We start from the raw sequence: 114,674 nt of genomic DNA, 5'->3' as shown, positions 1-114,674 counted from the left end.
CGACCTGGCCGGGCGCGAGCTGACCCTGCAGCTGCCGCTGAGCCGGCGCGAAGGTCACTGGTACCTGACCCGCACTCTGGCCGATACCGACGCGATACTGCGCCAGGCCGACGCGGCCCGTGCGGCAGCCGCGCCCGCCCCGGCCGAACCCGCCGATGCAGGCGAAGAAGCGGCAATGCCGCCGCCTAAGCCATAATGGCGCCGATGTCGAAACAGAACCCGCTGCCGTTCCCCGGCGAAGAATCCCAGTCGACGCCCGCCGAAACGGCGCTGGCGTCCCCCTCGACCAGTACCGGCCCGAATCCGGTGCCGCCGCCCGTGCACGCCCGTCCTCCTGGCCGCCGCCCGCTGTGGGCACGGCTGCTCGGCCGCCTGGTCGAGCCGTGGCTGTCGCTGAAGATCGAACCTGAGGATCCGGGCCAGTACAACGATGGCCGTCCGGTGATGTACGTGCTGGAAGACTACGGGCTGTCCAACGCGCTGATCCTGGACAAGGCGTGCCGCCAAGCGGGCCTGCCGTCACCGCTGGTGCCGCTGGCCGGCGACCCGACCGGTCGCAAACGCGCCTACCTGGCACTGTCGCGGCGCAGTTCCAGCAACTCGCTGATTCCGGAACAGCGTGGCGCCAAGACCCATTCCGATTCGCTGGCCAAGGTCCTGCAGGCGCATCGCGTGCATGAGGATCTGGACGTGCACCTGGTGCCCGTGTCGATCTTCGTCGGCCGCGCGCCGGACAAGCAGAGCGGGTGGTTTGCCGTACTGTTCTCGGAGAACTGGGCGCTGGTCGGCCGTTTCCGCCGCCTGCTGGCGGTCCTGCTCAACGGCCGCAGCACCATCGTCCGCTTCGCTCCGCCGATTTCGCTGCGCTCTACCGTCAACGAGGGCCTGGAGCCCGAGCGTACGGTGCGCAAGCTGCAACGCGTGCTGCGCACTCATTTCCGCCGTATCCGCGAATCGGTGATCGGCCCGGACCTTTCCACCCGCCGCCTGCTGGTGGACCAGGTGCTGGCCGCCGAGCCGGTACGCGAAGCGATCGCCGCGCAGGCCAAGCGCGACAATTCCAAGCCGGCCGATGCCTGGAAGAAGGCGCATGCCTACGCCTGGGAAATCGCTGCGGACTATTCCAGCCCGGTGGTGCGCTCGGCCAGCTTCATGCTCAGCCATGTCTGGAACCGGATCTATGCCGGTGTGCTGGTTCACCATCTGGACAAGTTCAAGGCGGCCGCGCCGGGCCATGAAGTGGTGTACGTGCCCAGCCACCGCAGCCACATGGACTATCTGCTGCTGTCCTACCTGCTGTACGACCGCGGCATCGTGCCGCCACACATCGTGGCTGGCATCAACCTCAACCTGCCGGTGGTCGGCACGCTGCTGCGCAAGGGCGGCGCGTTCTTCATCCGCCGCTCGATCCGCGGCAACGCGCTGTACTCGGCGGTGCTCAGTGAGTACGTCGCGCAGCTGGTGGCCGGTGGCTATTCCATCGAGTACTTCGTCGAGGGCGGCCGTTCGCGTACCGGCCGCCTGCTGCAGCCCAAGGGCGGCATGATCTCGATGACCCTGCGTGCCTTCCTGCGCCAGCCGCGCAAGCCGGTGCTGTTCCAGCCTGTCTACATCGGCTACGAGAAGCTGATGGAAGGTGGCAGCTACCTGGACGAACTCTCCGGCCGACCGAAGGAAAAGGAATCGATCTGGCAGCTGCTGTGGGGCATCCCCAAGGTGCTCAAGCAGAACTACGGGCAGGTGGTGGTCAACTTCGGCGAGCCGATCGCGCTGAACGACGTGCTGGCCGAGAAGGCGCCGGAGTGGAAGGGTGAGGCGGTGCCGGAAGACGAGAAGCCGGCATGGCTGTCGACCACTGTCGATACACTGGCCGAGCGCATCCAGGAACGCATCAATGGTGCGGCGGACGTCAACCCGATCAATCTGCTGGCATTGGCCCTGCTGTCCACGCCCAAGCATGCAATGGGCGAGGCGGACCTGATCGCGCAGATCGAACTGTGCAAGACCCTGCTGGTCGAGATGCCGTATTCGGACCGGGTGACGGTGACTCCGCATTCGCCGGAGCGGATCATCGCCCACGCCGAGGAGATCAACGTCCTCACCCGCATCAAGCACCCGCTGGGCGACGTGCTCAGTGTGAGCGGCGACACCGCGGTGCTGCTGAGCTACTTCCGCAACAACGTGCTGCACCTGTTCACCGCCTCCTCGTGGGTGGCGTGCTGTTTCCAGAACAACCGCCGCATGAGCCGCACCGGCCTGGTCCAGCTGGGCCGCACCGTCTACCCGTTCCTGCAGGCCGAGCTGTTCCTGCCGTGGACCGAGGACGAGTTCGCCCAGCGCATCGACCAGACCATCGACGTGTTCGTGCGTGAGGGACTGCTGCAGAACGTCAACGAGGACGATGGCGGCATTCTTGCCCGCAACACCGGGCAGACCGACGAAGTGTTCCGCCTGCGTGCGATCGGCCACTCGCTGCAGCAGGCCTTCGAGCGCTACTACATCGCCATTTCGGTGCTGGTGAAGAACGGGCCGGGCACGCTCGGCGCCGCCGAACTGGAAAGCCTGTGCCAGCAGGCCGCACAGCGCCTGAGCCTGCTCTACGCGCCGGCGGCACCGGAGTTCTTCGACAAGGCCCTGTTCCGCAGCTTCATCCAGAAGCTGCGCGAACTGCGCCTGGTATGGCCCGACGAGAACAGCAAGCTGCTGTTCGACCAGCGCCTGGATGCCTGGGCCAAGGACGCCAAGTTCATCCTCGGTCGCGAACTGCGCCACACCATCGAGCGGGTCAGCCCGGAAGCCGCACGCCCGGACGAGCCTGCGCCGCAGGATTGAAGGTCGCGCCGGGTCCTACGGTAGGTGTGGACCTTGGTCCACACACCTTCCAGTCGTGCCAACCAAGGTTGGCACCTACCAGGGCAGAGGCCAACCAAGATTGGCACCCACCTGAACCCGGCTCACGCCGGCTCGTCGGGAATCTGCAGGCTTTCCAGCCGGGTGATGCAGTCCTTCAGCTGCAGCTTGCGCCGCTTCAGGCGTTTGGACTCGAGCTCGTCCTCGCCATTGGCCGCCATGCGGGTGATCTGTTCATCCAGCAGGCGGTGCTCGGCGCGCAGGGTGGCGAGGCGTTCGGCGATCTCGGCGGGGCTGTAGGTGTCCACAGCCTCCGAGCATACACAGCGATGATGACCACCGGGAGAGGGCCGGACCGTTCCCCGGCCGGGGCCGCTCCAAGCCGGTAGAATGGCAGGCATGAGTGCCGTGATCTCCCTTCCCGACCCCCTGCCGCGCACGCCCCGCGATCCGCGCGCGGCCGAGCGCGAGCAGCACAAGCTGGCCAAGCGCCTGCGCCGCCAGGTGGGCGAGGCGATCGCCGACTTCGGCATGATCGAGGCCGGCGACAGGATCATGGTCTGCCTGTCCGGCGGCAAGGACAGCTATACCCTGCTGGACATGCTGGTGCAGCTGCAGAAGAAGGCACCGGTGCCGTTCGAACTGGTGGCGGTGAACCTGGACCAGAAGCAGCCGGGCTTCCCCGAGCATGTGCTGCCGGAGTACCTGGCCGGGCTCGGGGTGCCGTACCACATCATCGAGCAGGACACCTATTCGGTGGTCAGCCGGGTGATTCCGGAAGGCAAGACGATGTGTTCGCTGTGCTCGCGCCTGCGCCGCGGCGCGCTGTATCACCATGCCGAGACCCACGGCTTCACCAAGATCGCGCTCGGCCACCACCGCGACGACATGGTGGCCACGTTCTTCATGAACCTGTTCCACCACGCCAAGCTGTCGGGCATGCCGCCGAAGCTGCGCAGCGATGACGGCCGGCACGTGGTGATCCGGCCGCTGGCCTACGTGCGCGAAAGCGACATCGTCGCGTACGCGCAGGCACGCCGGTTCCCGATCATCCCCTGCAACCTGTGCGGCAGCCAGGAAAACCTGCAGCGCCGCCAGGTCGGCCTGATGCTCAAGCAATGGGACAGGGACCACCCCGGCCGCATCGAGCAGATCGCGCGCGCCATGGGCCAGGTCCGGCCCTCGCAGCTGGCCGACACGTCCCTGTTCGACTTCATGGCGCTGGGCCGTCGCGATGACGCGCCGCTGCCCGATGCCCATGCCTGGCTGGCCGGTACCCCGGTCGACGCCGACGCAGATCCCGAGACGCCCACCGCATAAGGTCGGTCGCCCTTTCTCTTTGCCATCCGGAAATCCATGTTCTTTCGCAACCTGACGTTCTTCCGTTTCCCGACCGCCACTGATTTTTCTGAAATCGATACGCTGCTGCCGCACGCCGTGCTCAAGCCGGTCGGCGCGCTGGAGATGAATTCGCGCGGCTTCATTTCACCGTTCGGCCGCGAGGAGAAGGAACTGCTCTCGCACCGCATCGCCGAGCACCTGTGGCTGACGGTCGGCGGCGAGGACAAGATCCTGCCGGCAGCCGTGGTCAACGACCTGCTCGAGCGCAAGCTGGAGGAGATCGAGGAGAAGGAAGGCCGGCGCCCCGGCGGCCGCGAACGCAAGCGCATGAAGGACGACCTGCTGCATGAACTGCTGCCGCGCGCCTTTGTGAAGTCCTCGCGCAACGACGCCTTCATCGACCTGCAGCACGGCTACGTCGCGGTGGATACGTCCAGCCGCAAGACCGGCGAGTACTTCATGTCCGACATCCGTGGCCTGCTCGGCAGCTTCCCGGCAATGCCGCTGAACGCCGAAGTCGCGCCGCGTTCGATCCTGACCGGCTGGATCGCCGGCGAACCGCTGCCGACCGGGCTCAGCCTGGGCGAGGAGTGCGAGATGAAGGATCCGGTGGAGGGCGGTGCGGTGGTCAAGTGCCAGCACCAGGAGCTGCGCTGCGACGAGATCGACAAGCACCTGGACGCCGGCAAGCAGGTGACCAAGCTGGCGCTGATCTTCGAAGACAACCTGTCCTTCGTCATCGGCGACGACCTGATCGTGCGCAAGCTGAAGTTCCTCGACGGCGCCCTGGACCAGCTCGAGCATGCCGACGAGGAGGGCCGTCGCGCCGAGTTCGACGCACGGTTCGCCCTGCAGAGCGCCGAGATCCGCCGCCTGTTCCTGCTGCTGGAAGAGGCGTTCAAGCTCAGCAAGGCTGACTGAACAGGCACCGCGTGGGCCGCCGGTCATCCAGCGGCCCGAAGCAGCGCTATGCTGGCTGCATGAGCCGCCTGCTGCGCCGCCTGATCTCGCCCACACCGCCCGCCACCGTGCAGCGCGATACCGTTCGCCTGCGCCTGGAGGATGCCGAGATCGACGTGCTGCGCGTACGCGATCCGCGCGCGCGCCGCATCAAGCTCAGCGTCGACGAACGCGGCGCGCGCCTGACCCTGCCGCCGCGCGCCAGCCTGGTGATGGGCGAACGTTTCCTGGAGCAGCATCGCGACTGGTTGGCACTGCAGCTGCGCCAGTACCAGGGCCAGGGCCTGCCCGCACCGCTGCAGCCCGGCGTGGACGGAGTGCTGCCCCTGCGCGGGGAGCTGCTGCCGCTGCGCTGGCAGGAAGGCCGCTACGCACGCCTGGACATCGACGAGCACGGCGCCTGCCTGCAGTGGCCGACCCGTGCCGGTGACGCGACCCTGCGCCGTCTGCTGCGCGAGTTCTTCGAGGCGCAGACCCGCGCCGACGTGGGCCGCTGGCTGCCGCGCTACCTGCCCGGCCTGCCACGGGCACCCAGCCGCCTGCGCTTGAAGGTGATGTCCTCGCAGTGGGGTTCGCTGGCTCCCGATGGCAGCATGGCCCTGGATCTTGCGCTGGTCCTGGGGCGTCCGCAGGCATTCGAGTATGTGCTGGTGCATGAGCTCTGCCACCTCATCCAGCCCAACCACTCGCCGGCGTTCTGGCAGGAGGTCGAGCAACGGTTCCCGGCCTGGCGTGAGCAGCGCGACTACTTCCAGCAGGAAGGGCGACGCCTGAAGGCGATGCTGAGGCAGCTGCTGTAAGCCATCACCCTGCCGGTCCGGCCGTACAATGCGGCCATGCCCGGCATGCTCAAGACTGTCTTTCTTTCCATCGTCGCCCTGGCTGGCGCGCTGCTCGCGCTTGCCCTGGTCACCAGTGCCGGTGGCTGGCTGCCTGCACTGCTCGGCCTGCATCCCGGCAGCGAAGCGCAGCTGGGCTGGGACCTGGCGTTCACCGTGCTCGGCGGCATCGCCGCGATCGCCTTCGCCACCTACTACGCGCCCTGCTGGCCGCGCGCGCACGGCACCTCGATCTGGTCGCTGCTGGTGCTGGGCGCAGGCTACGGCCTGTGGACGCTCGGCGCGGATTTCCCACGCTGGTTCGTCATCGGCCTGCTGGTATCACTGCCGGTGCAGCTGCTGCTGGGATGGGGGTTCGGACGCCGGCCCTCACGCAGCGCAACACGGGCTTAACAATCTCCCCCTAGGCTCGGTGCCCGCCGAACGTCGGCAACGCGGCGCAGGGGCCTGTACCCACGGAACCCGGGAACAGGCGCGGCGTAAGACACCACAGGGAACCGGGGAATCATCCGATGCGTTACCAGACCCGGGAGGCCGCCGCCGCGGCCTCCCAAGCGAAGCTGTTGTCCCGCGCCGTGCATGCGGTGCTGATCGGCGGCCTGGCCGTGCTGCACGTCGAAGCGATGGCCGAGGAGGCGATCGAAGGCGATACCCGCCAACAGCTGCAGCAGCTGGACACGGTCACCGTGACCGGCAGCTATGCACGGAGCCTGGAGCGCGCCGTCGACCTGAAGCGCGCCAACATCGGCTTCTCCGACTCGATCGTCGCCACCGACGTGGCCGATTTTCCCGAGCAGAATCTCGCCGAAGCGCTGCAGCGCATGCCGGGCGTCACCATCGAACGCAACAAGGGCCTGGGCAGCAGGGTCAGCGTGCGCGGCCTGCCCAGCGAGTTCACCCTGGTCTCGATCAACAACCTGGCGACGGCGTCCGGCAGTGGCGGACGCGACGTGCAGTTCGACATCTTCGCCTCGGACGTGGTGCAGACGGTGACCGTGCAGAAGTCGCCGACCGCCGCCGATGAGGAAGGCGGCATCGCCGGCTCGGTCTACATCGAAACGGCCAAGCCATTCGACTTCCCCGAGCCGAAGTTCAGTGCGTCGGCCGAAGCTTCGCACAACTCGATCAACGGCAAGATCGATCCGAAGATCTCCTTCCTCGCCAGTGACACCTGGGGCAACTGGGGCGGCCTGGTGTCGTTCTCCAAGGCCAAGCGCACCAACCGCACCGACTCCAACTCAGGCATCAACTTCCGTCCCATGGGCCGCTTCCTGGAGGCGTCGGGTACGCGCGGTTCGCAGGCCGCCGCGGTGCTGGCGCGCGATGCCGGCATCGTCGTCAGCAACCGGATGGACAAGGATGAAACCAGCCGGATTGTCTTCCAGGACAAGGTCGGCGACCGCGTCTACCTCAACGAGCAGGACCAGTGGGGCGCCACCGCCTCGCTGCAGTTCAAGCCCAGCGACACGTTCTCGCTCAGCTTCGACGCCATGCTCGGCGGCTACGACACACACGAGGACGAGTACGATGCCGCAGCGTACTCGGCCTCCAGCCGCAGCACGCTGGACACCATCCACGACTACGACCGTGACACGCTGTCGGCCTACGGCATCACCGTGCTGAAGGACGTGTCCTACACCGCCACCCAGCACGAAATCCTGAGCAAGGAACGCAACGCCAATACCGACTACCGTCAGTTCAGCAGCACGCTGGACTGGAAGGTGGGCAACTGGGACATCGACGCGCTGGTCGGCTACTCCGGCGCGCGCAAGGACTCGGACTACGCCAACCTCAAGCACGTGGCCTACGCGCCGTCGCGCACGCGCTGGACCCGCAGCGGCGGCGAGACCGTGCCGAGCACAGCCGGCGGTTTCGACATGTACAACGCCGCGGACAAGTACCTGTTCGAAGCGTACGAAACCGAGCTGGAGAAGGTGAAGGATGACAAGTACGCCGCGCAGCTCGACCTGAGGCGGCAGATGAACCTGGCCTTCTTCCCGGCACTGAGCGGCGTGCAGTTCGGCGCGCGCTACACCGACAAGACCAAGGAACGCGCGTTCGGCAGCGGCAAGATCCAGGGCCCGGCCGCCGGCAGCGCCGCGTGGGTCAATACGCGCACGCTGGCCGACAGCAACCCGGTGTGGATCAGCCAGCTGGCACCGGGTGGTGCGTATCGCCCGAGCGACCTGGACTGGCAGCAGGTTTCCAACGCCTATGCGCGCGCTACGTTCCGCTACCCGGGCTATGAAACCCCGATCGATCCGGGCCAGTACTACGAGGTGAAGGAGAAGACCCTGGCCCTGTATGCCATGGCCGATCTCTACTTCGATATCGGACAGGTACCGGTGTACGCCAACCTCGGCGTGCGTTCGATCGACACCGACGTCGATTCGTCAGGCTTCCATCCGGTGCAGAACCCGGATGGCAGCAACGGCTTCACCGCCACACCGATCTCCAGCAGCGGCGACTACAGCAGGATCCTGCCCAGCTTCAACATGACCGCCGAGATCGCCGACGGCCTGGTGCTGCGCGGTGCTGCCTCGGAAACGCTGATGCGTCCGTCGCTGACCGACATTGCCTACCGCCGCACCGTCAGCTGGAGCAGCTTCCGCTTCATGGACGGCAACCCGGCACTGAAGCCGACCACCGCCAGGCAGTGGGAAGTGGGCCTGGAAAAGTACCTGCAGAACGGTGGCCTGCTGGCCGCGTCGTACTTCTCCAAGAAGATCGACGGCGTAGTGCGGCAGTCGTTGACCGGCATCGTGCCGAACGTGGAGAAACTCAACGCCAACGGTTCGCTGGACGGCTACTACGACTTCGAGGTCTACCAGCCGGTCAACGCCGATGGCTCGTACAAGGTGACCGGCGTGGAACTGGTCGCGCAGCTGCCGCTGTCGATGCTGCACCCGGCGCTGGAAGGCTGGGGCATCAATGCCAACTACACCCAGCTCGACAATTCGCTGACCGGTGCATCCGACCTGGATATCCCGACGCCGCCGGAAGGCCTGGCCGAGAAGGCGTACAACTTCACCCTGTACTACGAGAACGATCGCTTCAGCGCGCGCGCCTCGTACAACTACAAGGACAAGTACGTCGAGTACATCCATCTGAATATGTATCCGGTTTACCGCGATGCCTATGGCCAGCTCGATGCCTCTATCGGGTTCCGCCTCACCGACACCTGGAAGCTGAACCTGGAGGCGATCAATCTGCTCGACGAGAAGACCACCGGCTACACCATCGACAAGGCCTTCCCGACCCAGTACGAGTTCTCCGGCCGTCGCATCACCTTCGGCATCCGCGCGGATTTCTGAGCCCGCCGCTGCAGGGCCGTGGCCAATGCCCCGGCCCTACAGATCGAGCGACGGCAGGGTCTGCTTCACCGCATCGATGCCCTGCCACGGATCGGCCTTCAGGCGCTTGGCCCGTGCCAGCGCCTTGTCGAGCGGGAAGGCGTCGGCCGCCTTGATCCGCGCAAGCTCTTCCCAGCGCAGCGGCACCGCCACGCCCGCACTTTCGCGGGCGCGCAGCGACCAGGAGCAGACGCTGGTCGCGCCACGCGTATTGCGCAACCAATCGATGAAGATCACACCGCCGCGCTTGGCCTTGCTCATCGTTGCCACATAGCGTTCGGGCGCCTGCTGTGCCATCGCCTGCGCGAAGGCCTCGCAGAATGCCTTCGCCTGTTCCCAGTCGGCGGAGGGCTGCAGGGGGACCACCACGTGCACGCCCTTGCCGCCGGACAGCCGCACGAAACTGCGCAGGCCGATCTCCTGCAACCGGTCGCGCACGTCGCGCGCGCCGGCCTTGACCTCGTTCCAGCCGACGCCCTCACCGGGGTCCAGATCGAATACCAGCCGGTCTGGATGTTCGGGATCGGCAACCGTGGCGCCCCAGGGATGCAGCTCGAGCGTGTTCATCTGCACCAGCTGCAGCAGGCCGCGTACATCGTCGATGTAGACGTAGTCCTCGCGACCGCTCTTCTGCTGCAGGGGGACCGCATGCACGGCGTCGCCCAGGCCCGGGCTGTGGTGCTTCTGGAAGAAGCAGGCCTTGCCCGCGCCATCAGGGCAGCGCAGCAGCGAAAGGGGCCTGCCCACGATCCCGGGCAGGATCCAGCGCGCCATCTGCCGGTAGTAGTCGGCCACGTCGCCCTTGCGGATCTTCTTCTTCGCGAAGACCACACGCTCAGGGTGACTGATGGCAACCGCGTCGTCGCTGCTCGTGGTCTTTGCAGGCATCGCCAGATCCTCGCCGCTCTTGTCGCTGCGCAGCCGCTTGAAGCTGGCCTGTCGCAGCAGCCCCTCCTTGCCCCAGCCACGGAAGGCCACTTCGGCCACCCTCACTGGCTTCACCCAGTGCACGCTGGCGGCGCGGAACGGGACGTGCGCGGGCAGCGCCACCGCAGCGTCCTCCACCGCCAACGGCTTCAGCGTCCGCGCCAGCGCGCGCAGGCTGTCATCGTCGAAGCCGGTGCCGACGCGACCCACGTAGCGCAGGCCGTCCTTGTCGGGAGTTGCCAGCAGCAACGATCCGAACCCCACGCGCGAGCCCTTCGGCGCGGTATGGCCGACGATCAGGAACTCATCGGTGTCCTCATGCTTGACCTTCACCCAGCTGCGCGCACGCACGTTGACGTAGGGCGCGTCCACCTGCTTGCTGACGATGCCCTCATACCCGGCCTTACCACTGGCGGCGAAGACCTGCGGCCCATGGCCGAGGACGTGATCGCTGAACGCCAGCGTTCCGGGCGTGTCGCCGATCAACGCCTTGAGCAGCGTCTTGCGCTCAAGCAGCGGTGCCGCGCTGATGTCCACTCCCGCCACGCCGGGCAGGTCGAAGAGAAGGTAGCGTAGCGGCACCTTCGAGCTGCCATCGATGACCCGCTGCAGGGCGGCGAAATCGCTGCGCCCCTTCTCGTCGAGCACTACCAGTTCACCGTCCAGGCGCGCGTCATCAACCGGCAGCGCCTGCACGGCCTGCACGACTTCAGGGAAGTCCCCGGTCCAGTCCAGCCCGTTGCGCGAGCGGAGCTTCACTTCACCGCCGTGCAGATCGGCCAGCAGGCGATAGCCATCCCACTTGATCTCGTGCAGCCAGCGATCGCCATCGGGCGCGGCATCGCGGTGGTCGGTCAGTTGTGGTTTGAATGCACGCGGATACGGGCGGTCGCGGGCGCCCTGCAGTTTCAGCGCGCGCGCGCGCCAGCGCGACTCCGCCTTGCGTGTCTTCCTGCCCGTCATCTTCTTCGCGCTCCCGGGGTGTTCACGCAATGGCGCGTGCAGCAGGTCGTCGGCCTCTGCGTCGCGGGCCTCGCTGTCCTCGCGCTTGATCAACAGCCACTGCACCTGGCGTCCCTTCATCGCGGTCCGCACCAGTTTCCATTCCCCGGCCAGCCGCTGGCCATGCAGGACGAAATCGATCTTGCCCGCTGCCAGCGCCTGCAGTGGATCACCCGCGCATGCCCAGGTGCCGTGGTCGAAGACCTCCACGTGACCAGCACCGTAGTGGCCCTCGGGAATATCGCCCTGGAAGCCGGCATAGGACAGGGGATGATCTTCCACTTCCACCGCCAGCCGCTTCTCGCCAACGCGCAGCGACGGCCCTTTGGGTACCGCCCAGCTCTTGAGCACGCCGTCCATTTCGAGGCGGAAATCGAAATGGCGCGAACTGGCGTGATGCAGCTGGATGACGAAGATCGGCCGCCGCTTCGGATCACCCGGCGCCGGCTGGTCGTCCGGTTCCGGCGTCTGCCCGTTGCCGCCGCCGAGCCGACGCTTGCGCCGGTACTGATGCAGCGACATGGATCACCCCGCCTTGCGCCGTGGCGCTGCCTTCTTCGCTGCCTTCTTCGCGGTCTTCCTGCCTGTCTTGCCGGCCGCCTTCTTCGCCGGCGCCTTGCGCGCGGCCGTCTTGCTCGCGGGGGTTCGCTTGTTCGCATCCAGGCTCTTCTGCAACAGGGCCATGAAATCGACCACGTTGGTGGTGGCGTCCTCGCGCGGTGCAGGTTCTTCGTCCACCCGGGTGGTGCCTCCCTTGGCCTTGATCCGCTTGTTGAGCACCTGCTGCAGGCGCTCGCGGAACTCGTCGTGATACTGCGACGGATCCCAGTCGCCAGCCATCGACTCGATCAGCTGCTCGGCCATCGCCGTTTCCTTGCCGGTGATGCGGTACTCGGACAGGGTGCCGGTGGGCAGCTTGAGGTCCTCCGGATCGACAAGCTCCTGCGGATAGCGGAGGATCATCAGCACCAGGGCGTGCTCGTGCGGCATCACCGCGCAAAGATACTCGCGGGTACGCACGACCACCCGTGCAATGCCGACCTTGCCGGTGCTGCGCAGCGTCTCGCGCAGCAGTACATAGCCCTTCTCGGCCTTCTTGCCCGGCACCAGCAGATAGGGCTTTTCGTAGTAGCGCGGATCGATCTGCGCCGCGTCCACGAAGGTCTCCACCTCCACGGTCTCATGGCTTTCGGGCGCCGCCGATCGGATGTCGCCTTCCTCCAGCACGACATAACTGCCCTTGTCGTACTCGTAGGCTTTGACGATGTCCTTCCACGGAACTTCCTCACCGGTATCGGCGTTGACCCGTTCGAAGCGGATCGGTTTGCGGTCGCGCGAATCGAGCATGCGGAACTGTAGATCGACCTTGCGTTCGCCGGACATCAGCGACACCGGCACGTTGAGCAGGCCGAAGGAGAGTGTTCCGGTCCAGATCGGGCGGGCCATGCGCGCACCTGTGCTTGAGCAGGACCGTCAGCTTCCGGTGCCGGGTGTAAACCACCCGTGTCGATGCCGTGCACGCCGGGTCGGCGCGCAGCATCCCGGCCAGGTCACTGCAGCAGGGGTCTTACCGCCGCTGCCGGAATATGATCCAGCGCGCGCCATGCGTCTTCCACCACCGGCCGCGCCTGCGACCAGCCCAGCCGCGACTGTCCTCGCATCTGTTCCCAATGCTCGGCCAGCTCCTCGCAGGTATCGGCCGCATCCCCACGCGGCCAGTCCGCCGCATGTGTGGTCAGTGCGAAGGCATACACCGGGCACAGGTCACGCCAGTTGCGATGACCGTGACCACGACGTTCCTCGTAATCGCTGAGCATGTACTGGAGGTAATCCTGGGCCACGGCCTGCGGATCTTCGTGGCGACGCGTCCGGCGCTGCGCGGTGCGCTGGCCGAGCGGATCGAGCAGGGCGTTGAACACGGACGGGGCGGGGCGTTCCAGGCGGGGCATGACCGGCTCCTGCAGCGGGTCGGGTGGGCAGGAATACCGGCGGCAGCGTTATCCAGCCGTGACAGAGATGTTCATGACGCAGGGTTCGCGGTGCCTTTACCTCGGTGGAGGTGTAGTGGTCCTCCCCATGCGCAGGTACCTGATCATGAGCCGAGAGACCTCCCGAGACCCGCTCCGCGAGAACCGTGCGCCAATTCCCGGCGAGCAGCGCGGCAAGCACGACAACGATGATGCCGACTTCCGTGGCACGGGCGCGCCCTTCTTCGACGCCGCACAGTCCGGCGAGCATCTGCCCGTGAAGCGCGAGGCTGAACAGGCCGCGCTGGACCGCAAGGACGGCGGCGACCGCCATCGGGGAGGGCAGGAGAGCCCGCTCAAGCGACGCGAACGCAAGCAGCACGCCAGCGACAACCAGGACGAGGCGCTGGAGGAAACGTTCCCGGCCAGCGACCCGACCTCACCGTTCGTGCCGGCCAAGGCGCCCGACTGACGGCCCGCAGGCGCCGCCGGTCAGGTCAGCGCCATGACCACTGCAGGCCGACACTGGCACGGCGGCCCGGGCCGGGCTCGTAGTAGCGGCCATTGCCATCGTTGACGATGACCGAGCCGATGTAGGCCTGGTCAAGCACGTTCTCCAGCCGGGCGAAGGCACGCAGCTCGCCTCCGGGCAGCCGCCACTGGCGGCCCCCTTCCAGATGCAGCAGGGCGTAACCCGGCGCGCGTTCGTCGGCGAGGTCGTTCACCACGGTATCGCTACTCGCGGTGGCCTCCACCGCCCACTGCCAGTCCGCAGGCGTCCACTGCAGGCGGGCGAAGGCCTGCTGGCGTGGAACACCCGGCAGGCGGCTGCCGGCATCCACGCGGGTATCGGGCACACGGCAGCCGCTGCCGGCACAGGTCAGATAGGGCGACCGCACCTGTGCCTGCAGCCAGGTCCAGGCCAGCTGCAGTTCCAGCTGCTCGGCCAGCGGCTGCCGGTACTGCAGTTCGATGCCCTGGCGCCGCGTACGGCCGATGTTGCGGTAGGTGCTGCGGCCACCGATATTGCTGGCAACGGCCAGCTCGTCGTCGGTATCTGCGCGGAACAGGCTTGCATCCAGCTGCATTCCATCCTGTGCATGCCATTTGCTGCCGATCTCCAGCGTGCGGCTGCGCGCCGCCGCCAGATCCAGCGCCAGCCCGGCCTGGCCGTCGGCGCGATAGCCCAGTTCGTTGAAGGTCGGTGTCTCGAAGCCACGGCCCACGGCGGCATGCAGGCGCCACTGCGGGTGGGCTTCAAAGCTGATGCCGGCCACGGGTGTGGTGGCCCGGTAGCGGCGGTGGCCGCTGTCGTCCGGGTTGCGGTCGGTGATGTAGCGGTCGTCCGATTCGAAGCGCACGGCACTGTGCCGCACGCCGGCCAGCAGCGACCAGCGCGGACTCCACTGCCACCAGGCCTGGGCGAACTGGTCTACGTTCTGCACGATGTCGATCTGGTCGCGTCGCAGGCGCCCGCGCACGCCCAGTGTGCTGCCGACGAAGTTCTCGTAGCCGGTGCGCTGCTGGCGCTGGCGGTCCGCACTGAGCCCGGCGACCAGGTCCAGCGGTCGGCCGGCCACCTCGCCCTGCCAGCTCCAGCGCGCGTCCAGGCCGCCATAACCACTGTCCAGGTCGATCACACCGCCGGCATGCAACGGGTTGGCCTGGGCCGTCGGCGGGATCGCCAGATACTGGGTGACCGAGCGCTGGCCGGCATAGCCCATCAGCTGCCACCGCTGCGCGCCGGCCTCGCGGCTCCAGCGCAGGCCGGCCTGCTGCTGGCGCACTGATTTGCGGGTGTTGTACTGATGAGCGACGGCGGTGGCCTGGCGCGGGTCGGCCGCGACCTGCGCGCGGGTCAGACCCAGCGGATCCTGCGCATCGGGCGCATCCAGCGCGTTGAGCAGCAGCTCCAGCCGCCCGCCTGCCAGTTCGGCGCCGACGCGGGCGTTGAGCGATTCGCGCCGGGCACGGCTGTGGTCGCGCCAGCCATCGGTACGGAAGTGGTTGGCCGCGATGTTGTAGTCCAGCACCTGACCCGCGCCGCGCAGCTGCGCACCCACGCTCAGGGTCGTGTCCGCGCCCGCGCTGAGCCGCAGCCGCCACGGGTCGCCCGCCCGGCCCTGCGCGCTCCACACCTGCAGCACGCCACCGGAGGAATTGCCGTACAGCGCCGAGAAGGGTCCACGCAGCACCTCCACGCGTTCGGCACCCAGCAGGCTGGCGTGCGACAGCTGGCCCTGCCCATCGGGCATGGTTGCCGGCACACCGTCGATCAGCACGCGTACCCCGCGTACGCCGAACGTCGAGCGGGCGCCAAAGCCCCGGATCGACAGCTGGGTGTCCTGCGCGAAGTTCTGCCGGTCGCGGGCCAGCAGGCCCGGCACCCCGCCCAATGCTTCGGACAGCTGCGCCCCGGTGCCGGCGCGGTCAGCATCGATCCAGACCGTGTCCTGGCTGGCGGGCAGGGCGAACGGATCGATCCCCTGCACACGGGCTGCCTGCACCTGCACCGGGGGCAGGGCGGTCGTGGACGGCTCCGCCATCGCGACCAGCGGCGACAGCAGCAGGGCGGACAGGGGCAGGCGATTGCGGCGTGGGGCAGGATTCATGATTCAGGTTGATGGATCGGTCGGCAACGCACGCCATGGTACGGGGCTGCGGATGACGATGGTGGCGGCCAGCCCCGACAGGCTTTGTTACGATGGGCCGTTTTCGGCCGAAATGCCGCAAGCCGCGTGGCGCAATTCCTCCCCCTTTCCGTCTACCGAACGAGTACCGCCGTGTCCTTCTTTGCAAACGTGGAACTGGTCCCAGGCGACCCGATCCTGGGCCTGACCGAGGCATACAACGCCGACAGCCGCCCGACCAAGGTCAACCTGGGTGTGGGCATCTACTACGACGAGAGTGGCCGCATTCCTCTGCTGCGCGCTGTCAAGCAGATCGAGCAGCAGCTCGCCGCCGAAGCCAAACCGCGCGGCTACCTGCCGATCGACGGCCTTCCGGCGTACACGCAGGCGACGCGTGAGCTGGTGTTCGGCAAGGATTCGCCGCTGCTGGCCGCAGGCCGCGTCACCACCGCACAGACCGTCGGTGGCAGCGGTGCGCTGCGCGTCGGCGCCGACGTGCTCAAGAAGCTGCTGCCGCACGCCACCGTCGCGCTGAGCAACCCGAGCTGGGAAAACCACCGCGCGGTGTTCAGTGCCGCCGGCTTCGAGGTGGTGGATTACACCTATTTCGATCCCGCGACCCACGGTGTCGACTTCGACGGCATGCTGGCCGACCTGCAGAAGCTGCAGCCGGGCAGCGTGGTGCTGCTGCACGCCTGCTGCCACAACCCGACCGGTGCCGACCTCACGGTCACGCAGTGGACGCAGGTCGCGCAGCTGCTCAAGGACCGCCAGCTGTTCCCCTTCATCGACATGGCCTACCAGGGCTTCGACAAGGGCATCGAGCAGGATGGCGCCGCCGTGCGCATCATCGCCGAAGCCGGTATCGACAGCTTCATCGTCGCCAACTCGTACTCCAAGTCGTTCTCGCTGTACGGCGAGCGCGTGGGTGCACTGTCGATGGTGGCGCCGACCGCCGCCGACGCCAAGGCCGTGCAGTCGCAGGTCAAGCGCGTGATCCGCACCATCTACTCCAGCCCCTCCACCCACGGTGCAGCGCTGGTGGCGGGTGTACTGACCAACCCGGAACTGCGTGCGATGTGGGAGCAGGAGCTGACCGAGATGCGCGAACGCATCCACGCGCTGCGTCAGGGCCTGGTCGAGAAGCTGGCGGCCGCCGGCGCCCCGCAGTTCGGTTTCATCAACGAGCAGGCGGGCATGTTCTCCTACTCCGGCCTGAGCCGCGAGCAGGTCGAGCGCCTGCGCGACGAGTTCGGCATCTACGCCGTCGGCACTGGCCGCATCTGCGTGGCTGCGCTGAACCAGAACAACCTGGAGTATGTCGCCAAGGCCGTGGCCACCGTGGCCAAGGGCTGAACCCACGCTCCAGTGGCTTGAAGACAAAGGCGCCGGAAGGCGCCTTTGTTTTTGCAGCGTGTCCTGCATCGCCTCCCCTTCCCACGAGCCTCGACAAAAGGAAGGCGCTACGAGCGCATCTGGAAACGATTACGCCTTCCCGCGCTCACGCACGCAGCGGCCAGACGGGCGACAATAGGCGTTTTCCCGCTGCCGAGACCTGTCCGCCCATGTCCCGTACCTCGTTGACCCGCTTCCTGATCCAGGAACAGCACGCCGGCCGCATCAATGCCGACCTGCGTCAGCTGATCGCGGTCGTCGCCCGCGCCTGCACCAGCATCTCCATCGCCGTCAGCAAGGGCGCCCTCGGCGGCGTGCTCGGCGACGCCGGTACCGGCAACGTGCAGGGCGAGGCGCAGAAGAAGCTGGATGTCATCAGCAACGAGATCCTGCTCGAAGCCAACGCCTGGGGTGGCCACCTCGCCGCCTGCGCCTCGGAGGAAATGGACCACAGCCAGCCGGTGCCGGACATCTACCCGCGTGGCGATTTCCTGCTGCTGTTCGATCCCCTCGATGGCAGCTCCAACATCGACGTCAACGTCTCCGTCGGCACCATCTTCTCGGTGCTGCGCTGCCCGACCAACGTCGAACTGCCGGGCGATGACGCGTTCCTGCAGCCGGGCAGCAAGCAGATCGCGGCCGGCTACTGCATCTACGGGCCGAGCACCCAGCTGGTGCTCACCGTGGGCCACGGAACGCATGCCTTCACCCTGGATCGCGAGAAGGGCGAGTTCGTGCTGACCACCGAGAACATGCAGATTCCGGCGGCCACCCAGGAATTCGCCATCAACATGTCCAACCAGCGCCACTGGGAAGCACCGATGCAGGCCTATGTCGGCGATCTGCTGGCCGGCAAGGAAGGTGCGCGTGGCAAGAACTTCAACATGCGCTGGATCGCCAGCATGGTGGCCGATGTGCATCGCATCCTGACGCGCGGTGGCATCTTCATCTATCCGTGGGACCGGAAGGATCCGTCCAAGGCCGGCAAGCTGCGCCTGATGTACGAAGCCAACCCGATGGGCCTGCTGGTCGAGCAGGCCGGCGGTGCCGCCTGGACCGGCCGCGAGCGCATCCTCGACATCCAGCCCGACCAGCTGCACCAGCGCGTGCCGGTGTTTCTCGGCTCGCGCGAGGAAGTGGCCGAGGCGGTGCGGTACCACCACCAGCACGACGCCGCACAGGCCTGAGCGGCGCACTGCGGCCACGCTCATGGCAGTTCAATGACATGACCGTGGGGTGACACCGACGGCGGCAAACGGCACCATCAAGCCCTTGCCGCCGAAGGAATGCACGCATGCACGAGCAGGGCCCGGTCGATTTCATCGAAGTCATCCACAACGCGGTCCCCACGGAGGTCTGTGCTGCCATCGTCGAGCGCCTGCGTGCCACCCGCGGCCTGATGCCAGGTGCCGTCGGCAGCGGCGTGTTCCCGGAACTCAAGCACAGCAAGGACCTGCGCATCAGCGGCCTGGAGGGCTGGCAGGACGTCGACGTACAGCTGCAGCAGGCCGTGTTCAAGGGCCTGCTGACTTATCTACGCCGTTATCCACAGGCGCTGATCGCACCGTTGATGTTGCAGATCCAGGACAGCGACGGTCAGCCGCGACGCCTGTCGGCCGAGGACTTCCCCGACATGCCGGAGCAGCAGCTGGCCGACCTGGCGCGCACCTGCCTGCGCCCGGGCGCGATCAACCTGCAGTGGTATGCCGCAGGCGAGGGCGGTTACCCGTACTGGCACTGCGAGCTGTACCCGAAGGATGCGCAGGCCGAGACGCTGCACCGGCACGTGCTGTGGACGCTGTACCTCAACGATGGATTCGACGAAGGCGAAACCGAGTTCCTGTTCCAGGGCCGCAAGATCGCACCGCGTACCGGCAGCCTGCTGATCGCCCCGACCGCCTTCACCCACACCCATCGCGGCAACCGGCCGCAGGGCGGCGACAAGTTCATCGCGACGAGCTGGATCCTGTTCCAGAGTGCGCAGAAGTTGTTTGGGGGTGGGTGAGGCATCACTGATTTATTACCCCATCAGACGGTGAACCCACACCATATGGTGTGGAGTTCCAGTCGCAGCACCGACCGCAGTCTTGCGATGTTGGCAATCGATGCTCGGCGGCGGCAGATTCATCGCAACGAACTGGACCCCGCCCGGAATACGCAGAAGCTGTCAGTGGGGGGGCACCACCAGGAGCTACGTGCTTGGCGTGTGCGTTCGCCCATATCGCTCCGGTCGCCTGTCGGCGATGAGCACTTTGGCGTTCCGCGAATGGAAAAGCATGGTCGGAGTCCAAATGAGGCTGGAAAGGATGAGTGCTGCAGCTACCCATAGCCACTGTGCGGTCAAAATTCCCGCAACAAGGACAATACCAATGGGCGCCACAGAAACCAAAGCGATTACGTAGCAGATTGCATATCTAACGTGGCCCAGCTCCGAAACGATTTCGGTTCCGCAGCTACTGCATTCGGTCCTTACCTTCTTCTCGATCGAACGGCGAAGCGGAAAGCCCTGCCTCGGAGCACCACAACTGGGGCATGAAAACTTGAATGGGGATTTCAATTGCATATCTCCTCTCCCACTACAGCCGCAGCCGCCAATGCGCCAGAATTGTTGTGTGCTGCTTTGATTGCAGATCCATATGCCGCGAGACCTGCGACCTTAAGTCCAGTTTGGCGACCGAACGCCGAACCAACAGCGTAGGCAACTGCAGTACGGGAAGCTAGCTGTAACGGGTATGCTCGCAACTGCAGCCGCCATGGCAGCGTGGAAGCAACAAGAACGTCAATGGTTTGCTGCGCCAGTCTCTGCCCAAGGGCGCGGATCTGTCCATGGCCAGCCAGGAATATCTCAACCTTGTAGCGTGGTTGATGAATACCCGACCGCGTCAGACGCTGGGCTGGAAGACACCTGCAGAGGCCATTAATACCGAACTGCAGGCATTCAGATCACCTGTTGCACTTACAAGTTGAGACCGCCAATTTCGGTGCCGTATTTTCTATATTTGACCATTATCTTCTTCTCGATCGAACTGAAAGATTTGAAACTCGGGCAAAGAGTTAACAGTAACGGCACGGACTGCGAACTTCTGTTTACCTGCAACTCACAAGAAAATTATTTGCATTCAGAATTTTCTTCATCGGCTGGATATCGACGGCCATGAACATGACGTAACTCGGACCTTCAGGGTCACCGCGATTATATGCGTACAGCATTCTTTCCACGCCATCGCCGGACTCCTGGCCCAAAAGCTCGAATCCATCTGTAGCGGTTACGCCCCTCTTGATGACGCGATGAGAGAACTTCGGGTGACGTCCGATGAAGACTTCCGCGTAATGCCCCTCGGACTCTAGAACCCCAAGATCAAAGTCAGGTCCGGGTGGGACCTTTCGAAACTCAACACCGGCTGGGAGGTTGGCGCATATCCCATATCGTTGGCTGAGTGTGGTGTTACCTTCGGTCGCCTGACAGCCGAGCATCGCCATCAGAACCATGGAGAATGAAATTCTAGTTACTACATTGACAGACACGGATTATGGCCTCATTTGAAGGGTCGAGGAGATCCTGTATGTTCTGCTCGGACACCGGAACACTGAGATCTCTGCCCATGATTCCGGTCCCATAGTCAGCCAAACCCAACAAGTGACCTGCCTCGTGAGCCAATGTCGCGTCGCCCCACTGGCCGGGCATATACCAGACTCCCTCATTGGCCCAAGGCATCTGCACATACGACTCGCGTGTTCCGGATCGGATGGCGATTCCGTTAGTCGTGGCGGTGTGCCAAACCGGAATGGACTTCACTGTTGTCTTTACGTTGTAGGCCCCGATCTTGCCACTCCAGGCGCTTTCGATCGCCCTCGTTGCCTGCGATATCTGTGCGGAGTTTGCACCCTGGAAGTTGATTGGAATCGAGATACCGACATTGTTTCCCTTTTGACACAGGTACCCGATCAAACCAAGTGGATCGATCATGCTGATCGGGTTCCCCTCGACATAGGCATACGTATTGATCCCCCCCGCCAACCCAATCGGATCACTCTGCACATAACGCCCAGCGCTCGCGTCATAGTCACGGAATCCGTTGTACCAGAGCCCACTCTCACTGTCGTAGTACTGCCCCGGGAAACCAATGTTGAGCCCACCGATATCGTCCTTCAGGACGCTGCGACCGTACGCATAGTTGTACGCCTTCCATACCACCTGCTGCGACGCGTTGGTCGCATACTCCGGCCGGCCCAGATGGTCGTTGTGAACGAAGTTCACCGACCCGTTCCTGTCGATGCCAACCAGCTCACCACCGAACCACAGGTAGTTCGTCCAGGTGTTTCCGGTCTGTTCGGCCAGAAGCTGGTTCTGACCTGCATAGAAGTAGCGACTGGTCGAGCTCGCGCTGCTCTTGCCCACGCGCTGCCCCTGGGCATTGAGCAGATAGTCCGTTCGTTGCCCGCCTACGTTGCTTTGAATCATCCGGTTGAACGGGCCGTAGGTGAACGTCGAGATGCGGCTGCCCGATGTTTCGCTGATCCTGTTGCCGAGCGCATCGTACTGATACGTACGGGTGCCATCCTGGTTGATGAACTGCAGCATCCGGTTGCTGCTTGCGTCGATGACGTAGCGGGTTGCCTCTGTTTTTGCGTTGAGCGCGGTGTAGTTCCCACCCGCGTCATGGGAAAGCGTATAGGCAATGCCAGCTCGTGTCAGCGTACTCAGGCGTCCCAGTGCGTCATAGCCCAGGACCTGGCTGAGGTTGCTCGTCACATCGTCGTTGATCTTGATGATCTCGTTGTCGCCGTTGTAGCGGTATGACGTGCGGCTGAGAGCGGTGGTCTGCTGATTCCGCACCGCCTGGGCCTCCAGGCGGCCGCCCTGATCGAACGCGTAGCTGCGCGCCAGGCCGTTGCCAAAGGGCATGCGTTGCCGCGCTCCCAGGGCCGAGTAGACGCTGGATCCAATAATCTGTTGCGTCACCGTGCCCTTGGTAAGGGTCATGGACTGCGGAAAGCCTCTACTGTTGTAGACGTACTTCGCGAGCGTGCCATCGGGATAGGTGACGGTGCTGTTCCTCCCGATACTGTCATAGGTGTAGCTGACAGTTCCCTCACTCAGGGTGTTCGCCTGCGAAAGCTGGTCAGTCCGGCTTACCAGCTGTCCTGCGGCGTTGTACGTGAAGCGCGCGCTTGCACCTGGAGCCGAATGGGCACACAGACGCCCCTTGCCGTTCACGCAGTTGTCGTACGTATAGGTCTGCTGCTGCCCCTCAGCATTCTGGCTGGTCAAGCGGCCCAGCCCGTCGTACCCGTAACCGACAGTGCTGCCGTCGTTCAACACTGTCGCAACGCGCTGGCCCGCCGCGTCGTACTCGTGGTCTGTCCGACCCGTGTCCGGACTGTTCTGCGTCCATAGCTGTCCAAATCCATCGGTCTGGTAGGTCGTTACCAGGCCGCGGGGATCGGTCACAGATGCCAGCCGGTCACCCTTGTCGTAGGCAAAGCGTGTCGTTCCGCCATTCGCATCCGTCTGTACGAGCAATCGACCCAGCGGATCATAGGAGTATCGGCTCACCCGGTTCTGGGAATCGGTGGTCTGCACCAGCCGATCCTCCAGATCATAGGCATAGCGCACATTGCGCCCCTGATCATTCCGCTCGGCGACAAGCCTTCCCAGCTCGTCGTAGTCGTAGTTCACGGCCGAGACGATGGTGTTGAGCCCCATCATGGCCAAAGCAATTGTGGACATGGTCTTGGCTTTCCTTAGCGGGGTTGCTCACAGAAGATCAGGTTGCAGCTTCCTGTATGGTTCTCGGCTCTGATCGTTACCTGTCCCTTTGGTCCCCAGACGGTTGCACCGGATGCGAGCTGCCCGAAGTACTGGAACTGGGCAACTCCGCTGCCACTGTTGACCGGCGAGACGTTGATGGTGAAGGTCGCGACGGCACCGGGAGCCACCGCACTGTTGAGCCCCACGGATTGACTTGTCCGCAACGTCGTCAGCGCCAAGTAGGTGTCACCGGGGTTCCAGACAACGTTGCCGGTGTTCCGGAACTGGAATGTCACCGTGGACGTTTCACCATTGAAGATGTGCTCTGGGCCGGCTGACGCCTGCACCAGCTCAGCAGTACGCGAGATGGTTGGAACGGTGAACGTACCGGACCGATTGATGGCCAGATTGGGGCCGCCCCAGGGAGAGATGCCATGAACATAGAGCGGCTTGCCGCCATGAACGCTTCGTGTATTTGCATCCAATGCAAGTCCGAACCAGTAAGAGCCCTGTGATTGGCAAGCCTCTTTCACATCGTCATTCGGGATCAACATACCGGTCACACTGCCGAGGTAGGTGCCGCTCCCTGCAGGCCCACCCGCGTAGACATGAACCGTGGTTGCGGCGTTGACTCCTACCGAGCAGGCCCATCCCTGCACGGAATAGTTCCAGTTCCCATCATTCATGATCCCTGCAACATCACCGATGATGTGCGCGGTGGGAATGGAGAAGGTGCTGGAGTTGTCCAGAGCTCGGTTGTACTGCGCGCCCAGCGGAGAATGGCCGTAGAGCGTGATCTTTTTCCCACCCAGCTGCTGGCGCTGTTCCAGCGTGAGGGGGAGCTGGAATCGATATGCATTTCCTGATGCCTGGCACGCGGATGCTACCTGGCTCTCGCTGGCAAGGTTGGCCTGTGCGCTGCCGAGATAGGTTCCGCCCTCCGCATAGCCATCAACCTGGATGGACGAAGCCGAACCCGAGGAGCAGGCCCAGCCTCGCACGAACCAGTTCCATTGCGCGTCGTGGGTGACCTCGTCGATTACACCCCTGACAACGCTCTCGCTGGAATAGTCCGTCTGCGCGATTTCAGTGCGTGTGCGATTGGATGCGGTGTCATACGTGTGACGCGTCCACAGCCAGTTGCCGTTCCCAATCGGCTGAACTTCGCTCATCAGGCGCCGGCCAGCGTCGTAGCTGTATAGCGTCTTGATTCCCACAGGTGTGGTGATGCTGGCAATGTCGCCCGTCGCGTTGTACGTCGTTGTGGTCGTTGCCCAACCGGACCCTGTGTTGATCCGGTCTACCAGAACGCGACCGCGAGCGTCATAGGTGATTTCACGGACATCGCCATTGGGTCCGGTGATACGGCCCGGCTGCCCCAGTTCGTTGTAGGCGGCGTACGTCACCCTGTGCCCCAACGCGTTGGTGACACTGGACAGATCTCCCTTCGCATTGAAGGTGGACGTGATGTCGTCCTGCGCCAAGGGGCCATCTTCCTTGACGGAAGCCGTCAGTCCATTGGCGTGGTAGGTATAGGTGTACTGAGTGGTTCTGGCCTGACCATTGACGCCGGCAGCACTGAGATTTCGTGTCGTGACCGAGCTGACATTACCGCGACTGTCATAGCTGAAGCTGGTCTCGCGATCACCAACCCGCGTTTCCTTCAGCAGATGCCGTCCCGCCGCATCCCACTGATAGAGCGTGACACGTTCCGCAGCGCTGCCAACGGCCTCGGCCTTCCTCAGCAGATTGCCATCGGGGCTGTAATCAAAATCAGTGACGTTGTCGACAAAGTCGTGAACGAGGTCAGGATTGCCATTGGCATCGTAGGTGCGTTCCTTGTAGCTGGCGGGACAGGTCGTTGATCGGTTGCCGGTCACCGACACCTGTCGTCCGTCCTCATAGGCATACGTTGTCGTGCGGCCAAGTGGATTGGTCTCGCTGACCTTCAGTTTGACCGGACGGGTCCGCTCCCCGGTGGCGGCCAACAGCACGCCTTGGGCGCTCGGGTCGGCGGCGATTTGAACAGGGCCGCCGGGCAAGGACCGTGGCTGGATGCAGATGTTGCCCTGGCCCGGTCTGTACTCACACCAGCCCGTCTCTTCGTTGCCCCGGATGCCGCCTGGATGCACCGGCGCTGGAGGTACCGCCACCGGCGCGCTGCTCTCGATGGCGTAACTGAAGGTGTGCCGCTCGATACCGCCGGCATGTTCCGAGAGCGTTGCTCGCCTGTTGGCATCGTAGGCGAAAGTAGAGTAGCGCACGCCGTTGTAGGACTTGCCGGTGAAGCCACCTGGATATCGCGCGTCCTCGTAGTGGTAGCTGATCGTGGTCTGCGGCGAGCCCGGTAGGGTTGCGCTGGCAAGACGCGCACGTCCCGTGCCGAACGCATTCGGGGTATAGGTGTACTGGTAGACGTTGCCCGCAGGATCCTTGACCTGTGTCAGCGATCCGTTGGACCAGACGAACTGGATGCTGCGGCCGGAGGAGTGCGTAACCTTCTGCAGATACTTGTCACTGTACGTGAATGTCCAGAAGACGCCCTGCTCATTGCGAAGCTCGGTAATGTATCCAGCAGCGTCGTACCGCTCGCTGCCCAGCTCCTCGTTGTACAGGGTGAAGCTGCCATCGCTGTTCTTTGTCAGGTAGGCGATCGGCTTGGCGCGATCCTCGTTCCAGCGCCCGTTCGCTTCGCTCCAGACGAACTTGAGCCTGCGTCCGTCCGGCCGCTGTGCCCAGGCCGTCTTCTGCGCGTTCGAGAATGCGATGCTGTAGTCGAAGTTGCTGATCCAGTGGTTGCCAAACAGGCCCGCAGCACTCCAGTGATGGTTGTAGGTGCGCTCCAGGTACAGGCCCATCTCCCCACCGACGGTGAAGTCCCGTTCGATTTCGACCTTGTTGCCGGTGTAGAGCACGACGGGGTTGCCCTTGCGCTCGCCGCAGTCATCACGACGATCGTCGGTTTCCTGTTCCACCGCTGTCCTGGCGGGCATCGACGCGTCCGAGTGGTAGGACACCCCTATGCCAATCGAGATGACACCTGAAGTGCCAACTGATGGACCACGCATACGGGTAACGGTGATCTTGTCCAGATCCTTGATTCCGGAGTCCCCGTTGTTGTTCTGATAGAAGATCCTGGTTGCCTTTTTCGCGGACGCAGGAGGTGCCAGGAGAAAGCCCGACATCAGCACGGGCAGCAGAAGTGCGGCGGTGGTAGACACGCCTTTCGTACGGAGCTTCATGCTCGCTTTTATTCCTTGTGTTGCCGGATCTGAAGTCGCTTTCGCCTGAGCCGTGGGTTCAGGAGGAAGTGGATAGTAATCTGGAGTTCACACAGTTGAACAGAGCGATGTGTGCAGTCGCGATGTCGCATCCGTCGCCGAGGCGCAGATCGCGATCAAAGTTTTCCATATGCGTTCCGCAGTAGCGCACTACTTCAGAACAACGACCCCTGCGGCGAATCCACCTTCGGCGGCAGCGGCTTCTGGAAGCGGCTGCAATCCAGTTTCGGCCAGTGGCTGTTCTGGGCGTCGAAGCCCAGGCGCTTGCGCGCCAGCTTGAAGCGGTTGTTCAACAGATCCGCATAGACCCCCTGGCCACGCATGCGCGTGCCGAAGCGGCTGTCATAGTCCTTGCCACCGCGCAGCTGCTGGATGGTGCTCATCACGTGCGCGGCGCGATCCGGATGGTGGGCGTCCAGCCAGTCGCGGAACAGCGGTGCAACCTCCAGAGGCAGGCGCAGCAGCACATAGCCGGCAGTGCGCGCACCCGCCTCGTGCGCCGCTTCGAGCACGCTTTCCAGTTCACTGTCGTTGATCCACGGAATCACCGGCGCGACCATCACGCCAACCGGAATGCCCGCCTCATGCAGACGCTTCATCGCGCGCAGGCGCGCGTGCGGTGCAGAGGCGCGCGGCTCGAGCTTTGCCGACAGGCGTGGATCCAGCGAGGTCACCGAAAAATGCACGCTGACCAGGTTCTCCGCCGCCAGTGGCGCGAGCAGGTCGATATCGCGCTCGACCAGCGCGTTCTTGGTGATCAGCGAGAACGGATGCTTCGTCTCCAGCATCACCTCGATCAACTGACGGGTCAGCTTGAACTTGCGCTCGATCGGCTGGTACGCATCGGTATTGATGCCGAGCGCGATCGGTTGCGGGACGTAGCCTGGCCGGGACAGCTCCTTGCGCAGCAGCTGCGGTGCATTGGTCTTGGCAAACAGCTTGGTCTCGAAATCCAGGCCTGGCGACAGGTTCAGATAGGCATGCGACGGGCGCGCGAAGCAGTAGGAACAACAACACTATATGTGTTTGAGGGGAAGTGTTCAGCGCAACCCCTATCGAACTGGTGCTCTGTCAAGGCTAACGCGGCTCAGGATAGAAATTCCCCCCTAGCCCATGGCAATGAAGGGGAGGTTAGCGTTCCGACTAATGCGGCGAGGACTCAGGGGCACTGTATTGGCCCCGTTGAGCGCCCGACGGCCCGTGAGTGGCCGGGCTAAAACATCGTTTGGTCAGCGTACGCTTCCGGCCAAAAGCGGACACCGCCAAACGCCTGAACTAAGCCGAGCCATCAGGCGGCTTCGGCTTGGAATCGTTAGATGCCGTCACCCGTTCCCTCCGTGACGGCCGCTTTGAGAAGGGGCTTGAGCAGGTTCGCAAAGGTGATCAACGCCGCAAGGGTACTGACGAGCACTTGCTTCGGCGCGCAGCTTGGTGGGAACAGGATCGGTTGGACCTCATTTTCAGCATTGAGCGCATGTTTCATTGTCATTGGCTCAATGTAGGTATCAACTATCTGTTGGGCAATGCGGAAATCTCCCCACTCATGCGCGCATTGATTGCGCAGCTTGTTGAGAAGGCGAGTATCAATGAATTGTTAGACATCAGTGCAAAGCACATGCGCCTTATAGATGGCATGCTGCCTTTCAGCGCCTGCTGCAAAGTGAGGTAGTTCAGCCAACAAGCGATCCACGAGAGGTGCCGGTTCTGGTAGAGGCCGAAACCCAATACCCTCCCACGCCCGCATGCTTGAAGGTGCCATAGCCTGAAGCTGGAACTCCAATGAAGTGAGGTTTGCGAAGTATGGCTCTGGCAGATAGCTACGAGGTATGGATACGTAGCTCGCCCCACAGTGCTTACGAATAAAGGCGTTTCTCAGCTTCTTTGCTGCGTCCGCATCTGTGGCGGACTGCTCGCGAGCGGCAGCTGGGTGATCAAGCTTCTTGCAGTAACGCCACATACGGCCGGTGCAATACGCTTGCGTGAACTTGTGGCTGCGACCTTCGCTGCCAGTGGCGTGCTTGCTGTAAATCCTGGTGCGGAATCCCTCGGTGGCTTTTGGTGTGCTACCGATGTACCGGATTTGTCGTTCATGGTCCCAAAGAGCGTAGATACCGAACTCTTCTGGGAGGTCTGCGAGATTGATTGGCACGGATCGTGTCAGTCTTTCAAAGATACTTCGGCTGTCCACCATCTCCCCCTGCTGCCTAACTACCTTGTAGCCGGATCCCTGGGTCCGGTTACACGACTTATCCACATACCACCATATGGTGGGCTATCCCCGCTGACAGCGGCTCGATCTTAGGGCTGCTGGGTCCGGCTGACAAGCCGAGGCATAGCCGGACCCAGCAAGCAGACCAGGCCGCATTTCAAGAGCAGTGGACAAGCACTGATGGATGTCCGCTTTGGGTCAGTTGCTGCCATGTCGAGCCCACGACAGCTTCCCGCCAGCAGCAGACAGAGAATTCACCGAACTACAGTCCAAAGAATATTCGCCGGTCACTCTCTTTATGCAAGTTGTGCTTAGCTATGTGATAGTGCGCCGGTGCTACACAGTCAGATCTTAATCTGAACGGAAGCTCGTCGATGCATATCTCTGCCACAAGCGCACTGAAATCCTTCTCGTAGCAGGCTTGAAGGACCTTCAGGTTGGTGGACGGGAAGCTGTTTTTGAACTCAATGTTGTACTCGGGAGAGAAGTACCGGATAAGTGATGCCTCATAGAGAGTGATTCGTTCTTGCTCACTAGTCTCGTATAGCTTCTCCAGCCCCGCGCGAATGCGCGTCCCATCATTATCTTTGTTCTTGGCGAATGGATTGAAGAACGTGAAGAGCTGACTGTTGGGAACAACTGTCAACAGCAGCAGGGTTAGCTTGTGCGTCTCAGGAATGCCTTTCAAGGCAATTTTCTGAAGCGTCTCGTGCTTCAGCAGTCTGTCTAAGGCATTGCGTGATCCATCTTTTCCGTAGGCCTGCCCGATGTACTTCACGTCGAAATCTATCGCCTGCGATATGGAGCTTAGTCGTGCCTGTAGGTCCTGAGGACTTGGCCATCCCAAGCGTCCCGATGCATCAACAACGTGATATATGTCATCGACCAGCTGCAACCGACACCCTTCTGGGCACGGGTACTTGACCTCGTAAGTCTGTCCTAGAGCACTCATAAAAATGCTCAGCTTGTCGTTCTCTAGTTTTGCATTCTCAAGGACAATCCTGGGTACGAGCCCAATAAGGTAGATATGGCAATCTTTGACTACGCTCATGACTGAAGCCAACGCATCTTTGTCATAGATTGCTTCTGCTGGAATGGTGCAGTAGCCAGAAGCGTACATTCCTAAAGCGTGCTCGACATCAAACACGGCTTCTTTGAGCTTTTCCTTCATGTCTTGCTTCATCACGTCCCCGTCCGCTGCCCAGAATGATTGCGCCGTGCTAAATGAACAATGGTCGGCTCCTCGAGTCGGGCTATACGAAGTACCCGCAGCCCGTGATTTGAGGACTAGACCCTTGATACGGCCTCATTTTAGGACGGCTGTGGTTCACTTAACAGTCCGATGTGTAGTGAGAGCTACCAGGGTGCAGAGCGTGCGCTCACGCTGATGTCCGCTCTGGATCGAAAGGTGCCATGCCCATGCCACGATAAACAACCTTAATCCACTGCCTTGGCGATGTCCGCTTTCGGCCATAAGCAGACATCCACCCCATCCCTGATAAACATCCCTAGGCCGCAGCAGACCTCGAGCCTGCTGCGGTCAATTGGTTTTGGGGCAGACTACGCCGATGGCCTAAATTCCCCTAGGTCAGTGAGTCTAGCCCGTCCCTTCTAGACGCCTTAGGCCACTTCAAGTTGATGTATCGTCCGCACAGAAGATCCCATGCATCGCGCCCAGCAGTGCTGCAACGCGCGGGTCTGCCATGCGGTAGACGATCGACCGCGATTCCCGTCGGGTCGCTACAAGCTTTCGTTGGCGGAGTTCGGCCAGTTGCTGGGAGAGCGCCGGCTGTCGGATGCCGGTGGCGTCCTCCAGTCCGCTCACCGTCATTTCACCTTGGGCGAGCTGGCACAGCAGCAACAGGCGGGAGGGAGTGGCCATGAAGCGCAGCAACTCGGCCACTTCGGGCACGCGCTCCTTCATCGTGGCTAGGTCTGACGGGCTGAATGGGGGGCTGGTCACGGGTAAGGGCAACTTGGCCGGGTGATGTGATGCAAACACCATGGGGAAGGCGCCCAGTCTAGCATGCTTCTATAGTTGCACACTTTATGTAACTATGTAAGTATTAAGCAACCAATCCCCCCGGAGCCAGTCGTGAACCAATCCGTAGCGGTAGACGCCCCCTTGGAGCAGGCTGTCCGCGTCGTCAACGATGCCCGTGCCGGCCTGCTCCCCTCGCCTCATGTAAAGACCTTCTTCGATCCTGCCACTTTCACTGCCAGTCACGTCGTACGCGATCCATCTTCTTCAGCGTGCGCCATCATCGACAGCGTCCTTGACTTCGACATGGCCGCAGCCCGCACCTCCACTGCCTCCGCATCGGCGTTGGTGGACTACGTGCGGACCGAGCGCCTACAGGTGCAATGGTTGCTGGAAACCCACGCGCATGCCGACCACCTCTCAGCAGCACCATGGCTGCAGGGCCAGGTGGGAGGTACGCTGGCCATCGGCGAGCGCATCACCACTGTCCAGGAAACCTTCGGCAAAGTCTTCAATGCCGGCACTGCATTCAAGCGGGATGGCAGCCAGTTTGATCGGCTGTTCGCCGATGGTGCCTCCTTCCGCATCGGTAATCTCCAGGCGATGTCGCTGCACGTGCCGGGCCACACCCCCGCTTGTATGGCGTACGTGATCGGCGACGCCGTATTTCCTGGAGACACGCTGTTCATGCCGGACTACGGCACCGCCCGCTGCGATTTTCCAGGTGGTTCCGCTCGCCAGTTGTATCGCTCGATCCAGCGCCTTATGTCCCTGCCCGACGCCACCCGCGTCTTCTTGTGCCATGACTACAAGGCCACCGGTCGAAACCATTTCGTATGGGAGACAACCATCCGTGCCGAAAGGACAACCAACCTGCATGTGCACGAGGGCGTGACCGAAGCCATGTTCGTGGAAATGCGGGAAGCCCGTGACGCGACGCTCCCGATGCCGCGACTGATCCTGCCTTCAGTGCAGGTCAACATGTGCGCCGGCCATCTGCCCGAACCCGAGGACAACGGCGTGCGCTACCTCAAGCTGCCGGTGGACCTGCTATGACGCTCTCTCATTTGGCTTGGTACTGGCCACTCGCTGGCGGTGCCATGATTGGAACAGCCGCCGGTGCCTATCTGGTCCTTCTCGGCCGCGTTGCCGGCATCTCGGGTCTACTTGCCAAGACACTGGGCATGCCGGGTGACGGCGGACGCGGGAGTGCAGCCCTATTCCTGGCGGGACTTGCCCTGGCGTCAGGCTTGGCATTGGCGGCCAGGCCCATACTATTGCCGGCGCTCTCCGCAAACGGAGCAGTGGTATTGGTGATTGCCGGACTGCTGGTGGGTTACGGAACTCGCCTTGGCGCTGGCTGTACCAGTGGGCACGGTGTCTGCGGCCTGGGCAGGGGATCGTCGCGGTCGGTGGTGGCTACCTGCGTGTTCATGCTCATGGGCATGGCCACGGCGACCCTGGTACGGATTGTGGCGGGGGGCACGGCATGATCCGTCTCGCCGCGTTCCTGTGCGGCGCACTCTTCGGACTGGGACTGGTCGTATCCGGTATGGCCAACCCAGCCCGCGTGCTTGCTTTCCTTGATGTGAGCGACGCCTGGGACCCCTCCCTGGCGCTGGTCATGCTGGGCGCACTGATCCCTTCCGGCGCAGCCTACCTGTGGATACGCGCCCGCAGAACGCCGCTGCTTGCCGTATCGCTGCACATTCCCACCCATCGCATCATCGATCGGCGCCTGGTGATCGGTGCGGCGATATTCGGCCTGGGTTGGGGTCTGGCCGGACTATGTCCCGGCCCAGCCATCGCGTTGCTGGGAACCGGCCAGCCCTTCGCGATCATCTTCGCCACGGCAATGATCGCTGGCGTGCTCCTGCATGGCCTCATTCACCGCCCCACTGCAACTACGGGAGAACCATGAACCTCAAGCCACTCTCCGCCAGCCTCAAGGTGTCCGGCCAGCTCCTGCCAAAGGACATTGAAGCCCTGAAGGAGCAGGGCTTTGCGAGCGTGATCTGCAACCGCCCCGACGATGAACAGCCGGAGCAGCCCAGTCACCATGCGCTGCAGGCCGCCTGCCACCAGGCGGGCATGCAGTTTGCCTATCTTCCTGCGCTGCCTGGCGTTATTACCGATGATCAGGTGCATACCTTTGCCAAGTTGATCGAAGCGCTGCCAAGCCCTGTTGCCGCGTACTGCAGAACCGGCACCCGTGCTGCGATGCTTTGGGCGCTGTCGGAAGTCGTTCACAATGGAGCGGCGTTTGACCACGTCCTGTCTGTTGCTTCGGATGCAGGCTATGACCTTTCTTCCATCGCAACACGGCTGCAGCAAGGCCCGGCGTCCGGCGACTGACATATGGAAGCGCTATCTCTGCTGCAGTTGGTTCTGGGCGGCCTGTCTGGCGTCCTGGTCGGCTTCGTCCTGGGCGTGGTCGGTGGGGGCGGATCCATCCTGGCGGTGCCACTGATGCTCTACGTGGTCGGAGTGGGAGATCCGCATGTGGCTATCGGCACCAGCGCCCTGGCAGTAGCGGTCAATGCGGTGTCGAATCTGGTGATACATGCCCGTAGAGGGAACGTTCGCTGGCCTTGTGCCTCGGTCTTCGCTCTGGCGGGGATCGCGGGCGCATACCTGGGTTCCAGCTTGGGCAAGGCGTTCGACGGCAGGAGCCTGTTGGCGCTGTTTGCTGTGGCTATGATCGTTGTCGGCATCGCCATGCTTCGCAGGCGCAACACGCCTGGACTCACGGACGCTCGGCTCGGCAGAGGCAACGCGCCCGCGCTGATTGGGCTGGGCGCCACCGCCGGCGGGCTTTCTGGCTTCTTTGGCATTGGCGGAGGCTTTCTCATCGTGCCCGCACTGGTGGCCGCGACGGGCATGCCGATGATCGCCGCAGTCGGAAGCTCGCTCGTCGCCGTCGCCGCATTTGGCATGACCACCGCACTGAACTACGCGCGTACAGGTCTGGTCAACTGGAAGCTCGCGGCAGTTTTCGTCGTTGCCGGCGTGGCTGGCGGTATTGCAGGTGCAGCAACTTCGACGAAGCTGGCCAACTATCGTGGAGCTCTGAACACGGTATTTGCAGTACTGATCTTCATTACTGCCGCATACATGCTGTGGAAGGTGAGCTGACCGGATGTGCTCCAGACCACAGCCGAGCACTGATAGCCAGCGCAGCGCTTCAAAGGCTTTGATAGGAAGATACTACGAACGGTGGTCCACATCTTCCAGAGTCAAATAAGATGCGACGGCTCGAAGCGCCTCGCGATCAGCTTCGAAATCCATGGCCAATAGGCCGCGCTCCAACGCGATGCGGGCATGCGCCTGTGATGCGACTCTTGTCGCTTCATTCGAGGACCCTGCCAACGCTGCGAAGGCCTTCTGCAGCCGGATACTGACCTCCAGGGACGCGGCGGCATCCCTGGCAATCGGAGTGAACGCGTCCTCAAACATGTCGCGTACGTCGAGACACTGCACGTGCACGCGCGGATACAGCACCTCGCCTGTCGCAGCGTCCCCTGCGTGGCTGGACCATGCACAGAGCAGCCTGACACATGTCCCGATGACGTCGATGCAGGTCCCAGGGTCGTTCACCGCAGGTGACATGGCTCGCTGCGCAATTTCCGCAAGCACGACCAGCCCGAACCGTGGGTCATTTTCGATGGAGCGCGCGTCGCTAAAGGAAATGGCTGAGATCACTTCACTCTGTACTTCAGGAAGTAGATTTCCCTCGATGGCTATCAACGGACGGGTTGGGGTTGCGAACGTACCCGGCTGGCAGAGCAGATGAACGCGTAGATCATGTTCCTGCGCAATGGCGTTGATCCGCCCGACATCCACGTGTTCAACGTAGGCCACCTGATCGCCGACCAGCTGCACCGCCCCCTCTCCTACCCGAACCGCACTGGCTCCGCCGAGCGAAGGCTCCTCGGCGCGGCGCTTCATTGCCACTTGGGTCGCCCGCTCCACCAGATCGATGGTTTCGCCGACGCGGCCAAAGCGTGAGAACTGCTCGATAGCCCGGAGCAACGTCACTGTGATGACGATGATGACCGCGATGGTTGCCCCGAACAGTACAAGCCGGCCGCTATCTCCGTAGATGCCAGTGCTGAGCGCGATGAGGCCCACGATCGAGAACAGGAAGGCACCAATGAAGGTGGCCAGCGCACCTTGGGCCCGGGTGTCTTCGATCAGCAGGCGGGCCGCGCGCGGGGTGGCGCTGTTGGACGCGGACCCGTATGCCGAGACCATGGTGGACAGCGAGAAGGTGGTTACCGTCAGCATCGACGCGGCAAGAATGCCAAGAATGTTGCCGACGGAATCTGCGCCGATCCGTGCGGCAAGGCCGACGGGAATGAGGAACTTCAGGAACGCGCCCGCCAACGCCGTGATGATGCCTAGGGCGCCATACAGGGTCGAGCGGAACCACATCCGCTTTGTAACTTTGCTGGCTGCAAGCCTCAATCTGGTGAGCATGGGCTACTTCCTGGGAAGTTCGACCATCAATAGCACGGCCGGGCGCCGAGGCCACGTCAACGCAGGGTCATGCCCGACCCAAGGCAGATGCCGCTACTCCGGGCGGCATCTGTGTGCAGATTCTACGAGCGCACCTTGTCCAGGAACTGACGGTGGCGCTCGTATTGATCGAGCACATCGTGGATGAGTTGAACCTTGGTCCATCCCATGACGTCGTAGTCCTGCCCGCCCTCCCGCAGATAGACCTCCGCACGGTAATGACGGGTACCCTCGCTGACCGGCCGACGAGGATCCTGCAGGGCGAACGTCGGCGGCTCATAGGGCTGGGGCCGTACCGAGTAGAAGAAGTCCATCTCCTCGCCATGGCCAACCTGCAGCCACGCACGACCATCCTCCCCCTTGGAGACTTGGACCGGCAGATCCTGCTTGCGCAGCTCAGCCGCAACCTCTTCCAATGCCGGGATGACACGCTGCTCGATGAAGCCGGTCACCTCGATCTTCAACGGATTGTGCGCCAGCAGGCGCAGGCGCGCCCGCCAATCCTCGCTGGTACCCGGCAAGATACGTGCCTCGCGCAGGATCGAGCGCTTGGTTGCATCCAGATGCATGGCCTTCAGCAGTCCCCAGCACATCAGGATCATGACGATCGTAAATGGCAACGCACTGGCAATGGTGGCCGCCTGCAATGATTCCAAGCCGCCGGCCACCAGCAGGGCAATCGCAAGGCCGCCGACCAGCAGCGCCCAGAAGATCCGCTGCCAGACCGGCGATTCCTCCTCACCCTTCGAGGTAAGCATGTCGATTACCAGGGCACCGGAGTCCGCTGAGGTTACGAAGAACAGCGCAACCAGGATGACCGCCAGCGAAGAGGTCAGCATGGTCAGCGGCAGGTGCTCCAGGAACTCGAAGAGCGCCATCGAGCTGTCGGTTGAGACCGCCTGCACCAACTGCTGGATGCCCTCCGTCCGCACCATGTGCAACGCGGTGTTGCCGTAGATGGTCATCCACAGGAATGTGAAGCCAAGCGGTACGAGCAGCACCCCTACCACGAACTCACGGACGGTGCGTCCACGTGAGATGCGCGCGATGAACATGCCAACGAAGGGCGACCACGCAATCCACCAGCCCCAGTAGAACAGCGTCCAGCCACCCAGCCAACCCGTGGGTTCGTAGGCATAAAGGTTGAAGGTCATCGAGAACAGTTGGGAAACGTACATGCCGGTGTTCTGCACCAGCGCCTGCATCAGGTGAACGGTGGGTCCACAGACCAGCACGAAGGCCAGCAGCGCCGCCGCCAGGATCATGTTGAGCTCGGACAACCTGCGTACGCCGCTGTCCAGGCCAGCCACGACCGATCCGGTGGCCACCAGTGTGATGACGGTGATCAAGCCAACCTGGGCGAGCGTACTGACCTCCAGGCCGAACAGGTAGTTCAGGCCGGCGTTGATCTGCATGACGCCCAGTCCCAGCGAGGTGGCCAGGCCGAAGATGGTACCCAGTGCGGCAAACGTGTCTACGGCATGTCCCAACGGGCCGTGGATACGGTCGCCGATGAGCGGATACAGCGCGGAGCGGACACGCAGCGGGAGATTGTGTCGGTACGCAAAGTACGCCAGCGACAGCGCTACCACCGCGTAGATCGCCCATGCGTGGATGCCCCAGTGGAAGAAGGTGATGCGCATTGCCTGGCGGGCAGCGGCGGCGGACTCAGGCGAACCAACCGGCGGCGTGGCGTAGTGCATGATGGGCTCGGCAACGCCGAAGAACATCAGACCGATGCCCATGCCCGCAGCGAACAACATTGCGAACCAGGAGCCGTAGCTGTAGTCCGGCGTACTGTGGTCAGGGCCGAGCTTGATGCGGCCGTAACTGCTGATGGCGACGCCGACGACGAAGACCAGGAAGCCGGCTACTGCAAGGATGGTGAACCAACCTGCATCATTGGCGGCCCATGACTTGGCCGCGGTGAACCACCGCGTGGCCATTTCGGGCGCGAAGGCGGCAAGCGCCAGCAGCGCGATGACGATGGCTGCCGTGGGAATGAACACCTGCGAAAGGATCCGCTGGCGAACGGGGGGATGTTGCGGAGCCGTGCTCTGCATGGATACCTCCGTGTTATTGGGTGGAAAAATCTGCGGCTTGCGCGAGGCCGATCAGAAGTAGAAGCCGATATTGAGGTTCAGCCGCGAATGCCAGCTGGAAAGGCCTCCTTCGTCGATGCCGATACCATCACCACCGGCAAACCACATGTTGCGGCCAGCGATCCAGTCGACATAGGTGAGCATGATGCCTTTCTGCAGGCTGCAACCGGTCACGTTCTGCCACGAATCACGAAGGCCCGCGCGGTGCCCGACCGGGCGGGTCATGCTGAGGTTGTTATAGCAGGTGATGTCATCCAGCCAGCCCTTCTGGCCGAACGAATAGGCGATGTTGGCGCTTGGCACATCCGCCTGCGCTGCAACCTGGAAGGGGGATTGGAACGCCGACATTGCGATGCGATCTCCGGGCACGTCATACCGGTACCGCGCCCACTGCAACTGCGCGGTCCAACCATCGCGCTGCCACTGTGCGTGGAGGGCCGCGCCCTGATGACCGTATTGACGCCGTGTCTGAGTGTTCTGCACTTTGCCAGCAAACGCTGATGCGCCCAGCAACAGTTCGCCGCCGCCCCAGTCGTGCGCGCTCTCCACGCGTGCATGCAGTCGTTGCCGCTCGCGATACGGCAATGCCTCGGTCTGCGCGACATCAAAGGAGTAGCGATCGTAGCGAGCCCCGGACCCGTATTCGTCTCCGGAGAACCAGCCAAGATGCCAAGTTGTGCTGCCGCTGCGGTGAATCACCACAAGGCCCGGATCGTAATCATCCTCGATGCCCAGGTAGTAGCCGGAGCCGAACCAGAAACTCTGCGAAACGGTGGGGAGCAGCCCGAACGGGACTTGCTGGATACCTGCCTTGAGCTGGGTAGCATCGGAGAACTGCCAGCCCGCGTAGGCGTGATGCACGGCGTCGAAGCCATCGTACCAGCGGTATTGGGCAGAGAAGGAAAACGGTCCGGTTCCAGCGTCAAGGTCTGCACGCAGCAGTTCAAGCTGCAGGCGGCTGGACGGCCCGTAGTCGAGCCAGCCATAGTTGAACCTGACGGCGCCTCCTGGATCAAAGTAAGGATCTCTATGTAGGTTATCCTCAGAAGCATCTGCAGCCAGCGAAGTTCCCGCCAACGCGGCAGCGACAATGAAGGGAATTGATCTCACGGTTATGCGCCTTGCCTCCCTGATCTGCTACGGAAAGCGCTTGAGTCTAACGTCGATTCATCCAATGCCTCAAACTGGCGATCTCAAAGAACTCTTGGCGACGCCACAGCAATCACTCACGGCGCGTCTTTAGTCCTCAGGTCCATATGCCACGTGAAAATCATGTGTAGTGAGAGAGTAGCTAACACGATCCACTTTTTAGTAGTCGATCCTGAGATTGAGCGACTCATAGTGGACATGGAGTGACACGCAATGTCATTTGAGAATAGGCTAGGGCCTCGACATCGGGGAAGAATTCATGACTATTGATATCAGCGGCCTTTCTGCCAAGGAACTTCGCTCACTGATTGCTCAGGCGGAGAAGCAGCAGTCCAAGGTGCTGTCACGCCCTAAGGCCACAGCGATGCGCGCCAAGATCAACAAGTACGTCAAGGATCATGGATACACGATAGAGGAACTCTACGGCGCTTCAGTGATCGTGCCCTCCGAAACCGCCAAGAAGCGAGGTGATCGGAGGCCTGCCAAATCGACAGGGTCCAAGATCGCTCCCAAGTACCGCAATCCTGCAGTGCGCGGCCAGACGTGGTCCGGTCGAGGGCGGCAACCGCGATGGATAGCCGAGCTGGTAGCAAGTGGAAAATCACTGAATGACTTCCTGATCAAGTAGTGATAGCGAGGTAGCCGCACACCGGTACCGCAGCAAGTCCTGAGAATCATTAGTCATCAGATCGAACAGGATGCTGGTGCGCGGAATGCCCTTCCAGGTAGGCGATCAAAGATTTCAGCTAGTCGCAGTTGATGTGACAGCGGGCGAACAGCAGGCGCTCCCCCTTGCCTTTGGAGAGTGGGCTCAGGCAGCAATGATTGCAGTATCCACTTCTGGCCGACAGCTGCCCTCCGATCTGGCAGGATCCGCTTCCTAGCGGGGATTCGACGCTGCCCGGTCTCGCCGCGCTCGCAGATCCGGGTCATCATCGAACATTCCAACCGCATGGCGGCGCGCGTAGCCGAACTGGTGCAGCGCCAACGCGACCTGACCCATGCGATTTACCTGCCCAGGCGGCCAGCAGGCCAAGCCAGCCGGCGCGGGCCAAGCCCAGCAACACCCCAACCTGGCTGCTGGCTGGGCCTGGAAGCAACTGGCACAAGGCCACCAGATCCGAGTAGCTACGGTCCGTCAGCCACCGGCGGCGCTCGACAAACTCGAGGCGGAAGTAGCTCAGATGGGCAATCGGGCCACCGAACGAGGTCAGTCCCAGTCATAGGAACACCAGAAAGTCACGCCACGCACTTTCGCTTTTTGCGGGATGGAGCGTCGGCATGGGGCAGGATCTCCTGTTGTTCTCAAAGGCGGCCAGCCCGGCCCAGCACCCAGATTAGGTCGCCGGGCCTCCCCTGTGCTCGGCCACCAACTCTCCATCTTCCTTCCGGAATGGTCCGGGAAGCTTCGGCAGGATATCCAGCACCAGTTCGGAAGGCCGGCACAGGCGCGTGCCATTATCGGTTTGCACGAAAGGACGATTGATGAGTATTGGGTGCGCCAGCATGGCATCAAGCAACGCGTCGTCGCTCAGTGCCGCATCGCCCAGTGCTAGCTCGTCATAAGGAGTGCCCTTCTGCCGGATGGCGTCGCGCACGCTCAAGCCCGCGGCCCTAATGAGGTCGACCAGGCGCGCGCGGCTGGGCGGGTGGGCCAGGTAGTCGATCACTTCCGGCTCGATCCCGGCGAAGCGGATCATCGCCAGAGTGTTGCGCGAGGTGCCGCACTTGGGGTTGTGGTAGATGACCGCGTTCACGCACTTTCCTCCTCGTTAAAAACAGTTTCCACCACCCCTGCAGCGGCCGCCAGCGCCGCCGCCTCGATGGCCCCCTTGCGCTCGCTGTAACGGTCCACCAGGTAGTCGCTGCGCCCACGCACCAGCAGGGTGAACTTGACCAGTTCCTCCATGACGTCCACCACGCGATCGTAGTACGCCGAAGGCTTCATTCGACCTTCGTCGTCGAACTCCTGCCAGGCCTTGGCGACCGAGGACTGGTTGGGGATCGTCACCATCCGCATCCACCGGCCGAGCACACGCAGCGCGTTGACGACGTTGAACGACTGCGAACCGCCGCAGACCTGCATCACGGCCAGCGTGCGGCCTTGGGTGGGGCGCACGCTGCCCTCTTCCAGTGGCAGCCAGTCGATCTGGTTCTTGAATACCGCGGTAAGGGTGCCATGGCGTTCCGGGCTGACCCACACGTGGCCCTCCGACCACAGCGAGGCCTGGCGCAGCTCCTGCACCTTTGGGTGGGTGGCTGGCACCGAGTCAAGCATCGGCAGCTCGTGTGGATCGAACAGGCGGGTTTCCGCCCCGAGCTGTTCCAGCAGCCGCTGCGCCTCCAGCGCCAGCTTGCGGCTGAACGACTGAGGCCGCAGCGAGCCGTACAGGATCAGGATGCGCGGGCGGTGCGGCTGCGCGGCCGGGTCGTTGAGCTTGGTGGCCGTCGGAATGTCCAAGGCACCTGGGACCAAGTTGGGGATCTGCTGCACGGGGTTGTCCTACGGAATCGATTCTATTATTCTAGAATCATGGAACATAAAACTGCAACCCACGCTCTTGCTGCCTTGGGCCACGCCACCCGCCTGTCGATCTTCCGCCTGCTTGTACAGGCCGGCAGCGGCGGCAAGCTGGCCGGTGACATTGCCCAGACGCTCTGCTTGCCTGGCGCCACGCTCTCCTTCCACCTGAAGGAACTGTTGGCTGCGGGCCTGATCAGCGCCGAGCAACGTGGTCGGACGATCTGCTACCGGGCCGAGTTCGAGGCGATGACCGCATTGGTGGCCTATCTCACGGAGAACTGTTGTGCCGACGAACAGGCCTGCGAACGACCCGTTGGCTGCTGACCAACCCACCTTAGAGATCGCTCAGATGACCCGTCGCGTCCTGTTCTTGTGTACCGGTAATTCCGCTCGCAGCGTGTTGGCCGAATCGACCCTGAAGAAGTGGGGCCAAGGCCGCTACGAGTCCTTCAGCGCCGGCAGCCAGCCGGCCGGCCGTGTCAACCCGTTTGCCATTGCTCAGTTGAAGCGCGAGGGTTTCCCGGTGGACGGCCTTCGCAGCAAGTCGTGGGACGAGTTCGCCGAAGCGGATGCCGCGCCGATGGATCTGATCGTCACCGTCTGCGACAGCGCGGCGGTCGAGGCATGCCCGGTAGTGTTCGGCGACTTTGTACGGGTGCACTGGGGCCTGTTCGATCCGGCCGGCGTTGAAGGCTCGGACGGAGAGAAAGCCGAAGCCTTCGATCGCGCGCACCAGATCATCAAGGCGCGCCTGAGGGCCTTCCTGGAGATCTCCGACAGCGTCTGGGATGACAGCGAGGCCCTCAAGGCCCGGCTCGACCCGATCGCACAGATCAACTGACCGTCCTTCCGGAAATCCCCATGACCACTGATACCTCCCGCCTGTCCTTCCTGGACCGGTATCTCACGCTCTGGATCTTCGCCGCCATGGCGCTCGGCGTCGGCATGGGGGCGTTGTTCGAGGGTGTGCCCAGCGCGTTGAACAGCCTCTCCATAGGGTCGACCAACATCCCGATCGCGATTGGTCTGATCCTGATGATGTATCCGCCGCTGGCCAAGGTGAAGTACGAGGAACTGCCGCGGGTCTTCGCCGACAAACGGGTACTGATGCTCTCGCTGCTGCAGAACTGGATCGTCGGTCCGTTCCTGATGTTCGGCCTGGCCGTGCTGTTCCTGCGCGATTACCCCGAGTACATGACCGGCCTGATCCTGATCGGGCTGGCACGCTGCATCGCCATGGTGCTGGTCTGGAATCAGCTTGCCCGCGGTGACGGCCAGTACGTCGCTGGGCTGGTGGCATTCAACTCGATCTTCCAGATTGCGCTGTTCAGCGTCTACGCGTGGTTCTTCCTGTCCTGGTTGCCGCCGGTGTTCGGTCTGCAGGGCAGCGTCATCGATGTCAGTTTCTGGACCATCGCCGAGGCTGTTCTGATCTACCTTGGTATCCCGTTCCTGGCGGGCTTCCTCACCCGCCGATGGTTGAAGGCGCGCAAGGGCGTGCAATGGTATGAAGAGACGTTCCTGCCCGCCATCAGCCCGGTAACCCTCGCCGCACTGCTGTTTACCATCGTGGCGATGTTCAGCCTGAAGGGAGGCGATGTGCTGAGGATTCCGATGGACGCGGTACGCATCGCGATCCCGCTGACGTTGTACTTCATCATCCAGTTCGTCATCAGTTTCTTCATGGGCAACCTGATCGCCAAAGACTACCCCCGCACCACCGCGATCGCGTTCACCGCAGCAGGCAACAACTTCGAACTGGCCATCGCCGTGGCGATCGCGGCGTTCGGGCTGGCTTCCCCGGTAGCCTTCGCGGCTGTTATCGGCCCGCTGGTGGAAGTGCCCGTGCTGATTCTGCTGGTCCACGTCGCCCTGCGCCTGGGCAAAAGCTACTTTCCTGCCGATGCACGGAGCCGCTGAACCGCCTAGGTGCTGCAGCATGAGGAAGTCCCGATGGACAGCGTCGATGTCGTGGTGATCGGAGGTGGCCAGGCGGGTCTTTCGGCTGGCTACTTCCTGCGTCGCAGCGGGCTGTCCTATGTGATTCTTGATGCCGAAACGTCACCTGGCGGGGCGTGGCAGCATGCGTGGAAATCCCTGCATCTGTTCTCGCCGGCGGGCTGGAGCTCGATTCCCGGTTGGCCGATGCCTGCTACCCGGGAACCGTGCCCGTCGCAGGCGGAAGTGCTCGACTACCTCGCGCGCTACGAGCATAAGTATGCGCTGCCTGTCATCCGTCCCGTGCAGGTAAAACGCATCAGCCGCTCGGGGAGCCGGCTGCGGGTGGAAGCAGATGACGGCCGGCAGTGGCAGACACATGCAGTGATCAGCGCCACGGGTACGTGGCGGCATCCCTGCACGCCCGGATATGAAGGTCTGAACGCTTTCGGCGGCGTGCAGCTGCACTCGGCCCACTACAGCCATCCCGAACCCTTCGCCGGAATGCGCGTGGCCATCATCGGCAGCGGCAACTCAGGCGCACAGATTCTGGCCGAGGTCTCCAAGGTGGCCAAGACCACGTGGATCACCCAGCGGGTGCCAGCCTTCCTGGCCGACGATGTCGACGGGCGCATTCTGTTCGCACGCGCAACCGAGAAGTGGAGGGCTCAGCAGGAAGGACGCGAGCCGGATATTCAGCGGGATGGTTTTGGCGACATCGTGATGGTGCCGCCGGTGGTGGACGCACGGCGCCGCGGCGTACTGGTCTCCATGCCGCCACCCGTCCGTTTCACCGCCACCGGCATGCAGTGGGCAGATGGCAGCGAACGCAACTTCGACGCGGTGATATGGTGCACCGGCTTCCGGCCGGTATTGTCGCACCTGGAAGGACTGGGCATTGTCAACGCTCGTGGTCGGATCGACGTGGATGACACCCAGGTTCGGTCGGTCGCAGCGCCATCGATTTGGCTGCTTGGCTATGGCGACTGGAATGGCGCAGCATCGGCCACGCTGATCGGGGTGACCCGATACGCGCGCGAGGCAGTTAGGCAGATCAGCGACTACATCGGGGAGGCTTCTCCGGTGTTATCTGGCGCGTGAGCCTCGGCGCCATTGCCCAGCGCCCGCACCTGCGATTGCAGGGCCATGCGGTCCAGCGCTTCAGGCTTAAGCGCCAACAGCAATCCGAGACGGTGCTGGAGCTGGTGAAGCGTGCTCAGGAACGCCTTATGGACCTGATCAGCACTGCCCTGCACTGCGGCCGGGTCGGGGATGCCCCAGTGGGCGGTAGCCGGGTGGCCTGGCCACACGGGACACGCTTCACCCGCGGCACGATCGCACACCGTTACGATGAGATCCATCTGCGGTGCTTCCGGACCTGCGAATGCATCCCACGGCTTGCTCGACAGCCCGGCAACGTCGAAGCCAATCTCCGAGAGCACCTGCAGGGCCACCGGATGAACTACGCCCTTGGGATGACTGCCCGCACTGTAAGCGCGGATACGTTCACGCCCTAAATGGCTGGCCAGTGCTTCGGCAAGAATGCTGCGCGCCGAGTTGCCTGTGCAAAGGAACAGAACATTCAGGGGACGCATGTCATCGCAACCATTTATCTAGAATAATCGAAGTATTGCCTTGCCATATGTCAACTCGATGACTGCCGAAAAGGAAGCGGGCACCCCTCGGTGCCCGCTTCGCTCATCTGTTCAATGACCCGACGACCGTGTGGCGCCTGGCGTACGATGCTTTCCCAAGCGGTCTACCAAGGTCTCACTTGCATCGTTGAGACCGAACACCTCAACGGTCGCGCCGTGCTCGCGCAGCTTCATCACTACCCGGTCGAGCGCATCAACGGCGGTCAGGTCCCAGAAGTGGGCGTCCTTCAGATCGATGATGACCTCCTTGGGGACATCCAGATAGTTGAAGCTACTCACGAACTGTCCGGCAGACGCAAAGAACACCTGCCCCTTCACAACGTAGACGCGCGAGTCGGTCTCGACCTGGGTGTCGTCGATGATCAGCATCTTGCCGACCTTGCGGGTGAAGAACACCGCCGACAGGATCACGCCTGTCAACACGCCTTTGGCGAGGTCGTGGGTAGCCACGGTCACGATGACCGTGCCAATCATCACGACCGAAGAGCTCTTGGGATGAATGGCCAGCTCGCGCAGCGAGCGCCAGCTGAAGGTGCCGATGCTGACCATGATCATCACCGCGACCAGTGCGGCCATTGGAATCTGACTCACCAGGTTTGACCCATAAACAACCAGAAGGAGCAAAACCACGCCGGCCACAAGGCACGAGAGACGGCCCCGGCCACCGGAAGTGATGTTGATCACCGACTGGCCGATCATTGCACAGCCTGCCATGCCCCCAAAGAAGCCCGTTACGGTGTTAGCCAAGCCTTGGCCAGCACATTCGCGATTCTTCTGGCTCGGGGTATCGGTCATGTCTTCGACGATCTGCGCGGTCATCAGCGATTCCAACAAGCCAACGACCGCCAAAGTCGCCGAAACCGGCAGCAGGATCTGGAGTGTTTCCCAGGTGAATGGCACATCCGGAATCAGGAACGACGGCAGGCTGTCAGGCAGCGCCCCCATGTCGCCTACGGTCCGTACCTGGAAGCCGAAATACATGGAAGCGGCCGTGAGAACCACGATCGCCACCAATGCCGAAGGAACGGCTTTGGTCAGCAGCGGCAGCAGGTAGATGATTGCCAGACCCACAGCACAGATCGCATACACCATCCACGGCATGCCGATGAGCTCGGGAAGCTGCGCCATGAAAATGAGAATCGCCAGTGCATTCACAAATCCGGTCACCACCGAGCGCGACACAAAGCGCATCAGCGAGCCCAACCGCAGGGCGCCGGCCAGCATCTGCAGGACGCCGGCCAGGATGGTGGCGGCAAACAGATACTGAATGCCGTGCTCGCGCACCAGCGTGACCATCACCAACGCCATGGCGCCGGTCGCAGCCGAGATCATGCCAGGGCGGCCACCGGCGATGGCGGTGATGACGGCGATGCAGAACGAGGCATACAAACCTACCTTTGGGTCGACGCCGGCGATGATGGAAAACGCGATTGCCTCAGGAATCAGGGCTAGCGCAACGACAATGCCCGACAGCAGGTCACCACGGATGTTACCGAGCCATTGCTGGCGCAGGGGATAAATTGCAGGCATAGAAAATGATCTCCGCGCACAGCAGTGCGCGCCAAACGAAAGAAACAGGCACCCTTCCAGACCTAAGTGTCTGGGTCGCTTCTTCAATCAAGCGTCAGGGTGGAGTCATCGCTAGCCGATCCGTTGGGTATTTGACGGTATATTGTAGACTGGCATAGCGCCTGAGGGGAAATCCGGCCGGCATCGCGGTCGCCTCGGTGCACTCTCAAGGGTAGCTTCCCAGATCCCAAGATCATTTCGCAGGCGAAGTCGACAAGCTGGTAGGCAGTTGATCAGATTGAATTGAGCTCTGACCGAATCGCCAAAGAAGAGGTGGACATTCGCCGCGGGGCCTGTGTCCGCTATCGGCCAAAAGCGGACATTCAGATTGGAAGTTGCTGTCTACAGCCATTGGGGCGAATCACCTGCCCGCCGACAACTCACCATTCTGCCATAGGCGAAAGCTGACGCCGCCCGGAACCGAGTTGCGCGCGCTCCTGAAGGCAGCTTTGGTGGTCCTCCCGTCAACTAGCATCCAAGTGAGCATGGTTTGGCAAAACTGAGAGGCTGTCGCGCCATGAACCGAGTGGAACGGCGCTGCAAAGGTTTTACAGATGGTGAACCGCGAAAAGGTCTTTCCGAAATCTGCATAACCTGTTTTGCAACAGAGAGAGATAAATGATTTTGGCTTGGCACCACGATCCTTTAGGGCATCATCTTATGTTGGAAGATTGACGTCACCATCCACGCCAAAGCCAATACAGTCCCTGTTTCCATGCCCGATGAGGATAACGTGCGTGTAAGCTCTATGGTTCTTGATCCAGAACGCTTTCAACTCAGCAACGCTTCGGACTTTCACCGCGATAACCTGGTCGTCTGGAACGAGCAGGCGGCAAAACTGAAGCACTGACTTCGCGAGTGGGTCAAGTAACGCGGCCTCGCTAACGAAGTCGCCGATATTGATGATGAGAATGCCCACATCCGAGTGGAGCCGGCCTACTCCAATGGGCCCTGAAACAGCACCACGTGGTACCTCTACAGTTGCAGACCTAGCGTTGATGGATGAAATCTTTGTCCTGTAAAGCGCGGTGTCCTGATCCTCAAGGTCGGGCACAAGAAGGCACGGAACGTATACCCGATCTCCGACCGCAAAAGCTGGCATGTTTTTCCCCTGAATGGGCCAACCAGGAATGGACCGCTTAGAGCGGCATTGCGCGAAGTGTCGCCAATCCGGTTTCAACTTGGAATAGGAAAAATCCTACACCCATTCAACAGGCTGGTCCCCGGAAAAGCAGCCGTGCTGGGCAAGTTCTGGCGGCCCAATCCGGCGTCGATGCTACTTTTGGTGCTTTTGTGTCGTATCACACCGACGTTACGGCACGCCCTAACCCTCTCCGTGATACCACACGCTCATGCTCCCACCAAACCCGAGATCGATCGCGTATGCGAGGATCCAGAAAAGGGCCCTATGCGCGTGGCCGAGCGTCTCCGGCTAGAGGCGGCACACGACTCCGAGCTGATCCGGCCAATTTGACAATCGCTTGCCCGCATCCCAGCCCCTAACCACTTGTTCAGTAGACTCGGCAAACCTAAGATCGAAGACAGGAGACGCAGACTCACTGTCTTCCGACACGAGGATCGCAGTCTGCCTCCAGGGAGGCCGACCAGCCTAACGCCGGTCGGCCATACATTGGCGAACGAAGGGGGATAAATACGCAATGGCAGAGGTTTCTTACTTCTATGTATACAAGGACGTTGCGGGACAGTGGCGATGGCGGTTCACGGCAAAGAATGGAAGAATCATTGCGGTGAGCTCGGAGAGCTACATTAACCTTTCTGACTGCGAGCACTCGGTTATGCTATTGAAGCAGGAGTCTCAGTTCGCACCTGTGATAGGTGACGAGCATTTCGATCGCCTGCGGAAATAGCGCCCCTTTGGGCCGGGGTCGGGTAATACAGAACGATCCCGGCCACTCTAGCGAGAGCCTTGCGTCTCGCTAAGTCCCATTATTCAGCCTGGCGACCGACAGCATTTCCATCGTCCTGCAACGCCTCCACTTAACGCCGAGGTCAAGCACCTCCCGCTGGAGTATTCTGATTTCTGCATCCCTCTGAGCGATTTGCAATCCCGCCGGATTCTGCGGAAATATCGAAGCCATAAACTATGGCTTAGGCAGAGGTGGTCGTGGGCATGAATCGGTGCACCATGAGTTCAAGATCGAGGCGATCCAGCAGATCGTTGAGTACGGCCGCCTGGTAGCGGAGGCCGCCTAGCGGCTGGGCGCATCAATCGACAGTCTTTTCGGCCAGAAGCGGCAGCAAGGCAAAGGCGAGCTTGGCCGGCGCGTGGAGCAGGACCAGAGCGCGGCAGCGCCTCAAGGCTGAGCTATGCACAGCCAGTGGAGCAGCGATCCTGATGTCCGCTTCCGGCCAGAAGCTGCCATTCGACATCTATCAGGACCCGAGCATATCAGCCGTCCAGAGCTGCTTGATCAATCATTACCACCCCGGGGTGATGGCCTTAGACGAAGAGCGGGCTCTCCAGTTCAGATGCCCAGTGCAGACTCCAACTGCTCCCCTGATCACTGATGGGGCGCTGACGGAAGGCCGCCAGCACCAGGTCATATCGGAACTGGAGATGTATCCGCTCACGCCAAGCGGCCACCCCATGTGCGCAGAGGCGAAGCCAGCAAGTCCCGCCTGCGCCATCAAACCGCTCGGCAACTCGTCTGCGTGTTAAGCGAGCTAACTCCCTTTCGCTTGCAGGAAAACGTCGATGCCGTTCTCGCCCGCTATGAGCATCACCGCTGGTAGTCCGTGCGCACCCAGCCTTGTGCAGAGATGTGACAGAAGTTCCTGATCCTGGATGCTTGGAACTGCCTTCACACCCTGGGGATGCGAGTGCCAAGCACCTATCCAAAGCACCATACCGGCTGTTCGACGCTGGGCCTCAGTAATGTCTTCCTGCACGCCGCAGCTACCGCACTGGAAGTCCGCCTCAGTTGACACACTGTCCTTTGGTGCGGAACGGCCGTCCACGAGATGGATTGTGTTGAGCTTGAAATCGACGACGCCCAGAAGGATTCCTCCGGTTTCGAGTGGAAGCGAGTTGGCTCGTTCCCCTAGGAGTTGTTCGCAGAGACCTTCGTCCCAGATAATCTCCCAGTCTCCTACCTTTTTCGAAAAGGTTCGTCTGGCTGCCACCTCAATGTGACGAATGCTGCCGTCGCTCGAAGACTCCCATACATCGATACTTGCACCGGAAAGCATTGACCTATTCCTGATCTGCCCTGCAAGTAATGATGCACTTCGCAACACCTGGTCGTAGCCTAGGACTACAGAGACATCGCGACAGCCCGCCCCACTTCGAAGTGGGCGACCCTTTGCTTCGAGGTGCACTGCTCCCCAATCTTGCTGGATGATCGCCCTGTAGTACTGGGCCTCAAGCGATGCGCCTCTGATTTCCCGCGAGCTGTCCTCAGCAAGAAGCACGCAGCCATCTCCCGACGGCGTCAAGAAGGTTGCCATACCTCGAGGTAGGTCCGCTCCAGACCACGACCTAGTTACCTGGATGGTTGTTGATGCATCGATGAGGAGATCGCCACGCTTCAGGCACGCATGTACCGCCTCTGTATCAAGGTCCGAGGCCCGGTTCTGCAACGCTTTCACATCTGGGTCGGCAAACCCGAGCGTCCGCCGCGCATGGCGTTTGGCTACTTCGACTTTTGGCAACCCAACCTGATCTTGGGTGCCGACATGCCGGACGACGTTGTGCTGAGCTAGAACGTCGGGATCGATGTAGTCCCAGTGACCCCATGCGGAGCGTGACCATATATCGATAAGGGCACTTCCCAGGGCGCCCACTCCTGCAATTACGCCGCGGAACTCACCGTCTTCAATTCCCGACCATCGCTTCGCCTCGTCTCGATCCAGACTGCGGCTGACGTCGATGTGCAGCACTTCGATATCTTGCCAACCCTTCTCTGGCCACCTCGGTCCTTCTCCAAGTATAAGGACTGGCTGGACTGTATCGTTCTCTCCGTACCGGCCAAGTGCCTGTATTTTTAATCCTAGCGCGACCAGGTCACAGTCGATTCTGAAGCCCATCGAGTCGATGCTCACCACTTCACCGTCTCGTAGCCGCGGAAGACGAACGATCAAGATGATTCGCCCCTGACCCGGCTGGATGTTGGCGTTGCAGCATCGCCGGAAAGCCTCTTGAACTGATTTGGCCAGTCCCGGCATCAGCGAGCTTCCCTTAGCTACAAGCAGCTCTTCAAGGCTGCCAAGCGATGACGGCGGCGAGGAGAGTGGCAGGTGCGCGATTGGGGCGGCATCCATGATGAGTATGCGATGCGGCGCCCGTGCCGGAGAAGCAGACGCGACAATGCGCGTGCGATATGTCACTCCGCGTTCCCACTCCCACGCGTCCACAAAAGCGAGCTCCTTGGACGGATCGCTCAAAGCCTCCGCAAAGTCCGGCGGAAGCATTAGGCACTGCCCAAGGCTGTAGAAGACGGGTTCCAAGCCGCGGTCGGCCCCATGAATCGTCCCATCTGCCGTCTTTTCCAGCCAAGCTAGAAGGGTCTCGAGTAGCGCTTCTGGCGTGAACCTATGTTCCGCAAGCTCCCAGTCTCCCTCCATAATGCAGAGCGACGGCGGTCCTTGGTCACCCGTAGAGTACTGATGCAGCGCTCTCGGGAAGCTCTTCCTGAGAGGTCGAGCTTCGAATGGGAATCGGGCACCAGTTCGGTAGAGAAGTGCAATTCGTTCGATGCGGTGAATCCCTGCGTCGTTCCCAGGGGACACGGCGCCATCACCAACATCGGCCACTATGATCTCTGCAACGAATGGGTGTTCAAGCCGTCTCAGCTCCACAACATTGATATCCGCGTGTGCATTGCAGGCCCTGAGGAGGGCCCGCATGCGGCCATCGCGGAATGGATCAGGCTCATCTTTGGGGATGCTGACCCCCCAGTCGAGAAAATCTGAAGTCACTGAGGGCTGCCCGCGCGCGGCGCGGCAGCCAGTGCCGCTACCGTAGAAGAGCCTGCGCCTGCCTTCCTGACTCGGACACCTCCGAATGAAACCTGGAGATCCAGCGGAGCCTGCTCCCAATGGTGCGGATACTCTCCGGTGCACATGAATTTTCCGCCCACAGTAGCCAGGATGCTCTCGTACTCCGTCTTAGCGCGAATACACGGCGGATCATTCTTGTCATCCAGGATCCGCTTTGAGCTAGCCACAATCACCGCACCTGTCTTCGCCTGACCTAGGGCAGCTCGCGCTTCAGGTGACACTTGGGCCTTTTCGCCCTTTTCGGACCAGCTATCCCATGACAGCGAATGCCACGAGCAATGGTGCGGTGCCTGAAGAAGGTCGTACTGCAGCTCTCCACTCTTGCCATACTCAGCCCAGAGAAGCTCCCATACGTAAACTTCCGCATCACCGCCAGACAAGAATTTGCAGCGCGGCCGTCCGGCCTCGACAGAGTCCAAGGCGAAGTTGATGACGATGCTGGAATTGTTCTTCTTCAGCTCCTCAACAATGTCCGGGTCATCGCAGAGGATTGGCGCGAGCAGCGTTGCCTCAAAGTAGGAGCTACTAGCCCCATTGATACGGTTGAAGGTAGTACCAGGCTGGATGACGATCGGGGCGAGATCATCCGTCTTGCCGTCAACGTCCTCACCCATCAGAAGTACGCGCTCGCCGTCCTTGTTCCCTAGACCATGGCGGAACTGCGTTACCCGCCGCTTAGCCTCGCGATTAAAAGCCAATGCGTCGTCGCAGAGAACATGGTCCTTTGAACGACGGCGGAAAACCAACGGAGACGACCAGATTTCCCGGATGACTATCCGCTTGTCGTTGTCCGCCTTGTTGTCATCAGGATAGTTCTCGATTGGGCCCAGGTAGAAGTGACGGGCCAGACCGAGACAATGGTCTTGATCAGGGTGACTCAACATGAAGACGTCGACATAGGGCCGGCCAAATCCATCCCGCTGCAGCCTGCCCCGCAGGTCCGAAGCCACATCACGTACAGAAGTGTCGTCAGCATCGTCCGCCGCCGCGCGGATGTTAACGTCAATAAGGATAGAACTGACCGCAGCATCCGCGAGGCGGATCAGGGTCATGTCACCGCAGTCGACCGGGAAGAACGTGATGTTGCTCATTCGAGTTGCGCCTCATCGTGTTGACCACCCCGTGGCCTTCAGACGCACTATACTACGAAAAACTATGAGGTCATAAAAAGTAGTGGATATTTTTGGAAGATTCTCACATGCCTAACAAATTCAATGACTTAAAGGATGTGTCCGCCCGCAAAGAGCGCTGGGGTCAGGCACGCCGGCTAGAATTCATTGACTCTCGGCTCTTGTGGGCAGGTAAGGTCAATCGTTCTGACCTAGTGGAGTTCTTCAAGATCTCACCCCCTCAGGCGACTCTGGACTTTGCTGAATACGCCGCACGCGCCCCGCTGAATGCGAAGTACGACGCCAAGGAGCGTGCCTATGTGGCGATGCCGACATATGCGCCGATCTTCACCGAAGGATCGAGCGCCCGCTATCTGGCGGAACTGCATGCGATCACTACCGGCTTGCTGAGTCCCGATTTGAGCTTCTTGGGTAACCCGCCGCCTTCAGAGATCGTGAGCTTCCCTAGCCGCCGGGTCGATGTCTCGCTACTACGGGAGACCTTGTCTGCAATTCAGTCCGGCAGAGCTCTGGAGATCACCTACCAGACCATGGCACGTGCTGAGCCAGATGTAAGGTGCGTCTCACCCTTGGCATTGGCCTACGACGGATTCCGATGGCACATCCGAGCCTACTGTCACTTGCGCAACGACTACCGTGACTTCCTCTTTGCGCGAATCTTGCTGGCGAAGCCATCTGGAGACGCTCAAGCCACGATCAGTGGCGACGTACAATGGAACCGCGTGATCGATATTGAGATAGCACCAAACCCTGCTCTCTCGGAGGGCGCGCGGCGAGTGATTGAACTTGACTACGGCATGTCAGAAGGCAAATTGAAGCTGAAGTGCAGACAAGCAATGGGCTATTACTTGTTGGCACGCTTGGGTCTTAAAGAACAAGAGAACGAAGCGGCAAGATCGCAGCAGATTGTCCTTGCAAACCGCACCGAACTAGCTGCCTACCTTCCCTCAATTGTGCGGCCGGATTTCTAGTAAAGGGCCAGTCATGCCGAACCGGGAGCAGCGGAACCTGGCTGCGCGCCCTCTATCGCCAGAACAGTTCGAACCAGACGTACGCCCGCTACGCGCGCGACGACACTTGCGCCAAGGTATTGCAGGCAGAAGATTGCGGCCACGGGGCCTCGTGCGAAGCCGAGATCGAAGAACGTGAGCGCGATGGGGGCCACCACGGTAACCGGGAGTGACACTACTGCCAGATCCCGAAAAGTGAGAAAGCGACGATTGGCATCAAGAACTGCCTCGTCATTGCGATGGTCGCGGTAAATTTTGTACCACAGGCGCTGCTGTTCATCCGGGTCTGACGGAAGAGGACCCCGCCGCGCCGCAACTGCTTCACCGTCTATTCTCGAGTCTTCTCTTAGGTGCCTGGAGAATGCCGAATAGCCAGGCAAGTGATGCTTGGTTCTCCAGAAGACGAGTGCAGCCTTCATGTCTGGCGAGAGAATTGAGGTCATCATGTAGAGCATTGGAGGGGAAAGTACTGTCGTTAGCCCACCTATGATCATCTTCGGGTCGGCAGCACCCCAACGCCAATCGGGAATCAAGACGTAGGTTAGCAGCGCCATATCGAAAGCTATGAAGGCTCCGAGCCATCTCAGCAGTCCTCCTTTTGCAGACACTTCCTTCTCCCCGGTCAACTAGATTGGCAGGCGGTTGATATTTACCTCTCCCGCCAGATTATGCCTTCCCGAAGGCACATTTAGGTAGGGCGCACGAGCTTTTGGGCCTAAGGGCACGGCCCAAGCGTTCGGTGTCAGCCCGGATCTTACCTGTCAGCCTTCCGTGGGGAGATCGGTCAAGGAGCGGCGATGGGTGGCGCTAGCTCTGGGCCAGGAAGGCCCTGCACTTCTCTGCCGAGATCTCCCATCGCCGGAATGGGAGCGTCCTAGGCCGCAGGGACCATGACCTTGGATAGCTAACCAGTATCTGCCAACATTCTTCCTATAGACAGGGAGAGCCTCCAATGGAACGAGTGATCAATATCTACCATGATGGTCAGCTGGTGCGTCTGGTAGACGAGGCTAAAGTCAGCCCAAGGGATAACACATATACAGTTGTTGTGGGAGAGAACGGAGTTGGAAAAAGCCGGCTGTTGTCGGATATTGCGCGGCTTCGGATTAGCGAGTATTACGGCCCAATCGGCACTGGGCAATTTAGTCATCCCCCACATCCTGTGGTCGTTGCGGCTTCAACGAGTCCCTTCGACAAGTTTCCAGCGCCGCCAAGGCGGAGTGCAAAGGCGCAGAAGAACTACCGCTACGTTGGGATGCGTGGAGAGGGCATGTACGGCTCATCATCAGCCGTGTCGCTGCTGTCCTCCGCAGCTCGGGGATTGCTATCGAAGCTGGCTGAGACCCCGCCTAGCTTGAACCTACTAGGTGTCCTGGAATCGCTGAATTTCTCTCCAGTGTTCACCTTTGTACTGAAGCCTCAGTTTGAACGTTCAAGGGTGGACGGTTCATCGAACCGTCATAGCGTCGAAAAGTCATCCTTCAGGTCTGGGCAATTTAGGTACAGCTTCGATCGCCGCGTCGCGTCCATTATTGAGGCCACCGATGGTCTATCGGCAGTCTTGAAAGACCTCGACATTGCTTCTGATTTGATGGATACGCCTGGCGCATTGCGTCTGGAGGTGGACTTTCGCAGCAACGTCGCGACCCTTGGCGGCACTCGGCTAGGGCGTAAGCGCCTTGGGGCATATCTGCGGCTGTTCGACGATAACTTGCTTCGATTGATGGATATTGAGGTAGAGAAGCTTGGACACCCGCCTTTCAGCCTTAAGCGCGCAAGTTCTGGCGAGCAGTGCTTGCTTGTACTCATGCTAGGTATCGCAGGGCACATTCAAGACAACTCTCTGGTTCTGATCGACGAGCCCGAGATTAGTCTCCATCCGGAATGGCAAGAGCGCTTCATGGCCCTCCTGCAGTCTGCTTTTTCGCCTTATAGCGGCTGCCAGTTTGTGATCGCCACGCACTCCCCCCAAATCATCGCGAGGCTGAATGGTCCCGGATCCTTCATCTATCACCTGCGCAAGGGGAAGCTCTATCCTGCGTCGCAGTTCCAGCGCCGCTCTGCAGACTTCCAGCTAGCGGAACTCTTCGACGCGCCTGGCATGATGAATGAGTACATCTCAAGGGTGTGCTTCAACCTGATCGCCCAGGTGCGCGTTGGTCGCCCGCTTACCCGCGAAATGAAGGGGGAGATGGAATGGCTTTTCCAAGTGCGCAACAAGCTTGACCCCAGTGACAAGCTTATCTCGTTGATCGACTCACTCTCAGCGCTTCTCAAGGAGGAGCGGGCATGATTGACGAACCCGTCGTCTTTAGCGCGGATGCGCTCAATAGAATAGATGCCATACGTGCGCACCCCCAGTACGATCACACGAAGTGGTCCGATGCCAGCCTTGAGCCGGTTCGTGTCGATGTGCGAGATCATTACCGACGCGTACAGCGCTTCGTGTGTCCGTATTGCCTGAACCTCCTGTCGGTCAGGTCGGCTGCGGGCTCTACCGTCGAGCACATCGCTCCCAAGGCGACGTACGTAGGGTACATGTTTGAGCCACTCAACCTGTGCGTCTGCTGCCCTGATTGTAATGAGTACAAGAGAAACAGGGAGGTCCATGTCGACCCACCGGTCAAGGGTTATGTGCCGGTGAATTACCCCAGTGATCCTAAAAAGTTTAGGATCGTACATCCGCACTTTGATGAGTACTCAAAGCACATTAGGCGGGCGGGCATCCTGTACATACCATTGAGCGAGAAGGGCAGCTATACCTTCTATGTCTGCCATCTCGGCCGCTATATCAGTGAGTTTGGTGTGACCGACGCGATGTTCAACGACTTGAATGCCGTTATGCAACGTCACAGGTTTCACGAGGGATAGCGCATCCCCTGCGTTACATCAAATTGGGCGATCGGGCTGTCTCGCAAACTCTAGGGACGAAGCTGGATGATTGGCGACGAGCAATCTTGTTCCTATCTGGCTTCCCGCTCCTCAGTATTGAGAGCGCGGGTTGGGCTCAGCTCGGTGCAAGCATGCTTTCAGGGACACATGCCAATCATGTATCGGTACGGTGCCATCTTGGCCAGAATATCCTCCCAAGCGGAGTTGGTGTCGGGTCGCGGTGCATTGCGGCTAGCTCAGGCTTTGGCCTGGGCGACCAGACCAGCTCAGGATGAATTCTTCCTGCTCCATTGTCTCCACCGCGCCGGGCCGCACTGAGCGCACTTTAGCAATTGCATCGATGCCGTCTGAAGCGCAGCCTGTTTCAATGAGGAGCATCGACGCCACTGTGCCGGCCCGACCCAAACCGCCTTTGCAGTGCACCACGATCCTGGTTCCGGACAAGAGCTTGGCCGCGAACTGTGGCCCTAGGGATCGCCATGGCTCAAGCAGTCGCGCATCAGGTACCGCACCATCCGTAATTGGCAGGCCGTGCCACATCAAGCCGTGCGCTCTGGCACGTTCCGCCAAAGAGGTGATTTGCAGCTCCTCGAACTCCCACGGCTCAATCAACGTGATCAGATGCTGTGCTCCCCACGCGACGATCGAAGCTAGATCGACGTCCAGGTCCCGAGCCCAAGACCCAGTCATTGCAACGTCCTGATGCTTTCCTGGTGCAAAGGTGACGCCGATCCCACCGCCGTTCGTACCGACGGGCAAGGTAGCAATCTGCAGTGGATGGGAGATACTTGTCCTGCTCACCTGCTCTCTCCAAAATCAATAGCCCTCAGGGGCGAGAAGCAAATCAGTCACGGTTGAGACGGCGCGTTGCGCAGAGGCTGGATCCGAGAAATCCGCTTCAATGCCTTCAAACACGATGTCTGCACGACGCAGGGCGGTGAAGACGCGAGCACCGTCTACTGAGAACCTTTGTGCGATCGTCAATCCAATGCCAGAGCGGCCGCCAGTAACTAATGCAACCTTTACCTTCATGGACACGGTAAGCGCTTCCCTGTTGTGTTAGAGCTGACAATCAAAGCATCTACGTGCTGAACATGGTGTATTGGGAACCTAGTTGCGTAGGATCCTGGAGGATGCCTACTACAAGCCGAAACAGAACGTCGAGGATAGAGTAGCGAACGCGACCCTTATCAGCTTCTGGAGTTTGGTAGTCGCTGTTTTCAGCAGACCCTGAGATGACGGATTCCACCCAGCTGATTCGGCGGCGCATGTGGCGTAGGCTATGTACTGGCTACGACGAATCATCGGAAAGCAGCATGAGCAGACCCTACTCAGTAGAGGACAAAGCGTTGGCCGCTCTTGACCGTCTGGTGAAGCGACGCCCAACCAATGAATTGTTGAAAGCAAAGATGGCCGCAGGTCACCGGATCATCACGCCAACCTCGGTCGCGGCGGAGGCGGGCGTAAATAGAGGAAGCTTTGGATCAAGGCACGCTCGACTGGGGCATGTCTGGCTCAAAATTCAAGAACTAGCTGAGGAGGAGAAGCGCGGCTCAGTGACTGAAGAGCTCGCCAAGCTCAGAGCCGAGAATGCAAGGTTGAAGGCTCTGGTGTACAAGACAAATATCCACAACGCTTCCCTTCAGCTCGCAGTGTCCCGGCTTCAGAAGAGAAGTGCCAACAGGGATGAAGCGGCCAATGTCGTCAACTTCCGCCGGAACGATCGGAGGCGTCCCCGGTAGCCTTAGATATCATCTTCAGAACTGCTCGACTCTGAACGATACGACTCATGGCAATCTTTGATCGCTGGTCTTTAGAGTTGATCCGATCTGCTTGGACAATGGTCTGATTCTTCAGAAGTCGATCCTCCCAGAAGTCCCGATGCTCTGGGAGGATGATGCAGCACTTGCACCCCGCACACAGGCCGGGCGATCGTACGCCGAAGTCTGGCGAGGCGCGGACGGTGAGCAGGCTTGCGTGTGGATTGCAGCTGGAGCGATCAGGCACCATATCGATCAGACAACTCGCGTACGTCCCTGTCCATATCCGCAGGTCGGTGAGCTTCACGTATGCTACGGCCTTATCAATCAGTGTTTCTCCGTCCATCACTGACAGTGCCTTGGCCATTGATTCGGCATGCTGCATGAGAAGCCGCTGTGCCGGTCCCCCCCCGATCGGCTTGCCAAGAGTGATTTGAACGAGGAACCTGGAGGTCTCCATGACTCTCTCTCCTTCCAGATTCTCGAGCAGCGCTGCGTCGTTGCCGATGTACCCTTGATCCGTGATCTGCTCGCTCATGTGACGGAAGTGGGTCCGAAGTGCAGGCATAAGCTCCGGCTTGGATCGGAAGACGTAGTGCGCAAAGGTGATCCTCCATCGCTGTGGGCGGAGGGATCTCACCTCGTAGATAGCTTGCGTCATCTCGATTCCACGCTTCTTAGTGAGGGCCTCCACGGCGAACTCGCGCTGCAGGAGAGAGTTTCGGTTGGCTGTCATTCGGCCAACTCCATCAGCACCGGATGGAAGGGACTTGGCGTGGGAGAAGCTGAGCATCAGCGTGCTGCTGCCAGAAAGAGCTCTCCAAGGCTCCATTAGCCGAACCAACACTTCGATGGACTTCAGAACAATCGGCATGTGCTTTGTACCCAGCGGACGCAGTCCGGCTGTCCACTCATGGCGAGTCGCTTCCCTTTTGGCTGAAATGCCGCAGATGGAGAAGACCTCCATCAGTCCGTCTAGAGAAGTCACTGACTTGATCACACCGTGCTGCAGCGTCGGATCGTGGTCCAAGGATAGGCCTATCAGCTCATGAGCTCGAATCCCAGTGCATGCCTGCAGCAACGTACTACATGCGCTTTGAGTCATCAGGATTAGGCGTCTGAGGGCCTGAGTTCCGCTAATTTCGCGCTCGTCCCCAGCGTCATCAATCCGATCCGTTGCGAGCAGCGGCTCATGCCAAGGCGTTAGTGTTCCAGGGATCGGACTCATCTGGAACTCCTCGATGTGCCGTTTGATCTCACGAAGACATATGATTCGTCTTGGTCCCTTCGCGCTCCTTGCGTCGATGAGCATCGGGATGATCTCGGCCTGAAGTCTGATCACATCTTCCGAGCCGTGTTCGATCCATTCATATGCGTAGGTGAGGATTGGCACCGAGATCTCGTCCGGGATAGGCAGCAATCCACCCGTTCGAGCGAGCCCAAGCGGCCCGGTCACAACGTCATAGGTTTTTCTTCCATCAAACGGTGCTTCGCAGGGTGCTTGTCCACCTCTGGCGCGCAAGCTGTCCGCGAGCTCGTAGATCTGTGTAAGTGGGTGAATAAGCTTGTAGGCAGTGGAATGCGTCCACGCTCTATCTCGACCGACATCACCTCCGGCCATGATGTATTGCTCTTCGAGACCTTCGACATACTCCCAACTCACAGCTGTGGATATGTCGAAAAGCGTGCGGATTTCCCGCTCCCCCATGAACTTCACCAGCTCCCTCACGCCCATGTAGGTAGAAGGAATAGATCCAACCGTCATGCGTACCGTGTCATCGACGATGGAGGTCTTGAGGTAGCACTTCAGTTCATCCAGCAGTCCCCTGTGTTTGTAGTCTGTGAGTAATTCCCCGCGCGCAACCGGGATTGCCCAATCAACGGTGACGAACTCCCTCTGTTGGCCGACAGTGGTTTGAGCGAACGTCCAGACATTACTGTCATAGTCCACCTGGAATGAAGGGTGCAGGGTTGCCGCCTGCGCTGATCTGATCTTTCTTACTGCAGGCATAGCCTTACCTCTAGAGTGGACGCTCTGCTAACGCTGCGGTCCGAACTATTCAAGTGTGGGGAGCGACGTCAGCATGATCATCGCCGCTGCTTGTCGATTCGCATTTGTGCTCACAGCGGGAATCCATGAGTCGCGGATCGCTAGGTAAGCGTTCTCGAACTTTCGCCGCCATATCTCGCTGCCAAGCTCTGCCCTAGCTTCTTCGTATAGCTCCTGCAGTTGAAGGAAGCGGGCGAGCGCGTAGGCTTCGTTTGAGTCAGCTACTGCGAGCGGGCACGCAGGGCAAGCTCCATAGCTGGTGCAGAGTTTGCCCGGGCGCTGACCCGGTTGCGGACTTTGGAATGGATCTGCGCAGCAGAAGCCCTGCGTGGCTGCCGTATGCTCACGGTCACTCCGGGTTGAGCGCGTATCAATATTTCCATTTGAAGTCACCCAGCGCTCCTGGGCCGCCATGGCTCCTGCCATCTGTTCCTTTTGCCGACGCTGCATCGTGGTTGTCTGATAGCTGTCTTGACCAGTTGACAGCAGCCGATGGCCCAGCATTGCTCGGAGCTCGAAGGCGTCGCCGTCGGTCAGTCCATCAACCACTTCAGAGAACGCAAGCCTATTTGCGCGTGAGCCGGAGTACTTGAGCCCCCTTCGTTTGCAGAACAGCGTGATGTAACCGGTCACGCGCGTGTTTACATCGTCGGTTCTGCATGAGTAGGAATCGATGAGCATTCCTCGGCGCTTGTGGCGCCCACCTTCGGATACTGCGTGCAGGAAGAAGTCATTGGCAAGCTCGCCATCAGCGTAGTCTCTGATTCGTCTGGTCCAAGCTATGACGAAACGTATCAATCTTTCCGGGGCTAGCGGGTGATCGCTGGCGGGGAAGGCCGCTCGCTGTGGTGCCCCCTGATCGCTCTCCCCAGCCCTGTGCTTGGATGACTTGATCACCGTACGTTTCCGTCCAAGCGGGTAGTGCTCAGATATGCCATCCAGAGTGAGTGTTCTAAGTGGCTGCTCGTTGAACCCCGAGTGCATGGCCAGTACCAGGAAGAATGGGATGAGATCACCACCGATGGGGTGCGCAAGCCTCCTCAGGCGGAAGTACTCACTTTCACTGATCTTTCCTACCCCAGGGAGCTGGCGAACCTCCGCTTGGCGAGGAAAGTGACCGTCAAAGTTTGCCAGGATCTGCGCAATTGCCTCCGCCGGGTCGCTTAGCGATACAGCGTCGCCCTTACTCTTCTTAGCAATAGCACTGTGTACCCTGTCCAGAAGCGGCCATACTTCATCCATTGTAGAGATGCATTCTTCAACAGCGGCCTTCATGACGTTGGCCCAAGCCGCACGGTCAAGCTCTTTAGGATTGCTCTTACGTGGCAGGCCTGCGAACGGCTTTGTGGGAATACGGATCACCTGCCAGCATGGGTCCATCTCGTGCAGCGCAAGGACGACCTTCTTGAAGGTCCCGTAGTAGTGACGCTGTGTCTGCACCGCGAGCGTGATCGGGTGCGTGGCATCCTTTCCTTTCAGATAGGTTAGGAACGATTCGCCCAGGTCCATCGGAACGTCATCTGGACCGTTTATCTCCACTCTTGTTGCGGCTAGGTACTGCCCCAGGCCACTCACCATGTTGTTAGCTGAAGAGGATCTACTTGTCTCTCTGCTATTTTTGTGGGCTCTGCAGAACGCTTCGGCGAAGATCGGTGCGGCTGCACCTATGCTCTTCCACCGGCTGAGGTTGACGATGTTGTCGCGTTGGTCGCCGGCGCGTCTGAACGCCGCTTCCAGGCGATCAGCGGTCTCGCGTACATCCCATTTCTTCGTTGCGCTGACCTTGTCCTCATCTCCCAAGGCGTGCCGGAGTTGAGCGGTCCTTCTTCCTGCCACGTTTTGCTCTCCTCCGTATTCGATTCTTTCTGCGTGGGTTGGTCGTTTGCGTGTGAGGTCATGCTCGTCCATTAACGGGGGAACTCTGCGCTCAAGCCGATCCGCCCGCTACGCCTAGTTGCATAAACGATTGACCTTCAATGTGCAGCCTGATGGACTCCCTGATTTCGCTCTCGAAGGCATTCGCGCTTCTCAGGTAGATGGACTCGGTCGTCTCCCTGAGGCTGTGCCCTAGTACTGACTGAACATACTTGATCGCATCCATGTCGCCGTTTGCGCGCTTCTCCATGTACGTGTACAGGGCGAATGTGTGCCGAAGCGCGTGGATGGTTATCCGCTCTCGCTGCGTTGATTCATAGCGCGCCAGGTCGGGCTCTTTGGAAAGGCGCTTAAGCAACCTGTCTTTGGCGAGAGCGAAATGGCGATCGAACGTCTGGGGAGTTATCGGACTACCCGCATGCCTGCGGTCGTTTACGTCGAGAACGAATAGTGCGCCGTGATCCTCCAGCTTGCGGTACCGCAGTCGGAGGTCAATGAGGGCCTGCCGAGTACCCTTGGCATAGCATTTCAGCGCCTCTAGGAGCCAAACTGGTACGGGAACATTGCGCTTCTTGTTGCCCTTTCCGACCACTGGGATGGCAACTGCGGAAAGCGGATCGCGCCCTTCGGTGCGCGTCTTAAGGACGGTGATCGCATGCAGATCGCACACTTCAGACCGCCTCAACCCGGCGTGGTAGCACAGCTCAGCCATCAATCGCTGCGCCGTGGTCGCGAGCGCCAGTTCAACGAGACCGTTTCTTTCGACCACGGGTTTAGGGCCTAGTTCGTCGAGAACGCCTACGACCGTCTCGGGATGCAGCGCAGTAATGAGCTCGTCAGCGTCGTTCAGCCCGGGCAGATTCACGTCAACATCGAGAACTTGAACAGTTCCTCGCTTTGTCTGCTTGCTCAGCAGCGCTGGCGGCTTCCTTAGATAGCCCCGTTTCACACAGAAGGCGACTAGCTTAGTCACGGTCGACCATCTTCGGTGGATGGTCGCGGCGGCAAATTTCTCGAGGGTCACCGCGGAGTCCAGGTCCGTCAATGTGTCCGCGTAGGCTTTGAGGAGCTGCTCGTCTACATCCGAGACGCGCTTTTTCCTTGCGTCCAAAAAGTGATGGAAGTCGGTGAGGTCAGCCGCTATTGCTGCCGTCGTATTCTTGCTGCATGCAAGCTTTGGATTCCGGTCAATGGTGAGATGAGAATCTGCAAAGAACTCAAAAGCAGGCTGAACGAGTGATCCGTCCGACCTGCTGATTAGAAAGCAGAAGCCCTCGGGCAAGGGCACGCCTTGCTCACCCGTTGTCACCGTCGCTGGTGAAGTGATCGCATGCGCGGTGCAGATTTCGACGTCGTAGGCCATGGCGCCGAAAGCTATCAGGTACGCGAAAAATTTTCTGGCGCGTGAGCCTTACGGTACATTAACAAATGGAATGAGAATCAGATCTGTTTTTTACTGTCATTGATTCAGTGGTTTACGCCTGATCGTGAGCCTTCTGGTACGCTTGATGTGAAGGACAGCCCAAACTTTAGCGGGGGCGAAGTGCGCAAAAGCCCAGCGGATTCGGTCATCGCGTACTCGAGATTTTCGCTTTCGCTACCAACTTGGGGGTCCGCTTGACCCTGCAGTCGATAGCACGCGGTCTATGGCTACCGAAGCGCGCTGGCAGTGAGTTGGCATGAGCAGATCGGAGACGACGCGCCTGCTACTGCGCATCCTTCGGCGAATCGTATCGGCTGGAACGACGTGTGCGTGCGGCGCTTCCACATTAGTTTCTGACGGCGCAGATAGGGGTGCCGTAGAAGGCCTGCAGCACCTCCACTGAGAGCGGCCTCTCGATTGCCGTCTCCGGCGTCTCCAAGACGAACCCTATGGAAGACCTACTTGAGGCTTGTTCGCATGGTGGTCCGTATCTGTTCCATTTTTGGAAGAGAACCATCCGTACATGTGTGCTCTTGCGAAGCGCCATCGAGACGACGCTGTCATTGAAGCTAGCCTTCGGTCCTGCGGGCCGGGTTGAATGCACTCTCCAGTTGCATGATGCGATCAGTCAGGCGTGCAGTTGCGATCTGCAACCCGTCGTCGTCCGCCGAGTACGGAGAGCCAAACAACGGTATCTCAACCCATAGGCTCTCTTGGCCGTCATGCACGTATGGGCCGTGGTCATCCAGCAGAAGGGCGTCGCCCAAGTGGGGGGAGACATAGGAGAGATCCTTTGTCTTTCCAGACCAATGGATGTAGCGAAGTCCGGAAAACCATACCGGTACACTGCCTTCCGTAGCCAGCAGTCCCGCAATGCTTCGGGCGAGTGCTTCGGGAACCGTGGTGAACAGCACAAGTTCCTCGAACTGAGATCGGACGTCCTCAAGGAACCTATATAGGCCTGGGCGAGGGATCTGACTGACTGCGTTCGAGATGAGCGTACCTTCGAGGTCCAACGCCAGGATGGTTGGCTTCATAAGGAGTTCCTGTTGGGATCTTTCGACCCAGAGTAATCGTGTCGTTAGGTGACTGCCTACTGCGTAGAGCGAATTATGCTGGTTCGGTTTACGCATCCTGGAGCATTCCGCGACCACTCACTTCCGCTGGATTGCTTCTGAGACTTCTATAGCCCAACGAGAGGTGTGGATAATCCGGGCCTCCTGTAGCTGCTCTTGGAGGATCTGGCGCTTGGTGAGCTGAGACACCTCCTCCCATTCGTTCCTGAAGATGTAGGTGGCGTTGCCTGTCTCCGGGCTCTCGAACACGTACCGACTCTTTCGCGTGAACCCGAAGACGATGTACTCACTGAAACCGCCTAGTCCTACTGCCATAAAGTCTGGCTCGTGACGAGTGATGGTCCGGATGCGCTGTCTAGCGGCTGCGCGATCGCTTTCGGTAAGCTGCTCCAGATAGTTATCCAGCACCTGCATCGCTCGATCGAACGGGAACTTCCCAGGAGGAAGAATGCGCCAGGTGACCTTCTCGACCCTGACTGGCACCGCAAGGTTCGGGTCAACGATTTCAAAGTGTGGGAAGCATTCCAGGTAGAGGTTGAGGAGATTTGCAATGCTCTCTTCTGGCTCCGTCCGATCAATGATCCTCGTAGCCATTGCGATACCACCGTCTGTCTCCACGGCGGTGAGGAATTCACCAGGTGGTGCAATGTGTTCCCGGGGATAGGTTTCGTAAGATCTCGTCTGAGTGCCGTGGTGGGTTTGCCCGTGCCAGTCCTTCCACGACGTGTTGATCGATCGAGACTTGGTGATCATCGGAAGGTCCTTTCTGACGATCTCTTTGCCCCGGGCATTGAAGAACGTCGCGGGTCCTTCGGCGCTTGGCACAATGGAAGCACCCGCTAGCGGAACGCCGTCAAATCCCAGCATCGCCGCCTGGTCCTCTGTGAGTGGGCTGCTAAGGAGACGAAATTGTGGCAATCGCTCAATCGTACTTCGGTAGACTGATAAACCTCTCACTTGCTTGGGCATACGCTAGTCCTTGTCATGAGGAAGCGGGATAACCAAATACGTTTAGAGAGCCGTCTGAGCTTACTACGCAGGAAGGGCTAGTTCAGTTTCGGGGAGATGGTATCAGCACTCGGGAGCCTGTTACTCCTTGTCCCTGTAAGCACCGCTCCGACTGGATCCTTCGCTCGTAACTGCTGCTACCACGCTTTCCGTCTGGTTAGAAAAGTTGACCTTGTGGCGACTTCTCCTGGGGAGGTTGAAACAGATGAGTGGCTAGTGCAGGCAGCCTTGTGAAACCGAGCTCACGATACTTTTTTTCAAATCGCTTACGGATCAAGTCCGCCACCGGTCCAGTTCCGGACATTCTGGTGCCGAAGCTGGCGTCGTACTCCTTCCCGCCATGCATCTGTCGCATCAAGCTAAGCACGTGCGCGGCCCGATCAGGGTAGTGCAGCTCGAGCCATTCTCTCCAGATCTCTTTGATCTCGTTAGGTAACCGGAGAAGCACGTAGCCAGCGGCCCGGGCACCGTGTTCGTGAGCGGCCTGAAGGATAGCTTCTAGGTCATGGTCCGTGATCATGGGTATGACAGGCGCGATCAGAACCCCAACCGGGACCCCTGCATCGTGCAGCTGATTCATTGCTCGCAGCCTGGCGTGGGGAGCGGCAGCTCGCGGTTCCAGCTTTGCCGATAGCTTCCTGTCGAGCGTAGTGACCGAGAAGTAGACCGTAACCAACCTGTCCTTGGCCATCGACGCCAGCAGTTCGATGTCCTTGGTGATCAGCGCGCTCTTGGTGACGAAGCTCACCGGATGCTTGGCATCAGCAAGCACCTCAAGGCATTGGCGTGTAATTTGGTAGTTCCTTTCAATCGGCTGATAGCCGTCTGTGTTTATTCCCAGAGCAATTGGGGCGCACTTGTAGTTCGACTTGCTAATTTCCGCTCTGAGCCGCTCCGGGGCATTCGTCTTTGCAAATAGGCGCGTCTCGAAGTCCAAGCCCGGTGAAAGGCTCAAGTAGGAATGGGAGGGGCGGGCAAAGCAGTAAACGCACCCATGCTCGCAGCCGCGGTACGGATTTACCGACGCGCTGAAGCCAACGTCGGGGGATGTGTTGCGGCTGATCACCGTTCGCGCTCGCTCTTCCTGTACCTGAGTTCTCAACTGCGGCGCGTCTTCCATCTCCTGGTAGACCGATTCCCAGCCATCGTCGATTCCCACTGTTGCAGTGGTATCGAAACGGCTCGCGACACGCGATGCTGCCCCTCTACCTTTGAGGGGAACTTGGGCCTTTCGAGCATCCTGTTCCATGGCAACAACTTGGGAAGATTAGGTTGTTAGTATTATTGCTAACCACAACCACCGCAACACCCTGGAATTCAGCTAGCTGTAGGCCATTGGGTAATCTGGCGAGAAAGTTTTACCCAAACTTATCCACAACTTCGGCTTGTGCAGTCTTTGTCAGCTACGTTGGCCGTGGAGCGCTTTGGCTTCGGCCAAGAAGGTTTGCATCAATGCACGCGATCGACGTGTTGCTGCAGGCAGTTGAATACCCAACTGCGCGCAGAGCGAAGTCGCGTACGCCATCTGTGCACCCGTGGGTGGCTTGATGTCCCAATCTGTGAGTTGCGGGATGAGCTTTGACAGCTCTTCTGCCAAGCGGCATTCGAAGCCCCTGGCTTGCCCTTCCTCCTCCTGCATCCGACGCACCTGCATTGCAACTTGCTCCCTGCCCATGGGCGAGAAGGGAACCTCAAGCGTGAACTCCAGTTCCGGACATACGAGGTAAAAGTTCATGAGATGGGCAATTAGTACTTATAAGTAGACTACCTTTAGAGGCGTAGTCTTTAAAGTACCGGGACCACAAGCTGCTTCGTATGGTCGAGCATACGAATCAAGCGAAACTTGCAGATGTGATCCGCGCGCATCGTATTGCTCTGGGTGTCAGCCAGGAAGTCTTTGCTGACCACATCGAAATGCACCGCGCCTACTACAGCAAGATCGAACGTGGCGAAAAGAACGTCACTCTCGCTACCTTGGAGCGCGTGGCTGATGGTCTGGGCACGTCGATGTCAGCCTTGCTACGCGCCGCAGGTCTCTAACTTTCTTCGCAGCTAAAAAGCGAGGGCCAGCTCGTCCGAGAGGGGCGAGCTCGCCGTTGCTGCGCGCGCTCCTGCCAAGCCGATGTGTTTACTGATACTCCGCTAAACTATTGATCTATATCCATTTGTCTGGTGAACAATCAGGGGGTATTGATACCGTGCTCGCAGCCACGATACGGATTGACCGACTGGCTGAAGCCTACGTCCGGCGAGGTATTGCGGCTGATGATGCTGCGCGCGGTTTCAGCGCGTACCTCGGTGCGCAGGCGGGGGGCCGCGAACTCTTCGCTTTCATCCACGTCCCAGCCGTCGTCCACCGCCTCGCTGACGGTGCTCTCGAAGCGCCCGGCAAGGTGGGAGCTGGACCCTCGGCCTTTGATCGCGATACCCATGTGGGTAGCCTACGCCGCTGCCGTCTCAGCGGCTGCGACAGCAGTATTGGCCCCGCCGGGCAGGGTCCGGCGCTACCTCAGAGCAGCGCCAGATAGCCCCGAACGGTCGCATCCAGCCCGTCATACAGGGCCTCGCCGATCAGCGCATGCCCGATCGAGACCTCCAGCACCTCCGGCACGTTCGCCAGGAAGTCACGCAGGTTGTCCTGCGACAGGTCATGGCCGGCATTCACGCCAAGCCCCACGGCCTGCGCGCGGCGCGCGGCCGTGGCGAACAACGCCAGCATCGCCGCGGCGTCGCCTGCGGCGTGCGCTTCGGCGTAGGGTCCGGTGTACAGCTCGATGCGATCGGCGCCGACCTCGGCCGCCTGTTCCAGCAGCGGGTTGCCGGCGTCGACGAACAGGCTGACCCGGCAGCCCATCGCCTTCAGCTCGGCCACCAGCGGACGCAGGCGCTCGCCGTCGCGCTCGAAGTCGAAACCGTGGTCGGAGGTGATCTGGCCATCGCCGTCCGGCACCAGGGTGGCCTGCGCCGGACGCGTCTGCGCGCACAGCGGCAGCAGCCCCGGGTAGCCGTCGCGTGGCGGTGCGAAGGGATTGCCTTCGATGTTGAATTCGACGCCACGGACGCGGGTCAGCGTGGACAGCGCCATTACGTCCTCGGCGGTGATATGACGTCGATCGGGTCGCGGATGCACGGTGATGCCATGGGCGCCGGCATCCAGGCAGGCCTGGGCGGCACGCACCACATCGGGTTCGGCACCACCGCGCGAATTGCGCAGGACGGCGATCTTGTTGACGTTGACACTGAGCTGGGTCATCGAACGGTACTACTTGGAAAGAGGGGACGGATCGTGTTCGTCGCGTTGATCCGCGCCACGGGCCTCGGCCTGCTCACGCAGGCGGCGCAGCTCGTCGGCATCGATCAGGGTTGAGGGATCACTCTGCAGATCACCGAACCGGGCCACGTAGCGGCCACGCACCCAGGCCAGCAGGAAGGCGAGGGCCGCCAGCAGCGCCAGCGCCATCAGCCCCGGGCTTGGGGTTTTCAGCGCGAAGGCGAAACAGCCCAGCGCCGGCAGCAGGTACAACCAGTACATAGTCAGGCTCCCCGGATGATCGCCGCAGTGTAGCGCCGCCTTACAGCAGCGGCGAGGCCAGGCGCGCGAAGGCCTCGGGCAGGCGTTGCAGCCACAGCGAGCGGGCCGCGGCCTGGTCGTGCACGCGGGTAGCGCGCTCGAACTCGGCCTCCAGCAGGCCCGCCAGGGCGGCCACCCGCTCGCGGTCGCTGATCATCATCGACAGTTCGAAGTTCAGGCGGAAGCTGCGATGGTCGAAGTTGGCACTGCCGACGATGCAGACGTCGTCGTCGGCGATGAAGGCCTTGGTGTGCAGCATGCGGGGGCCGTACTCGTAGATCTTCACCCCGGCGTGCAGCAGCTCGTCGAAGTAGGACCGTGCGGCCTGGGTCACGAACCAGGAATCGCTCATCTTCGGCACCAGCAGGCGCACGTCCAGTCCCCCCAGCGCGGCCGAGGTCAGCGCCATCCGCGCGGCTTCGCCCGGCACGAAGTAGGGCGTGACCAGCCACACGCGCTCCTGCGCTTCCTGGATGGCCGCCACGTGGAGCCGGTGGATGGTCTCCCAGCCCGAGTCCGGGCCGGACACCAGCACCTGTGCGTTGATCGAGCCTTCGCCGCGGAGCGGCATGTCCGCCGGCCACATCCGCGCGATGTCGAAATGCGAGTGGTCCTGACCGCTGGCGTAGAGCCAGTCCTCGGCAAACACCAGTTGCAGGCTGCGGACCACGTGACCGCGGATGCGCATGTGCAGGTCGCGATAGGCGTTGGCGTTGCGGCTCTCATCCTCGTCATCGGTGATGTTGATGCCGCCGGTGAACGCGAGGCGGCCATCGACGATCACCAGCTTGCGGTGGGTGCGCAGGTTCAGCCACGGTCGCTTGAAGGGCTTCAGCAGCTGGCGGGGATGGAACCAGACCGCTTCACCGCCGGCGTCGAGCAGCGGCTGCAGGAAGCGTCGCGGCACCGCGGACGAGCCCACTGCATCGAGCAGCAGCCGCACCTGCACGCCGGCGCGGGCACGTTCGACCAGGGCATCACGCAGTGCGGTTCCGGCATGGTCGGGATTGAAGATGTAGTACTCCAGATGCACGTGGTCACGCGCCTGCGCCACCGCTTCCAGCAGCGCGGCATAGGTCGCCGCGCCATCGACCAGCCAGGTCACTTCGGTGGCACTGCTCGGCGCCAGTCCGGTGGTGGCCTGGGCGATCTTGGCCAGCTCGGTGCAATCGGCATCGGGCGGGCAGACGTCGCTGTAATGCTCCATCCCCGATCGCGCGCGGCCACGACGCAGGCGCTGCCGCTTCACCTTCTGCGGACCGAGCAGGTAATAGATGAAGAGGCCGAGGTAGGGCAGCAGGGCCAGCGACAGGATCCAGCTCAGCGTGGCTACCGGTTCGCGCTTCTGCAGCATGATCCAGCCCGCCAGCGCGAGCAGGTACAGCAGGTAGGCCACGGCCAGGATCGAACCCAGGTGGGCGATGCCATCAAGCCAGTGGCGGAGGGAGTCGAAGAGGGCGAGCATCCGCCGATCATAGCGGGCGCGTGCAGTCAGAGGGGGTCAGATCCCTTTTGCGCAGGGAAAGGGATCTGACCCCGTCGGGCTTCGCAGGCACAAAAAAAGACGCCCCTGTCTCCAGGGGCGTCTGCAGTCGCGTCATGACTGTTGTGTTGCGGTATTGCGTTTACTGCTGTACGAAGCCGATCTTCTTCATCTGAGCATTCTTCGCGGCAGCCAGAACCTTGGCCATCACGTCGTACTCGGAATCCGGGCTTGCATCGATCCGCAGTTCCGGCTGGTTGGTCGGGTCACGCTGGACCTCCTGTTCCATCCGCTGCTGCAGCTCGCTGGTGCTGATCGGGCTGTTGTTCCAAGAGACCTGGTTGCTGGCGTCGATCTTCAGTTCGATCGGCGGCGGCGGTTCGACCAGCTGCGGCGGTGGGTTGAGCACGCGCTGCGGCAGGTCCACGGCGATCGGGTAGGTCATGATCGGCGCGGTCACGATGAAGATGATCAGCAGCACCAGCATCACGTCCACGAGGGGCGTGACGTTGATGTCGGCCATGGGGCCCTTGCCACCACCACTACTGAATGCCATGGCTTATTGCCCCTTTTCTTTGGTCGCGACGAAGCCGACGTCCAGCATGCCCTGCTCCTGCGCGACCTTGGTCAGGTCGTTGATGACGCGCATCTTGGTGGTGCGGTCACCACGCAGGTTCAGCGGCGGCTGCGGGGTCTGCTGGGCGGCGGTCGCCAAGCGCGACTCGAGCGTCTGCTTGGTGATTTCTTCGTCGTTCCAGTAGATCGAGCCGTCTTCCTTGACTGCCAGGGTGATCGGACCGGAGCGCTTTTCGGCGTCATCCGGATTCTGGATCAGGTTGGCTTCCGGCAGATCCACCTTGACCTTGTGGGACATCAGGGGCGCCGTGATGATGAAGATGATCAGCAGCACCAGCATCACGTCCACGAGGGGCGTAACGTTGATGTCGGCCATGGGGCCGCCGCTGTTACCACTACTGAAAGCCATAACGGGCTCCGTCTAGATCTTGATGACTACTTGCTTCGTCGCGGGTGGAAGCGCGCCGCAATCAGCGGACGCGCGAACCGGTGGCGAAGAAGTCGTGCAGGTCGTGCGCGAAGGTATCGAACTTGCTGATGGTCGCGCTGTTGATCTTGCTGAAGAAGTTGAAGGCGAACACGGCTGGGATCGCGACGAACAGACCGATCGCGGTCATGATCAGCGCTTCACCCACCGGGCCGGCAACGGCGTCGATCGAAGCGGAGCCGGTGGCACCGATCTTGATCAGCGCGCCGTAGATGCCCCACACGGTACCCAGCAGACCGACGAACGGAGCGGTCGCGCCGACGGTGGCCAGCAGGGTCATGCCCGACTGCAGCTTGTTGCTTTCGCGGGTGACGGCCTGACGCAGGGCGCGGTCGACGAATTCCGAACGGCTCAGGTTCTCACCCAGGCCACCGGTACCGCCGCCTTCAGCGCGCTGGTGGTGGGCAGCTGCCTGGGCAGCGTCCAGGGCGATCTTCGAGAACGGCTCCGAAGCCGGCTGCTCTTCCATCGCACGGATGGCGTCCTGTGCGTTCGGGGTGTCCCAGAACAGGCTGACGACGCGATCGGCAGCGCTCTTCAGGCGGGTGGCGCGGAAGATGTTGATGACGGTCCAGTACCAGGACATGGCCGACATGATCACCAGGGTCAGCAGCACGACCCAGGAAACAGCGAAATCACCCGGCTTGGTGGTCATTTCGTGGATCAGGTGCTCGAAGCCCATCTGCGACAGGGCGTTGGACGGATTGCCCCCGGCAGCAGCGGCGATGAAAATTTCCTGCAGCATGACGCTTACCTTTGTTGTGTGTGGTGATAAAGGGTGTAGCTAAGCTAAACAATCGAACCGGAGCGGGGGTGGCCCGAAGCCACCCGAACGCATCAGTTCAGCGCAAAGTTGACCGGGACGCGAACGCGACCTGCCGTCTTCTTACCGCCAGATTCAGCGGCGTTGAAGCGCCACTTGCGTGCTGCTTCCATCGCAGCACGGTCCAGGTCGCGGTTACGGCTGGACTTTTCCACCGTGACATTGGTGACGTTGCCGCTGGCATCGACATCAATGATCAGGATCACTTCACCCTGGATACCTGCGCGGAATGCTGCCGGCGGATAACGCGGGGGATTCATCGCCTTGGACGAGATGTCCACGCTGGCCTCGATCGACGCCGGCGGGCTTGGCGGCGACGGCGGGGTCGGCGGAGTGACGATATCGTTCGGACGCGGTTCCGGCACGTCCACGACCGGCGCCTGCGGCGGCGGCGGGACCGGCGACGGCTTCGGCGGCGACAGATTCTTCACCGGCGGCGGCGGAGTATCTGTCGGCGGCGGCGGCGGCGGCGGCGGGGGCGGCGGCGGCGGTGCGTCGACGATGGTCACCATCACATTGCGTTCCTTTTCCGCAGCGGCCTTGGGAGCCACGGCAGGGATCAGAAGCATCATGAAGGCGGCCAGATGCAGGGCGATTACAAACGCGATGCCGACGATGCGAGGCCAGCTCAGCCCCTTGTCATCGGGTTGTTCGTACCGGTGAACGACTAGTTGTTCCGTCATGCGCCAAGAGCTCAATAGTGGGGCCGGGATGCCGGGGGCGGAATCCCTGATCAGCGGTGCATGACACCGCAGGAACCTCCAAGCTTATACCAATCCTGAGCGCCTGCGCATCAACTGAGCAGGCGTTCAGGCGTTATTCCTACTTACTTCAGGTTGATGATTTTCTTGGCATCAGCCTGGTTCTTCACGCCCTTCGCCAGCGCCTGCTGGGCGGCCTGCTTGGCCTCGGGGACGCGACCTTCGGCATGCAGGACGCGTGCCAGGTTCAGGTAGGTCTCACCGTCCTTGGACAGCGGGGCGGCCTTCTGCCACGCATCGATCGCCTGCGGCACCTGGTCGGAGTAGTAGTAGGACTGGGCCAGCGCCAGGTAGACCTGGTAATCCGGCTTCAGGATGCCCTTCTGCAACCCTTCGTTGATGACCGCGATGACGTCCTTTTCCTTGTTCTCGGTGTTGGCATAGATCGAGTACAGCTGCTTGTACTCGCGCTCTTCGGTGAGCTGGCCGCTGCTGCGCAGCTTGTCCATCACCGCGGCGGCCTTGGGCATCTGGTCGGCCTGCATGTACATGTTGGCCAGATTCAGCTGCGCCTTCTTGTCGTTCGGGTTCTTCGCCGCCAGGGCCTCGGCGGCCTGCACGGCTTCACCGGTCTGGCCGGCCTCGGACAGGGCCGCCATCAGCAGCTGGTTCCAGCTGTCCTTCGGCTCGGTGGAGCCGGCGATGGCCTGCTTCAGCACCGGGATCGCTTCCTGGTAGCGCTCCAGCTGGTACAGCGCCTGGCCCTTGGCGATCAGCTCGTCCGGCTTGGTCGACTTGCTCTCGGCGAAGTACTTGTCCAGGGTAGCCAGGCCTTCGGCGGTCTGGTCTTCCTGCAGCTGCAGCTGGCCCAGCATCAGCATCGACTGGAAGTGGCCGTTGTTGTCCAGGCCGTTGAACTGCAGCACCTGCTTCAGGTAGGCGATGGCGGCGGCGACATCGTCGGTCTGGTAAGCGGCCTGCGAAGCCAGCTGCGCGGCCAGCGACTTGTCGTACTCGTTCGCGGCGCTGTCAGCCAGGATCGCGTCGGCCTGGGTGCGGGTCTCCGGGAACTTTTCCTTGTTGTAGCTGTCTACCAGTTTCTGCAGCTTGCCACCCATCTTGGCCGAGGACTTGGCCGCCGGCTCCTGGCGGGTCGCATTGGGGTACAGCGGTTCGGCCTTGGCCTGCTTGCTGCTGCCGCCGCGGTTGCCACGGTCGGAGGAACGCGAGGACTGCGCGAGCGCATCGGTGACCACGGCGCCGGTCAGGGCGGTCGCGACGAGGACGGAAAGCACAGCTTTGTGTTTACGGAAAATCATCGTTCACCTCGATCGAACCGCCGGATAGCGGCAAAGTCGGACTGTCAGAAAAATCTGAGCCGCCAAACGTATCAGAAACAGATGGCGTGAGAAATCGTTTTATGTGCTGCAATACAGCATGAAACTGCGCACTCATCCGCACTTTGGTCGCAGTCCGGCCGCCTGCGCCTGCTGGTAGACCGGCATCAGGGCAGGGGAATCACGTCGCAGCTCCTGGATCCGGTTGGCCGGATCGGGGTGGGTGGACAGCCATTGCGGGCTGCGTCCGCCGCTGGCGGCCATCATGTTCTGCCACAGGTCCACCGCCTGCGCCGGGTTGAAGCCGGCCTGCGCCATCAGCCGCTGGCCGATCACGTCCGCCTCGCTTTCCTGGGTCCGCGAGCCCGGCAGCAGGAACGCCGTCTGTGCCCCCATGCCGCCAAGCTGGTTGACCGTGCTGGCCGCGCCTTCGCCATAGGCAGCGCCGGCCAGTGCGCCGAGTACCGCCAGGCCGGTCTGCGCGCCCATCTGCCGGGTGATGCGCTCCTCGTGGTGGCGGGCGATGACATGGCCGATCTCGTGGCCGATCACGGCCGCCAGCTGGTCCTGGTTCCTGGCTACGGTGAAGATGCCGGTGTTCACGCCCACCTTGCCGCCAGGCAGGGCGAAAGCGTTGGGTTCCTTGTCGACGAACACGGCGGTTTCCCACCGTACGCCACGGTATTGTGGAGGCAGCTGGGCGACCAGCGCGTTGACCACGCACTGCACGTAGCCGTTCTGCCGGCCGTCCGTGCTGATCTTTTCCTTCTGCTTCGTCTCGGCGAACGCCTGCGCGCCGAGCTGGTCAAGCTGTGCCTGCGAGACGCCACCGATCATCTGCCGCCGTCCGGTCGGCGAGGTGGTGGTCGCGCAGGCGCTGACCAGGGTGGTGATGACAAGGGCCAGCAGCAGTTGTTTCATGGGTCCACCCCCGTGTTCATGAGCGCAGTGTGTATCGTCGCTGCTTAATCTTTCGTCAAGCGGACAGCCGTTACGTCGCGCCGAAGAACACCAGCGCCGCCAGTGCCACGGCATTGTTCAGGGCATGTGCGGCGATGGCCGCCCACAGCGTTCCGGTACGGCGGTACAGCCAGCAGAATGCAGCGCCCATGCCGCCGTAGACCAGCCAGAGCTGGGCGATCTCGGCCGGGCCGTTGGCGCTGGTGCCGGGAATTTCATGGATCAGGGCGAAGGCAAGGCTGCTCAGTATCATGCCCAGCCAGGGGCGACCGGCCTGCCACAAGCGCCCGAACAGGACGCGCCGGAACAGCAGTTCCTCGTAGGCCGGCGCCAGCACCACCGCGAACAGCATCAGGAACAGCGGAAAGCGCGCGACCGCGTTCTGCATCAGTTCCACGTTGGTCGGCACCGGTTCGATGCCGAACTGCCGGGACAGGAAGGCGATGCCGTTGCTGCCCACTACGATCAACGTGGCCACCAGCAGCGTCCAGCCCCAGGTGGAGGGCCGGCGCAGCGCGTCACGCGACGCCTGGCGTTCGGCCGCATTGGCCGGTCGTCGCCAGAAATACAGCAGCAGGGCCGCGCCGCCGGTAGCGAACAGCGCCATCAGGATCTGCGCCAGGGCACCCGGCTGGCCCAGTGCTTCGGTCAGGGTGCCGGGATCGGGTGCGGCGCCGTTGGCCTTCGCGTTTGCGTAGCCGACCATCATTCCGCGGTACAGGCCCCAGAACAGGCCACTGATCAGGCTCAGGCCGAACAGGGTGACGGCGGCGATGCCCAGATCGATGAAGAATCCCGCCAGCGGCGAAGCGGCGCGGGGGGCGGCGGTCGCCGGCGGAACCGGCGGCGGTGCGGAAACCGGAGCGGAAGCGGACATCAGATACCTGCGATCAAGGGGCAAGGGCCGGCGCGCCTCCCCGCGCACCGGCCACGTCCCGATTGTGTCAGATATCCAGGTTGGCGACCTTCAGTGCGTTGTCTTCGATGAAGTCGCGACGCGGCTCGACGACATCGCCCATCAGGGTGCTGAAGATCTGATCGGCGGCCACGGCGTCTTCGATGCGTACCTGCAGCAGGCGGCGGGTATCCGGATTCACGGTGGTATCCCACAGCTGTTCCGGGTTCATTTCACCCAGGCCCTTGAAGCGCTGGATCTGGCGACCGCGCTTGGCTTCATCCAGCAACCAGTTCTGCGCCTTCACGAACGAATCGACCTCGATCGACTTGGCACCGCGGGTGATGGTCGCCCCCTCGCGTACCAGGCCATGCAGCAGCTTGGCTGCCTGGTGGATCGCGCGCAGTTCGCCGGTTTCCAGGGCCGAAAGCGGCAGCACCTGGATGTGCTCTTCGCCCATGTGACGTCGGGTCACCAGCACGGCCGCGGGGCGCTGCTCATTGGCCTCCTGCAGTTCCAGGCTGAAACGCGGGCTGCCCAGGCTGCCCTGGTTCAGGCGCCTGGCCAGCGCGTCCAGGCCTTCACCTTGGCCGGCATTGCGCAGGGTGTCCTGTTCCAGTGGCATGAAGTCGACCAGCGCTTCGAGCAGGTTGCGATCGTAGCGATGCGCATTGCGTTCGATCGCGTCCTGCGCGGACGCGTAGGCCAGCAGCAACTTCTCCAGGGCAACGCCCTCGATGCCGGGCTCGCCGGCGGCCGGCACCAGCGACGCGTTCTCCACCGCGCTGCTGGCCAGATAGCTGTCCAGCGCCGGATCATCCTTCAGGTACAGCTCCTGCTTGCCCTGCTTGATCTTGTACAGCGGCGGCAGGCCGATGTAGACGTAGCCGCGCTCGATCAGCTCCGGCATCTGACGGTAGAAGAACGTCAGCAGCAGCGTGCGGATATGGGCGCCGTCGACGTCGGCGTCGGTCATGATGATGATCTTGTGGTAGCGCAGCTTGTCCGGGTTGTACTCATCACGGCCGATGCCGGTACCGAGCGCGGTGATCAGCGTGCCGACCTGGTCGGACGACAGCATGCGGTCGAAGCGCGCACGTTCCACGTTGAGGATCTTGCCGCGCAGCGGCAGCACCGCCTGGTTCTTGCGGTTGCGACCCTGCTTGGCCGAACCACCTGCCGAGTCACCCTCGACGATGAACAGCTCGGACAGCGCCGGATCCTTCTCCTGGCAGTCGGCCAGCTTGCCCGGCAGGCCGGCGATATCCAACGCGCCCTTGCGGCGCGTCAGGTCACGAGCCTTGCGGGCCGCTTCGCGCGCGCGCGCGGCATCGACGATCTTGCCGGCAATCGCCTTCGCTTCGTTCGGATTCTCCTGCAGGAATTCTTCCAGACGCTGGCCGAAGGCACTTTCCACGGCCGGACGCACGTCCGAGCTGACCAGCTTTTCCTTGGTCTGGCTGGAGAAGCTGGGATCGGGCACCTTCACCGACAGCACCGCGATCATGCCCTCTCGCATGTCATCGCCGGTCAGGTTGATCTTTGCCTGCTTGGCGATGCCGTTCTGCTCGATGTAGTTGTTGAGCACACGGGTCAACGCACCGCGGAAACCGGCCAGATGGGTGCCGCCGTCCTTCTGCGGAATATTGTTGGTGAAGCAGTACATCGTTTCCTGGTAGGAATCGGTCCACTGCAGCGCCACTTCCACGGTGATGCCGTTGGATTCGCCGCTGACCGCGATGACGTTCGGATGCAGCGGCGTCTTCAGCTGGGCCAGATGCTCGACGAAACTGCGGATGCCGCCTTCATAGTGGAAGTCGTCGCGCCGGCCATCGCCGCGTTCGTCCGCCAGCACGATCTTGACGCCGGAGTTCAGGAACGACAGTTCACGCAGGCGACGGGCCAGGATGTCGTAGTGGAATTCGACGTTGTCGTGGAACGCGACGGTCGACGGCCAGAAGCGCACGGTCGTGCCGCGCTTGGTGGTGCTTTCCAGCTTGGCCAGCGGGCTGACGGCAGCGCCGTTGCTGAATTCCTGCTGGTAATGGAAGCCGCCCTGGAATACGTCCACCAGCAGCTTCTGCGACAGCGCATTGACCACGCTGACACCCACACCATGCAGGCCGCCGGAAACCTTGTAGCTGTTGTCGTCGAACTTGCCACCGGCGTGCAGGACCGTCATCACCACTTCGGCTGCCGAGACTTCGCGGCCCAGCTTGGCGCTCATCTGCTCATGCTTGCCGACCGGAATACCACGACCGTTGTCGGAGACCGACACCGAACCGTCGGCGTGGATCGTCACCGCGACATGGTCAGCATGACCGGCCAGCGCCTCATCGATGGAGTTGTCGACCACCTCGAACACCATGTGGTGCAGGCCGGTACCGTCATGGACGTCGCCGATGTACATACCGGGACGCTTGCGGACAGCCTCCAGGCCTTCCAGGGCGGTGATGCTGTTGGCGTCGTAATTGCCATTGTTTACCGGGGTGTTCTGTTCGTCGCTCATTGCGCTTGCCGTAGGCTCCGCAGGTCGGGCACCACAGGAAGCGGTGCGCCGAGAATGAAAGGATTGCAACCCGAATTATACCAGCCAGGGTCGAGCGGCCCTGTTGTACGCACTATGGCACAGCCACGATCTGTCCATGTTCCACGTGGAACCGGGTGATGTCGGTCAGCGCCTGCAGCGCGGCCGGCGTTTCGGTTGCCGTGACGAAGATCTGCGCCGGGCCGGCAAGCAGGCGCTCCAGCACCCGCGCCTGGTGGGTGCGATCCAGTTCGGAGGCCAGATCGTCCAGAGCAATGACCGGCCATTCCCCGCGCTGTTCCGCATAGTCTTCGGCCTGGGCCAGCAGACACGCCAAGGCCGTGAGTTTGGCCTGGCCGCGCGACAGCGCGTCCCGCCCTGGAATATGGCTGAAGTCCACGCTCCAGTCCGCCCGATGGGGCCCAACGGATGTATAGCCCGCCTGCCGGTCCCGCTCGCGTGCCAGCAGCAGTGCATCGGCCAGCGGCAGTTCGTGGCGGCGCCATCCCGGACTCAGGTCCAGCGCCTGGATACCCAACTGGGGGGCAAGACTGGCCGCCAGCGCGATGGTGCGCTCCTGCAGCCGCTCCAGATAACGCTGACGTCGGCTGGTCAACGGTTCGCCGGCCTCTGCCAGTTCGTGATCCCACGTATCGAGCATCCTTGCTGGCCCTCCCTGTTTGAGCAGGGCATTGCGCTGCTTGAGCGCCCGTGAGTAGCGGCGCCACAGGGAGAGAAAATCCGGTTCCACGTGGAACAATCCCCAATCGAGGAAACGGCGACGGGGCTCACCACCACCGCTGACCAGAGCATGGCTGCCCGGCTCGAACGTCACCACCGCCAGTGCAGCACATAGATTGCCGAGCTGGCTGACATCTTCACCATCCAGACGTCCCTTCCAGTCCTGTCCAGTATGGCGGAGACCGGCCTTGCGGCGGTGCGGCGATGACTGGGCGCGCTGTTCCTCCCATTCCACAAAGATGTCCAGCGCATCCTGGCCCTGGCGGACCAGGCCGTCGCGCACCCGACCACGAAAGCTGCGCCCGTAAGCCATCAGATGCAACGCCTCCAGCACACTGGTCTTGCCGGCCCCGTTATCGCCCGTCAGCAGATTCAATCCCGGTTGTGGCGACAGATCCACCACGGCGAAGCGGCGCAGATGGTGCAGGACGAGGCGACGGATCTGCATGGGGTGCGAAGGACCATCCGCACGAAGCGGTAGAGGGGCAGGGAATCCATCAGCTTACTGCATCGGTCAAGTCCGCCGTTGGCATCAGGCTATCGCCCTGCAGACCATGGCGCGGTTGCGAACGTGTCCTGACCGGCTTACGGACGACGGCCCGCAAAAAACCTGCCGCATTTCCTTGAAATCTGCGCACCAACACCCGTGGCGGTTCCACAGATTTCAAGAATTTCAAGCCAGCGGTTTCACGCTATGCACAGCGGCCCGGTATTACTTATACACAAGGTATGGGCAATCTGTGGATAAAAAAGCCGCTTTGGCCCTGCCTGAAATCTATCCACAGGTTCCCCCCCAGCCCCAGGCGCCGATATGCAGGGGGTTTCAGCACATTAAAAACCAATAAAATCAATGAGATGACCCTGTTTTCCACGAAATCTGGCTCTACCATCACGACCTAGCTTTAGATTTATACCCAGATTTAGAAGCTAGGGAGGGCATAGAGCGCCCGCAACGACGTCTGTGGATAGTGGCGTCAGCAACAGTAACAACTACGCGGATCCAGACAGCCAGAACAGCTACAGGCATCTGTCACACAGGGGACTGGCCTGTTGCAGCGCGATGGAGAACAGGAATGCTCCACGTGGAACCGCAAAAAAAAACGCCCGGAACGTTCCGGGCGTCTTCTGGTTCCACGTGGAACAGCGCAACCGTCAGAGACGCAGCGGCATCACCACATGGCGGGACTTCTCGCTGCTGGACTCGCGCACCAGCGCCGACGAATTGGAGTCGCGCAGCTGGATGATGACCTCTTCGTCGCGCAATGCGGACAGGGCGTCCAGCAGGTAATTCACATTGAAGCCGATGGCCAGATCGCTGACGGTGGTATCGGCTTCGATCTCTTCCTGCGCTTCTTCCTGTTCCGGGTTATGCGCGCTGATCTTCAGGTTGCCCGGCGAAACTTCCACGCGGATGCCGCGGTACTTCTCGTTGGACAGGATGGCCGCACGCTGCAGCGAGGCACGCAGTGCCTCACGGTCGACCTTTACCTCGCGGTCGGCACCAATCGGAATCACGGCTTCATAGTCCGGGAAACGACCGTCAATCAGCTTCGAGGTGAACGTGACATCGTCCCGCTTCACGCGGACGTGGCTGCGGCCGACCTCCAGCTCGATCTCCCGGTCGCCGCTCTCGAGAAGGCGCTGCAGCTCGGTCACGCCCTTGCGCGGCACAATGATCTGTCGCTTGGAGCCGCTGGGCTTGGCCAGATCCGTTTCACACAGGGCGAGGCGGTGTCCGTCGGTGGCCACCGTACGCAGCGCATCGCCACGCAGGTCGAACAGCAGGCCGTTGAGGTAGTACCGCACGTCCTGCTGGGCCATCGCGAACGCAGTGCGTTCAATCAGCTCCTTCAGGGTCGCTTCGCCGATCGCCACGCGCTCGGTGGCTTCCACCTCGTCTACCGAGGGGAAGTCGTTGGACGGCAGCGTTGCCAGGGTGAAGCGGCTGCGACCCGCCTGCACGGTGATCTTGTCACCGGTCTGCGAGACGGTGATCCGGCTGCCATCGGGCAGGGCGCGGATGATCTCGAACAGCTTGCGCGCCGGAATGGTGGTTTCGCCGTCCTGGGCATCTTCAACCGCGATCCGCGACACCATCTCCACTTCCAGGTCGGTACCGGTCAGCGAAAGCTGGCCGTTCTGCACCTGGACCAGGAAATTGGCCAGAACCGGAAGGGTCTGGCGGCGTTCGACCACGTTGACGACCTGTGCCAACGGCTTGAGAAAGGCTTCGCGCTGCAGTGTGAAACGCATGTGGTTCCGTGCCCCTATGCTTTAAAAAATGTGGAATAAATCAAAAGCTTGGTGGTGCTGGTAGAGACAGAATCGCTGGAAAACAACGTTAAGTCTTTGTAATAAAAAGGATTTCTGGCCTCGAAACCCTCTGTATTACCGCCCCCCAGAGGGTGGGGAAAGCTGTGGATAAATTCCACGCGTTGTCAGGCGCCTTTTTTATCCACAGCTCATCCCGCGCTTGCTACCGGATTCTGCACCGTTTTGTGCGATGACGCCTCATCGGCGTCCGTGCATCATTCGCTCAGCTTCCGGATCAGCTTGTCCCAGTCCTCGCGGAGCTTGCCGTCGGTTTCCATCAACGTCCGGATCTGACGGCAGGCATGCAGCACCGTGGTGTGGTCGCGACCGGCGAATGCGTCGCCGATCTCGGGCAGGCTGTGCTCGGTCAACTCCTTGGTCAGGGCCATGGCGACCTGGCGCGGACGAGCCAGCGATCGAGTGCGGCGCTTGGACAGCAGATCCTTGATCTGCAGTCCGTAGTAGTCGGCAACGGTTTTCTGGATGTTGGGAATGCTGATCGCCTGCTGCTGGGCGCGCAGCAGGTCACGCAGGGTTTCCTGCGCGAACTCGGTGGTGATCGCACGGCCGGTGAAGTTGGCGCGGGCGGTCAGGGTATTCAGCGCGCCCTCGAGGTCGCGCACATTGGAGCGCATCTTCTTGGCGATCAGGAACGCAACATCATCGGGAATCTCCGCACCGCGTTCGCGCGCCTTGGCCAGCACGATCGCCGCACGGGTCTCGAAGTCAGGCGGTTCGATTGCGACCGACAGTCCCCAGGCAAGCCGCGACTTGAGGCGCGCTTCCAGCCCTTCGACCTCACGCGGGTACCGGTCACAGGTCAGGATGATCTGCTGCTTGCCGTCGAACAGGGCGTTGAAGGTGTGGAAGAACTCTTCCTGGGTGCGATCCTTGCCGGCGAAGAACTGGATGTCGTCGATCAGCAGCGCGTCGACCTGCTGGAACTGGCGCTTGAACTGATCCATGGTCTTTTCCTGCAAGGCCCGGATCATCGCGCTGAAGAACTGTTCCGAGCGCAGGTACAGCACCTTCGCACCCGGATTGGCCTGGCGCATGGCGTTGCCGGCGGCGAACATCAGGTGGGTCTTGCCCAGTCCGGTGCCTCCGTACAGCAGCAGCGGATTGTGTGCGCGATCGCCCGGTTTCTGCGCTGCCTGGAACGCAGCGGCGAGGCCGAGCTGGTTGCTGCGGCCTTCGACGAAGTTGGCGAAGGTGTAATGGCTGTCCAGATTGCCGGCGAACGGCACCTGGGGTTCGCTGGCTGCGTGCGCCGAATGCGTGGAAACCGGCGTGGTCTGCGCCTCTACCGGGCGCGGACGGGAGCCGATTTCAAGAAAAACGTCGCTGAAACCAGCGAAATGCGCCAGCAGCTCGCGGATGCGCGGCAGGTACAGCTCGCGCACCTGGTCGACGATGAAGGCATTCGGTGCATACAGCACCAGGCTGTCCACGCGCAGATCGGCCTGCAGCGGCTTCAACCAGGTGTGAACGTCTTCAGGCGGGAACTCCGCTTCGAGGCGTTCGAGACTACGGGACCAGGCATCCATCAGCAATAATCGTCCGATGGCCGGGGTGGGGGCGCGACAAGGCGCCCAAACACAGGCCGGAAAGGGGGGAAATGGATGGCTCAGACTACCACCGAGCGCCCGCCTTCGGAATGCTTGTCCCCTACTTATTCACAAAAACATCCACAGCTATTGCACAGGCCGGTGAATTCGCGTAGTCCCCAGGGCTTGACGCGGGGTGGGGTACCTCTCTAGAATTTCCGGTTCTTTCCGTCCCATTCATACGAGAGGCCCCAATGGCCACCAAGCGCACCTACCAGCCCAGCAACCTCAAGCGTAAGCGCGACCACGGCTTCCGTGCCCGTATGAAGACCGCTGACGGCCGCAAGATCCTGTCGCGTCGCCGCGCCAAGGGCCGCAAAGTCCTGAGCGCCTGATTGCCATGCCGCACATCGCGGCAGACGCAATCCCTTCGACAGTGAATACTGCAGACCCGCGCAAGCGATTCCCTCGCTCTGCGCGGGTTCGCACGCGTGCCGAATACTCAACGGTCTTCAACGGCGCCCGCCGTGTGTCCGATCCGCTGATGACCCTGCACTGGCTGCCGGCTGACCGGCCGGCCAGGCTGGGTCTGGCGGTTTCCCGCAAGGTCGATCCGAACGCCGTCGGGCGCAACCGGATCAAGCGCGTCCTGCGCGACATCCTGCGTCAGACACGAACCGATATCCAGCCAGGCGACTTTGTCGTCGTGGCCCGTAGTGCTGCGCGTCACGCCAGCAATGACGACATCCGCCAGGCCTTCCTGCGCCTGCTGCGCCGCCTGCGTGCATTGCCCGCGCCGGGCGTGGACGGCACAATGCCGCCGCCTGATGGCATCGCAACTCCCTCTTTGACCGAGCCGGCACCGCGTTCCGGCCCCGCCGAGCCTGTCCGCTGATGAACCAGACCCGCGTATTTCTCATTTTTGCCTGGCTGATGGTGGCCGTGCTGCTGTGGATGGAGTGGAGCCGCGAGCAGGCCGCTCCGACCCCTGCTCCGACGACCCGTTCTGCCCCGGCCGCGGCGCAGACCGTGCCGGGCGCCGCCGCAGGCAGCGTTCCCAGCGCCCAGGTGCCGGCGGCCCCGGGCCAGGCGCCCACGCAGGCCCAGGCCAGCGCGACCCCGGCCGCCCAGCGCGTGACCGTCACCACCGACGTCCTGCGCCTGGTACTGGACGGGGGCCGCGTGCTCGACGCCGAGCTGCTGCAGTTCCCGCAGACCAAGGATGAAGGCAGCCCGCCGGTCCGCCTGCTGACCGAAGATCCCGCGCATCCGTACAGCGCGATCAGCGGCTGGGCCAGCCAGGACAAGAACGCCCCGGTGCCCGGCGCCGACGGCTTCAAGCTGGTCGGTGACACCCGCGACTTCGTGCTGGCCAAGGGCCAGAACGAACTGCAGATCCCGTTCGTGTGGACCGCCGACAACGGCGTGACCATCAAGCGCACCCTCACCGTCTCGCGCAACGAGTACGCCGTGCGCTTCAAGGATGAAGTCAGCAATGCCGGCGCCACCACGTGGAACGGCTACGTCTACCGCACCCTGGACCGCACCCCGACCATCCTGTCGCGGAGCATGACCAACCCGGATTCCTTCAGCTTCAACGGCGCCACCTGGTACGACAACGACAAGAAGTACCAGCGTCGTGCGTTCAAGGATTACCTGGAGGACGGTGCGCTGAACCAGAACATCACCGGCGGCTGGCTGGCGATGCTGCAGCACCACTTCTTCACCGCGTGGATCCCGCAGAAGGACCAGGTCGCCCACTACGTGCTGTCGCAGGTGGACGGTCGTGACCTGATCGAAGCGCGCGGACCGGCCTTTACCCTGGCCCCGGGCCAGTCCACCAGCACCGAAGCGCGCCTGTGGGTCGGCCCCAAGCTGGTCAACCTGATCGCCAAGGAAGACGTGCCGGGCCTGGACCGCGTGGTCGACTACAGCCGTTTCTCGATGATGGCGGTGATCGGCCAGGGCCTGTTCTGGGTGCTCAACCAGGTGCACAAGCTGGTCGGCAACTGGGGCTGGGCGATCGTCGGCCTGGTGGTGCTGCTGAAGCTGGTGCTGTACCCGCTGTCGGCCGTGCAGTACAAGAGTGGCGCCAAGATGCGCCGCTTCCAGCCGCGCATCCAGCAGCTGAAGGAACGCTATGGCGATGACCGCCAGAAGTTCCAGACTGCGATGATGGAGCTGTACAAGAAGGAAAAGATCAATCCGATGGGCGGCTGCCTGCCGATCCTCATCCAGATGCCGATCTTCTTCGCCCTGTACTGGGTGCTGGTGGAGTCGGTCGAACTGCGCCAGGCGCCGTGGCTGGGCTGGATCCAGGACCTGACCGCGCGTGACCCGTACTTCATCCTGCCGGTGATCAACGTGGCGGTGATGTGGTTCACCCAGAAGCTCACGCCTGCGCCGGGCATGGACCCGATGCAGCAGAAGATGATGCAGTTCATGCCGCTGGTGTTCGGCGTCATGATGGCCTTCATGCCGTCCGGCCTGGTCCTGTACTGGGTGGTCAACGGCGGCCTGGGCCTGCTGCAGCAGTGGTGGATGACCAAGCGCCATGGCGGCGACCCGGTCCCGGCCACCGCCGCATCGGCTCCGGTCAAGAAGAAGTAATCGGTAGAGTCGGCCGCTGGCCGGCTGACCACAGCAGAAGCCCGCCGCAAGGCGGGCTTTTCGCATGAGGCGGTAGAATTCCGCGCGTGCGCAACCGGAGACGTTCCAAGCGATGAATGAGGCAGCCCGCACTGACACCATTGTCGCCATCGCCAGCGCGCCAGGTGCAGGTGGCGTCGGCATCCTGCGCCTGTCCGGCCCGCGCGCCGCCGCCATCGCCAACGCACTGGGCGCAACCGGCCTGCGCCCACGTCACGCGCATTACGCGCGCCTGCGCGACGCCGAAGGCGAGGTGATCGACGATGGCATCGTGCTGTGGTTCCCGGCACCGAACAGCTTCACCGGCGAAGAAGTGGTGGAACTGCAGGGCCATGGCAGCCCGGTGTTGCTGCAGCAACTGGTTGCACGCTGCATCGCGCTCGGCGCGCGGCAGGCGCGGCCCGGTGAGTTCAGCGAGCGCGCCTTCCTCAACGGCAAGCTCGATCTGGCCCAGGCCGAGGCCATCGCCGACCTGATCGCTGCGGGCGACAACCGCGCCGCGCGTGCTGCCCGTCGCTCGCTGGACGGGGTGTTCTCGCGCCGCATCGACGCCGTGGTCGAGCAGCTGGTGCTGCTGCGCGTGCATGTGGAAGCGGCCATCGATTTCGCCGATGAGCCGCTGGATACGCTGGGCGGCGCGCAGGTGCGCCGCGGGCTGGAACTGGCACGCAGCGACCTGGCCCTGCTGCGCCGCGATGCCGAGCGTGGCCGCCGCCTGCGCGATGGCCTGCACGCGGTGCTGATCGGCCCGCCCAACGCCGGCAAGAGTTCATTGCTCAATGCGCTTGCCGGCAGCGAACGCGCCATCGTCACCGACATCGCCGGCACCACGCGCGACACGCTGCGCGAGACCATCCGCCTGGATGGACTGGAGCTGACCCTGGTCGATACCGCCGGCCTGCGCGACGGTGGCGACGCCATCGAACGCGAAGGCATGCGCCGCGCGCGCGTGGAGATCGAACGCACCGACCTGGCGCTGATCGTGCTGGATGCGCGCGATCCGGCGGCGGGCGAGGCGGCCATCGGCGAAGCGGTGCGGGCTGTGCCGCACAAGGTCTACATCCACAACAAGTCAGATCTGCTGCAGGCCGGCCCAACCGTGGACGATCCGGACCGTGTGTTCGTTTCGGCCGCCACCGGTGCAGGACTCGACGACCTCCACGCGCGCCTGCGCGCGATCGCGTCGGCAGGCGCGGGCGAACAGGTGGACGGCGAGTTCTCCGCGCGCACCCGCCACGTGGATGCAATCGAGCGTGCGCAGGAACACGCGCAGCGCGCAGATGGTGAGCTGGCCCACGAACACCTGGAACTGGCGGCCGAAGAGCTGCGGCTGGCGCATGACGCGCTGGGTGAGATCACCGGGCAGATGAGCGCCGATGACCTGCTGGGACGGATCTTCTCCAGCTTCTGCATCGGCAAGTAAGCCGGGGTCAGATTCCCGCAGGGGCTCCGACCCCAGGTCCCCCACCTGTCACATTGCCGCCGCATACTGCCGCCCATCACCTACCGTTGGGGGACGTTGCAGTGAAGTCGTGGGGTTGTGCGTTGCTGTTGTCGCTGGCCGTGGCACCATCGGTGGCCATGAGTGCTGAATCTTCTCTCCCGGCCGCGGCCAGGGCGTCGGTCTATGGTCATCGCGGCGCCAGCGCGCTGCTGCCGGAACACACCCTGGCTGCGTATGCACAGGCCATCGCCGACGGAGCCGACTACATCGAACCGGACCTGGTGATGACCAGGGACGGGGTGATGGTGGCCCGCCATGAGAACGAGATCGGGGGCACCACCGATGTCGCTTCGCATCCCGAATTCGCCAGCCGCCGCACCCGCAAGGTCATCGACGGGCAGACGGTGGACGGATGGTTCACCGAAGACTTCACCCTGGCCGAACTGAAGACGCTGTACGCGCGCGAACGCCTGCCCGACCTGCGCAGCACCGCCTACGACGGCCAGTTCCGCATCGCCAGTCTCGATGAAATCCTCGCCTTCCTGGTCCAGCAGGCCGGCCGCGCCAATCGAGGCATCGGTCTGGTGCCGGAGATCAAGCATCCGACCTACTTCCAGTCCATCGGTCTGCCGATGGAAGACAAACTGTTGGCCGCGCTGCGTGGCAATGCCTACACCAACGTCGGCCCGGTCACCATCCAGTCCTTCGAGACCGCCAACCTGCGTTACCTGCGCAGCAAGATCCCGCAGGACAGCAACATCCGCCTGCTGCAGCTGTTGTGGAAGGGCGATACCCAGCCGGCCGACGTCGCCAAGGCCGGGGGCACGCTGACCTACGCACAGATGATGACTCCTGCGGGCCTGAAGGACATCGCGGCCTATGCCGATGGCATCGGTCCTGAACTGCGCTCGATCATTCCGCTGGACGCCAACGGTGCACTGGGAACGCCGACCGCGCTGGTGCGCGATGCGCACGCGGCCGGCCTGATGGTGATCCCGTATACCTTCCGCCCGGAGAATCAGTTCCAGCCCAGCAACCTGCGCAGGGGGGCGGACAACGCGCGCAATGCCGAAGGCTCGATCGCCGAGATGCGCGCCTATCTGGCCACCGGCATCGATGCGCTCTTCACCGATGACCCGGCGCTGGGCCGGCAGGCGGTGGATGGCACTGGCGCGGCGGGCAACGCGGCGAACTGAAGCGTCAACGCCGCCGGGCATGGCCCGGCGCTACCCGGGGTACCGGGCGATGCCCGGCGGACCCATCCCCCCTCAGCCGCGCGGTTCGTCCGGCCGCCGGAACGGGATGACCACGTAATCCTGCCCTTCGCGCGGCTGCCACAGGACCGGCACACGGTGTGGCGACGGCGGCTCCAGTTCATCGTCGGCCAGCGGTTCTGCGTTGTCTTCCTCGTCCTCCCAGCTGTAGCGCGGACGCGGTGGCAGCGGGTCAGCGGTGCGGAACAGCAGCGCTGCGATGATGCCGGCGAAGGCGCCGCCCATGTGCGATTGCCAGGACACGCCGTCGGCATGCGGCAGGATGGTCATCAGCATGCCACCGTAGAACAGCATGCCGATCAGGCCGGTGGCGATGGCGGCGCGGTCGCGGCGCAGCAGGCCGAGGCCGGCGAGCAGGAACATCAGGCCGTGGGTCACGCCACTGGCACCCAGATGGACGCTGCCGGGATTGCCCAGCATCCATGCGCCCACACCCGATCCCAGCCAGAGCAGGGGCAGGGCGCGGACGGTGGCCCTGGGATAGACGCTTCCGGCCAGGGTGCCGAGGATCAGGATCGCGATGCTGTTGGCGGCGATGTGCTCGACCGAGGCATGCAGCAGCGGGCCGCCGAGCAGGCCGAGCAGGCCCTTGGCTTCCAGCGGCGCTACCGCCCAGGGGCGCCAGTCGAACGTGCCCTGCAGGGCGAACACGACCACCAGCACCAGCACGGCGGCCAGGCTGACATTGAACGCCCGCAGGATGCGGAGGCGGTCGTTGCGGGGGGCCGGCACGTCGCCGGCGGGCAGGGGCGCGTTGCTGTTCATACCTCAAGCAATGGCGGTGGCTGGCGCGAAACCAAGGCCACCGCTGCGGGAGAGTGGAAGCGGCCAGCGGGACAATCCCGCTGGCCATGTCTGCCAGCCGCGATCAGGCCTGGCCTTCGCCTTCCTTGGGCGGGTACTTCAGGCTCAGCACGACGGTGGCGGCAATGATCAGCGCGACCACGCCCAGCGAGACCGGGGTCGGGATTTTGAACAGGTCGATGATCATCATCTTGATGCCGATGAAACCCAGCACCAGGGCCAGGCCGTACGGCAGCAGGTGGAAGCGGTCGGCCATGCCGGCCAGCAGGAAGAACATCGCACGCAGGCCCAGTACCGCGAACACGTTGGAGGTCAGCACGATGAACGGATCGGTGGTGATCGCGAAGATCGCCGGGATGCTGTCCACCGCGAAGATCACGTCGGTGACGGCGATCAGGATCAGCACCGCGAACAACGGGGTGAACCAGCGCACGCCGTCGCGCTTCACGCTCAGGGCGTTGCCGGCGTACTCCGGCAGCAGGCGAAGGTGCTTGCGCATCCAGCGCAGGGCCGGGTTGCTCTCCAGGTCCGGCTCCTGTCCGGCGGCAAACCACATCTTCCAGCCGGTGAACAGCAGGAAGGCGCCGAACACGTAGAGCAGCCAATGGAACTGGCTGATCAGCACGCTGCCGGCGAAGATCATGATCGTACGCAGCACGATCGCGCCCAGGATGCCGATGATCAGCACTTTCTGGCGCTGTTCCTCCGGCACCGCGAAGTAGCTCATGATCATCAGGAAGACAAAGATGTTGTCCACCGCCAGCGCCTTCTCGACCAGGTAGCCGGTCAGGAACTCGAGACCGACCTTGTTGGCCACGACCTGGCCGGCCGTCTCATTCAGGTAGTACCAGAGGCCGGCGTTGAACAGCAGGGCCAGCGCGACCCAGCCGATGGACCACCACAGGGCCTCCTTGAAGGTGACCTTGTGCGGGCCACCATGGCGCATCAACACGAGGTCGACCAGCAGGGCGATGACCACCACCGCTGCGAAGCCGCCCCACAACCACATGTTACCGATCGTCTGCATTGGGAATGTCCGTTGGAAAGATGAATGCCAGGCCGGACGGCGAGGATCTGCAACGGAGGATCGGGAGGGGATCCAGGGACAGAGCTTCGCCAGTACGGCGAAGGTCTCGCTCGCAGTTCCAGTCGGCTGGAACTGCCGTTGCACCGGAGCCTGCGGGCTCGAAATGACGGCGACAACGTCTGGGAGCTACTCCCCTTCTGGCGCCAATTCTGCGGCCTGCCGCGTCCGCCGTCAAATGCCCGGGCACCGGGGGCGGATCCCCGCAGGGGCCCCGAGCCCATGTTCCCGCCAGAGAGGGGTCAGAGCCCCTGCGGGGATCTGACTCCCGGCGGCCGGTTTACAATAGGTGGATGAATACCCCCCTTCCCGTTGTCCGCCTCAAGAACGCGTGGCGCTCCAGCCACCCGTGGATCTTCCAGAAACTGGTCGAGAAGCCGACCGTCCGGCCCAAGCCCGGTTCCATCGTCGACGTGGTCGGCATCGATGGCGAGTTCATTGGCCGCGGGTTCTACAACGGGCACTCGCGCATTGCCGTGCGCATCCTTGAAACTGACCAGAACGTACCGGTGGATGCCGGCTGGTTCTCGCGCAAGATCGCCCAGGCAGTGTCGCTGCGCCGTGAGGTGCTCAAGCTCGACGCGGTGTCCGACGCCTGGCGTGTCGTGCACAGCGAAGGTGACGGTCTGTCCGGCCTGGTGGTGGACCGCTACGGCGACCTGGTGGTGGTCGAGTTCTTCGCTGCCGGCATGTTCCGCCACCGCGAATGGATCTACGATGCGCTGCGCGAGCAGTTCCCCGGCTGCCGCTTCCACAGCTTCGCCGACGAACACGTGCAGAAGCAGGAAAGCTTCGATTTCCACGGCAACACCACCACCGAAGCGTCGGTGATCACCGAGTACGGGATCAAGTTCCGCGCCGATCCGGCCGGCGCGCACAAGACCGGCTTCTTCGCCGACCAGCGCGAGAACCGGCAATGGCTGAGCCAGCAGGTGGAAGGCAAGAGCGTGCTCGACCTGTGCTGCAACACCGGCGGCTTCGCGGTCTATGCAGCGGCACGCGGGGCTTCGGACGTGGTCGGCATCGACATCGATGAAGACGTCATCCAGATCGCCAAGGGCAATTCGCGCCTGAACAACGTGCGCCCGAAGTTCATCCAGTCCGACATCTTCCCGTGGCTGCGCGATGCCGCCAACCGCGGTGAGCAGTACGACGTGGTGATCCTGGATCCGGCCAAGATGACCCGCGACCGCGACCAGGTGATCAATGCGCTGAAGAAGTACCTGGACATGAACAAGCTGGCGCTGGGCGTGGTCAAGCCCGGTGGCCTGTTCGCCACCTTCTCCTGCACCGGCCTGGTGGCCGAGGACCAGTTCCTGGACATGCTGCGCCGTGCGGCCTATTTCTCCGGTCGCACCCTGCAGATCCTGAAGGTTGCCGGTGCCGGCGCGGATCATCCGTTCATGGCCCATGTGCAGGAATCGCGTTACCTGAAGGCGGTGTTCTGCCGCGTGGTTGATTGACCGCGTGGCGCTGTAGAGCCGAGCCCACGCTCGGCTGATCTGTCTGGCAGCCGAGCATGCGCTCGGCTCTACAAATTGGCCGGCCGCAGCGCTATGGTCGGGTTCTTCCCATTGCCGGTAGGAACCCCATGCCGTCGTTGCGCCGTCTGTCCGTGCTGCTTGCCCTGGCGCTGAGCGCGCCGCTGACCGCCCATGCCATCGAGTTCAGCGCGCAGGAGCTTGCGCGTGCCAAGACATTGCAGCAGCGCCTGCTGACGCTCGACAGCCACCTGGATACGCCCGCCAACTTTGGCCGCACCGGCTTCGATATCGAACAGCGCCATGATCGCAATGCGCTGTCACAGGTGGACTACCCGCGCATGGTCGAGGGAGCACTGGACGGCGGGTTCTGGGCGATCTACACCGACCAGGGCGACCGCAGCGCCGCCGCCCACCTGGCCGAGCGCGATCACGGCCTGCAGCGCCTGCTGGAAATCCGCGAAATGGTGGCGGCCAACGGCGATCGGTTCGCCCTGGCCCTGACCGCTGACGATGCGGCGCGGATCAAGGCCGCCGGCAAACGCGTGGTCTACATCAGCATGGAGAACGCCAGCCCGCTGGTGGCCGACCCCAGCCTGCTTTCGTTCTATCACCGTGCCGGCCTGCGCCTGCTGAGCACGGTGCATTTCGCCAACAACGAGTTCGCTGATTCTGCGACCGATCCGAAGGGACCGGAGTGGAAAGGCCTGAGCCCGGCCGGCAAGGCGCTGGTGCGCGAGGCGGTGAAGCTCGGCATTGTCATCGACCAGTCGCATGCCTCCGATGCCGTGTTCGACGATCTGCTGGCGATGATGCCGGTGCCGTTCGTGCTCTCGCACAGTTCAGCCAAGGCGGTCTACGACCATCCACGCAACCTCGACGACGCGCGGCTGAAGAAGCTGGCCAAGGCCGGTGGTGTGATCCAGGTCAACGCCTATGGCGGCTATCTGATCGACACCGGCAAGACGGCCGAGCGCAAACAGGCCGAAGAAGCACTCAGCCGGCAGCTGGGAGGCTGGGAAGGCATGGGCATCGAGCAGGGCGTGGCCCTGTTGAAGGCCGAACAGGCACTGGACCACGAACACCCCGTCCGGCACGCCAGCCTGGAGGACTTCTTCGCCCACTTCGAGCACATCCTCCAGGTGGTCGGGCCCGAACACGTGGGCATCGGCCTGGACTGGGACGGCGGCGGCGGCCTGAGTGACCTGCCCGATGTCAGCCAGCTGCCGAAGATCACCGCGTGGCTGCTGCGCAAGGGATACACGGAACAGCAGATCGCCGGCATCTGGGGCGGCAATCTGCTGCGGGTGATGCGGCAGGCGCAGGACTACGCCGCCAGGCAGGGCGGGTAACCGCCCCGCCCGGGCCGGATCTGCGCCGGGCCGTGCCCGGCGCGGTCTGGGTCAGCGCGCGATCAGCGCATGGCGGCGGCTGTACAGGAAGTACAGCACCAGGCCCGCGACATTCCACAGCAGGAAGTACAGCTGCGTGGTGTGCGGCAGGCTGATGAACAGGTAGATGCAGCCCAGCGCGGCCAGTGGCCCGACGATGAAGGCCAGCGGCGTGCGGAAGGTTCGCTCGCGGTTCGGTTCACGCACGCGCAGCACGACCAGGCAGATGCCTACCGCGGTGAACGCCGCCAGGGTGCCGGCATTGGCCAATGCCGCGATCTCGTCCAGGCGTGCCACGCCGGCCAGGGCCGACACCACCAGCGCGGTGAACAGCGTGGTGGCCACCGGCGTACCGGTGCGCGCGCTGACCTTGGACAGGCCACGCGGCAGCAGGCCATCGCGGCTCATGACGAAGAAGATGCGGCTCTGCCCGTACAGGAAGGCCAGCAGCACGGTCGGCAGGGCGATGATCGCGATGACACCGATCACCATCGCCGCGGTGGGGTGGCCGAGCTGGCGCATGATCAGCGCCAGCGGCTCAGCGCTGTGGCCGAACACCGCGTAGCTCATCGCACCCACGGCGGCCAGCGCGACCAGCACGTAGACGATGGTGCAGCCGATCATCGAACCGATGATGCCGATCGACAGGTCGCGGCCCGGGTTCTTGGTCTCCTCGGCAGCGGTGGAGATCGCGTCGAAACCGTAGAAGGCGAAGAAGATGATCGCGGCGGCCGCCATCACGCCTCGCTCGACACCATCCGGACCCAGTGACTTGGCGAAGCCATACGGCATGAACGGCTGCAGGTTGCTGCTGTCGAAGGCCGGCAGTGCCACTGCCACGAAGATGGCCAGCGCGATCAGCTTGAACACCACCAGGATCGCGTTGAGGGTCGCGCTCTCCTTGGTGCCGGCCATCAGCATCAGGGCCACCAGCCAGGTGATGACGATCGCCGGCAGATTGATCATGCCGCCTTCCACGTGCGGACCCGCGGCCAGCGCGGCCGGCAGGGTCACGTCCCAGCCGAACTGGGTGTGGACCCACTCCAGGAAGCCGACGAAGTACCCCGACCAGCCCACGGCCACCGTGCTGACCACCAGCGAGTACTCCAGGATCAGGCTCCAGCCCACCACCCAGGCGAACACCTCGCCCAACGCGCTGTAGCTGTAGGTGTAGGCACTGCCGGCGGCCGGCATCATCGTCGACAGCTCGGCGTAGGACAGGGCCGCGCAGGCGCAGACCGCACCGGCGATGGCGAAGGAGATCAGGACAGCCGGGCCGGCGAGATTGGCACCGACGCCGATCAGCGTGTAGATGCCGGTACCGACGATGGCGCCGATGCCCAGCGCGATCAGGTGCGGCCAGCTGAGTGTCGGGACCAGTCGCCTGCCGGCTTCATGGACGGTGACGGAATCTAGGGACTTGCGCCGGAGCAGGGACATGCAGGCCTCGGAAGGGGTGACTGATAACGACAAGTCTCCGAGTGTGACCGAACGCAGCGCAGCATTACCACTGACGGGGGTCATGCCTGGCGCAGCGCGCGCATGACCGCGACGACACTGCCGGAATCAGCACAAAGGTTGCGGAACGGGCCCGACCGCCGTCGCCGTGCCGGTCAGCCGTTCAGTCCCAGGCGGATGCCGAAGCCGACCAGGAACACTCCGGCCACGCGCCGCAGCGCGTCGCTGACGCGCGGATGCTGGATCAACCGGCGCCGCGCCAGGTTGCCCACCCAGATCAGCAGCGAGCAGTAGGCGATGCTGACCACGAAGATGATCCCCGCCAGCGCGACGAAGGTGGCGATGCCCTGGTGCGCCCTGGGGTCGATGAACAGCGGCAGGAAGGCCATGTAAAACAGGATCGCCTTCGGATTGAGCAGGCTGACCAGGATCGCCTGCTGGAAGTAGCGGCCCGGCTGCATCCGGATCGGGCCGGCATCGCCGCCCTCCTGCCTGGGCGCGCGCAGCAGGCTGATGCCCACCCACACCAGATAGGCCGCGCCCAGGTACTGCACGGCGTGAAAGACCAGCGGGTTGGCCTTCAGCAGGGCCGCCACGCCGGCCAGGGCCAGCCACATCAGGATCTGGTCGCCGACCAGCAGGCCGGCCAGTGCGGTGTAACCACCGCGCACCCCGCCCCTGCCGGTGGCGGTCAACAGGGTGAACGTGCCAGGCCCGGGCAGGGCGAGGAACACCAGCACGGCGACCAGAAACGTCCACAGGTCCTGGATGCCCATCCACGGCATGGCGGTGTTCTCTCGCTACGGGGAGCCGGTATTGTCGGCCAGTGCCGCGCGCTGTGACAGGGGGCCGCCGCCGCCCTCGGGCATGCCCGACAGCAGCGGTTGCAGGTGCTGGCGCAGTTGCGCATGCAGCTGCCGCACCGCGGGCGAGAACTGCTTGCGGTGCGGGCAGACCAGCTGCAGTGGGATGTGGCTGCCCAGACCGCCAAGCAGCAGCTGCAGGCGCCCGGCGAGCACGTCCTCGCGCAGGTCCAGCCAGGACTTGTAGGTGATGCCCTCACCGGCCACCGCCCAGCGCCGTACCACATCGGCGTCGTCGCACACCAGCGGGCCCTGTACCGGGATCACCACGCGACGGCCGTCGACCTCGAAGGCCCAGCGGTCATAGGCGCGACCACCGAGCTGGTAGGCCAGGCAGTCGTGCTCGCGCAGATCCTCCAGACGCTGCGGCGTGCCGCGCCGCTGCAGGTAGCCGGGCGACGCCGCCAGCACGCGCCGGTTGCCTTCCAGCAGGGGCAGGGCGACATAGCTGGCATCATCGAAGTGCCCGATGCGGATCGCCACATCGACCGGATCGCGGAATACATCAGCCACTTCGTCGGACAGGCGCAGATGCAGCCGCAATCGCGGATGCATCGCACGGAACCGGGTCAGCCACGGCAGCAGCAGGTTGCGTCCGAAGTCCGACGGGGCAGAGAGCCGCAGCGTGCCATGCGGCTCGGCATCCTCGCCCTGCACCCGGGCCTGGCCTTCGCGCAGGGTCGCCAGCACCTCCTGCGCGTAAGGCAGGTACAGCGCGCCTTCGGCGGTCAGCCGCAGGCTGCGGGTGGTGCGCACGAACAGGCGCAGGTCCAGTTCGCGCTCGAGCCGGGCCACGGCGGCGGCGACCTGACCGGGCAGCAGGTCGGCCTCGCGCGCGGCCTGCGAGAAGCTGCCCAGCGCGGCGGTACGGACGAACAGCTGCAGGTCGTCGAAGCGGATCATTTTCATTGCAGGAGTGAAAGTCCTGCCCGATTGTGCGCCTTTCCGGCGGACCGTGCGCGGCGCACGCTGTGGCCTCCTTTCTCACTGGACCGCTGCCATGCGCGCCATTGCCTATTCCCATGCCGGCCTGCCGATCGACGATGCACAGGCCCTGATCGATATCGACCTGCCGCTTCCGCAGCCGGGCCCGCGCGACCTCCGGGTGGCGGTGCGCGCGGTGGCGGTGAACCCGGTCGACACCAAGGTCCGCCGCAACATGGCCACCGAAGGCCCGCGCGTGCTCGGTTGGGATGCCGTCGGCATCGTCGATGCGGTGGGCGGTGAGGTGACCTTGTTCCAGCCGGGCGATGCGGTCTACTACGCAGGCGTGATCGACCGGTCCGGCAGCAATGCCGAGTACCAGCTGGTGGACGAGCGAAGCGTGGGCCGCAAGCCGGCCAGCCTCGATGATGCGGCCGCCGCAGCCCTGCCGCTGACGGCGATCACGGCCTGGCAGCTGCTGTTCGATCGCCTGCGCATCGCCGAGGGCGCAGGCGAGGGCCAGACCCTGCTGGTGATCGGCGCGGCCGGTGGCGTCGGCTCGATCCTGGTGCAGCTTGCGCGTCGCCTGACCCGCTTGACCGTGATCGGCACCGCCTCGCGCCCGGAGACGCAGGACTGGGTGTACGCGATGGGTGCGCACCATGTGATCGACCACAGCCAGCCACTGGCCGAAGGGCTGGCACGGCTGGGCATCGCGCAGGTGGAGCATGTCGCCAGCCTGACCCACACCGACCAGCATTTCGCGCAGATCGTGGAGGTGCTGGCGCCACAGGGCCAGTTGGGGCTGATCGACGATCCTGGCCAGCTGGATGTGATGGCCCTCAAGCGCAAGGCGCTGTCGCTGCATTGGGAATCGATGTTCACCCGCCCGCTGTACCGGACGCCGGACATGCAGCAGCAGCACGTGCTGTTGAACCGCGTCGCGGACCTGGTCGATGCCGGCGTGCTGCAGACCACGCTGGGCGAGCATTTCGGCCGCATTGAAGCGGCGAGCCTGCGCCGCGCGCATGCCGTGCTGGAGAGTCACCGCGCCAAGGGCAAGATCGTTCTCGAGGGCTGGTAGAGGCCTGTCTGCCTCCTGCAGAGCAAAGCATGACCCGGCCCTGCAGGAGGCCTCGCGGTACGTGCCGCTGCCTCAGGGGTCACCGTTGTCGACGTGTTCGGCGAACCCGGGTCGCGGCCGCAGGCGGTCAAACCAGGCGTCAAGGCAGGGCAGCGCGGGCTTGGCGCCGGGGGTGCTGCGCCAGCGCTGGGTGGACAGGCCGAGCACGATGTCAGCCAGGGTGAAGTCGTCGCCGGTGACATACGCTCCCGTGCCGGCCAGCTGGGCATCCAGCAGACCCATGAGCTCATTCCAGCGGGCCAGGCCGGTCTCGGCGCGGCCGTCGTCGGGATAGTCAGGATGCTGCCGCACGCGCGCCATGAACACGTGGCGCCAAGCGGTGTTGAGGTCGGTCGCCTGCCAGTCCATCCATTGCTCGACCTTCGCACGCGCCTGCGCATCTGCCGGCAGCAGGTCAGCGCGTCCGGCGCGGGAGGCCAGGTAACGGCAGATGCTGTTCGATTCCCACAGCACGAAGCCGCCGTCGCGCAGCACCGGCACCTGCAGGTTCGGATTCAGCCCGGCCAGCCGCCGTGCCGACGGTGCCGGGTCGTGCTCGATGGCCAGCCTGAGCTCGGCGCACAGCCACAGCACCTTGCGTACGTTGATCGACGTGGGCTTTCCGAACAGCGCGAGCATGACCGGGGCGGGACGCAGCAGTTGAGACTGGCCCAGCCTACACTGGTGCCATGCAAACCGAATTCCTGCTCATCGCCGGCCTCCTGTTGGTCGTGCTCATCCTGCAGCTGGTCGCCCTGCTGCGCCGCCCACCGCATGATCGGCTGGAGCAGGCCGTACGCGAGGAGGCGCGGGCCGGCCGCAGTGAATTGCGCGAACAGCTGGATGGCTTTGCCCGGGCGCTGACCGACCTGTCGACCCGCACCGACCAGCGCCTGGACCTGCTGCGCGAGGCGCTGGGCGAGGATGCACGCAAGGCACGCGCCGAAGCCGCCGACAGCCAGCAGCGCAGCGGCGCCCTGCTGGCGCAGCGGCTGCAGGAACTGCGAGGCCAGCTGGAGAGCTTCGGCCAGCAGCAGGAGGCGCGCATCCATGCCTTCGGCCAGCAGCTGCAGGAACTCACCGGCCGCACCGATGCCCAGCTCGGCGCGCTGCGCCAGACCCTGGTGGACGATGCACGCAAGGGCCGCGAAGAGGGTGCACTGTCCCAGCAGCGCCTGACCGATAGCCTGGGCCTGCGGCTGCAGGAGCTGACCCAGCGCAATGAACAGCGCATCGCCGAGATGCGCGCCACTCTGGAAGAACAGCTGCGCGCGCTGCAGAACGACAACGCCCAGAAGCTGGAGCAGATGCGCCACACCGTCGATGAGAAGCTGCAGTCGACGCTGGAAACACGACTGGGGCAGTCGTTCACCCTGGTCTCCGAACGCCTGGAGCAGGTGCAGCGCGGGCTGGGCGAGATGCAGCAGCTGGCCACCGGCGTCGGCGACCTCAAGCGCGTGCTGACCAACGTCAAGAACCGCGGCAGCTGGGGCGAAGTGCAGCTGGAGAACATTCTCGAGCAGACCCTGACCCAGGAGCAGTACGCGCGGGGCGTCAAGGTCCGTCCAGACAGTGGCGAGATGGTCGACATCGCCGTGCGCCTGCCGGGCCGCAGGAACGACGACACGCCGGTATGGCTGCCGATCGACTCCAAGTTCCCGCGTGAGGACTATGAGCGCCTGCTCGATGCGCAGGAGCAGGGCGATGCCGAGGGCGTGCGCCTGCAGGGCATCCAGCTTGAGCGCGCGGTGCGGGTGCAGGCCAAGTCGATCTGCGAGAAGTACATCGTGCCGCCGCACACCACGGATTTCGCAGTGATGTTCCTGCCCACCGAGGGCCTGTATGCCGAAGTGATCCGGCGTCCGGGCCTGGTCGACGGCCTGCAGCGCGATCACCGTGTGGTCGTGGCCGGGCCGACCACGGTCACCGCTCTGCTCAACAGCCTGCAGATGGGTTTCCGCACGCTGGCCATCGAGCAGCGGTCCAGCGAGGTGTGGAGCCTGCTGGGGGCGGTGAAGAGCGAATTCGGCAAGTTCGCCGGCATCCTCGAGAAGGCCGAGAAGCAGATCAGCACCGTGGGCCGCAGTATTGGCGACGCCAGCCGCAAGACGCGCACCATCGAGCGCAGGCTGCGCGGAGTGGAATCGCTGGCCACCGAGCAGGCGCAATCGCTGCTCGGCGACCTGGGCGAAGGGGATGCGGAAGGCAGCGGCGAGGATGACGGAAGTGAAGGCGGGACCGACGCCCGCTGAGCGACGCAGACACCCTGCCGACGGGGGCGATGCGTATGCTGGCGGCCTGTCCATCGCCAACAGGTACCGCCATGCGTTTCCACCTTGCCGCCAGTGCGGCCCTGGCCGCAGTGCTTGCTGCATGCAGCAGTACACCGCCTGCCACGCAGGCCGGTGATGCCCAGCCAGGCCCGGAGGCCGCCCAGGCCTACCAGGACGCGCGTGATGTGGACTGTCAGGCCGCCGGCGGCACCCTGCAGCCGCTGGGACGCCTGCAGCGCCTGCAGTGCGTGATTCCATACGCCGACGCAGGAAAGACCTGCAGCAGCAAGCGTGACTGCACCGGCCAATGCCTGGCCAGCGACGGCATCGCCGTCGGCACGGCAGCCACCGGCACCTGCCAGCGCGACGTCAGCCAGAACTTCGGCTGTCGTGAGCGCATCGACGACGGCAAGGCACAGGGCACGCTCTGCGTGGATTGAGGCGTTCCGGCGCAGCCACGTGGCGCTATGCTGATGGGCCATTCCCCGCTGTTGCCGGAGCCCCCCGCGTGAGCACCCCGATCCAGGACATTCCCCTCACCACCATCGATGGCCAGCCGTCCAGTCTTGCCGATTACCAGGGCAAGGTGCTGCTGCTGGTCAACGTCGCCTCCAAGTGTGGCCTGACCCCGCAGTACGAGGGCCTGCAGGCGCTGTATGCGCAGAAGCAGGCACAGGGGCTGGAAGTGCTCGGTTTCCCGGCCAACAATTTCCTTGGCCAGGAGCCGGGCAGCGAGGCGGAGATCCAGCAGTTCTGCCAGCTGACCTACGATGTCACATTCCCGATGTTCGCCAAGATTAGCGTGGCCGGCGATGACACGCACCCGCTCTACCAGCAGCTGATCGCCGCGCAGCCGCAGGCCATCGGCGAAGGCCCGCTGCGCGAGCGACTGTCCAGCAAGGAGATTCCGATCCACCCGGCGCCGGCGGTGTTGTGGAACTTCGAGAAGTTCCTGGTGGGCCGCGACGGCGCGGTCATCGCCCGCTTCGCGCCGGATGTGGCCGCCGATGATGCGCGTCTGCGCGAGGCCGTCGACGCCGCACTGGGCGCCTGATCGCCCGCCATGAAAAACCCCGCCGAGGCGGGGTTTTTTCATGGGGTGCCGGCAGGACTCAGTTGCCCCACTGCGGCATCGGCATCGCATCGATCGGGATCGGCGAGTTGGGATCGTCCTGGCCGCGGTTGCGCTTGCCACGCAGATCGTTCTCGATCTGGTAGTTGCGACGCTGCAGCCACGCATCGCGGACCAGCGCGTACTCGTCCACCGCCGAACTGCGCAGATCGTCCACCGCCAGCAGCTGCGCGCGGCTGTCGACCAGCTGCAGGCCCTGCAGGCCGATGCGGACCTTGTCCTCTTCGATGTTGCGGATCGGCGAGAGCGGCATGTCGCCGGCCAGGCCGAACACATCACGCACGGTGCGGGGACCGAAGAACGGCAGCTCGACGTAGCGCGAGCGACGCCAGCCCCATGCACCCAGCGTCTGGCCGAAGTCTTCCTTGCGGTTGGCGACCATCGCCTTGCTGGCCGGATCGAACAGGCCACCGATACCCAGCGTCGAGTTCATCAGGAAGCGACCCAGCGTGTCCCAGGCATCATCCGGACGGCCCTGCAGCAGCTGGTTGACGATCGTTACCGGCGAGCGCAGGTTGCTGAAGAAGTTGCTCACACCGGTGCGGGCAAAGCGTGGCACCACGTGGGTGTAAGCCGTCGCCAGCGGTCGCGCGACGGCATTGTCGACCGCCACGTTGAACCGGTGCACCTTGCGGTTGAACGGTTCCCACGGGTCGTAGGCCACCGCGTTGCCGGCCGCACCGTCGGCGCCGTACAGCGCGTCGAAATCATCGTCGCCGCCGGGCTGCGCAGCGGCAGCCGAGGCACTGGTTCCAGCAGACGCGTCCGTGGCCGGAGGCGTATTGGCCGTGGCCGTTTCGCCGCTGGCCACGGGGATGGGCTCCGCTGCCGGTGCGGGGGCATCGGTGGCGGTATCGGTGGCGGCGGTCGGGCTGGCCGGAACCAGCGTATCGGCAACCGGCGCATCGCTGCGCGCGGGCTTGCCGGCACAGGCGCTGAGCGCGGCGGCCAGGACGATCAGGGGGAGAGCGCGTACGACGTTCATGTCAGCTCGCAGCAGAAGTAGCGTTGAAATCCAGGTCGGGCGACAGCCGGTAGGCTGCGCTCAGTTCGTTGTAGCCGGCGGGCATGCCGGAGATCACCAGGGGGTGGCCGGCCTTGCGCGCGCGCGCGGCCAGCTCGGCCAGCAGGGCCAGGCCGGCGCTGTCCACGCGCTCGACCTCGCCCAGTTCCAGCCGTGCCAGCTGCGCCGGCAACGCCTGCAGCTGCGGCCACAGTGCAATGACAGCGGCACGATCCAGCGCCCCGCGCAGGCGCAGGGTGCCGCCTTCCAGCAGTGCCAGCGCGTTACTTGCCATTGCCGGCCGGTCCGGCCTGGATGCTGCCGCTGTGCAGTTCGTTGGCCACCTGTCGGATGCCCTTCTGGCGCAGGGGACTGTCGAACTGGTTGCGGAAGGTCTGCACGTAGGAGATGCCCTCGATGTTGACGTCGAAGATCTTCCACTGGCCGTTCACGTTGCGCATCCAGTACTCGACGGGCGTCGGTTCGTTGCCCGCACGCACCAGCTCGGTGCTCACGCGCACGCCGCGGTTGCCGGGCAGCGGGCTTTCACCCTTCAGGCGGAAGCTCGGCCTGCCCTGGATGTTCAGCAGGGCCGAACCGTAGCGCTGCATCAGGCTGTCGGCCATCGCATCGGCGAACAGCTTGATGTCCGCATCCGACGCGCCGCGTGCATGCGTGCCCAGCACCAGGCGCGCCGCGTAGTCGCGGTCGAAGGTGCGGTTCAGTTCGCTGTCGATGTAGGAGCGCAGGCTGGACGGATTGCTGCTGAACTCGCTCTTGCGCTGCTGCAGGGTGGACAGGATGCGGCTGCTGGCATCGATCACCACTTTGCCGGCCTGGGCCTGCGGAGCGGTGGCAGCGGGGGCCGCGGCCTGCGCCTGGGCGAGCAACGGGGTCGCCAGCAGCAGCGAGGACGCGAGCAGGGCCGGGATCAGTTTCATCTTCATGGTTGCGGTTCCTTTGCAGGCGCCTGTGCGCCATCGTTGGGCTTCGGGTCTGCGCCGCCGCCGGCGCCGCCACTGAACATGTACTTGCCGACTAGCTGGATCAGGTCCACTGCCGGCTGGGTGAAGACGATCTCCTCACCGGGCTTGAGCACTTCCGGATCACCACCGGGCTGAAGACCGATATAGCTCTCGCCCAGCAAACCACTGGTGAAGATGCCGGCCGAGGTATCCGCCGGCAGGTCCTTGACCTTGCTGTCCATGCGCAGGGTCACGATGGATTCGAACTTGACCGGGTCCAGGTCGATTGCGGCAACCTGGCCGACGGTAACGCCGCCGATCTTGACCGGCGCCTGCTTGCGCAGCTGGCCGACCTGGGAGAAGCGCGCCTTCAGCTCGTAGCCGTCACCGCCCCAGCTCCAGCGCTGGTTGGTGGAAGCCACGGCCAGCACCAGCAGCGACGCCAGGGCCAGCAGCAGGAATGCGCCGACGGAGAATTCGAGTCTGGGACCGCGGATGGCCATGGGGAGTACCTGATCGAGTCGTTGTGGCCGCGCGCACCGCGCACCGCCGATGGAAGGGTTAGGTGAACAGCATTGCCGACAGCACGAAGTTGAACATCAGCACCAGCAGGGAGGCATTGACCACCGCACGGGTGGTGGCCACCGAAGTGCCTTCGATGGTCGGCTCGGCGTGGAAACCGGCATAGGCGGCGACCAGGGCTGCAGTGCCGCCGAAGATCGCCGACTTCAGCATCGCCACGCCGAAATCGTCCCAGAAGTCGACACTGTTGCGCAGCGCCGACCAGAACACGCCATTGTCCAGGCCGAGCACGTGCACCGCTTCGAAGTAGCTGGCGCTGATCGCCAGCGAACAGAAGATGCCGGTCAGCAGCGGCACGGTCAGCACGGCTGCCCAGAAGCGCGGCGCCACGGCCTTGGCCACCGGGTCGATCGCCATCAGCTCCAGTGCCTTGATCTGGTCGGTGGCGCGCATCAGGCCCAGTTCGGCGGCGATCGAGCTGCCGGCACGGCCGATGAACAGCAGCGCGGTCAGCACCGGGGCCAGTTCACGGTAGAGCGACAAGCCGAGCAGGGTCGACAGGGCATCGGCCGCGCCGAAGGTGGTCAGCGTGCGGTAGCCCTGCAGGGTCAACACCAGACCGACGAAGGCGCCGCCGACAGCGATGATCGGCAGCGAGCGCGCGCCGATCTTGTAGATCTCGCGGGTCAGTTCGGCCAGGAAATCACGGGTCGGCAGCGAACCGCGCAGCACGGTCAGCGAGAACAGGCCGGCGCGGCCCAGCGAGCGGGTGGCTTGGATGAAGGGCATCAGGCGACCCTCGCGCGCGGCTCGGCGTCGAACGGGATGGGGCCATCGGGCTGGCCGTGCAGGAACTGACGCAGCAACGGGTCCTGGCTGGACTGCAGCGCGTCGGGCGTGCCCTGGAAGACGATGCCGCCATTGGCGATGGCGATCACCTGGTCGCAGATCGGCAGCGTCTCGTGCACGTGGTGGCTGACGATGATGCTGGTCAGTCCCAGGCTGTGGTTGAGACGCTGGATCAGGCTCATGATCACCCCGGACGCGATCGGGTCCAGCCCGGTCAGCGGCTCGTCATAGATCATCAGCGGTGGATCCAGCGCCAGCGCACGGGCCAACGCCACGCGGCGCGCCATGCCGCCGGACAGCTCGCGCGGCCAGGCATCGGCCGCGGCCAGCAATCCCACCGCGTGCAGCTTCATCTGCACCAGCCGGCGCAGCACCGTCGCCGGCAGGCGGGTGTGGGTGCGCAGCGGCAGGGCGACGTTCTCGGCCACGGTGAGGTCGGTCAGCAGGCCATTGCCCTGCAGCAGGACGCCGACGCTCTTGCGCATCTCCAGCAGCTCGGCGCTGCGGTGCGGGATCGGCTTGCCGAACAGGGTGATATCGCCGGCCGCCGGGCGCAGTTCGCCGGTCAGCGCGGCCAGCAGGGTCGACTTGCCGCTGCCGGAGGGACCGAGCACGGCGGTGATGCTGCCCTTCGGCACCTGCAGGGAAACGTCGCGCAGGATCGTGCGTCCGCTCCGGTCGATGCGGACGTTGGACAACTGCACCAGACTGGAGGTGGAAGCCGACATGGGCACCATTAACATTTTTTCGACATCGAAGGATCGGGTCAGCCGGCTGAACATAAGCAGACTGGACGGTGCAGTATTGTGGCACGGCAGGGCCCCGGGCAGGTCGGGACAATCGCCGGGCGACCCGGAACAATCCGTGCCGGTGACAGGTTTGACCATTGAATACTGCCAGCCGTGCTGCACACTGTGCATGATGAGTGACCCGGGCAGCGACTTCCGCCTCTACCATTCCAACTCGCTGGATGTGCTGGCCGCGCTGCTGGCACGCAACGTCCGTGCGCCGATGCCAGGGCAGCCGCTGCTCGCACCGGACGTGGTGCTGATCCCGCAGGTGGCGATGCGGCGCTGGCTGCAGGCGACATTGGCCGCCGAATACGGTGTCGCCGCCAACCTCGAATTCCTCACCCCGGGTGAGTTCGTCGCCCGTGCGCTCAACGCCAACGTCGATGGCGAAGCCGACGATCTCGATGCTGCCGGCCTGCACTGGCGGCTGTACCGGGCGCTGCGCGATCCGGCGCTGCTCGGGCAACCACCGATGCGTGCGCTGCAGTCCTATCTTGCCGGCAGCGATGGGCTGAAACCCTGGGCCCTGGCCGGCGAGCTGGCGTCGGTGTTCGAGAAATACCAGGCCTGGCGGCGCGACTGGCTGCTGCGCTGGGAGGCCGGGGCCGACCCGGCCGATCCCCAGGCGAGCCTGTGGCGCGCCGTTGCCGGTGGGCATGGCTACCGCGCGCGCCGCATCCAGACCTACCTGGACCGCTTCGAGGGTGCCGGCCAGCCATTGCCGCAGGGGTTGCCGCCGCGCATGTCCGCATTCGCGACGCTCAACATCTCCCCGGACGTGCTGCGGGTGATGGCGACCCAGGCGCGGGTGGGCGAACTGCATTTCTACCTGCCCACCCCGGTGCAGTCGTACTGGGGCGACCTGCAGACCCTGGCCGAGCGGCTGCGCAGCGGCGCTCCCGATCCCTTCGGCGAAGCGGCGGGAGAAAACCGCCTGCTGGAAGCCTGGGGCGCAGCCGGCCGCGACTTCATGGCGGTGCTGGGCAGCTATGAAGTGGTACACCCGGCCGGTGAGATCGCCGCCTACATCGACCCGGAAGACGACGCGCGGCCGACGATGGCCGACGGCGGCCTGTCCGACAGCCTGCTGCACCGCCTGCAGCGCGATCTGTTCCACCGTCGGGCGCTGCCGTCCGGCGAACTGCGTGATGGCCTGGCCGGCGATGATCCCAGCTTGCAGGTGCACGCCTGCCACACCCGCCTGCGCGAACTGCAGGTCCTGCACGACCAGCTGCGTGGCCTGCTTGAGGATGACCGCTTCGACCCGCCGCTGCAGGCCCGCGAGATCGCTGTGCTGGCGCCGGACATCGATCCCTACGTGCCCTACCTGGAGGCCGTGTTCTGTGGCCGCGGTGGCGAGGACGACCACATTCCCTACGCGTTGGCCGACAGCAGTCCGCTGGCGGGCGAACCGCTGGCCGATGTGTTCGTGCACCTGATTGGCCTGCCGGTCTCGCGGTTCGGCCTGAATGAAATGCTGGATCTGCTGGCCAGCGCGCCCCTGGCCGAGGCAGCCGGACTGGACGCGACCGACTTCGACCGCCTGCATGGCTGGCTGCAGCAGGCGGGCGCACGCTGGGGGCTGGATGCGGACCATCGCGCCCGGCACGGCGCGCCACCGGATGATGCCTACACCTGGCAGTTCGCGCTGGATCGCCTGCTGCTGGGCCATGCCACCGGCAGCGATGCCGACCTGGCCGGCGTCGCGCCGTGGACCGGGCTGGAAGGTGGCGCGCTGGATGCGCTGGACCGCCTGCTGCGCCTGCTGCGGGTACTGGCCGCCTACCAGCGCCGTCTTGGCGAGACGTTGACTCCGGCGCAGTGGCGGCAGCGCCTGCTGTCGCTGCTGGATGCGCTGCTGCCGACCCCGCCCGGCTCACCCAACAGCCAGCGCGCGCTGGAGCGGCTGCGCAAACTGCTCAACCAGTTCGCCGAAGACGCGGACAAGGCCGGCTTCAGCGACGGGGTGCCTCCCGAAGTGATACGTGCGCATTTCGCCTCCGCCCTGGCCGAAGCCGACACGCGTGCACCGCTGCTGACCGGCGGCATCAGCTTCGGCCGCATGGTGCCGATGCGATTGCTGCCGTTCCGGGTGATCTGCGTACTCGGCCTCAATGATGGCGATTTCCCGCGTCGCGATCCGGCGGCCGGCCTGAACCAGCTCACCGCCGAACTGGACACGCCCCGACGCCGCCCGGGCGACCGTTCCACCCGCGAGGACGATCGCTTCCTGTTCCTGCAGCTGTTCGCCGCCGCACAGGACGTGTTCTACCTCAGTTACCTCGGCGCCGATCCGCGCGATGGCAGCGTGCGGGAACCGTCGGTGCTGGTCAGCGAGCTGATCGACGCCGTGGCGGCCTACCACCTCGATCCAGCCGCCGCCGCCGCGGCATTCACGGTCCGCCACGCGCTGCAGCCGTTCTCCCCCGCCGCGTTCGGCGATGGCGACCCGCGTCGCTTCAGCTACCGCCGGCAATGGCATCCGGCAGCCGGTCGCCTGGCCGGGCAGCGTGGCGGGCTGTCGCCGTGGTTCGACGCGGCGGCGCTGCCGCCGCCGGTCGAAGCTGCGGTGGAAGAGGAGCTGTCTCTGGAAAGCCTGCGCCGTTTTCTGTGCGATCCGGCTGGGCAGTTCCTGTCACAGTCTCTGGGCCTTCGACTGGCCGATGAGGTCGAGGACGTCGTCGATCTGGAGCCGCTGGTGCTGTCCGCGCGAGGGCCGGACACGCGCAGTGTGCAGGCCGCGGTGGTGCGTGCCACCCTCATCGGCGATGACGACCCGCTCTACCCGAGGCTGCGCGCACGCGCGCTGGTGCCATCCGGCGCGCTGGGCGAGCGGCAGTTCGAGGTGGAACAATCGAAGACCCGCCCCTATGCCGACGCAATGCTGGGCTGGATGCAGGGCGTACAGCCGGAAAGCCGCCGCTATGAGGTCCAGATCGACGGCGTGCGCCTGCACGGCCGGGTTGCCGATCGCCATCCCGGTGGTCTGGTGCGGCTGCGCGCGGGCACGCTCAACGGCAACGCGGTGATCCGCCAGGGGCTGGACTGGCTGCTGGCCAATGCGGCAGGCGACGCGTTGCCGCTGGTCCAGTTCCACGACGGCGGTGACGCCGGTCAGGGTCCGCACGTCCTGCCGGCACTGTCCGTGCCCGCGGCGCGGGCCGCCCTGCGCGCGCTGCTGCAGCTGCGCCGGCGTGGCCTGCGTGAGCCGTTGTGGTTCGCTCCCTACACCGGCTGGGTGCTGTACACGACCAGCGGCGAGAAACAGCGCAGCGAGGGCTGGAAGCAGTGGCATGGCAGCGACCGCAGCTGGGGCGAATCCCGCAGTGACGCCTGGCAGTTGCTGATGCGCGGTGCCGATCCCTTCGCAGACGATGCCCGGTATGCCGAGCTGCTGCACAACAGCCAGGTGGTGTTCGGCGCGCTGCGCGAAGGCCGCGTGCCCGGCGCCGGTTCACATACAGAGGTCACCGGATGAACGCTACCGTGGCAGGCAGCCCCATCGAACATCCCGGTATCGACCCGTATCTCGCACTGCCCCTGGATGGCGTCCGCCTGATCGAAGCCAGTGCCGGCACCGGCAAGACCTTCACCCTGGCCACGCTGTTCACCCGGCTCGTGGTCGAGCAGGGCCTGCGTATCGGCCAGATCCTGGCGGTGACCTTCACCGATGCCGCGACCCAGGAACTGCGCAAGCGCATCCGTGAGCGACTGGCGCTGGCCGCGCGGATGGTCGACCTGCCTCCGGGCGACGGCGAGGCACCCGACATGCGGTTGACCCGGCAGATCCTGCGGCGCCATCTCGATGCCGGCAATGAGAGCGCGGCGGCGCTGAAGCGTCGCCTGCAGGTCGCTGCCGACGAAATCGATCTGGCCGCGATCTTCACCATCCACGGCTTCTGCACCCGCGTGCTGCGCGAGCACGCACTGGAGAGCGGCCACACCTTCGATCCTCCGGAGCTGCTGACCAGCGACCGCGAGCTGATGGAGGAACTGGCGGCTGACCTGTGGCGCGTGCACGCCAACGATCCGGCCACACTGGAGCCGCTGACCTTGTTGTGGTCGAGCCCGGACGCACTGGCAGGCGACCTGCGCGCGCTGCTGGCCGCACCGCCGCTGCATCCATTGCCATTGCCGACGCTGCCGGACGATCCGCGGCCGCGGATGCTGCAGGCCGCGCAGGTCCTCGCGTCCGCCATCGACTCCGGTCTTGATGCGGCCCGTGGGCAGATCGCCACGGCGTTCGAGAAGAAGGTCTTCGATGGACGTCGTGCCAAGCGGCCGAGCTTCGACAAGGCATTCTCCACCCTGGTCGCCGGGCAGGCGGTCGCGGACTGGTCACGCGATGGAAAACTCCATCTGGAGAAGCTGCTGCCCACTTCGATGCAGGCCCTCTGCCGGGACGATCAGCAGGGCGCATGCCCGGATGCGCCCCTCTTCGACGCATTGCAGGCCTGGTGGGATGCCGCCGACGTGGTCATGTCGTGGCTTCGCCAGCGCGCGATCCGCTTCCTGCACGCCCTGCGCGCCGAAGCCGCGCAGCGACTGGCTCTGCTGAAACAGACGCGACGGGTGCAGACCTACGATGACCTGATCGACGGCGTGGCGCTTGCCCTGCAGGGGCCGCAACGGCTGACGCTGGTGCAACGGCTGCGCGCGCAGTACCGCATTGCCCTGGTCGATGAGTTCCAGGACACCGATGACCGCCAATGGGGCATCTTCCACACCCTGTTCGGCGATTCGCCGGAGGTACGCGAACTGGGACTGGCGCCAGCGCTGTTCCTGATCGGCGATCCGAAGCAGGCGATCTATGGCTTCCGCGGCGGCGACATCCATACCTACCTCAAGGCCAGGCAGGTTGCGCAGCCCGCGCCGGCACTCGACCAGAATTTCCGCTCGCGCCCTGCGCTGCTGCGCGTGCTGCAGATGCTGTACGACAACGGCGGTGAGGACGCCTTCCTCGAGCGTGACATCCGCTTCGAGCCGGTGCGGCCGGGCGGCGTACGTGTAGATGCGGATTACCAGCGTGATGGCCATGCCGCCGCAGCCCTGACCCTGCGCGTGCTGCGCAGCGGCGGTGACAGGCCGCTGGCTGCCGATGCCTCCCGCGAGGCCGCGACGCGGGCGTGTGTGGCCGCCATTCACCAGGTGCTGGTGGACGCGCGCGCCGGCAGGGCCCTGCTGCGTGGTCGCCCGGTGCAGCCGGCTGACATCGCCGTGCTGGTGCGTTCGCATCGCGAGGCCACGCTTGTACAGCGTGCGCTGGCGGCTGTTGGAGTTCCCGCGGTGGCAGCCGGCAGGCAGAGCCTGTTCGCCACCAGCGAAGCCCGCGACCTGCGCGCGCTGCTGCTGGCCCTGCTGCAACCGGCCGACGAAGGCCGCCTGCGTACCGCGCTGGCCACCGTGCTGCTCGGCCAGCCTGCCAGTGCGATCGCAGCGATGGAACGCGAAGGCGACCTGCAGCGGGGATTCCAGGCGCAGCTGCTGCACTGGCGCGAACGATGGCAGCGCGGCGGCCCGTTCGCGGTGATCGCCGACGTCTGCGCCGCACAGGGCGAACGCCTGCTGGCGCTGATCGATGGCGAGCGCCGGCTGACCAATTACCTCCAGCTCGGCGAGCTGCTGCAGGAGGCGTCGGCACAGGCGCTGGGCATGCATGGCCTGCTGGACTGGCTGCAGGGCCGGATGGCCAGCGCCGACCAGGACGATGAGCAGCAGCTGCTGCGCCTGGAATCGGACGCGCGCCGTGTGCAGATCATCACCCTGCACAAGAGCAAGGGCCTGGAATACCCCTTGGTGTTCCTGCCGTTCGTGGGCATCGAGCGCGGCGCGAACAACAGCGCTGCACACTGCACCGTGCATCTGGACGGCGAGCGCCAGCTGCACTGGAAGCTGGACAGGGACGAGGTGTGGGACGCCGTCAGCCGCCAGGCGCGGCACGAACAGCAGGCAGAGGACGCGCGCCTGCTGTACGTCGGCATGACCCGAGCCGAGCACGCGCTGTGGATCGCCATCGGTGACCTCGCCGGTCTTGCCAGGACCCCACTGGCGCCATTGCTGGGCGACCTGCAGGCCCTGCGCGGGTGCGCCGATGTGCAGGTCGACGACAGCGAGCCGGTGGCGCAGCTGCCGCAGCTGGCGGTGGAAATGGACGGCGAACTTCCGGCAGTGCGCACGCAGGCGCGTCGCGTGCCCCACGACTGGTGGGTATACAGCTTCACCCAGCTGGCCCATGCCGATGCCGGCAGTGGCAGTGACATCGAGGCGGCCGCCACCGAACTTCCGGCGCCGGCGGCCGACGAACCGGTTGGCGCGGAGCTGCCCCTGGAGCCCGCGCTGCCGGATCCTGCCGCGACCGAAGAGGCCGCGCCGGTCGACCCGCGGTTCATGGGCAGCCGCTTCGGCAACGTGCTGCACGAAGCGATGGAGAACGTCGACTTCGCCGCATGGGGCGCCTGGCAGCCTGGCCAGGAAGCGCCGGAAGGCCAGGCCGCCGTGCTGCGCAAGGCATTGCGCGAAGAGGGCTATGCAGATGCGGACCTGGATGACGGCATCGCGGTGCTGGTGCCACTGGTCGGCCAGACCCTCATCGCGGAGCTGCCGGAGGGCGGCGCGCTGTACAGCGTGCCCGCGCAGGATCGTCGTGCCGAGATCGACTTCCACTTCGCCATCGAGCCGACCGCTGTGCCGGCGCTGCTGGATGTACTGCATGCCCATGGCATCGCCAGCGCGCGCCGGGGCTTCGGCCAGCGCCGCCGGCTGGAAGGGCTGATGACCGGCATGATCGACCTCACCTACGTGCGCGATGGCCGCTGGTACGTGCTCGACTACAAATCCAACCGGCTGCCGGGCTACAGCCCCGACCTGCTGGCCATCGCCATGCGCCACAGCGAGTACGACCTGCAGGCCCTGATCTATACCGTCGCGCTGCATCGCTGGCTGCGCTTCCGGCTGGGGGCGGCCTACCGCTACGAACGCGACATGGGCGGCATCCGCTATCTGTTCTGCCGCGGCCTGGATGGCACTGGCAATGGTGTCTACACCGATCGTTTCCCGCTCGAACTGGTGGACGCGCTCGATGCGTTGTTCGCCGGAGGCAGGCAGGCCCAGGCCGAGCTGGCGGCACGCGCGCTTGGAGCCAGCGCATGAGCCTGCTCAGGGATCTGTACCGCAATGGCCAGCTGCGGACGATCGACCACGCCTTGGCCACCGGCCTGCAGCGCCTGCGCACGGACACCCCGGAGGACGTGGCCCTGGCGGCGGCCCTGGCCTCGCTGGCGGTATCGCTGGGGCATGCCGGTTTCGATCCGGCGCAGCCGCACCGGCTGCTGGAAGGCGTATCCGCCTGGCCGGCGCCGCAATCCTGGATCGAGCAGCTGCGCGCCTCGCCCTGGGTCGCGACCCCCGGGCGCGCCGATGCTGTCGCAGATGACGCCCCGCTGGTGATGGAGAATGGCCTGCTGTACCTGCGCCGCTATCGCGAGTACGAGCGGCAGCTGGCGGCAGGCCTGCAGCGCATCGGCGGCCATCCGCTGCCGGCGCCGGATCTGCCCGCGTTGGCGCCTCTGTTCGCACGGTTGTTCCCGCAGGCCCGGGATGCCGAGGATCATCAGGCGCGCGCGGCAGGCGTGACCCTGCGTCATCCCTTGGCGCTGGTGACCGGAGGACCCGGCACCGGCAAGACCACCACCATCGCGCGCCTGCTGCTGTTGCTGGCTGCGCAGGCAGCGCATACCGGCCAGCCACCGCCGAAGGTGGCCTTGGCCGCACCGACCGGCCGCGCCGCCGAGCGGATGGCCGAAAGCCTGCGTCTGGCCGTGCAGCGGTTGCAGGAGGAGGGCCTGGACCCGGCGCTGTGCGCCGCATTGCCTACCACCGGTACCACGCTGCATCGCCTGCTGGGCGTCATTCCCGACTCGCCCCGTTTCCGCCACCACGCCGATAATCCGCTGCCGCTGGATGTGGTGGTGATCGACGAAGCGTCGATGATCGATCTGCCGATGATGGCCAAACTGGTCGATGCCATCGCCAGCGGCACTCGCCTGATCCTGCTCGGCGATCCTGACCAGCTGCCCTCGGTCGAAGCCGGCGACGTGCTGGGCGCGATCCTGCGAGCCAGCGGTGATGGCATGGGCACGCGCGTCGATGATGCACTGGCGTTGCAGGGGGTGTTGGCGGAACCGGCATTGCAGCCGCCGGCGCCGGTCCGTGCATTCACCGGTCGGCGGGTGCAGCTGCAGCGCGGTTACCGGCAGAGCGACGCATTGGATCTGGCACCGTTGGCGCGTGCCGTCCGCGATGGCGACAGCGTCACCACGCTGCGACTGCTGCGCAGTGGCGAACTGTCGGGAGTCCGCTTCCACGAAGGGGAGCCGGATCCGCTGCGTGACCAGCGTGAGCATCTGCTGGGCCGCTGGCGTGCATTGGCCGATATCCGGGACCCGGTCCTGGCACTGCAGCAGGCCGGCCGCCTGCGCGTGCTGACCGCGCTGCGTGAAGGGCCGCAGGGAGCCCGTGGCCTCAACGAGCGGATCGAACAGCTGCTGGCCGGCACCACCCCGGGCTACTTCCAGGGGCGCCTGCTGCTGGTAACCGAGAACAGCTATCGGCATCGCTTGTTCAACGGCGATGTCGGCATCTGCCTGCGCGACAGCACGGGCGCGATGGTGGCGTGGTTCCCCGGCGACACCGCCGATCAGCCGCGCGCCTTCCATCCGGCCGCATTGCCGGCGCACGAGAGCGCGTTCGCAATGACCGTGCACAAGGCACAGGGCTCGGAGTTCGATGAGGTCTGGCTGCAACTGCCACGGCAGGACAGTCGCGTGCTGTCGCGCGAGCTGATCTACACCGGGCTGACCCGTGCCCGCCAGGTCCTGCATGTGGCGGCCAGTGCCGACGTGCTGCAGGCCGCGCTCAAGCGCCATGCCAGTCGAATCGGCGGCCTGGCCTGGCGGCTGGGTGCAGAAGAGGTGGCCGAACAACCAGCGCGCATGGAACAGCCCACGGTGCAGGGCCAGTTGTTCTGAACCGGGGTCGGATCCCCTTCCCAACGGGAACGGGATCCGACCCGGCGTCATTCCGCGATCAGCACCAGGCCATCGGGGAACACGATGGCCGCTTCATCCGCGCTGACATCAAAGAAGCCCACCCCGTGCTCCTCCGCAAGGTCCTGTACCCGGCCATGCGCACGCTCGGCCACGGAGTAGGCAAACGCACCGTAGATGACGTGCCGGCCGATGCTGTAGTCGGTGACCTCGGCGCGATCGTCCTCATCGTTGCTCAGCGGACCATTCAAGGGCGGGAACTCCTGTGCCATCGCGGCGAACCAGCCCTGCAACGCCGGACTGCTGACCACCGGATCGTCGTACTCGTGGTTCTCGCCCCAGGCGGTCTGCTTCTCGAACCAGGCGATGAACGCTGCCGCCTCACGCGGGGCGACGCTGGCCTCGAACACCATCATGTCGTAACTCATTGAACCGTCCTGTTGTCGGGGCGAAA

The 114,674-nt window shown here is 63.3% G+C and carries 99 protein-coding genes and 5 pseudogenes (1 of these 104 running past the window's edge); 44 read left to right on the top strand and 60 right to left on the bottom strand.

The window, feature by feature from the left end:
* Positions 1-196: the end of a hypothetical protein gene (locus tag N7367_RS07535; protein WP_345781892.1), read on the top strand. Its footprint begins 758 nt before the window's first position; only the last 196 of its 954 coding nucleotides appear in the window; its start codon lies off the left edge, out of view; its stop codon occupies positions 194-196.
* Positions 196-2,832 (top strand): glycerol-3-phosphate 1-O-acyltransferase PlsB, encoded by a 2,637-nt coding sequence (plsB, locus tag N7367_RS07530; RefSeq protein ID WP_065174083.1) that lies wholly within the window; start codon positions 196-198, stop codon positions 2,830-2,832. Before N7367_RS07535 ends, plsB begins: the two co-directional genes overlap by 1 nt.
* Positions 2,833-2,954: 122 nt before the next feature.
* On the opposite strand, the gene N7367_RS07525 is transcribed toward plsB, so the two are convergent.
* The gene (locus N7367_RS07525; RefSeq protein WP_279942077.1) at positions 2,955-3,158 is read right to left on the bottom strand and encodes a DUF465 domain-containing protein; all 204 of its coding nucleotides are present in this window, start codon (positions 3,156-3,158) and stop codon (positions 2,955-2,957) included.
* A gap of 91 nt (positions 3,159-3,249) precedes the next feature.
* On the opposite strand from N7367_RS07525, the gene ttcA reads away from it, so the two are divergent.
* The 5 genes from ttcA to N7367_RS07500 all read left to right on the top strand — a co-directional run bounded on the left by ttcA (position 3,250) and on the right by N7367_RS07500 (position 9,304).
* Positions 3,250-4,170, top strand: a complete 921-nt coding sequence (gene ttcA / locus N7367_RS07520; protein WP_193395685.1) for a tRNA 2-thiocytidine(32) synthetase TtcA — start codon at positions 3,250-3,252, stop codon at positions 4,168-4,170.
* A 36-nt stretch (positions 4,171-4,206) separates the two neighbouring features.
* The gene (locus tag N7367_RS07515; protein WP_065174082.1) at positions 4,207-5,112 is read left to right on the top strand and encodes a recombination-associated protein RdgC; all 906 of its coding nucleotides are present in this window, start codon (positions 4,207-4,209) and stop codon (positions 5,110-5,112) included.
* A gap of 59 nt (positions 5,113-5,171) precedes the next feature.
* Positions 5,172-5,951, top strand: coding sequence for a SprT family zinc-dependent metalloprotease (locus N7367_RS07510; RefSeq protein ID WP_053516073.1), 780 nt, complete (start codon positions 5,172-5,174; stop codon positions 5,949-5,951).
* Positions 5,952-5,987: 36 nt separating this feature from the next.
* Positions 5,988-6,383 carry a hypothetical protein gene (locus tag N7367_RS07505; protein WP_065182124.1) on the top strand — a complete coding sequence of 132 codons (396 nt, stop codon included), beginning with the start codon at positions 5,988-5,990 and terminating at the stop codon, positions 6,381-6,383.
* Between the two features lie 119 nt (positions 6,384-6,502).
* A complete protein-coding gene (locus N7367_RS07500; protein WP_279942076.1) occupies positions 6,503-9,304 on the top strand; it encodes a TonB-dependent receptor in 2,802 nt (933 codons plus the stop codon).
* A gap of 36 nt (positions 9,305-9,340) precedes the next feature.
* On the opposite strand, the gene ligD is transcribed toward N7367_RS07500, so the two are convergent.
* From ligD to N7367_RS07485, 3 genes are all read right to left on the bottom strand, one after another.
* Positions 9,341-11,794 carry a DNA ligase D gene (gene ligD / locus N7367_RS07495; protein ID WP_279942075.1) on the bottom strand — a complete coding sequence of 818 codons (2,454 nt, stop codon included), beginning with the start codon at positions 11,792-11,794 and terminating at the stop codon, positions 9,341-9,343.
* A gap of 3 nt (positions 11,795-11,797) precedes the next feature.
* Positions 11,798-12,718 (bottom strand): Ku protein, encoded by a 921-nt coding sequence (locus tag N7367_RS07490; RefSeq protein ID WP_065182127.1) that lies wholly within the window; start codon positions 12,716-12,718, stop codon positions 11,798-11,800.
* A gap of 104 nt (positions 12,719-12,822) precedes the next feature.
* A complete protein-coding gene (locus N7367_RS07485) occupies positions 12,823-13,221 on the bottom strand; it encodes a hypothetical protein (protein ID WP_053516083.1) in 399 nt (132 codons plus the stop codon).
* A 145-nt stretch (positions 13,222-13,366) separates the two neighbouring features.
* On the opposite strand from N7367_RS07485, the gene N7367_RS07480 reads away from it, so the two are divergent.
* Positions 13,367-13,711 (top strand): hypothetical protein, encoded by a 345-nt coding sequence (locus N7367_RS07480; protein WP_065182172.1) that lies wholly within the window; start codon positions 13,367-13,369, stop codon positions 13,709-13,711.
* Between the two features lie 25 nt (positions 13,712-13,736).
* Here the strand turns inward: N7367_RS07480 and N7367_RS07475 are convergent, their stop codons facing one another.
* Positions 13,737-15,851 (bottom strand): TonB-dependent receptor, encoded by a 2,115-nt coding sequence (locus N7367_RS07475; protein ID WP_279942074.1) that lies wholly within the window; start codon positions 15,849-15,851, stop codon positions 13,737-13,739.
* 171 nt (positions 15,852-16,022) lie between these two features.
* On the opposite strand from N7367_RS07475, the gene N7367_RS07470 reads away from it, so the two are divergent.
* From N7367_RS07470 to N7367_RS07455, 4 genes and pseudogenes are all read left to right on the top strand, one after another.
* The gene (locus tag N7367_RS07470) at positions 16,023-17,225 is read left to right on the top strand and encodes an amino acid aminotransferase (RefSeq protein ID WP_053516086.1); all 1,203 of its coding nucleotides are present in this window, start codon (positions 16,023-16,025) and stop codon (positions 17,223-17,225) included.
* A 209-nt stretch (positions 17,226-17,434) separates the two neighbouring features.
* Positions 17,435-18,451, top strand: a complete 1,017-nt coding sequence (locus N7367_RS07465) for a class 1 fructose-bisphosphatase (RefSeq protein WP_053516088.1) — start codon at positions 17,435-17,437, stop codon at positions 18,449-18,451.
* Positions 18,452-18,558: 107 nt separating this feature from the next.
* Entirely contained in the window at positions 18,559-19,269 is a 711-nt protein-coding gene (locus tag N7367_RS07460; protein WP_074902476.1) for a 2OG-Fe(II) oxygenase, read from the top strand.
* 746 nt (positions 19,270-20,015) lie between these two features.
* Positions 20,016-20,231 (top strand): annotated as a pseudogene (locus N7367_RS07455) (IS30 family transposase); the annotation flags it as partial.
* Between the two features lie 120 nt (positions 20,232-20,351).
* Here the strand turns inward: N7367_RS07455 and N7367_RS07450 are convergent.
* The 4 genes and pseudogenes from N7367_RS07450 to N7367_RS07435 form a co-directional block, all read right to left on the bottom strand.
* Positions 20,352-20,753 carry a hypothetical protein gene (locus tag N7367_RS07450; protein ID WP_164151471.1) on the bottom strand — a complete coding sequence of 134 codons (402 nt, stop codon included), beginning with the start codon at positions 20,751-20,753 and terminating at the stop codon, positions 20,352-20,354.
* A gap of 13 nt (positions 20,754-20,766) precedes the next feature.
* The gene (locus N7367_RS07445; protein WP_279942073.1) at positions 20,767-22,995 is read right to left on the bottom strand and encodes an RHS repeat-associated core domain-containing protein; all 2,229 of its coding nucleotides are present in this window, start codon (positions 22,993-22,995) and stop codon (positions 20,767-20,769) included.
* A gap of 14 nt (positions 22,996-23,009) precedes the next feature.
* Positions 23,010-26,258, bottom strand: coding sequence for a DUF6531 domain-containing protein (locus N7367_RS07440; protein ID WP_279942072.1), 3,249 nt, complete (start codon positions 26,256-26,258; stop codon positions 23,010-23,012).
* A 194-nt stretch (positions 26,259-26,452) separates the two neighbouring features.
* Positions 26,453-27,307: pseudogene (locus tag N7367_RS07435) on the bottom strand (PA0069 family radical SAM protein); the annotation flags it as partial.
* 293 nt (positions 27,308-27,600) lie between these two features.
* Between N7367_RS07435 and N7367_RS07430 the strand changes: the two are divergent.
* Positions 27,601-27,966, top strand: coding sequence for a hypothetical protein (locus N7367_RS07430; protein ID WP_100441045.1), 366 nt, complete (start codon positions 27,601-27,603; stop codon positions 27,964-27,966).
* Positions 27,967-28,768: 802 nt separating this feature from the next.
* On the opposite strand, the gene N7367_RS07425 is transcribed toward N7367_RS07430, so the two are convergent.
* Positions 28,769-29,677, bottom strand: coding sequence for a hypothetical protein (locus N7367_RS07425; protein WP_224119317.1), 909 nt, complete (start codon positions 29,675-29,677; stop codon positions 28,769-28,771).
* A gap of 459 nt (positions 29,678-30,136) precedes the next feature.
* Complete coding sequence (locus N7367_RS07420) at positions 30,137-30,430, bottom strand: metalloregulator ArsR/SmtB family transcription factor (RefSeq protein WP_021202108.1); 294 nt, start codon at positions 30,428-30,430, stop codon at positions 30,137-30,139.
* A gap of 243 nt (positions 30,431-30,673) precedes the next feature.
* Between N7367_RS07420 and N7367_RS07415 the strand changes: the two genes are divergently transcribed.
* Genes N7367_RS07415 through N7367_RS07395 form a run of 5 tightly spaced genes read left to right on the top strand, consistent with a single transcriptional unit; the run spans position 30,674 to position 33,622 of the window.
* Positions 30,674-31,543, top strand: a complete 870-nt coding sequence (locus N7367_RS07415; RefSeq protein ID WP_199849323.1) for an MBL fold metallo-hydrolase — start codon at positions 30,674-30,676, stop codon at positions 31,541-31,543.
* A complete protein-coding gene (locus N7367_RS07410) occupies positions 31,540-31,980 on the top strand; it encodes a hypothetical protein (protein ID WP_100441042.1) in 441 nt (146 codons plus the stop codon). Before N7367_RS07415 ends, N7367_RS07410 begins: the two co-directional genes overlap by 4 nt.
* The gene (locus tag N7367_RS07405; protein WP_100441041.1) at positions 31,977-32,408 is read left to right on the top strand and encodes a YeeE/YedE family protein; all 432 of its coding nucleotides are present in this window, start codon (positions 31,977-31,979) and stop codon (positions 32,406-32,408) included. The genes N7367_RS07410 and N7367_RS07405 overlap by 4 nt, the downstream gene beginning before the upstream one ends.
* Entirely contained in the window at positions 32,405-32,842 is a 438-nt protein-coding gene (locus N7367_RS07400) for a TIGR01244 family sulfur transferase (RefSeq protein ID WP_065178729.1), read from the top strand. The genes N7367_RS07405 and N7367_RS07400 overlap by 4 nt, the downstream gene beginning before the upstream one ends.
* Before the next feature lie 18 nt (positions 32,843-32,860).
* Complete coding sequence (locus tag N7367_RS07395) at positions 32,861-33,622, top strand: sulfite exporter TauE/SafE family protein (RefSeq protein WP_080353444.1); 762 nt, start codon at positions 32,861-32,863, stop codon at positions 33,620-33,622.
* 72 nt (positions 33,623-33,694) lie between these two features.
* On the opposite strand, the gene N7367_RS07390 is transcribed toward N7367_RS07395, so the two are convergent.
* The 3 genes from N7367_RS07390 to N7367_RS07380 form a co-directional block, all read right to left on the bottom strand.
* Positions 33,695-34,966 carry a DUF2254 domain-containing protein gene (locus N7367_RS07390; protein ID WP_005420848.1) on the bottom strand — a complete coding sequence of 424 codons (1,272 nt, stop codon included), beginning with the start codon at positions 34,964-34,966 and terminating at the stop codon, positions 33,695-33,697.
* Positions 34,967-35,088: 122 nt separating this feature from the next.
* Entirely contained in the window at positions 35,089-37,068 is a 1,980-nt protein-coding gene (gene betT, locus N7367_RS07385; RefSeq protein ID WP_100441040.1) for a choline BCCT transporter BetT, read from the bottom strand.
* A 51-nt stretch (positions 37,069-37,119) separates the two neighbouring features.
* Entirely contained in the window at positions 37,120-38,217 is a 1,098-nt protein-coding gene (locus tag N7367_RS07380) for a hypothetical protein (RefSeq protein ID WP_100441039.1), read from the bottom strand.
* 298 nt (positions 38,218-38,515) lie between these two features.
* Between N7367_RS07380 and N7367_RS07375 the strand changes: the two genes are divergently transcribed.
* Positions 38,516-38,884, top strand: a complete 369-nt coding sequence (locus tag N7367_RS07375; protein WP_100441038.1) for an H-NS histone family protein — start codon at positions 38,516-38,518, stop codon at positions 38,882-38,884.
* 382 nt (positions 38,885-39,266) lie between these two features.
* Here the strand turns inward: N7367_RS07375 and N7367_RS07370 are convergent.
* The 3 genes and pseudogenes from N7367_RS07370 to arsH all read right to left on the bottom strand — a co-directional run.
* Positions 39,267-39,476 (bottom strand): annotated as a pseudogene (locus N7367_RS07370) (chromate transporter); the annotation flags it as partial.
* Between the two features lie 117 nt (positions 39,477-39,593).
* Positions 39,594-40,013, bottom strand: a complete 420-nt coding sequence (arsC, locus tag N7367_RS07365) for an arsenate reductase (glutaredoxin) (RefSeq protein ID WP_065178723.1) — start codon at positions 40,011-40,013, stop codon at positions 39,594-39,596.
* Positions 40,010-40,750 (bottom strand): arsenical resistance protein ArsH, encoded by a 741-nt coding sequence (gene arsH / locus N7367_RS07360; protein ID WP_065178722.1) that lies wholly within the window; start codon positions 40,748-40,750, stop codon positions 40,010-40,012. Before arsH ends, arsC begins: the two co-directional genes overlap by 4 nt.
* A 39-nt stretch (positions 40,751-40,789) precedes the next feature.
* On the opposite strand from arsH, the gene N7367_RS07355 reads away from it, so the two are divergent.
* From N7367_RS07355 to N7367_RS07340, 4 genes are read left to right on the top strand one after another with little or no spacing between them, the layout of a single operon-like run.
* Positions 40,790-41,104 carry a metalloregulator ArsR/SmtB family transcription factor gene (locus N7367_RS07355; RefSeq protein ID WP_100441037.1) on the top strand — a complete coding sequence of 105 codons (315 nt, stop codon included), beginning with the start codon at positions 40,790-40,792 and terminating at the stop codon, positions 41,102-41,104.
* Between the two features lie 25 nt (positions 41,105-41,129).
* Entirely contained in the window at positions 41,130-41,621 is a 492-nt protein-coding gene (locus N7367_RS07350; RefSeq protein WP_100441036.1) for an arsenate reductase ArsC, read from the top strand.
* A 20-nt stretch (positions 41,622-41,641) separates the two neighbouring features.
* Complete coding sequence (arsB, locus tag N7367_RS07345) at positions 41,642-42,700, top strand: ACR3 family arsenite efflux transporter (protein ID WP_100441035.1); 1,059 nt, start codon at positions 41,642-41,644, stop codon at positions 42,698-42,700.
* Positions 42,701-42,733: 33 nt separating this feature from the next.
* A complete protein-coding gene (locus N7367_RS07340) occupies positions 42,734-43,819 on the top strand; it encodes an ArsO family NAD(P)H-dependent flavin-containing monooxygenase (protein ID WP_100441034.1) in 1,086 nt (361 codons plus the stop codon).
* Here the strand turns inward: N7367_RS07340 and N7367_RS07335 are convergent.
* From N7367_RS07335 to N7367_RS07325, 3 genes are all read right to left on the bottom strand, one after another.
* The gene (locus tag N7367_RS07335; protein WP_072167338.1) at positions 43,780-44,313 is read right to left on the bottom strand and encodes an arsenate reductase ArsC; all 534 of its coding nucleotides are present in this window, start codon (positions 44,311-44,313) and stop codon (positions 43,780-43,782) included. The two genes, N7367_RS07340 and N7367_RS07335, sit on opposite strands and share 40 nt — an antisense overlap.
* A gap of 111 nt (positions 44,314-44,424) precedes the next feature.
* A complete protein-coding gene (locus N7367_RS07330) occupies positions 44,425-45,903 on the bottom strand; it encodes a SulP family inorganic anion transporter (RefSeq protein ID WP_100441033.1) in 1,479 nt (492 codons plus the stop codon).
* Positions 45,904-46,600: 697 nt separating this feature from the next.
* Entirely contained in the window at positions 46,601-47,044 is a 444-nt protein-coding gene (locus tag N7367_RS07325; protein ID WP_157804514.1) for a hypothetical protein, read from the bottom strand.
* A gap of 556 nt (positions 47,045-47,600) precedes the next feature.
* Between N7367_RS07325 and N7367_RS07320 the strand changes: the two genes are divergently transcribed.
* Positions 47,601-47,810 (top strand): DUF1508 domain-containing protein, encoded by a 210-nt coding sequence (locus N7367_RS07320; protein WP_100441031.1) that lies wholly within the window; start codon positions 47,601-47,603, stop codon positions 47,808-47,810.
* Positions 47,811-48,081: 271 nt separating this feature from the next.
* Positions 48,082-48,339, top strand: a pseudogene (locus tag N7367_RS07315) (transposase); the annotation flags it as partial.
* A 288-nt stretch (positions 48,340-48,627) separates the two neighbouring features.
* Here N7367_RS07315 and N7367_RS07310 read toward each other — a convergent pair.
* Together N7367_RS07310 and N7367_RS07305 are read right to left on the bottom strand one after the other, a co-directional pair.
* Positions 48,628-50,808 carry a ThiF family adenylyltransferase gene (locus tag N7367_RS07310; protein ID WP_100441029.1) on the bottom strand — a complete coding sequence of 727 codons (2,181 nt, stop codon included), beginning with the start codon at positions 50,806-50,808 and terminating at the stop codon, positions 48,628-48,630.
* A 68-nt stretch (positions 50,809-50,876) separates the two neighbouring features.
* Positions 50,877-52,052: a metallohydrolase gene (locus N7367_RS07305; protein WP_180895277.1), complete on the bottom strand. Its 1,176-nt coding sequence runs from the start codon at positions 52,050-52,052 to the stop codon at positions 50,877-50,879.
* Positions 52,053-52,159: 107 nt separating this feature from the next.
* Between N7367_RS07305 and N7367_RS07300 the strand changes: the two genes are divergently transcribed.
* The gene (locus tag N7367_RS07300; protein WP_100441028.1) at positions 52,160-53,062 is read left to right on the top strand and encodes a WYL domain-containing protein; all 903 of its coding nucleotides are present in this window, start codon (positions 52,160-52,162) and stop codon (positions 53,060-53,062) included.
* Between the two features lie 11 nt (positions 53,063-53,073).
* On the opposite strand, the gene N7367_RS07295 is transcribed toward N7367_RS07300, so the two are convergent.
* Positions 53,074-53,655, bottom strand: a complete 582-nt coding sequence (locus tag N7367_RS07295; protein ID WP_279942070.1) for a hypothetical protein — start codon at positions 53,653-53,655, stop codon at positions 53,074-53,076.
* Positions 53,656-54,053: 398 nt separating this feature from the next.
* Between N7367_RS07295 and N7367_RS07290 the strand changes: the two genes are divergently transcribed.
* Together N7367_RS07290 and N7367_RS07285 are read left to right on the top strand one after the other, a co-directional pair.
* Positions 54,054-55,394, top strand: coding sequence for an ATP-binding protein (locus tag N7367_RS07290; RefSeq protein ID WP_199849313.1), 1,341 nt, complete (start codon positions 54,054-54,056; stop codon positions 55,392-55,394).
* Positions 55,391-55,972, top strand: a complete 582-nt coding sequence (locus N7367_RS07285; protein WP_100441013.1) for an HNH endonuclease — start codon at positions 55,391-55,393, stop codon at positions 55,970-55,972. Before N7367_RS07290 ends, N7367_RS07285 begins: the two co-directional genes overlap by 4 nt.
* A 252-nt stretch (positions 55,973-56,224) precedes the next feature.
* Here N7367_RS07285 and N7367_RS07280 read toward each other — a convergent pair whose 3' ends face one another.
* On the bottom strand, positions 56,225-56,794 hold the full coding sequence (locus N7367_RS07280) for a cyclin-dependent kinase inhibitor 3 family protein (RefSeq protein WP_100441012.1): 570 nt from the start codon (positions 56,792-56,794) through the stop codon (positions 56,225-56,227).
* 15 nt (positions 56,795-56,809) lie between these two features.
* Positions 56,810-57,025 (bottom strand): SDR family NAD(P)-dependent oxidoreductase, encoded by a 216-nt coding sequence (locus tag N7367_RS07275; protein WP_100441011.1) that lies wholly within the window; start codon positions 57,023-57,025, stop codon positions 56,810-56,812.
* A 284-nt stretch (positions 57,026-57,309) separates the two neighbouring features.
* Here N7367_RS07275 and N7367_RS07270 point away from each other — a divergent pair, with 284 nt between their 5' ends.
* On the top strand, positions 57,310-57,735 hold the full coding sequence (locus tag N7367_RS07270; RefSeq protein ID WP_157804509.1) for a hypothetical protein: 426 nt from the start codon (positions 57,310-57,312) through the stop codon (positions 57,733-57,735).
* Here the strand turns inward: N7367_RS07270 and N7367_RS07265 are convergent.
* From N7367_RS07265 to N7367_RS07235, 7 genes are all read right to left on the bottom strand, one after another.
* Positions 57,698-59,764: an integrase gene (locus N7367_RS07265; protein WP_100441010.1), complete on the bottom strand. Its 2,067-nt coding sequence runs from the start codon at positions 59,762-59,764 to the stop codon at positions 57,698-57,700. The two genes, N7367_RS07270 and N7367_RS07265, sit on opposite strands and share 38 nt — an antisense overlap.
* 45 nt (positions 59,765-59,809) lie before the next feature.
* Entirely contained in the window at positions 59,810-61,711 is a 1,902-nt protein-coding gene (locus N7367_RS07260) for a hypothetical protein (RefSeq protein ID WP_224119314.1), read from the bottom strand.
* 19 nt (positions 61,712-61,730) lie between these two features.
* Positions 61,731-63,041: a tyrosine-type recombinase/integrase gene (locus tag N7367_RS07255; protein WP_100441009.1), complete on the bottom strand. Its 1,311-nt coding sequence runs from the start codon at positions 63,039-63,041 to the stop codon at positions 61,731-61,733.
* A 629-nt stretch (positions 63,042-63,670) separates the two neighbouring features.
* Positions 63,671-64,138 (bottom strand): NIF family HAD-type phosphatase, encoded by a 468-nt coding sequence (locus N7367_RS07250; protein WP_100441008.1) that lies wholly within the window; start codon positions 64,136-64,138, stop codon positions 63,671-63,673.
* Positions 64,139-64,255: 117 nt separating this feature from the next.
* Positions 64,256-65,044 (bottom strand): hypothetical protein, encoded by a 789-nt coding sequence (locus N7367_RS07245; protein ID WP_224119313.1) that lies wholly within the window; start codon positions 65,042-65,044, stop codon positions 64,256-64,258.
* A 298-nt stretch (positions 65,045-65,342) separates the two neighbouring features.
* Positions 65,343-66,434, bottom strand: a complete 1,092-nt coding sequence (locus tag N7367_RS07240) for a PA0069 family radical SAM protein (protein ID WP_100441006.1) — start codon at positions 66,432-66,434, stop codon at positions 65,343-65,345.
* Positions 66,435-66,584: 150 nt separating this feature from the next.
* Complete coding sequence (locus tag N7367_RS07235; protein ID WP_049412845.1) at positions 66,585-66,920, bottom strand: hypothetical protein; 336 nt, start codon at positions 66,918-66,920, stop codon at positions 66,585-66,587.
* 80 nt (positions 66,921-67,000) lie between these two features.
* Between N7367_RS07235 and N7367_RS07230 the strand changes: the two genes are divergently transcribed.
* Positions 67,001-67,225, top strand: a complete 225-nt coding sequence (locus tag N7367_RS07230; protein ID WP_049412847.1) for a helix-turn-helix transcriptional regulator — start codon at positions 67,001-67,003, stop codon at positions 67,223-67,225.
* A gap of 155 nt (positions 67,226-67,380) precedes the next feature.
* Here N7367_RS07230 and N7367_RS07225 read toward each other — a convergent pair.
* From N7367_RS07225 to dnaA, 15 genes and pseudogenes are all read right to left on the bottom strand, one after another.
* Positions 67,381-67,617 (bottom strand): annotated as a pseudogene (locus tag N7367_RS07225) (radical SAM protein); the annotation flags it as partial.
* Between the two features lie 77 nt (positions 67,618-67,694).
* The gene (locus N7367_RS07220; protein WP_111187091.1) at positions 67,695-68,438 is read right to left on the bottom strand and encodes a pyridoxine 5'-phosphate synthase; all 744 of its coding nucleotides are present in this window, start codon (positions 68,436-68,438) and stop codon (positions 67,695-67,697) included.
* Positions 68,439-68,447: 9 nt separating this feature from the next.
* Positions 68,448-68,717 carry a hypothetical protein gene (locus N7367_RS07215; protein ID WP_053517208.1) on the bottom strand — a complete coding sequence of 90 codons (270 nt, stop codon included), beginning with the start codon at positions 68,715-68,717 and terminating at the stop codon, positions 68,448-68,450.
* A gap of 40 nt (positions 68,718-68,757) precedes the next feature.
* On the bottom strand, positions 68,758-70,221 hold the full coding sequence (cls, locus tag N7367_RS07210) for a cardiolipin synthase (RefSeq protein WP_065182132.1): 1,464 nt from the start codon (positions 70,219-70,221) through the stop codon (positions 68,758-68,760).
* 160 nt (positions 70,222-70,381) lie between these two features.
* Entirely contained in the window at positions 70,382-70,795 is a 414-nt protein-coding gene (locus N7367_RS07205; RefSeq protein ID WP_053517211.1) for a biopolymer transporter ExbD, read from the bottom strand.
* A gap of 3 nt (positions 70,796-70,798) precedes the next feature.
* Complete coding sequence (locus tag N7367_RS07200) at positions 70,799-71,224, bottom strand: biopolymer transporter ExbD (RefSeq protein ID WP_053517212.1); 426 nt, start codon at positions 71,222-71,224, stop codon at positions 70,799-70,801.
* Positions 71,225-71,285: 61 nt separating this feature from the next.
* Positions 71,286-72,047, bottom strand: a complete 762-nt coding sequence (exbB, locus tag N7367_RS07195) for a TonB-system energizer ExbB (protein ID WP_053517213.1) — start codon at positions 72,045-72,047, stop codon at positions 71,286-71,288.
* A gap of 92 nt (positions 72,048-72,139) precedes the next feature.
* Positions 72,140-72,697: an energy transducer TonB gene (locus N7367_RS07190; RefSeq protein WP_180876273.1), complete on the bottom strand. Its 558-nt coding sequence runs from the start codon at positions 72,695-72,697 to the stop codon at positions 72,140-72,142.
* A gap of 254 nt (positions 72,698-72,951) precedes the next feature.
* Positions 72,952-74,145 (bottom strand): tetratricopeptide repeat protein, encoded by a 1,194-nt coding sequence (locus N7367_RS07185; RefSeq protein ID WP_053517216.1) that lies wholly within the window; start codon positions 74,143-74,145, stop codon positions 72,952-72,954.
* 132 nt (positions 74,146-74,277) lie between these two features.
* Positions 74,278-75,084 carry a M48 family metallopeptidase gene (locus N7367_RS07180; protein WP_053517217.1) on the bottom strand — a complete coding sequence of 269 codons (807 nt, stop codon included), beginning with the start codon at positions 75,082-75,084 and terminating at the stop codon, positions 74,278-74,280.
* A 70-nt stretch (positions 75,085-75,154) separates the two neighbouring features.
* Positions 75,155-76,000 (bottom strand): CPBP family intramembrane glutamic endopeptidase, encoded by an 846-nt coding sequence (locus N7367_RS07175; RefSeq protein WP_279942069.1) that lies wholly within the window; start codon positions 75,998-76,000, stop codon positions 75,155-75,157.
* A 67-nt stretch (positions 76,001-76,067) separates the two neighbouring features.
* Positions 76,068-78,527: a DNA topoisomerase (ATP-hydrolyzing) subunit B gene (gene gyrB / locus N7367_RS07170; protein WP_065182134.1), complete on the bottom strand. Its 2,460-nt coding sequence runs from the start codon at positions 78,525-78,527 to the stop codon at positions 76,068-76,070.
* A gap of 112 nt (positions 78,528-78,639) precedes the next feature.
* Positions 78,640-79,734, bottom strand: a complete 1,095-nt coding sequence (gene recF, locus N7367_RS07165) for a DNA replication/repair protein RecF (protein WP_279942068.1) — start codon at positions 79,732-79,734, stop codon at positions 78,640-78,642.
* Between the two features lie 704 nt (positions 79,735-80,438).
* Positions 80,439-81,539, bottom strand: a complete 1,101-nt coding sequence (dnaN, locus tag N7367_RS07160) for a DNA polymerase III subunit beta (RefSeq protein ID WP_005411731.1) — start codon at positions 81,537-81,539, stop codon at positions 80,439-80,441.
* 275 nt (positions 81,540-81,814) lie between these two features.
* Positions 81,815-83,146: a chromosomal replication initiator protein DnaA gene (gene dnaA, locus N7367_RS07155; protein ID WP_180876229.1), complete on the bottom strand. Its 1,332-nt coding sequence runs from the start codon at positions 83,144-83,146 to the stop codon at positions 81,815-81,817.
* Between the two features lie 254 nt (positions 83,147-83,400).
* Here dnaA and rpmH point away from each other — a divergent pair, with 254 nt between their 5' ends.
* The 5 genes from rpmH (at position 83,401) to N7367_RS07130 (ending at position 88,435) form a co-directional block, all read left to right on the top strand.
* The gene (gene rpmH, locus N7367_RS07150; protein ID WP_005411729.1) at positions 83,401-83,541 is read left to right on the top strand and encodes a 50S ribosomal protein L34; all 141 of its coding nucleotides are present in this window, start codon (positions 83,401-83,403) and stop codon (positions 83,539-83,541) included.
* Positions 83,542-83,546: 5 nt separating this feature from the next.
* The gene (gene rnpA, locus N7367_RS07145; RefSeq protein WP_080375251.1) at positions 83,547-84,041 is read left to right on the top strand and encodes a ribonuclease P protein component; all 495 of its coding nucleotides are present in this window, start codon (positions 83,547-83,549) and stop codon (positions 84,039-84,041) included.
* Complete coding sequence (yidC, locus tag N7367_RS07140) at positions 84,041-85,756, top strand: membrane protein insertase YidC (RefSeq protein ID WP_065174067.1); 1,716 nt, start codon at positions 84,041-84,043, stop codon at positions 85,754-85,756. The genes rnpA and yidC overlap by 1 nt, the downstream gene beginning before the upstream one ends.
* A 112-nt stretch (positions 85,757-85,868) precedes the next feature.
* Positions 85,869-87,218 (top strand): tRNA uridine-5-carboxymethylaminomethyl(34) synthesis GTPase MnmE, encoded by a 1,350-nt coding sequence (gene mnmE, locus N7367_RS07135; protein WP_279942067.1) that lies wholly within the window; start codon positions 85,869-85,871, stop codon positions 87,216-87,218.
* 101 nt (positions 87,219-87,319) lie between these two features.
* On the top strand, positions 87,320-88,435 hold the full coding sequence (locus N7367_RS07130) for a glycerophosphodiester phosphodiesterase (protein ID WP_279942066.1): 1,116 nt from the start codon (positions 87,320-87,322) through the stop codon (positions 88,433-88,435).
* Positions 88,436-88,507: 72 nt separating this feature from the next.
* Here the strand turns inward: N7367_RS07130 and N7367_RS07125 are convergent, their stop codons facing one another.
* Both N7367_RS07125 and N7367_RS07120 read right to left on the bottom strand, forming a co-directional pair.
* Positions 88,508-89,278 (bottom strand): rhomboid family intramembrane serine protease, encoded by a 771-nt coding sequence (locus tag N7367_RS07125; RefSeq protein WP_053517228.1) that lies wholly within the window; start codon positions 89,276-89,278, stop codon positions 88,508-88,510.
* A gap of 103 nt (positions 89,279-89,381) precedes the next feature.
* Positions 89,382-90,344: a TerC family protein gene (locus N7367_RS07120; RefSeq protein WP_053517229.1), complete on the bottom strand. Its 963-nt coding sequence runs from the start codon at positions 90,342-90,344 to the stop codon at positions 89,382-89,384.
* A 350-nt stretch (positions 90,345-90,694) separates the two neighbouring features.
* Here N7367_RS07120 and N7367_RS07115 point away from each other — a divergent pair, with 350 nt between their 5' ends.
* Together N7367_RS07115 and N7367_RS07110 are read left to right on the top strand one after the other, a co-directional pair.
* Positions 90,695-91,864 (top strand): class I SAM-dependent rRNA methyltransferase, encoded by a 1,170-nt coding sequence (locus N7367_RS07115; protein WP_279942065.1) that lies wholly within the window; start codon positions 90,695-90,697, stop codon positions 91,862-91,864.
* A gap of 128 nt (positions 91,865-91,992) precedes the next feature.
* Positions 91,993-93,234, top strand: a complete 1,242-nt coding sequence (locus tag N7367_RS07110; RefSeq protein ID WP_053517232.1) for a dipeptidase — start codon at positions 91,993-91,995, stop codon at positions 93,232-93,234.
* A 51-nt stretch (positions 93,235-93,285) separates the two neighbouring features.
* Here the strand turns inward: N7367_RS07110 and N7367_RS07105 are convergent, their stop codons facing one another.
* From N7367_RS07105 to N7367_RS07095, 3 genes are all read right to left on the bottom strand, one after another.
* A complete protein-coding gene (locus N7367_RS07105; protein WP_053517233.1) occupies positions 93,286-94,713 on the bottom strand; it encodes an amino acid permease in 1,428 nt (475 codons plus the stop codon).
* A 173-nt stretch (positions 94,714-94,886) separates the two neighbouring features.
* Positions 94,887-95,516 carry a leucine efflux protein LeuE gene (leuE, locus tag N7367_RS07100; RefSeq protein ID WP_193395670.1) on the bottom strand — a complete coding sequence of 210 codons (630 nt, stop codon included), beginning with the start codon at positions 95,514-95,516 and terminating at the stop codon, positions 94,887-94,889.
* Between the two features lie 15 nt (positions 95,517-95,531).
* A complete protein-coding gene (locus N7367_RS07095; RefSeq protein ID WP_279942064.1) occupies positions 95,532-96,503 on the bottom strand; it encodes a LysR family transcriptional regulator in 972 nt (323 codons plus the stop codon).
* A 91-nt stretch (positions 96,504-96,594) separates the two neighbouring features.
* On the opposite strand from N7367_RS07095, the gene N7367_RS07090 reads away from it, so the two are divergent.
* Positions 96,595-97,602, top strand: coding sequence for a zinc-binding alcohol dehydrogenase family protein (locus N7367_RS07090; RefSeq protein WP_279942063.1), 1,008 nt, complete (start codon positions 96,595-96,597; stop codon positions 97,600-97,602).
* 72 nt (positions 97,603-97,674) lie between these two features.
* Here N7367_RS07090 and N7367_RS07085 read toward each other — a convergent pair whose 3' ends face one another.
* Complete coding sequence (locus N7367_RS07085) at positions 97,675-98,280, bottom strand: glutathione S-transferase N-terminal domain-containing protein (RefSeq protein ID WP_053517238.1); 606 nt, start codon at positions 98,278-98,280, stop codon at positions 97,675-97,677.
* A 50-nt stretch (positions 98,281-98,330) separates the two neighbouring features.
* Between N7367_RS07085 and rmuC the strand changes: the two genes are divergently transcribed.
* From rmuC to N7367_RS07070, 3 genes are all read left to right on the top strand, one after another.
* A complete protein-coding gene (rmuC, locus tag N7367_RS07080) occupies positions 98,331-99,893 on the top strand; it encodes a DNA recombination protein RmuC (protein ID WP_279942062.1) in 1,563 nt (520 codons plus the stop codon).
* Between the two features lie 71 nt (positions 99,894-99,964).
* A complete protein-coding gene (locus tag N7367_RS07075) occupies positions 99,965-100,354 on the top strand; it encodes a hypothetical protein (protein ID WP_279942061.1) in 390 nt (129 codons plus the stop codon).
* 68 nt (positions 100,355-100,422) lie between these two features.
* Positions 100,423-100,968 (top strand): glutathione peroxidase, encoded by a 546-nt coding sequence (locus N7367_RS07070; protein ID WP_065174060.1) that lies wholly within the window; start codon positions 100,423-100,425, stop codon positions 100,966-100,968.
* Between the two features lie 58 nt (positions 100,969-101,026).
* Here the strand turns inward: N7367_RS07070 and N7367_RS07065 are convergent, their stop codons facing one another.
* From N7367_RS07065 to N7367_RS07040, 6 genes are read right to left on the bottom strand one after another with little or no spacing between them, the layout of a single operon-like run.
* Positions 101,027-102,031, bottom strand: coding sequence for a VacJ family lipoprotein (locus N7367_RS07065; protein ID WP_279942060.1), 1,005 nt, complete (start codon positions 102,029-102,031; stop codon positions 101,027-101,029).
* A gap of 1 nt (position 102,032) precedes the next feature.
* Positions 102,033-102,344, bottom strand: coding sequence for an STAS domain-containing protein (locus tag N7367_RS07060; protein ID WP_053517244.1), 312 nt, complete (start codon positions 102,342-102,344; stop codon positions 102,033-102,035).
* Positions 102,334-102,996, bottom strand: a complete 663-nt coding sequence (locus N7367_RS07055) for an ABC transporter substrate-binding protein (RefSeq protein ID WP_074902558.1) — start codon at positions 102,994-102,996, stop codon at positions 102,334-102,336. Before N7367_RS07055 ends, N7367_RS07060 begins: the two co-directional genes overlap by 11 nt.
* Positions 102,993-103,517 carry an outer membrane lipid asymmetry maintenance protein MlaD gene (gene mlaD / locus N7367_RS07050; RefSeq protein WP_053517247.1) on the bottom strand — a complete coding sequence of 175 codons (525 nt, stop codon included), beginning with the start codon at positions 103,515-103,517 and terminating at the stop codon, positions 102,993-102,995. Before mlaD ends, N7367_RS07055 begins: the two co-directional genes overlap by 4 nt.
* A gap of 58 nt (positions 103,518-103,575) precedes the next feature.
* The gene (locus N7367_RS07045; RefSeq protein ID WP_279942059.1) at positions 103,576-104,325 is read right to left on the bottom strand and encodes an MlaE family lipid ABC transporter permease subunit; all 750 of its coding nucleotides are present in this window, start codon (positions 104,323-104,325) and stop codon (positions 103,576-103,578) included.
* Complete coding sequence (locus tag N7367_RS07040; RefSeq protein ID WP_279942057.1) at positions 104,325-105,113, bottom strand: ATP-binding cassette domain-containing protein; 789 nt, start codon at positions 105,111-105,113, stop codon at positions 104,325-104,327. Before N7367_RS07040 ends, N7367_RS07045 begins: the two co-directional genes overlap by 1 nt.
* A 190-nt stretch (positions 105,114-105,303) precedes the next feature.
* On the opposite strand from N7367_RS07040, the gene recC reads away from it, so the two are divergent.
* The 3 genes from recC to recD are packed head-to-tail and all read left to right on the top strand — an operon-like array spanning position 105,304 to position 114,202.
* Entirely contained in the window at positions 105,304-108,654 is a 3,351-nt protein-coding gene (gene recC / locus N7367_RS07035) for an exodeoxyribonuclease V subunit gamma (protein WP_279942056.1), read from the top strand.
* Complete coding sequence (recB, locus tag N7367_RS07030; RefSeq protein WP_279942055.1) at positions 108,651-112,325, top strand: exodeoxyribonuclease V subunit beta; 3,675 nt, start codon at positions 108,651-108,653, stop codon at positions 112,323-112,325. Before recC ends, recB begins: the two co-directional genes overlap by 4 nt.
* The gene (recD, locus tag N7367_RS07025; RefSeq protein WP_279942054.1) at positions 112,322-114,202 is read left to right on the top strand and encodes an exodeoxyribonuclease V subunit alpha; all 1,881 of its coding nucleotides are present in this window, start codon (positions 112,322-112,324) and stop codon (positions 114,200-114,202) included. Before recB ends, recD begins: the two co-directional genes overlap by 4 nt.
* Before the next feature lie 47 nt (positions 114,203-114,249).
* On the opposite strand, the gene N7367_RS07020 is transcribed toward recD, so the two are convergent.
* Entirely contained in the window at positions 114,250-114,648 is a 399-nt protein-coding gene (locus N7367_RS07020; protein WP_053517252.1) for a hypothetical protein, read from the bottom strand.
* Between the last annotated feature and the right edge of the window lie 26 nt (positions 114,649-114,674).

The organism is Stenotrophomonas sp. GD04145 (genome assembly GCF_029835135.1).
GTDB lineage: Bacteria > Pseudomonadota > Gammaproteobacteria > Xanthomonadales > Xanthomonadaceae > Stenotrophomonas > Stenotrophomonas maltophilia_P.
The sequence above is the reverse complement of the archived record's forward strand: the minus strand, read 5'-3'. Positions and strand labels throughout refer to the sequence as shown.

Bases quoted from the DNA above. Each gene is read 5' to 3' on its own strand.
- plsB (WP_065174083.1), top strand. From the start codon at position 196: ATGGCGCCGATGTCGAAACAGAACCCGCTGCCGTTCCCCGGCGAAGAA.
- ttcA (WP_193395685.1), top strand. From the start codon at position 3,250: ATGAGTGCCGTGATCTCCCTTCCCGACCCCCTGCCGCGCACGCCCCGC.
- N7367_RS07515 (WP_065174082.1), top strand. From the start codon at position 4,207: ATGTTCTTTCGCAACCTGACGTTCTTCCGTTTCCCGACCGCCACTGAT.
- N7367_RS07510 (WP_053516073.1), top strand. From the start codon at position 5,172: ATGAGCCGCCTGCTGCGCCGCCTGATCTCGCCCACACCGCCCGCCACC.
- N7367_RS07505 (WP_065182124.1), top strand. From the start codon at position 5,988: ATGCCCGGCATGCTCAAGACTGTCTTTCTTTCCATCGTCGCCCTGGCT.
- N7367_RS07500 (WP_279942076.1), top strand. From the start codon at position 6,503: ATGCGTTACCAGACCCGGGAGGCCGCCGCCGCGGCCTCCCAAGCGAAG.
- ligD (WP_279942075.1), bottom strand. From the start codon at position 11,794: ATGTCGCTGCATCAGTACCGGCGCAAGCGTCGGCTCGGCGGCGGCAAC.
- N7367_RS07490 (WP_065182127.1), bottom strand. From the start codon at position 12,718: ATGGCCCGCCCGATCTGGACCGGAACACTCTCCTTCGGCCTGCTCAAC.
- N7367_RS07485 (WP_053516083.1), bottom strand. From the start codon at position 13,221: ATGCCCCGCCTGGAACGCCCCGCCCCGTCCGTGTTCAACGCCCTGCTC.
- N7367_RS07480 (WP_065182172.1), top strand. From the start codon at position 13,367: ATGAGCCGAGAGACCTCCCGAGACCCGCTCCGCGAGAACCGTGCGCCA.
- N7367_RS07475 (WP_279942074.1), bottom strand. From the start codon at position 15,851: ATGAATCCTGCCCCACGCCGCAATCGCCTGCCCCTGTCCGCCCTGCTG.
- N7367_RS07465 (WP_053516088.1), top strand. From the start codon at position 17,435: ATGTCCCGTACCTCGTTGACCCGCTTCCTGATCCAGGAACAGCACGCC.
- N7367_RS07460 (WP_074902476.1), top strand. From the start codon at position 18,559: ATGCACGAGCAGGGCCCGGTCGATTTCATCGAAGTCATCCACAACGCG.
- N7367_RS07450 (WP_164151471.1), bottom strand. From the start codon at position 20,753: ATGGTTCTGATGGCGATGCTCGGCTGTCAGGCGACCGAAGGTAACACC.
- N7367_RS07445 (WP_279942073.1), bottom strand. From the start codon at position 22,995: ATGTCCACAATTGCTTTGGCCATGATGGGGCTCAACACCATCGTCTCG.
- N7367_RS07440 (WP_279942072.1), bottom strand. From the start codon at position 26,258: ATGAAGCTCCGTACGAAAGGCGTGTCTACCACCGCCGCACTTCTGCTG.
- N7367_RS07425 (WP_224119317.1), bottom strand. From the start codon at position 29,677: ATGAAGGAAAAGCTCAAAGAAGCCGTGTTTGATGTCGAGCACGCTTTA.
- N7367_RS07420 (WP_021202108.1), bottom strand. From the start codon at position 30,430: ATGAAGGAGCGCGTGCCCGAAGTGGCCGAGTTGCTGCGCTTCATGGCC.
- N7367_RS07410 (WP_100441042.1), top strand. From the start codon at position 31,540: ATGACGCTCTCTCATTTGGCTTGGTACTGGCCACTCGCTGGCGGTGCC.
- N7367_RS07405 (WP_100441041.1), top strand. From the start codon at position 31,977: ATGATCCGTCTCGCCGCGTTCCTGTGCGGCGCACTCTTCGGACTGGGA.
- N7367_RS07400 (WP_065178729.1), top strand. From the start codon at position 32,405: ATGAACCTCAAGCCACTCTCCGCCAGCCTCAAGGTGTCCGGCCAGCTC.
- N7367_RS07390 (WP_005420848.1), bottom strand. From the start codon at position 34,966: ATGCTCACCAGATTGAGGCTTGCAGCCAGCAAAGTTACAAAGCGGATG.
- betT (WP_100441040.1), bottom strand. From the start codon at position 37,068: ATGCAGAGCACGGCTCCGCAACATCCCCCCGTTCGCCAGCGGATCCTT.
- N7367_RS07375 (WP_100441038.1), top strand. From the start codon at position 38,516: ATGACTATTGATATCAGCGGCCTTTCTGCCAAGGAACTTCGCTCACTG.
- N7367_RS07355 (WP_100441037.1), top strand. From the start codon at position 40,790: ATGGAACATAAAACTGCAACCCACGCTCTTGCTGCCTTGGGCCACGCC.
- N7367_RS07350 (WP_100441036.1), top strand. From the start codon at position 41,130: ATGACCCGTCGCGTCCTGTTCTTGTGTACCGGTAATTCCGCTCGCAGC.
- arsB (WP_100441035.1), top strand. From the start codon at position 41,642: ATGACCACTGATACCTCCCGCCTGTCCTTCCTGGACCGGTATCTCACG.
- N7367_RS07340 (WP_100441034.1), top strand. From the start codon at position 42,734: ATGGACAGCGTCGATGTCGTGGTGATCGGAGGTGGCCAGGCGGGTCTT.
- N7367_RS07335 (WP_072167338.1), bottom strand. From the start codon at position 44,313: ATGCGTCCCCTGAATGTTCTGTTCCTTTGCACAGGCAACTCGGCGCGC.
- N7367_RS07330 (WP_100441033.1), bottom strand. From the start codon at position 45,903: ATGCCTGCAATTTATCCCCTGCGCCAGCAATGGCTCGGTAACATCCGT.
- N7367_RS07325 (WP_157804514.1), bottom strand. From the start codon at position 47,044: ATGCCAGCTTTTGCGGTCGGAGATCGGGTATACGTTCCGTGCCTTCTT.
- N7367_RS07320 (WP_100441031.1), top strand. From the start codon at position 47,601: ATGGCAGAGGTTTCTTACTTCTATGTATACAAGGACGTTGCGGGACAG.
- N7367_RS07310 (WP_100441029.1), bottom strand. From the start codon at position 50,808: ATGCGGGCCCTCCTCAGGGCCTGCAATGCACACGCGGATATCAATGTT.
- N7367_RS07305 (WP_180895277.1), bottom strand. From the start codon at position 52,052: ATGAGCAACATCACGTTCTTCCCGGTCGACTGCGGTGACATGACCCTG.
- N7367_RS07300 (WP_100441028.1), top strand. From the start codon at position 52,160: ATGCCTAACAAATTCAATGACTTAAAGGATGTGTCCGCCCGCAAAGAG.
- N7367_RS07295 (WP_279942070.1), bottom strand. From the start codon at position 53,655: ATGGCGCTGCTAACCTACGTCTTGATTCCCGATTGGCGTTGGGGTGCT.
- N7367_RS07290 (WP_199849313.1), top strand. From the start codon at position 54,054: ATGGAACGAGTGATCAATATCTACCATGATGGTCAGCTGGTGCGTCTG.
- N7367_RS07285 (WP_100441013.1), top strand. From the start codon at position 55,391: ATGATTGACGAACCCGTCGTCTTTAGCGCGGATGCGCTCAATAGAATA.
- N7367_RS07275 (WP_100441011.1), bottom strand. From the start codon at position 57,025: ATGAAGGTAAAGGTTGCATTAGTTACTGGCGGCCGCTCTGGCATTGGA.
- N7367_RS07270 (WP_157804509.1), top strand. From the start codon at position 57,310: ATGAGCAGACCCTACTCAGTAGAGGACAAAGCGTTGGCCGCTCTTGAC.
- N7367_RS07265 (WP_100441010.1), bottom strand. From the start codon at position 59,764: ATGCCTGCAGTAAGAAAGATCAGATCAGCGCAGGCGGCAACCCTGCAC.
- N7367_RS07260 (WP_224119314.1), bottom strand. From the start codon at position 61,711: ATGGACGAGCATGACCTCACACGCAAACGACCAACCCACGCAGAAAGA.
- N7367_RS07255 (WP_100441009.1), bottom strand. From the start codon at position 63,041: ATGGCCTACGACGTCGAAATCTGCACCGCGCATGCGATCACTTCACCA.
- N7367_RS07250 (WP_100441008.1), bottom strand. From the start codon at position 64,138: ATGAAGCCAACCATCCTGGCGTTGGACCTCGAAGGTACGCTCATCTCG.
- N7367_RS07245 (WP_224119313.1), bottom strand. From the start codon at position 65,044: ATGCTGGGATTTGACGGCGTTCCGCTAGCGGGTGCTTCCATTGTGCCA.
- N7367_RS07240 (WP_100441006.1), bottom strand. From the start codon at position 66,434: ATGGAACAGGATGCTCGAAAGGCCCAAGTTCCCCTCAAAGGTAGAGGG.
- N7367_RS07235 (WP_049412845.1), bottom strand. From the start codon at position 66,920: ATGAACTTTTACCTCGTATGTCCGGAACTGGAGTTCACGCTTGAGGTT.
- N7367_RS07230 (WP_049412847.1), top strand. From the start codon at position 67,001: ATGGTCGAGCATACGAATCAAGCGAAACTTGCAGATGTGATCCGCGCG.
- N7367_RS07220 (WP_111187091.1), bottom strand. From the start codon at position 68,438: ATGACCCAGCTCAGTGTCAACGTCAACAAGATCGCCGTCCTGCGCAAT.
- N7367_RS07215 (WP_053517208.1), bottom strand. From the start codon at position 68,717: ATGTACTGGTTGTACCTGCTGCCGGCGCTGGGCTGTTTCGCCTTCGCG.
- cls (WP_065182132.1), bottom strand. From the start codon at position 70,221: ATGCTCGCCCTCTTCGACTCCCTCCGCCACTGGCTTGATGGCATCGCC.
- N7367_RS07205 (WP_053517211.1), bottom strand. From the start codon at position 70,795: ATGGCATTCAGTAGTGGTGGTGGCAAGGGCCCCATGGCCGACATCAAC.
- N7367_RS07200 (WP_053517212.1), bottom strand. From the start codon at position 71,224: ATGGCTTTCAGTAGTGGTAACAGCGGCGGCCCCATGGCCGACATCAAC.
- exbB (WP_053517213.1), bottom strand. From the start codon at position 72,047: ATGCTGCAGGAAATTTTCATCGCCGCTGCTGCCGGGGGCAATCCGTCC.
- N7367_RS07190 (WP_180876273.1), bottom strand. From the start codon at position 72,697: ATGATGCTTCTGATCCCTGCCGTGGCTCCCAAGGCCGCTGCGGAAAAG.
- N7367_RS07185 (WP_053517216.1), bottom strand. From the start codon at position 74,145: ATGATTTTCCGTAAACACAAAGCTGTGCTTTCCGTCCTCGTCGCGACC.
- N7367_RS07180 (WP_053517217.1), bottom strand. From the start codon at position 75,084: ATGAAACAACTGCTGCTGGCCCTTGTCATCACCACCCTGGTCAGCGCC.
- N7367_RS07175 (WP_279942069.1), bottom strand. From the start codon at position 76,000: ATGTCCGCTTCCGCTCCGGTTTCCGCACCGCCGCCGGTTCCGCCGGCG.
- gyrB (WP_065182134.1), bottom strand. From the start codon at position 78,527: ATGAGCGACGAACAGAACACCCCGGTAAACAATGGCAATTACGACGCC.
- recF (WP_279942068.1), bottom strand. From the start codon at position 79,734: ATGCAGATCCGTCGCCTCGTCCTGCACCATCTGCGCCGCTTCGCCGTG.
- dnaN (WP_005411731.1), bottom strand. From the start codon at position 81,539: ATGCGTTTCACACTGCAGCGCGAAGCCTTTCTCAAGCCGTTGGCACAG.
- dnaA (WP_180876229.1), bottom strand. From the start codon at position 83,146: ATGGATGCCTGGTCCCGTAGTCTCGAACGCCTCGAAGCGGAGTTCCCG.
- rpmH (WP_005411729.1), top strand. From the start codon at position 83,401: ATGGCCACCAAGCGCACCTACCAGCCCAGCAACCTCAAGCGTAAGCGC.
- rnpA (WP_080375251.1), top strand. From the start codon at position 83,547: ATGCCGCACATCGCGGCAGACGCAATCCCTTCGACAGTGAATACTGCA.
- yidC (WP_065174067.1), top strand. From the start codon at position 84,041: ATGAACCAGACCCGCGTATTTCTCATTTTTGCCTGGCTGATGGTGGCC.
- mnmE (WP_279942067.1), top strand. From the start codon at position 85,869: ATGAATGAGGCAGCCCGCACTGACACCATTGTCGCCATCGCCAGCGCG.
- N7367_RS07125 (WP_053517228.1), bottom strand. From the start codon at position 89,278: ATGAACAGCAACGCGCCCCTGCCCGCCGGCGACGTGCCGGCCCCCCGC.
- N7367_RS07120 (WP_053517229.1), bottom strand. From the start codon at position 90,344: ATGCAGACGATCGGTAACATGTGGTTGTGGGGCGGCTTCGCAGCGGTG.
- N7367_RS07115 (WP_279942065.1), top strand. From the start codon at position 90,695: ATGAATACCCCCCTTCCCGTTGTCCGCCTCAAGAACGCGTGGCGCTCC.
- N7367_RS07110 (WP_053517232.1), top strand. From the start codon at position 91,993: ATGCCGTCGTTGCGCCGTCTGTCCGTGCTGCTTGCCCTGGCGCTGAGC.
- N7367_RS07105 (WP_053517233.1), bottom strand. From the start codon at position 94,713: ATGTCCCTGCTCCGGCGCAAGTCCCTAGATTCCGTCACCGTCCATGAA.
- leuE (WP_193395670.1), bottom strand. From the start codon at position 95,516: ATGCCGTGGATGGGCATCCAGGACCTGTGGACGTTTCTGGTCGCCGTG.
- N7367_RS07095 (WP_279942064.1), bottom strand. From the start codon at position 96,503: ATGAAAATGATCCGCTTCGACGACCTGCAGCTGTTCGTCCGTACCGCC.
- N7367_RS07090 (WP_279942063.1), top strand. From the start codon at position 96,595: ATGCGCGCCATTGCCTATTCCCATGCCGGCCTGCCGATCGACGATGCA.
- N7367_RS07085 (WP_053517238.1), bottom strand. From the start codon at position 98,280: ATGCTCGCGCTGTTCGGAAAGCCCACGTCGATCAACGTACGCAAGGTG.
- rmuC (WP_279942062.1), top strand. From the start codon at position 98,331: ATGCAAACCGAATTCCTGCTCATCGCCGGCCTCCTGTTGGTCGTGCTC.
- N7367_RS07075 (WP_279942061.1), top strand. From the start codon at position 99,965: ATGCGTTTCCACCTTGCCGCCAGTGCGGCCCTGGCCGCAGTGCTTGCT.
- N7367_RS07065 (WP_279942060.1), bottom strand. From the start codon at position 102,031: ATGAACGTCGTACGCGCTCTCCCCCTGATCGTCCTGGCCGCCGCGCTC.
- N7367_RS07060 (WP_053517244.1), bottom strand. From the start codon at position 102,344: ATGGCAAGTAACGCGCTGGCACTGCTGGAAGGCGGCACCCTGCGCCTG.
- N7367_RS07055 (WP_074902558.1), bottom strand. From the start codon at position 102,996: ATGAAGATGAAACTGATCCCGGCCCTGCTCGCGTCCTCGCTGCTGCTG.
- mlaD (WP_053517247.1), bottom strand. From the start codon at position 103,517: ATGGCCATCCGCGGTCCCAGACTCGAATTCTCCGTCGGCGCATTCCTG.
- N7367_RS07045 (WP_279942059.1), bottom strand. From the start codon at position 104,325: ATGCCCTTCATCCAAGCCACCCGCTCGCTGGGCCGCGCCGGCCTGTTC.
- N7367_RS07040 (WP_279942057.1), bottom strand. From the start codon at position 105,113: ATGTCGGCTTCCACCTCCAGTCTGGTGCAGTTGTCCAACGTCCGCATC.
- recC (WP_279942056.1), top strand. From the start codon at position 105,304: ATGATGAGTGACCCGGGCAGCGACTTCCGCCTCTACCATTCCAACTCG.
- recB (WP_279942055.1), top strand. From the start codon at position 108,651: ATGAACGCTACCGTGGCAGGCAGCCCCATCGAACATCCCGGTATCGAC.
- recD (WP_279942054.1), top strand. From the start codon at position 112,322: ATGAGCCTGCTCAGGGATCTGTACCGCAATGGCCAGCTGCGGACGATC.
- N7367_RS07020 (WP_053517252.1), bottom strand. From the start codon at position 114,648: ATGAGTTACGACATGATGGTGTTCGAGGCCAGCGTCGCCCCGCGTGAG.